The organism is Saccharothrix sp. CCNWYY140, assembly GCF_037401995.1.
Taxonomy (GTDB): Bacteria; Actinomycetota; Actinomycetes; order Mycobacteriales; family Pseudonocardiaceae; genus Actinosynnema.
Map to the genome: position 1 here is coordinate 1 of NZ_JBBEGC010000003.1, position 115,343 is coordinate 115,343.

At 71.7% G+C, this 115,343-nt stretch carries 103 protein-coding genes, 3 tRNA genes and 2 pseudogenes (1 of these 108 running past the window's edge); 64 read left to right on the top strand and 44 right to left on the bottom strand.

Translation table 11 applies throughout. The annotated features are described in order from the left end of the window. Positions 1-279: 279 nt before the first annotated feature. The 4 genes from WBN91_RS02385 to WBN91_RS02400 are packed head-to-tail and all read right to left on the bottom strand — an operon-like array spanning position 280 to position 3,456. Complete coding sequence (locus WBN91_RS02385; protein WP_337725658.1) at positions 280-666, bottom strand: DUF3052 domain-containing protein; 387 nt, start codon at positions 664-666, stop codon at positions 280-282. Beyond that, positions 663-1,304, bottom strand: coding sequence for a class I SAM-dependent methyltransferase (locus tag WBN91_RS02390; protein ID WP_337725659.1), 642 nt, complete (start codon positions 1,302-1,304; stop codon positions 663-665). The genes WBN91_RS02385 and WBN91_RS02390 overlap by 4 nt, the downstream gene beginning before the upstream one ends. Then, positions 1,301-2,689 (bottom strand): glycosyltransferase family 87 protein, encoded by a 1,389-nt coding sequence (locus WBN91_RS02395; protein WP_337725660.1) that lies wholly within the window; start codon positions 2,687-2,689, stop codon positions 1,301-1,303. The genes WBN91_RS02390 and WBN91_RS02395 overlap by 4 nt, the downstream gene beginning before the upstream one ends. Beyond that, complete coding sequence (locus WBN91_RS02400) at positions 2,686-3,456, bottom strand: deoxyribonuclease IV (RefSeq protein WP_337725661.1); 771 nt, start codon at positions 3,454-3,456, stop codon at positions 2,686-2,688. The genes WBN91_RS02395 and WBN91_RS02400 overlap by 4 nt, the downstream gene beginning before the upstream one ends. Before the next feature lie 152 nt (positions 3,457-3,608). On the opposite strand from WBN91_RS02400, the gene WBN91_RS02405 reads away from it, so the two are divergent. From WBN91_RS02405 to WBN91_RS02455, 11 genes are all read left to right on the top strand, one after another. Continuing rightward, positions 3,609-4,592 (top strand): hypothetical protein, encoded by a 984-nt coding sequence (locus WBN91_RS02405; RefSeq protein WP_337725662.1) that lies wholly within the window; start codon positions 3,609-3,611, stop codon positions 4,590-4,592. Positions 4,593-4,733: 141 nt separating this feature from the next. After that, entirely contained in the window at positions 4,734-5,045 is a 312-nt protein-coding gene (rpsF, locus tag WBN91_RS02410; RefSeq protein ID WP_337725663.1) for a 30S ribosomal protein S6, read from the top strand. A gap of 15 nt (positions 5,046-5,060) precedes the next feature. Beyond that, on the top strand, positions 5,061-5,555 hold the full coding sequence (locus tag WBN91_RS02415) for a single-stranded DNA-binding protein (RefSeq protein WP_121224026.1): 495 nt from the start codon (positions 5,061-5,063) through the stop codon (positions 5,553-5,555). A gap of 46 nt (positions 5,556-5,601) precedes the next feature. Next, a complete protein-coding gene (rpsR, locus tag WBN91_RS02420; protein ID WP_033428226.1) occupies positions 5,602-5,841 on the top strand; it encodes a 30S ribosomal protein S18 in 240 nt (79 codons plus the stop codon). A gap of 16 nt (positions 5,842-5,857) precedes the next feature. Beyond that, positions 5,858-6,313, top strand: coding sequence for a 50S ribosomal protein L9 (gene rplI, locus WBN91_RS02425; protein WP_121224024.1), 456 nt, complete (start codon positions 5,858-5,860; stop codon positions 6,311-6,313). A gap of 418 nt (positions 6,314-6,731) precedes the next feature. Then, positions 6,732-8,093 (top strand): replicative DNA helicase, encoded by a 1,362-nt coding sequence (dnaB, locus tag WBN91_RS02430; RefSeq protein WP_443217647.1) that lies wholly within the window; start codon positions 6,732-6,734, stop codon positions 8,091-8,093. A gap of 24 nt (positions 8,094-8,117) precedes the next feature. Beyond that, positions 8,118-8,633 (top strand): hypothetical protein, encoded by a 516-nt coding sequence (locus tag WBN91_RS02435; protein ID WP_337725665.1) that lies wholly within the window; start codon positions 8,118-8,120, stop codon positions 8,631-8,633. After that, complete coding sequence (locus WBN91_RS02440; protein ID WP_337725666.1) at positions 8,630-9,049, top strand: hypothetical protein; 420 nt, start codon at positions 8,630-8,632, stop codon at positions 9,047-9,049. The genes WBN91_RS02435 and WBN91_RS02440 overlap by 4 nt, the downstream gene beginning before the upstream one ends. Before the next feature lie 112 nt (positions 9,050-9,161). Further along, positions 9,162-9,719, top strand: coding sequence for a TetR/AcrR family transcriptional regulator (locus tag WBN91_RS02445; protein ID WP_337725667.1), 558 nt, complete (start codon positions 9,162-9,164; stop codon positions 9,717-9,719). Positions 9,720-9,744: 25 nt separating this feature from the next. Next, on the top strand, positions 9,745-10,608 hold the full coding sequence (locus WBN91_RS02450) for an exonuclease domain-containing protein (RefSeq protein WP_337725668.1): 864 nt from the start codon (positions 9,745-9,747) through the stop codon (positions 10,606-10,608). 65 nt (positions 10,609-10,673) lie between these two features. Further along, positions 10,674-11,486 (top strand): sensor domain-containing diguanylate cyclase, encoded by an 813-nt coding sequence (locus tag WBN91_RS02455; protein WP_337725669.1) that lies wholly within the window; start codon positions 10,674-10,676, stop codon positions 11,484-11,486. 65 nt (positions 11,487-11,551) lie between these two features. On the opposite strand, the gene WBN91_RS02460 is transcribed toward WBN91_RS02455, so the two are convergent. From WBN91_RS02460 to WBN91_RS02485, 6 genes are all read right to left on the bottom strand, one after another. Next, on the bottom strand, positions 11,552-15,094 hold the full coding sequence (locus WBN91_RS02460; protein ID WP_337725670.1) for a beta strand repeat-containing protein: 3,543 nt from the start codon (positions 15,092-15,094) through the stop codon (positions 11,552-11,554). Positions 15,095-15,283: 189 nt separating this feature from the next. Beyond that, on the bottom strand, positions 15,284-16,081 hold the full coding sequence (locus WBN91_RS02465) for a hypothetical protein (protein ID WP_337725671.1): 798 nt from the start codon (positions 16,079-16,081) through the stop codon (positions 15,284-15,286). Positions 16,082-16,240: 159 nt separating this feature from the next. After that, complete coding sequence (locus WBN91_RS02470) at positions 16,241-18,415, bottom strand: hypothetical protein (protein WP_337725672.1); 2,175 nt, start codon at positions 18,413-18,415, stop codon at positions 16,241-16,243. Positions 18,416-18,775: 360 nt separating this feature from the next. Further along, on the bottom strand, positions 18,776-19,561 hold the full coding sequence (locus tag WBN91_RS02475; RefSeq protein ID WP_337725673.1) for a hypothetical protein: 786 nt from the start codon (positions 19,559-19,561) through the stop codon (positions 18,776-18,778). A gap of 20 nt (positions 19,562-19,581) precedes the next feature. Continuing rightward, positions 19,582-20,391, bottom strand: coding sequence for a CHAP domain-containing protein (locus tag WBN91_RS02480; protein WP_337725674.1), 810 nt, complete (start codon positions 20,389-20,391; stop codon positions 19,582-19,584). A 16-nt stretch (positions 20,392-20,407) separates the two neighbouring features. Next, positions 20,408-21,271 carry a hypothetical protein gene (locus WBN91_RS02485; protein ID WP_337725675.1) on the bottom strand — a complete coding sequence of 288 codons (864 nt, stop codon included), beginning with the start codon at positions 21,269-21,271 and terminating at the stop codon, positions 20,408-20,410. 182 nt (positions 21,272-21,453) lie between these two features. Here WBN91_RS02485 and WBN91_RS02490 point away from each other — a divergent pair, with 182 nt between their 5' ends. Next, on the top strand, positions 21,454-22,605 hold the full coding sequence (locus WBN91_RS02490; RefSeq protein ID WP_337725676.1) for an AI-2E family transporter: 1,152 nt from the start codon (positions 21,454-21,456) through the stop codon (positions 22,603-22,605). Here WBN91_RS02490 and WBN91_RS02495 read toward each other — a convergent pair. Further along, on the bottom strand, positions 22,602-23,798 hold the full coding sequence (locus tag WBN91_RS02495; protein ID WP_337725677.1) for a GGDEF domain-containing protein: 1,197 nt from the start codon (positions 23,796-23,798) through the stop codon (positions 22,602-22,604). The genes WBN91_RS02490 and WBN91_RS02495 overlap by 4 nt on opposite strands. A 167-nt stretch (positions 23,799-23,965) precedes the next feature. Between WBN91_RS02495 and macS the strand changes: the two genes are divergently transcribed. The 7 genes from macS (at position 23,966) to WBN91_RS02530 (ending at position 31,227) form a co-directional block, all read left to right on the top strand. After that, a complete protein-coding gene (gene macS / locus WBN91_RS02500; RefSeq protein ID WP_337725678.1) occupies positions 23,966-25,105 on the top strand; it encodes a MacS family sensor histidine kinase in 1,140 nt (379 codons plus the stop codon). Next, positions 25,102-25,755, top strand: coding sequence for a response regulator (locus tag WBN91_RS02505; RefSeq protein WP_121223998.1), 654 nt, complete (start codon positions 25,102-25,104; stop codon positions 25,753-25,755). The genes macS and WBN91_RS02505 overlap by 4 nt, the downstream gene beginning before the upstream one ends. Next, entirely contained in the window at positions 25,752-26,321 is a 570-nt protein-coding gene (locus WBN91_RS02510) for a DUF1707 SHOCT-like domain-containing protein (protein ID WP_337725680.1), read from the top strand. Before WBN91_RS02505 ends, WBN91_RS02510 begins: the two co-directional genes overlap by 4 nt. Before the next feature lie 322 nt (positions 26,322-26,643). Next, entirely contained in the window at positions 26,644-28,101 is a 1,458-nt protein-coding gene (locus WBN91_RS02515) for an SDR family oxidoreductase (RefSeq protein WP_337725681.1), read from the top strand. A gap of 36 nt (positions 28,102-28,137) precedes the next feature. Continuing rightward, on the top strand, positions 28,138-29,172 hold the full coding sequence (gene tdh / locus WBN91_RS02520) for an L-threonine 3-dehydrogenase (RefSeq protein ID WP_337725682.1): 1,035 nt from the start codon (positions 28,138-28,140) through the stop codon (positions 29,170-29,172). Further along, positions 29,172-30,356 carry a glycine C-acetyltransferase gene (locus WBN91_RS02525; RefSeq protein ID WP_337725683.1) on the top strand — a complete coding sequence of 395 codons (1,185 nt, stop codon included), beginning with the start codon at positions 29,172-29,174 and terminating at the stop codon, positions 30,354-30,356. Before tdh ends, WBN91_RS02525 begins: the two co-directional genes overlap by 1 nt. Positions 30,357-30,366: 10 nt before the next feature. After that, positions 30,367-31,227, top strand: a complete 861-nt coding sequence (locus tag WBN91_RS02530) for a LysR family transcriptional regulator (protein ID WP_337725684.1) — start codon at positions 30,367-30,369, stop codon at positions 31,225-31,227. 39 nt (positions 31,228-31,266) lie between these two features. Here the strand turns inward: WBN91_RS02530 and WBN91_RS02535 are convergent, their stop codons facing one another. Next, positions 31,267-32,289 (bottom strand): outer membrane protein assembly factor BamB family protein, encoded by a 1,023-nt coding sequence (locus tag WBN91_RS02535; protein WP_337725685.1) that lies wholly within the window; start codon positions 32,287-32,289, stop codon positions 31,267-31,269. A gap of 240 nt (positions 32,290-32,529) precedes the next feature. After that, entirely contained in the window at positions 32,530-34,941 is a 2,412-nt protein-coding gene (locus tag WBN91_RS02540) for a DUF2339 domain-containing protein (RefSeq protein WP_337725686.1), read from the bottom strand. A 166-nt stretch (positions 34,942-35,107) separates the two neighbouring features. Here WBN91_RS02540 and WBN91_RS02545 point away from each other — a divergent pair, with 166 nt between their 5' ends. The 7 genes from WBN91_RS02545 (at position 35,108) to ptsP (ending at position 42,836) form a co-directional block, all read left to right on the top strand. After that, positions 35,108-36,091 carry a LacI family DNA-binding transcriptional regulator gene (locus WBN91_RS02545; RefSeq protein WP_337725687.1) on the top strand — a complete coding sequence of 328 codons (984 nt, stop codon included), beginning with the start codon at positions 35,108-35,110 and terminating at the stop codon, positions 36,089-36,091. Next, a complete protein-coding gene (locus WBN91_RS02550) occupies positions 36,081-37,517 on the top strand; it encodes a sugar ABC transporter ATP-binding protein (RefSeq protein WP_337725688.1) in 1,437 nt (478 codons plus the stop codon). The genes WBN91_RS02545 and WBN91_RS02550 overlap by 11 nt, the downstream gene beginning before the upstream one ends. Further along, a complete protein-coding gene (locus WBN91_RS02555) occupies positions 37,514-38,464 on the top strand; it encodes an ABC transporter permease (RefSeq protein WP_337725689.1) in 951 nt (316 codons plus the stop codon). Before WBN91_RS02550 ends, WBN91_RS02555 begins: the two co-directional genes overlap by 4 nt. 14 nt (positions 38,465-38,478) lie before the next feature. Continuing rightward, positions 38,479-39,399: a substrate-binding domain-containing protein gene (locus WBN91_RS02560; RefSeq protein WP_337725690.1), complete on the top strand. Its 921-nt coding sequence runs from the start codon at positions 38,479-38,481 to the stop codon at positions 39,397-39,399. A gap of 8 nt (positions 39,400-39,407) precedes the next feature. Beyond that, the gene (locus tag WBN91_RS02565) at positions 39,408-40,265 is read left to right on the top strand and encodes a ribokinase (RefSeq protein ID WP_337725691.1); all 858 of its coding nucleotides are present in this window, start codon (positions 39,408-39,410) and stop codon (positions 40,263-40,265) included. Then, entirely contained in the window at positions 40,262-40,654 is a 393-nt protein-coding gene (gene rbsD, locus WBN91_RS02570) for a D-ribose pyranase (protein WP_337725692.1), read from the top strand. Before WBN91_RS02565 ends, rbsD begins: the two co-directional genes overlap by 4 nt. 550 nt (positions 40,655-41,204) lie before the next feature. Then, positions 41,205-42,836, top strand: a complete 1,632-nt coding sequence (ptsP, locus tag WBN91_RS02575) for a phosphoenolpyruvate--protein phosphotransferase (RefSeq protein WP_337725693.1) — start codon at positions 41,205-41,207, stop codon at positions 42,834-42,836. A 39-nt stretch (positions 42,837-42,875) separates the two neighbouring features. Here ptsP and WBN91_RS02580 read toward each other — a convergent pair whose 3' ends face one another. Beyond that, positions 42,876-44,981, bottom strand: coding sequence for an MMPL family transporter (locus tag WBN91_RS02580; RefSeq protein WP_337725694.1), 2,106 nt, complete (start codon positions 44,979-44,981; stop codon positions 42,876-42,878). Between the two features lie 125 nt (positions 44,982-45,106). On the opposite strand from WBN91_RS02580, the gene WBN91_RS02585 reads away from it, so the two are divergent. Continuing rightward, complete coding sequence (locus WBN91_RS02585; RefSeq protein ID WP_337725695.1) at positions 45,107-45,844, top strand: TetR/AcrR family transcriptional regulator; 738 nt, start codon at positions 45,107-45,109, stop codon at positions 45,842-45,844. A 61-nt stretch (positions 45,845-45,905) separates the two neighbouring features. On the opposite strand, the gene leuS is transcribed toward WBN91_RS02585, so the two are convergent. Together leuS and WBN91_RS02595 are read right to left on the bottom strand one after the other, a co-directional pair. Next, positions 45,906-48,686, bottom strand: a complete 2,781-nt coding sequence (leuS, locus tag WBN91_RS02590) for a leucine--tRNA ligase (protein WP_337725696.1) — start codon at positions 48,684-48,686, stop codon at positions 45,906-45,908. Positions 48,687-48,832: 146 nt separating this feature from the next. Continuing rightward, positions 48,833-49,894, bottom strand: coding sequence for an esterase-like activity of phytase family protein (locus WBN91_RS02595; RefSeq protein ID WP_337725697.1), 1,062 nt, complete (start codon positions 49,892-49,894; stop codon positions 48,833-48,835). 112 nt (positions 49,895-50,006) lie between these two features. Between WBN91_RS02595 and WBN91_RS02600 the strand changes: the two genes are divergently transcribed. After that, on the top strand, positions 50,007-50,405 hold the full coding sequence (locus WBN91_RS02600; protein WP_337725698.1) for an SdpI family protein: 399 nt from the start codon (positions 50,007-50,009) through the stop codon (positions 50,403-50,405). Between the two features lie 170 nt (positions 50,406-50,575). Here the strand turns inward: WBN91_RS02600 and WBN91_RS02605 are convergent, their stop codons facing one another. Beyond that, positions 50,576-51,148: a YqgE/AlgH family protein gene (locus tag WBN91_RS02605; protein ID WP_337725699.1), complete on the bottom strand. Its 573-nt coding sequence runs from the start codon at positions 51,146-51,148 to the stop codon at positions 50,576-50,578. 289 nt (positions 51,149-51,437) lie between these two features. Between WBN91_RS02605 and WBN91_RS02610 the strand changes: the two genes are divergently transcribed. After that, positions 51,438-52,751, top strand: a complete 1,314-nt coding sequence (locus WBN91_RS02610) for an MFS transporter (protein WP_337725700.1) — start codon at positions 51,438-51,440, stop codon at positions 52,749-52,751. Here WBN91_RS02610 and WBN91_RS02615 read toward each other — a convergent pair. Together WBN91_RS02615 and WBN91_RS02620 are read right to left on the bottom strand one after the other, a co-directional pair. Beyond that, positions 52,728-52,979: a helix-turn-helix domain-containing protein gene (locus tag WBN91_RS02615; RefSeq protein WP_337725701.1), complete on the bottom strand. Its 252-nt coding sequence runs from the start codon at positions 52,977-52,979 to the stop codon at positions 52,728-52,730. The two genes, WBN91_RS02610 and WBN91_RS02615, sit on opposite strands and share 24 nt — an antisense overlap. A 120-nt stretch (positions 52,980-53,099) precedes the next feature. Beyond that, the gene (locus WBN91_RS02620; RefSeq protein WP_337725702.1) at positions 53,100-54,539 is read right to left on the bottom strand and encodes a CCA tRNA nucleotidyltransferase; all 1,440 of its coding nucleotides are present in this window, start codon (positions 54,537-54,539) and stop codon (positions 53,100-53,102) included. A gap of 126 nt (positions 54,540-54,665) precedes the next feature. Here WBN91_RS02620 and WBN91_RS02625 point away from each other — a divergent pair. From WBN91_RS02625 to WBN91_RS02675, 11 genes and pseudogenes are all read left to right on the top strand, one after another. After that, a pseudogene (locus WBN91_RS02625) lies at positions 54,666-55,151 on the top strand (NUDIX hydrolase); the annotation flags it as partial. 179 nt (positions 55,152-55,330) lie between these two features. Beyond that, a complete protein-coding gene (locus WBN91_RS02630; RefSeq protein ID WP_337725703.1) occupies positions 55,331-57,796 on the top strand; it encodes a DUF6049 family protein in 2,466 nt (821 codons plus the stop codon). Then, the gene (gene murJ, locus WBN91_RS02635) at positions 57,793-59,424 is read left to right on the top strand and encodes a murein biosynthesis integral membrane protein MurJ (protein WP_337725704.1); all 1,632 of its coding nucleotides are present in this window, start codon (positions 57,793-57,795) and stop codon (positions 59,422-59,424) included. The genes WBN91_RS02630 and murJ overlap by 4 nt, the downstream gene beginning before the upstream one ends. A 37-nt stretch (positions 59,425-59,461) precedes the next feature. Beyond that, on the top strand, positions 59,462-60,982 hold the full coding sequence (locus tag WBN91_RS02640; protein ID WP_337725705.1) for a protein kinase family protein: 1,521 nt from the start codon (positions 59,462-59,464) through the stop codon (positions 60,980-60,982). 187 nt (positions 60,983-61,169) lie between these two features. Continuing rightward, positions 61,170-61,787 carry an RNA polymerase sigma factor SigM gene (gene sigM / locus WBN91_RS02645; protein ID WP_121223950.1) on the top strand — a complete coding sequence of 206 codons (618 nt, stop codon included), beginning with the start codon at positions 61,170-61,172 and terminating at the stop codon, positions 61,785-61,787. Continuing rightward, a complete protein-coding gene (locus WBN91_RS02650) occupies positions 61,784-62,539 on the top strand; it encodes an anti-sigma factor family protein (RefSeq protein ID WP_337728608.1) in 756 nt (251 codons plus the stop codon). The genes sigM and WBN91_RS02650 overlap by 4 nt, the downstream gene beginning before the upstream one ends. Positions 62,540-62,642: 103 nt before the next feature. Then, positions 62,643-63,632 carry a thioredoxin-disulfide reductase gene (trxB, locus tag WBN91_RS02655; protein WP_337728607.1) on the top strand — a complete coding sequence of 330 codons (990 nt, stop codon included), beginning with the start codon at positions 62,643-62,645 and terminating at the stop codon, positions 63,630-63,632. A gap of 49 nt (positions 63,633-63,681) precedes the next feature. Beyond that, on the top strand, positions 63,682-64,008 hold the full coding sequence (gene trxA / locus WBN91_RS02660; protein WP_121223944.1) for a thioredoxin: 327 nt from the start codon (positions 63,682-63,684) through the stop codon (positions 64,006-64,008). Between the two features lie 170 nt (positions 64,009-64,178). After that, positions 64,179-65,327 carry an N-acetylmuramoyl-L-alanine amidase gene (locus tag WBN91_RS02665; RefSeq protein WP_337728606.1) on the top strand — a complete coding sequence of 383 codons (1,149 nt, stop codon included), beginning with the start codon at positions 64,179-64,181 and terminating at the stop codon, positions 65,325-65,327. 95 nt (positions 65,328-65,422) lie between these two features. Continuing rightward, a complete protein-coding gene (locus WBN91_RS02670) occupies positions 65,423-66,658 on the top strand; it encodes an AAA family ATPase (RefSeq protein ID WP_337728605.1) in 1,236 nt (411 codons plus the stop codon). Between the two features lie 2 nt (positions 66,659-66,660). After that, positions 66,661-67,275 carry an RloB family protein gene (locus tag WBN91_RS02675; RefSeq protein ID WP_337728604.1) on the top strand — a complete coding sequence of 205 codons (615 nt, stop codon included), beginning with the start codon at positions 66,661-66,663 and terminating at the stop codon, positions 67,273-67,275. Here the strand turns inward: WBN91_RS02675 and WBN91_RS02680 are convergent. The 3 genes from WBN91_RS02680 to WBN91_RS02690 all read right to left on the bottom strand — a co-directional run bounded on the left by WBN91_RS02680 (position 67,272) and on the right by WBN91_RS02690 (position 69,740). Next, on the bottom strand, positions 67,272-68,264 hold the full coding sequence (locus WBN91_RS02680) for a YdcF family protein (protein ID WP_337728603.1): 993 nt from the start codon (positions 68,262-68,264) through the stop codon (positions 67,272-67,274). The genes WBN91_RS02675 and WBN91_RS02680 overlap by 4 nt on opposite strands. A 24-nt stretch (positions 68,265-68,288) precedes the next feature. Next, positions 68,289-69,035, bottom strand: a complete 747-nt coding sequence (locus WBN91_RS02685) for an ArsR/SmtB family transcription factor (RefSeq protein ID WP_337728602.1) — start codon at positions 69,033-69,035, stop codon at positions 68,289-68,291. A 72-nt stretch (positions 69,036-69,107) separates the two neighbouring features. Then, positions 69,108-69,740, bottom strand: coding sequence for a GNAT family N-acetyltransferase (locus WBN91_RS02690; RefSeq protein ID WP_337728601.1), 633 nt, complete (start codon positions 69,738-69,740; stop codon positions 69,108-69,110). A gap of 145 nt (positions 69,741-69,885) precedes the next feature. Between WBN91_RS02690 and WBN91_RS02695 the strand changes: the two genes are divergently transcribed. Continuing rightward, the gene (locus WBN91_RS02695) at positions 69,886-71,202 is read left to right on the top strand and encodes an aminotransferase-like domain-containing protein (protein WP_337728600.1); all 1,317 of its coding nucleotides are present in this window, start codon (positions 69,886-69,888) and stop codon (positions 71,200-71,202) included. 13 nt (positions 71,203-71,215) lie between these two features. After that, positions 71,216-72,160, top strand: coding sequence for a D-alanine--D-alanine ligase family protein (locus WBN91_RS02700; protein WP_337728599.1), 945 nt, complete (start codon positions 71,216-71,218; stop codon positions 72,158-72,160). Between the two features lie 82 nt (positions 72,161-72,242). On the opposite strand, the gene WBN91_RS02705 is transcribed toward WBN91_RS02700, so the two are convergent. From WBN91_RS02705 to WBN91_RS02720, 4 genes are all read right to left on the bottom strand, one after another. Further along, complete coding sequence (locus WBN91_RS02705; protein WP_337728598.1) at positions 72,243-73,220, bottom strand: ParB/RepB/Spo0J family partition protein; 978 nt, start codon at positions 73,218-73,220, stop codon at positions 72,243-72,245. After that, positions 73,217-74,116: a ParA family protein gene (locus WBN91_RS02710; RefSeq protein WP_337728609.1), complete on the bottom strand. Its 900-nt coding sequence runs from the start codon at positions 74,114-74,116 to the stop codon at positions 73,217-73,219. The genes WBN91_RS02705 and WBN91_RS02710 overlap by 4 nt, the downstream gene beginning before the upstream one ends. 116 nt (positions 74,117-74,232) lie before the next feature. Beyond that, the gene (rsmG, locus tag WBN91_RS02715; RefSeq protein ID WP_337728597.1) at positions 74,233-74,928 is read right to left on the bottom strand and encodes a 16S rRNA (guanine(527)-N(7))-methyltransferase RsmG; all 696 of its coding nucleotides are present in this window, start codon (positions 74,926-74,928) and stop codon (positions 74,233-74,235) included. A 159-nt stretch (positions 74,929-75,087) separates the two neighbouring features. After that, positions 75,088-75,546: an NUDIX hydrolase gene (locus WBN91_RS02720; RefSeq protein WP_337728596.1), complete on the bottom strand. Its 459-nt coding sequence runs from the start codon at positions 75,544-75,546 to the stop codon at positions 75,088-75,090. Between the two features lie 45 nt (positions 75,547-75,591). Here WBN91_RS02720 and WBN91_RS02725 point away from each other — a divergent pair, with 45 nt between their 5' ends. Next, positions 75,592-76,578: a methyltransferase domain-containing protein gene (locus tag WBN91_RS02725; protein WP_337728595.1), complete on the top strand. Its 987-nt coding sequence runs from the start codon at positions 75,592-75,594 to the stop codon at positions 76,576-76,578. Positions 76,579-76,631: 53 nt separating this feature from the next. Here WBN91_RS02725 and WBN91_RS02730 read toward each other — a convergent pair whose 3' ends face one another. Genes WBN91_RS02730 through rpmH form a run of 5 tightly spaced genes read right to left on the bottom strand, consistent with a single transcriptional unit; the run spans position 76,632 to position 79,022 of the window. Beyond that, positions 76,632-77,177 carry a Jag family protein gene (locus tag WBN91_RS02730; protein ID WP_337722412.1) on the bottom strand — a complete coding sequence of 182 codons (546 nt, stop codon included), beginning with the start codon at positions 77,175-77,177 and terminating at the stop codon, positions 76,632-76,634. Positions 77,178-77,195: 18 nt separating this feature from the next. Next, positions 77,196-78,194 carry a membrane protein insertase YidC gene (gene yidC, locus WBN91_RS02735; RefSeq protein WP_337722413.1) on the bottom strand — a complete coding sequence of 333 codons (999 nt, stop codon included), beginning with the start codon at positions 78,192-78,194 and terminating at the stop codon, positions 77,196-77,198. 3 nt (positions 78,195-78,197) lie between these two features. Further along, entirely contained in the window at positions 78,198-78,470 is a 273-nt protein-coding gene (yidD, locus tag WBN91_RS02740) for a membrane protein insertion efficiency factor YidD (protein WP_337722414.1), read from the bottom strand. Beyond that, positions 78,467-78,865 (bottom strand): ribonuclease P protein component, encoded by a 399-nt coding sequence (gene rnpA / locus WBN91_RS02745; RefSeq protein WP_337722415.1) that lies wholly within the window; start codon positions 78,863-78,865, stop codon positions 78,467-78,469. Before rnpA ends, yidD begins: the two co-directional genes overlap by 4 nt. A gap of 13 nt (positions 78,866-78,878) precedes the next feature. After that, the gene (gene rpmH / locus WBN91_RS02750) at positions 78,879-79,022 is read right to left on the bottom strand and encodes a 50S ribosomal protein L34 (protein WP_033428178.1); all 144 of its coding nucleotides are present in this window, start codon (positions 79,020-79,022) and stop codon (positions 78,879-78,881) included. 439 nt (positions 79,023-79,461) lie between these two features. On the opposite strand from rpmH, the gene dnaA reads away from it, so the two are divergent. From dnaA to WBN91_RS02810, 12 genes and pseudogenes are all read left to right on the top strand, one after another. Next, positions 79,462-81,027 carry a chromosomal replication initiator protein DnaA gene (gene dnaA / locus WBN91_RS02755; RefSeq protein WP_337722416.1) on the top strand — a complete coding sequence of 522 codons (1,566 nt, stop codon included), beginning with the start codon at positions 79,462-79,464 and terminating at the stop codon, positions 81,025-81,027. A 1,988-nt stretch (positions 81,028-83,015) separates the two neighbouring features. Beyond that, positions 83,016-84,152 (top strand): DNA polymerase III subunit beta, encoded by a 1,137-nt coding sequence (gene dnaN / locus WBN91_RS02760; RefSeq protein ID WP_337722417.1) that lies wholly within the window; start codon positions 83,016-83,018, stop codon positions 84,150-84,152. Positions 84,153-84,186: 34 nt separating this feature from the next. Further along, the gene (gene gnd / locus WBN91_RS02765; protein ID WP_337722418.1) at positions 84,187-85,101 is read left to right on the top strand and encodes a phosphogluconate dehydrogenase (NAD(+)-dependent, decarboxylating); all 915 of its coding nucleotides are present in this window, start codon (positions 84,187-84,189) and stop codon (positions 85,099-85,101) included. A 1-nt stretch (position 85,102) separates the two neighbouring features. Continuing rightward, a complete protein-coding gene (gene recF / locus WBN91_RS02770) occupies positions 85,103-86,218 on the top strand; it encodes a DNA replication/repair protein RecF (RefSeq protein ID WP_337722419.1) in 1,116 nt (371 codons plus the stop codon). A gap of 118 nt (positions 86,219-86,336) precedes the next feature. Further along, on the top strand, positions 86,337-86,837 hold the full coding sequence (locus WBN91_RS02775; protein ID WP_337722420.1) for a DciA family protein: 501 nt from the start codon (positions 86,337-86,339) through the stop codon (positions 86,835-86,837). A 236-nt stretch (positions 86,838-87,073) separates the two neighbouring features. Next, positions 87,074-89,044 carry a DNA topoisomerase (ATP-hydrolyzing) subunit B gene (gyrB, locus tag WBN91_RS02780; protein ID WP_337722421.1) on the top strand — a complete coding sequence of 657 codons (1,971 nt, stop codon included), beginning with the start codon at positions 87,074-87,076 and terminating at the stop codon, positions 89,042-89,044. Between the two features lie 47 nt (positions 89,045-89,091). Next, positions 89,092-91,608, top strand: a complete 2,517-nt coding sequence (gene gyrA / locus WBN91_RS02785) for a DNA gyrase subunit A (RefSeq protein ID WP_337722422.1) — start codon at positions 89,092-89,094, stop codon at positions 91,606-91,608. A gap of 26 nt (positions 91,609-91,634) precedes the next feature. Continuing rightward, complete coding sequence (locus tag WBN91_RS02790) at positions 91,635-92,426, top strand: DUF3566 domain-containing protein (protein ID WP_337722423.1); 792 nt, start codon at positions 91,635-91,637, stop codon at positions 92,424-92,426. A gap of 55 nt (positions 92,427-92,481) precedes the next feature. Next, positions 92,482-92,555, top strand: a tRNA-Ile gene (locus WBN91_RS02795). Positions 92,556-92,590: 35 nt separating this feature from the next. Continuing rightward, positions 92,591-92,707, top strand: a pseudogene (locus tag WBN91_RS02800) (DLW-39 family protein); the annotation flags it as partial. A 36-nt stretch (positions 92,708-92,743) separates the two neighbouring features. Then, positions 92,744-92,816 (top strand) — tRNA-Ala (locus WBN91_RS02805). Between the two features lie 62 nt (positions 92,817-92,878). After that, positions 92,879-93,472, top strand: coding sequence for a dihydrofolate reductase family protein (locus tag WBN91_RS02810; protein WP_337722424.1), 594 nt, complete (start codon positions 92,879-92,881; stop codon positions 93,470-93,472). Positions 93,473-93,514: 42 nt separating this feature from the next. On the opposite strand, the gene WBN91_RS02815 is transcribed toward WBN91_RS02810, so the two are convergent. Further along, a complete protein-coding gene (locus tag WBN91_RS02815; protein ID WP_337722425.1) occupies positions 93,515-93,937 on the bottom strand; it encodes a DoxX family protein in 423 nt (140 codons plus the stop codon). A 155-nt stretch (positions 93,938-94,092) separates the two neighbouring features. On the opposite strand from WBN91_RS02815, the gene WBN91_RS02820 reads away from it, so the two are divergent. Next, complete coding sequence (locus WBN91_RS02820; protein ID WP_337722426.1) at positions 94,093-94,641, top strand: DUF2020 domain-containing protein; 549 nt, start codon at positions 94,093-94,095, stop codon at positions 94,639-94,641. Between the two features lie 56 nt (positions 94,642-94,697). Here WBN91_RS02820 and WBN91_RS02825 read toward each other — a convergent pair whose 3' ends face one another. Then, a complete protein-coding gene (locus WBN91_RS02825; RefSeq protein ID WP_337722427.1) occupies positions 94,698-95,315 on the bottom strand; it encodes a hypothetical protein in 618 nt (205 codons plus the stop codon). A gap of 95 nt (positions 95,316-95,410) precedes the next feature. Between WBN91_RS02825 and WBN91_RS02830 the strand changes: the two genes are divergently transcribed. Beyond that, positions 95,411-95,959, top strand: a complete 549-nt coding sequence (locus WBN91_RS02830; RefSeq protein WP_443217648.1) for a peptidylprolyl isomerase — start codon at positions 95,411-95,413, stop codon at positions 95,957-95,959. Between the two features lie 10 nt (positions 95,960-95,969). Then, positions 95,970-96,833, top strand: coding sequence for a rhomboid family intramembrane serine protease (locus WBN91_RS02835; RefSeq protein ID WP_337722429.1), 864 nt, complete (start codon positions 95,970-95,972; stop codon positions 96,831-96,833). On the opposite strand, the gene WBN91_RS02840 is transcribed toward WBN91_RS02835, so the two are convergent. Both WBN91_RS02840 and crgA read right to left on the bottom strand, forming a co-directional pair. Beyond that, the gene (locus WBN91_RS02840; protein WP_337722430.1) at positions 96,830-97,243 is read right to left on the bottom strand and encodes a PH domain-containing protein; all 414 of its coding nucleotides are present in this window, start codon (positions 97,241-97,243) and stop codon (positions 96,830-96,832) included. The two genes, WBN91_RS02835 and WBN91_RS02840, sit on opposite strands and share 4 nt — an antisense overlap. A 215-nt stretch (positions 97,244-97,458) precedes the next feature. Beyond that, positions 97,459-97,725 carry a cell division protein CrgA gene (crgA, locus tag WBN91_RS02845; RefSeq protein WP_121223886.1) on the bottom strand — a complete coding sequence of 89 codons (267 nt, stop codon included), beginning with the start codon at positions 97,723-97,725 and terminating at the stop codon, positions 97,459-97,461. Between the two features lie 137 nt (positions 97,726-97,862). Here crgA and WBN91_RS02850 point away from each other — a divergent pair, with 137 nt between their 5' ends. Both WBN91_RS02850 and WBN91_RS02855 read left to right on the top strand, forming a co-directional pair. Beyond that, positions 97,863-100,049, top strand: coding sequence for a class E sortase (locus WBN91_RS02850; protein WP_337722431.1), 2,187 nt, complete (start codon positions 97,863-97,865; stop codon positions 100,047-100,049). Then, positions 100,049-100,207, top strand: a complete 159-nt coding sequence (locus WBN91_RS02855; RefSeq protein ID WP_337722432.1) for a hypothetical protein — start codon at positions 100,049-100,051, stop codon at positions 100,205-100,207. The genes WBN91_RS02850 and WBN91_RS02855 overlap by 1 nt, the downstream gene beginning before the upstream one ends. An 85-nt stretch (positions 100,208-100,292) precedes the next feature. Here WBN91_RS02855 and WBN91_RS02860 read toward each other — a convergent pair whose 3' ends face one another. Next, positions 100,293-101,642: an FAD-dependent oxidoreductase gene (locus tag WBN91_RS02860; RefSeq protein WP_337722433.1), complete on the bottom strand. Its 1,350-nt coding sequence runs from the start codon at positions 101,640-101,642 to the stop codon at positions 100,293-100,295. Positions 101,643-101,707: 65 nt separating this feature from the next. Between WBN91_RS02860 and WBN91_RS02865 the strand changes: the two genes are divergently transcribed. Continuing rightward, a complete protein-coding gene (locus tag WBN91_RS02865; protein WP_337722434.1) occupies positions 101,708-102,352 on the top strand; it encodes an aminodeoxychorismate/anthranilate synthase component II in 645 nt (214 codons plus the stop codon). Between the two features lie 100 nt (positions 102,353-102,452). Here WBN91_RS02865 and pknB read toward each other — a convergent pair whose 3' ends face one another. The 7 genes from pknB to WBN91_RS02900 form a co-directional block, all read right to left on the bottom strand. Further along, complete coding sequence (gene pknB / locus WBN91_RS02870; protein ID WP_337722435.1) at positions 102,453-104,435, bottom strand: Stk1 family PASTA domain-containing Ser/Thr kinase; 1,983 nt, start codon at positions 104,433-104,435, stop codon at positions 102,453-102,455. A 69-nt stretch (positions 104,436-104,504) separates the two neighbouring features. Further along, positions 104,505-105,950, bottom strand: a complete 1,446-nt coding sequence (locus WBN91_RS02875) for a serine/threonine-protein kinase (RefSeq protein WP_337722436.1) — start codon at positions 105,948-105,950, stop codon at positions 104,505-104,507. Beyond that, positions 105,950-107,416, bottom strand: a complete 1,467-nt coding sequence (locus WBN91_RS02880; protein ID WP_337722437.1) for a peptidoglycan D,D-transpeptidase FtsI family protein — start codon at positions 107,414-107,416, stop codon at positions 105,950-105,952. The genes WBN91_RS02875 and WBN91_RS02880 overlap by 1 nt, the downstream gene beginning before the upstream one ends. After that, positions 107,413-108,876: an FtsW/RodA/SpoVE family cell cycle protein gene (locus WBN91_RS02885; RefSeq protein ID WP_337722438.1), complete on the bottom strand. Its 1,464-nt coding sequence runs from the start codon at positions 108,874-108,876 to the stop codon at positions 107,413-107,415. The genes WBN91_RS02880 and WBN91_RS02885 overlap by 4 nt, the downstream gene beginning before the upstream one ends. Positions 108,877-108,880: 4 nt before the next feature. Continuing rightward, a complete protein-coding gene (locus tag WBN91_RS02890; RefSeq protein WP_337722439.1) occupies positions 108,881-110,272 on the bottom strand; it encodes a PP2C family protein-serine/threonine phosphatase in 1,392 nt (463 codons plus the stop codon). Then, on the bottom strand, positions 110,269-110,730 hold the full coding sequence (locus WBN91_RS02895; RefSeq protein WP_121223868.1) for an FHA domain-containing protein FhaB/FipA: 462 nt from the start codon (positions 110,728-110,730) through the stop codon (positions 110,269-110,271). The genes WBN91_RS02890 and WBN91_RS02895 overlap by 4 nt, the downstream gene beginning before the upstream one ends. Before the next feature lie 51 nt (positions 110,731-110,781). Beyond that, positions 110,782-111,927 carry an FhaA domain-containing protein gene (locus WBN91_RS02900; RefSeq protein ID WP_337722440.1) on the bottom strand — a complete coding sequence of 382 codons (1,146 nt, stop codon included), beginning with the start codon at positions 111,925-111,927 and terminating at the stop codon, positions 110,782-110,784. Between the two features lie 116 nt (positions 111,928-112,043). Here WBN91_RS02900 and WBN91_RS02905 point away from each other — a divergent pair. The 3 genes from WBN91_RS02905 (at position 112,044) to WBN91_RS02915 (ending at position 114,000) form a co-directional block, all read left to right on the top strand. Further along, positions 112,044-112,126, top strand: a tRNA-Leu gene (locus WBN91_RS02905). A gap of 593 nt (positions 112,127-112,719) precedes the next feature. Then, positions 112,720-113,349, top strand: coding sequence for a hypothetical protein (locus tag WBN91_RS02910; RefSeq protein ID WP_337722441.1), 630 nt, complete (start codon positions 112,720-112,722; stop codon positions 113,347-113,349). Positions 113,350-113,364: 15 nt separating this feature from the next. Beyond that, complete coding sequence (locus WBN91_RS02915) at positions 113,365-114,000, top strand: NAD(P)-binding oxidoreductase (protein WP_337722442.1); 636 nt, start codon at positions 113,365-113,367, stop codon at positions 113,998-114,000. Between the two features lie 877 nt (positions 114,001-114,877). On the opposite strand, the gene WBN91_RS02920 is transcribed toward WBN91_RS02915, so the two are convergent. Further along, on the bottom strand, positions 114,878-115,343 hold the 3' end of the coding sequence (locus tag WBN91_RS02920) for a D-arabinono-1,4-lactone oxidase (RefSeq protein ID WP_337722443.1). Its footprint extends 812 nt past the window's final position; only the last 466 of its 1,278 coding nucleotides appear in the window; the start codon falls outside the window, past its right edge; it ends in the stop codon at positions 114,878-114,880.

Sequence of the window (115,343 nt, forward strand, 5' to 3'; positions counted from 1 at the left end):
GTGGTTGGGCTTCGCCCAGGCCGGACGGGGAAAGAAACCGAGGCCCTTCCCGTGGTCGCTGCCGCTTGGCGGAACGCGAGAGCCGTGCCGCCTCCGGCGGAAAAGCGCCCCTTCGGCGGGAAAGCGGCGCGCTCCGCGCGGAAAGCACGCGGCGGTCGAGTGGTGGGTCGGGCGAACCTTCGGCCGGCGGTACCGGGTCCCGGCCGCACGTCAAGATCGACGGCGCGTCACCCGATCCCGCACCGCCCATGACCAGTGACCGAGTTGCGCACTACTCATCTAGCGGTCGGACAGGCGGCGGACCAGCTTGAGGCCGGACCACGTCTCGTCCACCGCCGCCACCTTGACGTCCACCAGCCCGCGGGCCAGGGCGTGGTCGCGGACGCTGTTCTCGTCGAGGTCCGTGGGCACGCCGGAGGCCTTCTTCGGCCACGCGATCCACAGCGCGCCCGCCGTGGTCATCCGCGACACTGCCGTGTTCCACTGGCGGGCCAGGGCCGCGCGGTTGGGGCAGAAGACCAGTTGCACGTCGTACGGCTCGCGGCCGGCTCGGCGGTGGAACGGGCAGTCCAGGCCGAAGCCCTTCGGCGCACCCGCCAGGAGCACCCGGGAGCCCGGCTTGACGCCCAGCTTCACGTGCAGGGGCTTGCCCGAGTACCCCGTCACCGCCGCACCAGGACGTAGGCCTGCGGGGTCTTCTCGTACTCCTCCAGCGGCTCGCGGACCAGCGTCGTGTGCGGGGAGAACCCTGCACCGACGAGGTCCGCGGTGACCTTCTCGACGTTCAGCCGGTAGGCCATCGCGTCGAGGCCCGTGTGCCCGTACGCCTCGGTGATGTGCCTGGCCTCGTCGCCGACCTGGAACCCGAGCAGCAGCAGCCCGCCCGGCGCCAGCACGCGGTGGAACTCGGCGAACACGCCGGGGTGCTCGGCCGGCGGCACGTGGATCACCGAGTACCACGCCACGAGCCCGCCCAGCGAGCCGTCCGGCAGGTCCAGCTCCGTCATGGAGCCGACCTCGAAGCGCAGGTCCGGGTGGATGCGGCGGGCGATGTCGACCATCGCCGGGGACAAGTCGACGCCGAACGCGTCCAAGCCCAGTGCGGCCAGGTGACCGGTGATGCGCCCCGGACCGCAGCCGACGTCCGCCACCCGCCCGGTGACCAGCTCGGCGAACGCGCCCAGCATGGCCCGGTCCAGGACGCTGCCCGCTCTACCGGTCTCGGCCAGGACGTCCTTGAGGGTCTCGTGGTACGACTCGGCGACCGTGTCGTAGGCGGTCCGTGCGCTGTCCAGGAAGGTCACGAAGACACTTTAGGCAGGAACCGCTCGCGTTCGGGGAAGGTCACCCGGGCTTTCAGGAACACGAAGAACAACGCCGCCAGCAACGCCGCCCGACCCCACACGCCGATCACCACGGCCTGCGCGGAGAACCCGTCGTAGATGCCCGACGGCTGCGCGAACTCGATCGCGTAGTACCAGCGGAAGATGCCGATGCCCATCGCGAGGTCCGCCGCGAAGTACGCGAACGCCCAGCCCAGCGGCACCCGCAGCAGCACGAACATCGGCACCAGCCACAGCGTGTACTGCGGCGAGTGGACCTTGTGCAGCAGCAGGAACCCGCACAGCATGGCCGCCGACACCGGCACCCACGGGTAGCTGCCGCCCTCGCGCCGGAACCGCCGCCAGCCCAGCCAGCACGCCAGCCCGAACGACGCCAGGATGCCCACCGGCGACAGCACGTCGACGATGCCCTGCATGGTCTGGTCGGCCATGAACGGCCGCATCGACCAGAACCAGATCGAGTTGGTCGTGATGTCCACGCGCCGCAGCTGCTGGAACGTGAAGGACGCCTGCCAGCCCTCGAATCCCGCGATCGCGAACGGCAGGTTGACCAGCACCACCGTGACGATCGAGGCGAACGCGACCTTCACCGCGCCGGCGAGGTCGTAGCGCTCGCCGTCCTTGAGGCCCTCGCGACCGCCGGTCAGGACGTACAGGCACAGCGGCAGCACGAACGCCGCCGGGTAGATCTTGAACGCGAAACCCACGCCGAGCAGCACCGACGCCACGACGGCCCGGTCCACCAGCGGTTTCGGCGTCTTACCCCAACCCCGGTGCACCACGTAGACCGCGGCCACCGCGCAGAACACGACCGGCAGGTCCCAGTTGTGGAAGGCGTAGAGCACCATCGGCGGCCCGATCGCCCACAGCAGCGCCCGCCACCGGCTCAGCTTGCCCAGCAGCCACGCCGTCGCCAGGCCGAACGGGGCCATCAGCAACGCGCTGAACAGCAGGAACGCCGCGTCGGTGTGCGCGAAGAGCGCGCCCGCCCAGATCAGCAGGCCGGTCAGCACCGGGTACTCGACGGTGCCGCCGATCAGGACGCCCTTGCTGTTGATGCTGCCGTGCACGTACGGGAACACGTGCCGGTCCACGTCCCGACCGATCCACAGGTGCTGGATGTCGGAGTAGCAGACCTCGGCCTTGTTGCGCTCCTCGTAATCGGGCGCGCTGCGGCCCCACTGGTCGAACTGCGGGCCGGTGCAGCGGTCCTTGTTGGCGAACCCGAGCAGCAGGGTCACCCCGCACAGGAGGATCAGCGCGGCCAGCGCGGTCCGGCCGAACCGGCGCGACCGCTCCCCGCGTGCCCGCTCGGGCACCGCCGACACCTCCCGCGTCACGCTCATCGGCCCAGGTGCTCGCGGAGGAACGCGATGTCCTCCGCCTGCCCTTCGTCGGGTGTCTCCACCAGCGCCGGCGACCCGGCGGCGGCGACCACCGCGACCAACTGCTCCGGGTCGATGGTGCCGGTGGCGATGTTGGCGTGCCGGTCGCGGCTGGAGCCGAACTCGTCGCGCGAGCTGTTCAGGTGCACCAGGTCGATGCGGCCGGTGATGGCCTTGACCCGGTCCACGATGCCCACGAGGTCCTCGCCGGAGGCGAACGCGTGGCAGGTGTCCAGGCAGAACCCGGCGTCGAACTCGCCCACGGCGTCCCACAGGCGGGCGAGCATGTCGAAGGTGCGGGCCATCGCGTTCTCGCCGCCCGCGGTGTTCTCGATCAGGATCGGGACGGCGAACCCGCCCTCGGCGGCCTGGCGCTCGAACATCTTCCGCCAGTTCGCGATGCCCTCGGCCGGGTCGTCGCCCTTGCCGACGTGGCCGCCGTGCACGATCAGGCCCTTCGCGCCGACCTTGGCCGCGCCCTCGGCGTGCTGGAGGACCATCTTGCGGGACGGGATGCGGATGCGGTTGTTCAGCGAGGCGACGTTGGCCAGGTAGGGCGCGTGGATGAAGACGTCCAGGTCGGAGGCCAGCAGCCCGTCGGTCTGGGGGTGCGGCTTGGGCGCTTTCCACCCCTGCGGGTCGGCGAGGAAGAACTGGACGACTTCGGCACCGCGAGCAGCCGCGGCGCCCAGCGGGTCGTCGTCGCGGACGTGTGCCCCGATGCGCATGGTTGAGCAGAGTAGCCGGGTGCTGCAACGAGTCAGTCGCCGACGCCGATACGGGTTCTGTGAAAACAGGGCATGACTCGCGTCACCCGGAGGACGTACGCTCGTTACTTGTAAGTAGGTAACGGTGCGCGGCAGCGGCAGGAGGACAGCCCATGCGGACCCGACTCACCCGGCTGTTGGGCGCGGTGGCCGTGGTGTTCGCGGTCGCGGCGATCGGCTCGGGCACCGCGCAGGCGGCCGAGCCGGTGGTGGTCGGCAGTTGCGCGACGAGCGTCCAGGGCGCGCCCGGCACGCCCGTGTCGCTGAGCCCCGCCGCCGTGGTGCAGCCGATCACCGACCTGGTCCGGGCGATCCCGCTGCTCGGGCCGCCGCTCGCGGAGCCGTTCAAGACGGCCTTCAACGCCCTGCCGCCGATCCCGATCGGCGCGATCCCCACCGGGTCGGGCGTCATCACCGGCGGGCACATCGCGAACCAGGTCAACGCGGAGCTGAACAAGATCCCGCTGCTCGGGCCGATCATCACGACGCTGACCGGCCGGGTGCAGGACACCCTGGCCAAGCTCTGCCGCGTGACCGTGACCGGCGTGAACACCGCGGCGGCGCCCGTCCAGGACGGGTCGAAGTCGCTCGCCGACGCTTCCCAGCAGGCGGTGGGCTCGGTGCTGCCCGGCACGCAGCCCGGCCGGCCGGGGACGCAGCCGGGCACCCAACCCGGCACGCAGCCGGGTACCGGTCAGCCGGGCGGGCAGCCCGGCGGCAACCAGGGCGGCGGGTTCACGCCCGTCGGCGGCGTGGGCGGCTTGGACCTGCCGCTGTACGGCAGCAACCCGTTCAGCGGGAACTTCGGCCGCGTGCCGCTGTTCAGCTACGGCTCGCTGCCGTTCGCGATGCCCGGCCAGTTCTCCCCGTCCCCCGGCATCCGGTACGGCGGCAACGTCCCCGGCTACCGGCCCGGCTACGGCCTGCCGACCCCGTCCAACGACGGCGTCCAGACCGCAGGCCGCGCCCAGGCCCTGCCCGGCGGCGGCAAGCTCGGCGGCGGCGTGGCGGCCCCCGTGTTGTTGGCGGTCCTGGCCCTTTCCTGCGTGACCGGTGCCCTGGTGCGGACCTGGGTTCTGCGACGCGCGGTCGCCTGACCTGCCCTGAACTGCGCAAAAGAGGCCCCCGGCGAGATAGCCCCGGGGGCCTCCTGCTACCTTCTTCGGGTTGCTGACGCGACGACCCTCCTGCCACGGAACGTCCGTGGCCGCCGAGTCCACAGGAGGTGAGTGGTCTTCATGCGTCATTACGAAGTGATGGTCATCCTGGACCCCAGTCTCGACGAGCGCACCATCGCGCCGTCGCTCGACACGTTCCTCAACGTCATCCGCACCAGCGGTGGCAACGTGGAGAAGGTCGAGGTGTGGGGCAAGCGCCGGTTGAGCTTCGAGATCAACAAGAACAGCGAGGGCATCTACGCGGTGCTCGACCTGACCTCGACTCCCGACGCGGTGAAGGAGCTGGACCGCCAGCTCGGCCTTCAGGAGACGGTGCTCCGGACCAAGGTCCTGCGCCGCGAGCCCCCCAAGGCTGTCGCGGCCAAGGCGTAAGGGAGCCCTTTCCACATGGCAGGCGAGACGACGATCACGGTGGTCGGGAACCTGACCGCCGATCCGGAACTGCGCTTCACCCAGTCCGGCGCCGCGGTGGCGAGCTTCACGGTCGCCTCCACGCCCCGGACCTTCGACCGCCAGAGCGGCGAGTGGAAGGACGGGGAGGCGCTGTTCCTGCGGTGCAACGTGTGGCGGCAGGTCGCGGAGAACGTGGCCGAGTCGCTCACCCGCGGTTCACGCGTGCTCGTGACCGGGCGCCTGCGCCAGCGTTCCTTCGAGACGAAGGAAGGCGAGAAGCGCACCGTCATCGAGCTGGAGGTCGACGAGATCGGCCCCTCGCTGCGGTACGCGACCGCGAAGGTCAACAAGGTGAGCCGTGGGGACGGCGGCGGCGGCTTCGGCGGCGGCGGTCAGTCCCGTGGCGGTGGCGCCCCGGTGGACGACCCGTGGGGCTCCGCGCCCCCGGCGGGCTCCGGCGGCGGCTTCTCCGACGAGCCCCCCTTCTAGACCCCGCACCCCCCTCACTTCACCGCTTCATCCAGGAGTACCCCACATGGCCAAGCCGCCTGTGCGCAAGCCCAAGAAGAAGGTCTGCGCGTTCTGCAAGGACCGCAACGCCAACCTGATCGACTACAAGGACACGACCCTGCTGCGGAAGTACATCTCCGACCGCGGCAAGATCCGTGCCCGCCGGGTCACCGGCAACTGCTCCCAGCACCAGCGCGACGTCGCCGTGGCCGTGAAGAACGCCCGCGAGATGGCGCTGCTGCCCTACACCTCGACCGCTCGCTGAGAAAGGGGGACACACCGTGAAGCTCATCCTCACCGCTGACGTCAGCGGCCTCGGTGGCCCCGGCGACATCGTCGAGGTCAAGGACGGCTACGGCCGCAACTACCTGCTGCCCCGCGGCCTGGCGATCGTCGCCACCAAGGGCGCGGCCAAGCAGGTCGAGGTCATCCGCCGTGCGCAGGAGACCCGCCGGGTCCGCGACCTGGACCACGCCAAGGAGATCAAGGCCGCGCTGGAGGGCCTCGGCTCCGTGACGCTGAAGGCCAAGGCCGCCGTCGGCTCCAAGAAGCTGTTCGGCTCGGTCACCTCGTCCGACGTCGTGTCCGCGGTCCGCTCCGCGGGCGGCCCGACGCTGGACAAGCGCGCCGTCGAGATCGCCGGCCACATCAAGACCCTGGGCAAGCACACGGTCGCCGTGCGCCTGCACCCCGAGGTCACGGTGTCGCTGGCCGTCGAGGTCGCTGCCGCCAACTGAGGTTCGTGGCGTTCTGACGAAGGCGCCGTCCGACCGGTACTCCGGACGGGCGGCGCCTTCGCACGTGCGGCTGTGGACAACTGGGTGTGACAGCCCGTGCGCGACACGCCGTGCACGCGGTTACACGCGACACGCCGAAGGTGTGACGAAGGACTTTTCCACACGGTTGTCCACAGGGCCTGACGTGCGGAAACTTCTGTCGGGGCCGGAGTTGTACCCAGGTTGTCCACAGCTTTCCACGGGCTTGTGGCCAACCCGCCGGAGCCATCCCCAGGCTGTCCCCAACGCTGTCCCCAGGGCCGTTTGCCTGCGCCATCCGGGGTCACTAGCGTCCGCGAAGTCGCTGAGCGTGCCTCGCGCGAATTGTCGTACCCGCGGGGTAGAAAACAGGGCACGAGCGGATTGGGGTGAGTGCGCGGTGGCGCTGGTGGACGACCGGGGGATGGCCGAACCCGGGTTCGAGCGGCAGCCGCCCCAGGACCTCGCCGCGGAGCAGTCCGTGCTCGGCGGCATGCTGCTGAGCAAGGACGCGATCGCCGACGTGGTCGAGGTGCTCGCGCCCAACGACTTCTACCGGCCCGCGCACCAGGCGATCTACGACTGCGTGCTGGACCTGTACGGGCGCGGCGAGCCCGCCGACCCGATCACGGTGTCGGCCGAGCTGGAGCGGCGCGGCGAGCTGCTGCGCGTCGGCGGCGCCCCGTACCTGCACACCCTCATCGCGACCGTGCCGACGGCGGCCAACGCCTCCTACTACGCGGAGATCGTCGCCGAGAAGGCCGTCCTGCGGCGCCTGGTCGAAGCCGGCACGCGGATCGTGCAGCTGGGCTACAACGGCGCCGAGGGCGCGGACGTCGACGAGGTCGTGGACCGCGCGCAGGCGGCCATCTACGAGGTCACCGAGCGCCGCACGACCGAGGACTACGTGGTGCTGGAGGAACTGCTCCAGCCGACGATGGACGAGATCGACGCCATCGCCTCGCGCGGCGGCTCGTCCCTGGGCATCCCCACCGGCTTCGCCGACCTGGACGAGCTGACCAACGGCCTGCACCCCGGCCAGATGATCATCGTCGCGGCCAGGCCGGGCGTTGGGAAGTCGACGCTGGGCCTGGACTTCGCCCGGTCCGCTTCCGTGAAGCACGGCCTGACCAGCGCGTTCTTCTCGCTGGAAATGAGCAAGACCGAGATCGTCATGCGCATGCTCTCCGCCGAGGCCCGCATCCGGCTCGGCGACATGCGCGGTGGCCGGATGAGCGACGACGACTGGACGCGGCTCGCGCGGCGGATGAGCGAGATCAGCGAGGCGCCGCTGTTCATCGACGACTCGCCGAACCTGACCATGATGGAGATCCGGGCCAAGGCGCGTCGGCTCAAGCAGCGCCACGACCTGCGGCTGATGGTGGTCGACTACCTCCAGCTGATGTCGTCGGGCAAGCGCACCGAGTCCCGCCAGCAGGAAGTCTCGGAGTTCTCCCGGAACCTGAAGCTCATCGCGAAGGAGCTGGAGGTGCCGGTGATCGCGATCAGCCAGCTGAACCGAGGCCCCGAGCAGCGCACCGACAAGCGCCCCCAGCTGTCCGACCTGCGCGAGTCCGGCTCGCTGGAACAGGACGCCGACATGGTCATCCTGATCAACCGCCCCGACGCGTGGGAACGCGACGACCCACGCGCCGGCGAGGCGGACCTGATCATCGCCAAGCACCGCGCCGGCCCGACGGCCACCATCACGGTCGCCCACCAGCTGCACTACAGCCGCTTCGCCGACCTGGCCCAGGGCTGACGGGTGGGGCGGCAGAATGCGGTCGTGGCCACGAACGCGACCGGATCGCCCGACGAGACGGCGGACCGCGCCCAGGACGACCCGGCCGGCGGGCCGACGGAGGACGACCTGGACAAGGAGCAGCTGGACCAGCTCCACGCGGCGACGCTCAAAGCCTCGGAGACCTGCTTCGAGTTGAAGAAGCTGTGCGCCACGGTGCTCGTCCCGGCGGCCACGCTGGTCGCGCTGCTCAGTGACCGGACGCTCAACCCGGCGGTGTTCGGCGCGGGCGCGGTGGTGGTCGCGGCGTTCTGGGCGGCGGACTCGGTCGCGTACTTCTACCAGCGCAAGCTGCGCAACGCGATGGCGGCGATCTGGCAGCGGCGTGCGCGGCGCGTGCCCGGGTACGGGCATGTGCCCAAGGTCGTCACGATCACGGCCGTGCGGGCCGTGTTCAACAGCTCGATGGTCTACTACTTCGTCCTGCTCGGCCTGGTGGCGCTGCTGTTCGCGCTCTACGCCGCCGGGGCGATCCAGCCGGTCGCCCCGTCGAAGCCATGAAGGTCTTCGTCAGCTACCTCCGCCGGGAGAACTCGCGGTCCTCGCTGCGCCGCGTGGCCCGCGTGGTCGAGGGCCTGGGTCGCCCGTACGTCGACGACCTCGTGGACCACTCGGGCGGCGACCGGTACCGGGCGGTGACGGAGGCGGTGCGGTCGGCGGACGTGTTCGTCGGCGTCGCGACCCCCGGCTACCCGTCGACGCCGTGGACGCGCTGGGAGTTCGGGGTGGCGCTGGTGCGGGGTGTGCCGCGGTTCGCGGTGTTGCCGGACCTGACGCTGGTCGCGGCCGGCTCGCCGGAGTGGCCGTGGTCGTCGGACGTCGAGGCGGGGCTCGCCGCCGGTGCGGATCCCGACCGGCCGCCGGTGCCGCCCGCCCGCCCGACGCCGCTCACCGGCGGTGATACCGCGCGAGCGTGATCACCATGCGGTGGCCGGAAGGGGGTGGTCTTCGGTTGCGGTGGGTAGGCACTTCGGGACGGTGGCGCACGGAAGTGTGAACGTTCGAGGTCGGCGCGTTTACGATCAAGGGATGCCACCCGACGCGGCGCGGCGCAGCGAGCGGTCCCGGCGGGCCGTGTTGGAGGCAGCGCTGGAGTTGGTCGAGGCGGTCGGGTACGCGCGGCTGACGATCGAGGCGGTGGCCGCTCGGGCCGGGGTGGGCAAGCAGACGATCTACCGGTGGTGGCCGTCCAAGGGGCCGCTGCTGTTCGACGCGCTGGTCGAGTACGGGCCGGCCGAGGGCGAGTCGCTCGCCTGGGGCGACCTGGGCGACGACCTGCGCCAGGAGCTGCGGCAGGTGGTGCGGCAGCTGGAGGAGCGGCGGTTCGACCAGGTGTGCCGCGTGCTGGTGCACGAAGCCCGGACCGACCTGGTGACCCTGCTGCTCACGCCCCGCCGGATGCGCCTGGAGGAACGGCTGGCGCTGGCGCAGCGGGCCGGGGAGATCCGGGGTGACGTGGACGTGCCGGCGGCGGCCGAGTTGCTGCTGGCGCCCGTCTACCAGCGGTGGCTGCTGCGGACGGGGCCGTTGACGGGCACCTTCTCCGACACGGTGGTGGAGATGGCGCTCCGCGCGCTGTGCGCGTGATCATCCTCGGTAGGGTTTGCCGATCATGGGGTACGCCGTGGTCGACGTGGAGACGACCGGGTTCGCCGCCCGCCGGTCGGACCGCGTGGTCGAGGTGGCGGTCGTGCAGCTGGACGCGCGCGGCGAGCCGACCGGCGAGTGGTGCACGCTGCTCAACCCGGGTCGGGACCTCGGTCCGCAGCACGTGCACCGGATCAGCGCGGCGGACGTGTGGGCCGCGCCGACGTTCGCGCAGGTCGCGGGCGCGCTGACGGATCGGCTCGCGGGCCGGGTGCTGGTCGCGCACAACCTCGCGTTCGACGCCCGCTTCCTCGCCGCCGAGTTCGCCCGGCTCGGGGTGGAGGTGGAGCTCGACGGCCTGTGCACGATGCGCCTCGCGCCGCCGGGTGCTGGGAGGTCGCTGCGGGACTGCTGCGCCGCCGTCGGGATCGACATCGAGGACGCCCACTCGGCGCTGCACGACGCCCGCGCCACCGCCCGGCTGTTCGCCCACTACCTGCGGGAAGGCGTGCCCGACGCGGAGCCGGTGCCGTTGCCCCGGCTGCCCGGCGACGCGGTCGAGGTGCGCCGGGGCAACGCGACGCCCACCCGCGCCGCGCACCACGTCGAACTGCGGGTGGGTGACGTGGTGGTGTTCACCGGGCAGACCGCCGACCCCCGGGACGTGTGGATCTCCCGCGCCCGCGCGGCCGGCCTGGTCAGCCACGGCTACGTGACCAAGGGGACGCGGCTGGTCGTGGCGGCGGACCCGTTCACGCTGTCCACCAAGGCGCGGCGGGCGCGGGCCTACGCGGTGCCCGTGGTGTCCGAGGCGGAGTTCGCGGACGCGTTGACCAGGGTCCGAGGACCGGCCAAAGATCACCGGACCGAGTGTCATCAGGCCTATTGAAAAGGCTGCGACCTGCGGGGAGGCTCTTCACGGACAGGCTGGGTCCGGCGAAGGGCACGAGTCCTATGCGTACCGTGCAGACAACGACTTCCCGTCCGGTGTGGGACGAACTGGTCTCCGAACTGCCCGTCGGCGTGCTGCTCCAGGACGACCGCGGCACCGTGCTGGCCGGCAACCGCCTGGCCGCCGAGCTGCTCGGCGTGCCGGCGAGGACCCTGCCCGGCTACCGCCTGCCGCAGGCGTGTGACGAGTCCGGGGCGCAGCTGCCGACGTGCGCCGAGCTGGCCGCGCAAGTGCTGCGGACCGGGGCGGCGCTGACCATCCCGGTCGTGCTGCCGCACGCGCGGGTCTGGGCGGACATCCACCCGCTGCCGGAGCGCGGCCAGGTGCTGGTGCTGCTGCGGCCCGTGCAGCAGGACGTGCCGCACAGCGCGAACCTGCTGGACGCGCTGACCGGCCTGCCGGGTCGGGCGCTGCTGCTGGACCGCCTCGACCAGGCGCTGACCCGGGCCCGGACGCACGGGACGCTCGCCACGCTCGTGCTGGTCGACGTGCACCAGCTCGCCGAGGTCAACCGGACGCACGGGTTCCAGCGCGGTGACGAGCTGCTCGCGGTGATCGGCGGGCGGCTGCGGGAAGGGCTGCGGGAGGACTACACGGTGGCCCGGTACGGCGGCGACGAGTTCGCCGTGGTCGCGGAGCACCCGAACGGCAACGGCGAAGCCGTGGCGGCGCGGGCCAGGGAGCTGGCGGGGCGGGCGGTGCGGTTGGACGGGACGCGGATCCAGCCCGGGGTGCGGGTGTGCTGGGTGACCAGCGACGGCGACGCGCCCCTGCACTCGGTGATCGCCCACGTCGAAGAGCGCTTGCGGCACTGAAACGCAGGGGACCCCTGGCACTGGATGTGCCAGGGGTCCGGGTCATGCGGGGTGGGTCGTGCGGGTCAGAGCTTCGGCAGGACCTGCGTGGCGTCGAGGCTGCCCAGGGTGCCGAAGATGCCCATCGCGTCCAGGCCGGCCAGCGCCGGAGCCGAGGTGCGCTCCTTCGGGCCCTCGACCTTGCCGTTCAGCGGGTTGACGTTCAGGCCCGACAGCGACGCGCCGGACAGCGACGGCACGGCGGGGCCGGCCGACGGGACGCCCGGCAGGGCCGGGGCGACGGTGCGCGGCTGGGCCACGCCCGGCACCGGCACCACGAACGGCAGCGCCAGCGGCGACGCCAGCGTCGGCAGGTTGCGCGGGGTGGACGTCTGCGGGCCGGGCAGCAGCGGCAGGCCCTGGACCACCGGGGTCACGCCGAGGGTGCCACCGAACAGCGGCAGGGTGCCGCCGAACGAGCGCTCGTCCACGTCCGAGGCGTTGACGAACCTCTGCTTGTCCGAGGCGTTGATGATGGCCTCGGGCACCCGGCGCAGCTCGGCCAGGCGACGCAGCTCCTTCAGCTTGCCCATCTGCGGCGCCTGCGTGATGCCGGTCAGCTTGGACACGCCCGGCACCGACGGCAGCTTGGGCAGGCCGTCCGTGGGCAGCTTGCCCGGCAGCGACGGCGTGGGCAGCTTCTTGTCCGCCACGCTGGTGGACGGCGCCTGCGGGGGCAGCTTCGCGGGCAGCTCGCTCGGCACGACGGCCTTGGGGTTCAGCCGCGGCAGCCCGGTGACCTGCTGGGCCAGCAGCTCCGCGACCAGCTTCGGGTTCGGGATCTGGTTGACCGGCATGTGCTCCAGGTCGACCAGCTCGGACACGGCCGGCGGCTGCGGCAGCGCCTTGCGGGTCACCTCGAGGTCGCTGACGCGGGTCACGTCCACGCCGCGCACCTGGGGCGCGCCCAGCTCGCGGATCTTGGACAGCTCCAGGCCGCGCAGCACCGACATGTCGAACTTGCGCAGGTCGGACAGGTCCAGCGCGCCCAGGCCGGACAGCTGGTCCAGGCTGGACAGGTTCGGCAGCTCGGTCGGCTTCATCAGGTGGTCGACACCGGTGGGCAGGTTGATGCCCTTCGGCACGGTCTTGCGGGGGCCGCCCTTGCTCTCCGGCTCGTCGCCGGTCCGCTCCGCCGAGGCCTCGGCCAGGTCGGTGCGGGCGTCGCCGAGCACGTCGGCGGGCACGTCGAACACGGCCGGCCGGGTCTCGGCGGGCACGGACACGTCGTGCGAGGTGCCCGAACCGGAGCCCTTGGTCTCGGTGTCGCCACCGGCCTGGGTCAGGCTCAGGGAGTCGGCCTCGGAGCTGGCCAGGCCGCCCACGGTGGCCGCGTCGCCGAACACGCCGGGCTTGGCGTTGGCCGGCGCGTTGACCAGGTTGCCCGACAGCGAGCTGTTCCAGGCCTCGGTCTGCTGGTCGCCGCCCGCGATCACCGCGGACTGGTCGGAGACGTCCGAGCGGCCGTTGCCCGCCGCGGTCACCGAGTCGGCGAAGGTCTGGAGCGCGAGGGCGGGCTGGGCGGTGACGCCGTTGCCGGACACCGAGCCCTGGTTGCCGGAGGTGGCGATGTCGCCGCCGGAGAAGGAGCTGAACTCGTTGTCCACCGCGCTCTTGGCGTTGCTGCCCGCGCCGACGGTCGAGCCGAACACCTGCGGCGAGGACGCCTGCGGCACCGACAGGACGTTGCCGGTGAACGCGCCGTTGTCGCCCTCGGAGGTGGAGCTGCCGCCCGAGCGGGAGCTGAGCTTGTTGCTCAGGTCGGACGCGCCGTTGCCGACGGCCACGACGGTGTTGCCGGGCACCTGCGCCGGGTTCGAGGTCGGGACCTCGACGATGTTGCCCGACATCGAGCCGTGGCGGCCGGTGGCCGTCGCCGGGCCGCCGGTGGTGATGGCGGTGTCGCTGTCGGTCTTCGAGTTCGGGTTGCCGACCAGCGCGCCGGCGTTGCCGAAGCCCTGGCCGCCGATGGCGGTGGGCGTGGTGATCACGTTGCTGGAGACGGTGCCGTTGTCGTCGCGGGCGTTGGGCGCCCCGCCGGCCCGGATCGCCTTGTCCTCGTCGGCGTTGCCGGTGGCCAGGCCGCCGACGCCGCCCGCGTTGCCGAAGCCCTCGGCGGGCAGCGCCACCGGCGCCTGGCCGATGTTGCCGGACAGCACCGCGTCGTTGCCGGTGGTGCCGTTGTAGCCGCCGGCGCTGGAGTCGACCTCGTTCTCGCACTGCGCGCCCGCGATGCCGCCGCCGGCCAGGCCGTTGCCGCACGCGTCGACCGCGCCGGCCGGGGCCGCGTTGGTCGAGTTCGCCGACAGCACCGAGCGGTCGCCGCGGGTGAACGTCGCGCCGCCCGCCGTGGCGTCGGTGTCGGCGGCGTGCGTGGAGGAGGTGTTGCCGAGCAGGGAGCCCGAGTTGCCCGCGCCGCCGACCGGCAGCGCGACCGGCGCGTCGCCGAAGTTGCCCGACAGCGTCGAGTCCTGGCCGCTGGTCTTGGCCCAGCCGCCCGCCTGGGCGTTGTTGTCCGACCGGGTCTCGGTGTCGGCGTTGCCGACGCCGGCCAGGGCGTTGTTGTTGACCGTGGCGGGACCGGCGAGCTGCGGCTGGAGCGCGTTGCCCGCGACGGTGGCGTTCTCGCCGCTGGTGGACAGCCACGACTCGTGGTTGCTGCGGGTCGGGCCGGTGTCGCCGGCGATCGCGGTGCTGCGGTTGTCGGCGGTGGTGTCGGCGTTGCCCGCCGCGCCGAGCGAGTTGCCCTCGACCGAGGTGATCGGAGCGAGCGGGACGCCCGCGGTGTTGCCGCCGAGGGTGCTGCGGTCGCCGGTGGTGGCCAGCGAGCCGCCGGCCTGGGCCTCGGTGTCGGCGTGCGAGGTGGTGTTGGCGATGCCGCCGACGCCGGCCGCGTTGTTGCTGGCGCGGAACGGCGTGGCCTGCTGGACGCCGAGGATGTTGCCGGACAGCGAGCCGTCCGACCCGCCGGTGGTCACGTCGCCGCCGGCGGCGGCGTCCTGCCGGGCGTAGGACTCGGAGTAGGCGTTCGCGCCGACGGCGGCGGCGTTGCCGGTGGCGCCGATCGGGCTGGCGTTGTGGACCGCGGCGACGTTGCCGGCGAGCGAGCCGCGCGAGCCGTCGGTGCGGGTCTTGCCGGTGCTGGGCGTGTACTGGGCGCACTCGCCGTCGGCGTGGGCGTCACCGCCGGCGCCGACCGCGTTGCCGCACGCGTGGACCGGGGCCACGACGTCGCCGTCGAGGGCGTTGCCGCGGGTCACCTGGCTGGTGTCGACCTGGCGGGCGCGGGCCTGCGTGTCGCGGACCAGGGGGTTCTTGGCGACCGCTTCGGGCTGCGGCACGTTCTCGGTGCCGATCTCGCGGTGGACCTCCGGCAGGTCCCGGTTCCCGACCGGGGTGCCCAGGTTGTTCTCCTCGACGTCGATCGGCACGCGGACGCGGGCGTCCAGCGGCGACGGCGGGGCGTCGGGGTTGACGTTCTCCTGGGCTGAAGCGATGCCCGTACCGAGCATCAGCAAACCACCCGTGACAAGTGCGGTCTGGAAACCGCGCTTGGCCCAGGTTTGCATGGGTTCTCCTTCTGCTGTGTCCCTGATTGGGAGGTGAAGGGCGGTCGACGCGTGCACCGCGTCGGGAGCGGCGACCACCCGGATCGGGGGGTGGGGCGCGGCGTTTCGACCGGTGTCGGGCGCGACAAGAGAGCGCGTCGGTCGATTACCGGGGACGGCGGAAGGCCGCCCGCGGACCGCGCGCTGGGATCAGTCGGGGGTGGTGCCGGGCTGCTTGCCCGGCAGCACGGAGAGCCGCTCGGTGACGGGCAGCAGCGCCCGGAGCACGGCGGCGTCGAAGCCGTCGGCGGTCGTGCCCGTGAACGGGCCGCTGCCGCCGCCGGCGGTACCGGAGCCGTCACCAGCGCACGAGCAGTGCACCGGCACCCCTGAAGGCGGTGCGAACGGCGTGCGCGTGGGGCCGGCCGGGTCCGTGAGGGGGGAGGTGCGGCCCTCGTCCGAGGAGGCGTCGAACGCCGGCGCCGACGAGGACGCCCAGCTCTCGCTGAGCTTGCCGAACGGGCCCCGCACCACCGGGGTGCCGATCGAGACCGGCACGGCGGTGGCTTCGGAGGCGGGCTCGGTGTGCCGGTTCACCGCGCGTCCCGTGAAGGACGACGAGGTGACCGACCCGGCCGGGTTCGGCTCGAACCCGGCCACGGTGTTGCCGAAGGTGTCGCGGATGTCCTCCGCGACGCGGCCGAGGTCGGGCACCGGGTGGTGCTCGCGCTCGGCGCGGACCTTCTCGTCGAGGTCGCGCACGGTCTCGCGGACCGGAACGACGGCCCCTCCGACGGGACCGGCCGCCACCGATTCGGTGACGGACGTGACCGCGTCGGCGTGGTCGACCCCCTGGGCGGAGGCCGAAGCCGTGGACAGCGCCCAGACGGCGGCAGTGCCAGCCAGCGCGCCGCCCGCGACCAGCAGGGCGCGGGAGAGCAGCCGCTTGACGCGGCTCACCCCCGGACCCGATCGCTGGTCGGCGTACGACAACGCTGGTACCTCCACCCGAGAACGCTGGGATCGTCGGCACGGGAGATCGAAGGTGATCAAGCCGACGCCGTCGAGCCTGCCAGGCCGACCGGCCGGTGCGCACGCCTTGGCGGCCGGGTTCGCCGGATCGTGTGATCGACACACAGTGTCGTCAGGTTTAACCGTGGGTAGTCATTAGACGCGCTTCAGCACGCGCGCCGCGCCCGCCGCCGCGGTCGAGGCCAGGATCCAGCCCACCGCGATCAGCCCGCTGGAGATCCACTGCGAGGCGCCGGAGAACTTCCACTTGCCGTCCTGGCCGAGGTCCACGATCGGGATCAGCAGGTCCACCGCCAGCAGCCACGGGTTCCACGACGGCGACTCGTCCTCGTTGAGCTTGGGCATCTCGTGCCCGAGGAACCACAGCGCGCCCAGCAGCCAGAACGCCACCAGCCACGCGATCGCGAGCCACGGCCGGTACCCGTAGCCGACCGTCCAGCGCTGGAGGCCGCCCCACACCCGGCCCGCCCGGCCCAGCTCGGAGTAGCGGCGGTGCTGCTTCTCCAGCTGCACGTGCTGCGCCAGCTCCTCCTCGCCGCCGTCCCGGTACACCGCCGCGAGCTGCTCGTACGGGCCGGGCGCGAAGTCCGGTTGCACCTCGCGCAGCCAGCGCAGCCGGGTGTGCACGTCCACCGGCGGCGTCGAGGAGATCGCGCTGAACGTGAAGTCCTCCACGTCCACCCCGCCGGTCGCCGCCCACAGGCCGGGCCCGTCCTGCACCGCGGTCGCGCTGACCCGCCGCAGCACCACGCGGCCGACCGGGATCACGTCCTCGGCCATGCGCAGCACCAGCTGGCTGACGGTCAGGCCGTAGGCGTTGAGCGCGATGTCGCTGCCCGGTCCGCCCAGGCGGGCGCCGGTGAACGTGGCCATCTTGCCGACCTCGGCCAGCCGGATGCGGACGCCGCCGGTCGCGGTGAACCCGTTGCTGCACAACAGGTCCTTGCCGATGGTGGCCACGCGGGCGTCCAGCGAGGGCTTCACCCCGCGCCCGTCCGGGCGGCGGCGCGGCTGGGTCAGCGTCGCGCCCGAGCAGTCCAGGGTCGAGCCGATCGCCGCGTTCTGGAGGCGCAACGAGCCCTTGGCGTGCAGGTCGCGCAGGAACAGGGTGCCGCCGACGGTGAGCCGGTCGGCGAACAGCACGTCGATGCCGGGGCCGTGCAGGTGGACCCCGGACAGGCTCGCGCTGCCGCGCACGTGCGCGTCGACCAGCCGGACCTGGCCATACGCGCGCAGGGCGGACTCGCGGGCACCGCCGCCGCGGAACCCTCCGTTGACCGCGCCACGCGCTTCGAGGTCGCCGCGCACCCGGATGCCGTCGGCGTGCAGGGCGACCGGGATCCGGTCCACGACCTCGCGGGCCTCCAGCTCCTCCACCACGTCCTGCCGGCCGATCGCCGCGCCGGACAGCCGCAGGTAGCCGCCGACCTCGGCGTTGGCGAGCCGGACCGTGCCGCTGGAGGTGAAGCCGTCGTCCAGCTCGACGTTGCCCTCGACCCGGATCCGGTCGGCGACCAGCGAGGCGGACTCGTCCGCCGTGCCGCGCGGGATGACCAGGACGGGCCGGTCCACCACGCCCGCCTTGAGCCGGGCACCGGAGAAGACGACGTTGCCGCCGACGCGGGCGCCGTCGAGCAGGATGCGGCCGTCGGCGGTGAACCGACCGCCGTCGGCGTCGCAGAACAGGTTGCCCGCGATGGTGATGCCGGAGCCGTCGAGGGCGTTCTGACCGGGGTTGTGCAGCCGCGCGCCACCGAGGTGCACCGAGCCGCCGATGTTCGCACCCCGCAACCGGACCTCCCCGCCCGCGCGCAGGGCGATGGCCTGGAGCGAGCCGGACAGCCGGATGCGGGCGGCGAGCAGGGCGTGGTCCCCGGTGGCCTTGAGGACCGCGCCGGCCAGGCGGAACGTGCCGTCGACGGTGGCGTCGGTCAGGTCCACCACGCCGTCGCTGGTGAAGCCGGCTTCCAGGACCAGGTCGCTGCCGACGCGGAGGTTGCGCGCCCACAACCCCGGCACCTTGCAGCCGCGCAAGCGCAGGCTCGTCAGACGGGCCATGCGGAGGTCGGGCGCTTCGTCGAACGTGCAGTCCACGAGGTCGACGACTTGCGTGACGGTGAGGCCTTCGAGGGCGAAGGCGCCGGTGACGTGCGCGCCGACCAGGCGGAGCGCGGAGCCGGGGAGGGGTTCGGTGAGGAGGGCGGAGAGGACTTCACCGCGGACCGTGCGGTCGACCTTGGGCTTCTTGGCGTCGAACCGGACGCGGGCACCGGTGGCGAAGGCGGCGCGCAGGGACTCCTCGTCGGTCACGGACCCGATCCGATCATCCCGACAGCGCCGTTGGCCAGCACTTGTGGCCTGTTCGCAGCGCCGGCCTCCGGCCCCCACTTCCATTCTCCCACGGGGGTACGACAGTTCGAGGGGCTCGCGGGTTCCCGGGCTGGGGCGGCCGACGGAAGCTTCCGGGCGGCCGACCGGCGGCGCGCGGCCACTGCCACCAACCCTCGCGGGCGGCTGGGCGGCGCGGCGAAGCGGGGAGCGTGGGCGGGCTGGGCGAGCGGCGGGTGGGCAATGCCGGCGGGTGGGCGGGGTGGGGAGGTGGCGTGGTTCGCGGGAGTTTCAGAGGGGCGCGGAGCCCCGCCATCGTGGGTGGCGGGGCTCCGGGCGGTGTCACTTCTTGAGCGAGTAGTGCTGGAGGCCCTTGCAGATGGCCTCACCGACGTAGTCCACTAGGCACTTCGGCGACACCAGGGTGTGCGAGAAGATCAGCTTCTGCGCCTTCCGGCCGTCCGCGTAGGTGTCCTGCCGCCACACCTCGTGGTTCGGCATCTTGTCGTGGCTGCCTACCACCTCGGTCCGGCCGTCGCGGTGGACGTCGATGACCATCGACCAGTCGATCGCTGCGAAGCCCGTGCACCACGGGTTGGTCACCTTGTGCGTCACGGCCATCTCGCCCGTGGTCGAGCTGATCTTCGGCTCGCCCTCGACCCGGATGCCGTCGTCGTTCGCGATTCGCGTGTCCTCGTAGACGAACTTGCCGCCGACCTTCGCGTACCGGTTGGTGGGGTGGATGGTGTGCCGCTCGCCGTACTTCTTCCTCTTGAAGTCGAACGTCAGCACCACCTGCGTCCGGAACTGGCCCGTCCCGAACGCCGGGCCGGTGCGGTTGTCGACGGCGTTCCACCAGTCGGCCTTCTTCTTGCCGTCCTTGCCGTAGTTGTGGCACCCGATGTCGGGGGTGTCGATGTAACCCTGCGGCGCGACGGTCGGGTGCCGCGGGATGTAGGTCTCGTAGAAGATCTCCGACTTCACGATCTTCGCCGACTTCGCGCTCTTGGACGACGCCACCGGCTGGATCCCGGGACCCGCCGCCGTGCCACCCAGCGCGGCCACCGCGAGCACCGCGGCCACGGCCAGTGCGACCCGTGCGGCCGAACCCTTGAACAACCTCTTCACCTTGTTCTCCTGGAGGGTTTTCAGCCGATGAGGCCGTTGGTGTGCACCAACTGGTCGCCGTTGACGATGGTCACCGGGGACGGCTGGCTGCCCTCGATGAAGCCCGGCTGGTCGGTCTTGGGCTTCTTCGGCTCCTTGGCCGTCTCCTTCTTGGTGTCCTTCTTCGTCTCCTTCTTGGTGTCGTCCGTCTTCTTCTTGGGCTCGTCCTTCTTCTTGGCCTGCTTCTTCTCCACGGGCGAGGCGTAGCCGGTGACCTGGGACTTCTTCGGGTCGATGGTGATCTTGGAGACCTGGTTGGTGCCCTTGCCGCTGTTGCCGGAGATGACGGTGATGCGGCCGGTCTTCTTGTCGACCTTGGTGACGATGCCGACGTGGTCGTTGCCGGTGTTGCCGTCGTTCAGGCGGTAGGTGACGGCGTCACCGGGCTTCACCTTCTTGGCACTGGCGCCGTTCTTCCACGTCCCGTACTTCACGCCGTAGCTGCGGAAGCTGTTGGCCATCGAGGTCGCGCCCTCGGTCTTCACGCCGGCCTTGCCCCAGACCCACTTGGTGAAGTCGGCGCACCACGCCTGGCACTTGCCGTCCGGGCTGTAGGCGTTGCAGTTGTAGCCGCCGCGCTCGTGGTTGCGCTTGGGGTTGTCCAACTCCTGCTGCGCGATGTCCACGATCTTCTTGCGCGACTCGTCGTCCGCCGGCTTGGTCGAGGCGGCGACCAGGTCCATCTCGACCGGGGCGGCCTGGGCGGACAGGCCCACCAGGGCGATGCCCGCGGCTGCGGCGAGGCCGACGACCAGACGTGCGGTGGTGGTTGTGAGCAGGGTGAATCGCAACGGGATCTCCTTGTTCTCAGGGTGTGTCCGGCCAGACGTGCATCGCGCACGGCTCGGACGGGGAGTACGGCTCGACGGTGTGGACCGGTCGGTACTCGGGGAACTCGGGGGTGATCGGCTCGACGGGCGTGGTGCGGAAGACCGTCCGGGGCGGCTCCGGCGCGGGGATGAAGGTCTCCGCGAACTCCGGCTCGAACACCGGCTCCGGCTCGAACACCGGCTCCGGCTCAAACACGGGCTGCGGCTCAAACACGGGCTGCGGCTCAAACACGGGCTGCGGCTCGAACACCTCGGGCTCGACCAGCTCCGGCTCGGTGATCTCCACTGGCCGCGAGGACACCTCGACCGGACGGACAGCAGCCTCAACCGGCACGGACATCGGCGTGGCGGGAGGCTGAACGGGCGCGGGCACCTCGGCCTCCCCGACCGACGCCACCGACTTGGGGGACTCCTCCGGCGATTCCTCCACAGGCGCGGACTCGGACTCGGGCTCGGGCGTGGACTCGGGCGTCGGCTCGGGCGTCGGCTCGGGCGTCGGCTCGGGCTCGGGCGTCGAGGGCTGCTCGGGAGCCGGGGTCTCCGCAGGCACCTCCTCTGCCGGCACCTCGTCCGCCGGCTTCTCGTCCACCGGCACCTCACCCACCGGGGCCTCCACCGCCGGCGGCTCGGCCACCGCCGACCCACCGCCCTGCTGGTGCCCCAGCAGGAACGCCGCCACGACCGCCAGCGCGAACGCGGCGAGCACCACCAAGGTCTTCGGCTCCACCCGACCCGGCTTCAGCTCGACACCCGGCTTCGGCTCGACCCGCGGCTCGACCCGCGGCTCGACCGACGGCTCGACCGGTGGCGCGGGTGGCGGGGTGACTCGTCGGCGTGGCATCGGCACGGCCCTTCCTCGTCGGAATCGCTCGACACCGGACGCAATCCGTCCGAGCGGGTGTCCGACAAGCGCCCTGACCGGCCGGGACTGTCCCGGACGCCCCGGTCGCGCCGGGGAGCGCCACGGCAGGAGTTGGTCGCGTGTTCGCGCTGCGTGGGCCGTGCGCGGGCTACGGTGATCGTGTGAAGGGGAGCGATTCGGATACCAGGGTTCCGCGCCTGCTGCGGGTCACCGCCGCGCTGAGTTGGCGGTTCGTGGCGGTGGTCGCCGCGCTGTACGTGATCGGCGTGGTCGTCGGGTACCTGACGACCATCGTCATCCCGGCCGGGGTGGCGCTGCTGCTGGCCGCGCTGCTGTCACCGGCGGTGGCGCAGCTGACCCGGGTCGGGGTGCCCAAGGGCCTCGCGACCGGGCTGGTGCTGGTCGGCGGCATCGCCGTGGTCGGCGGGGTGCTCACCTTCGTCATCACCGAGTTCTCCAAGGGCCTGCCGGACCTCCAGAAGCAGGTCGGCGCGAGCCTCGACACGATCCGCGAGTGGTTGCGCGACGGGCCGGCGCACCTGACCGACGCCCAGCTCCAGCAGTACCTGGACCGGGTCGTGCAGACGATCAAGGAGAACCAGGCCGAGATCACCTCCGGCGCGCTGACCACCGCGGCGACCGTCGGCGAGCTGCTGACCGGCCTGATCCTCGCGCTGTTCACGCTGATCTTCTTCCTGCACGACGGCGACGGGATCTGGCGCTTCCTGATCCGGGCCGTCCCGGTCGACGTCCGGGACCGCGCGGACGTGGCGGGACGGCGCGGTTTCGCCTCCCTCGTGTCCTACGTGCGGGCGACGGCGCTGGTGGCCGTGGTGGACGCGCTCGGTGTCGGCATCGGTCTGTGGATCGTGGGCGTCCCGTTGGTGGTGCCGCTGGCCGCGCTGGTCTTCCTGGGCGCGTTCATCCCGATCGTCGGCGCGGTGATCACCGGCGCGGTGGCCGTCCTGGTGGCGCTGGTGGCCAACGGGTGGGTCGCGGCGCTGATCGTGCTGGCCATCCTGATCGGCGTGATGCAGCTGGAGTCGCACGTGCTGCAACCGCTGCTGCTGGGCCGCGCGGTGAAGCTGCACCCGCTGGCCGTGGTGCTCGCGATCACCGCGGGCCTGGTCGTCGGCGGGATCTCCGGCGCGCTGCTGTCCGTGCCGCTGCTGGCGGTGCTGAACTCGGGCATCCGGTCGCTGCTGTCGGAGTCGGACAAGGCCGTCGAGCCCCGGGAGGTGGACGTCCACGAACCGCAGGAGACCGGGCCGGTGGACACCGGCGGCGAACGCGTGGAGGACCTGGAGTCCTAGGCCATCTCCACCAGGTTCCGGCCGTACCCCTTCGCGGCGAGCAGGGCGGCGTCGGCGGCCACCAGCAGGTCCGGCAGCTCGTAGCCGTAGCGCTGGGTGGTCGCCACGCCGATGCTCACGGTCAGCCCGGTCAGCAGGTGCTCGCGGCCGTCGGTGCCGACCGTGGTCACCGCCAGGCCCGCCACCGCCAGCCGCACGCGCTGCGCCACGGACCGGGCGATCGCCGGCTCCGCGTCCGGCAGCAGTACCACGAACTCCTCGCCGCCGAAGCGTCCGACCAGGTCACCGCGCCGGACCGTCCCGGACAGCAGCAGGGCCACCGCAGACAGCGCCGCGTCCCCGGCGAGGTGGCCGACCTCGTCGTTGACCCGTTTGAAGTGGTCCAGGTCGAGCAGCATCACGGCCATCGGCCGGTTGCGGGCACGGGCCTTGGACAGCTCGTACCGGGCCTTGCCGTCCCAGTGCACGGCGTTGGCCAGGCCCGTCTTAGCGTCCCGCTGCGCCGACCGCCGCCAGTGCGGCAGCTGGGCCGCGCGTTCCAGCAACGCCATCGGGGCCGCCGCCATGAGCGCGTGCACGGGGGTGGCCGTGGCGACGAAGCCCATCAGGCCGCCGATGCTCACCGCGACGACCCCCAGGACGGCGTCGATCGGCTCGCCGACGACCTCCTCGGCGGGCGCGCGCGGGCTGCGCAGCTTGAGCCCCAGCGCGATGATCCCCGCGCGCAGGAGCAGCAGGACGGTCGCGCCGAACACCATCACCAGCAGCTCGCGGTTCGGGCTCACCCAGCCCAGCAGCGCGCGGGTGGCGAACACCGAGATCGCGGTCGCGGACAGCGTGAACACCCAGCGGTGCGACTCGGGGCGCTGGGCCAGCACCCCGTGCAGCGCGGGTCCGAACAGCAGCAGGACCAGCAGGTTGCACGGCAGCGCGATCAGCCCGGCGGTCAGGTAGGTGAGGTGGGCGGCCCACGGGTTGCGCTCGGACTCGCCGATGCGGTGGCTGTAGATCGAGCTGCCGATGATCACCGCGCCCGCGGTGCCGGCGATCGCGCCGAACCGGGCGATGGCGTCGGAGTCGGGGGTCGGCGTGGCGGCTATTACGTACACAACCACCGCGAGCGCGACCAGGTCGACGGCCAGCCAGTAGGCCAGGGCGGAGCGCCGCAGCGTCCACAGTGGCCAATCGCGCACGCTCACCCCACCCCTCGCGCCGGAGTCGAATAGCGCGGTGTCGCCCGAGAGTCACACCCAGTGATGCGGGCAAGCCTTCCACACCCGCCGACGCCGGAACAGACGGCCACCTGGGGGTTAGCTGCGCCACTCCGACACGGCAAAATCACCGGTGAAGGGAGCACACCGTGCACACAGAGCCGGGCCGGACGGGTCCATCGGTGACCGGGGACCCGGTCGCGCACCTCTGGCGGGGAACCGTCGCACTACGGATCGTGACGTTCCTGTTCGCCCTGGGCAACGCCGCGGTCCACCACAGCACCTACGAACGGCCGTGGCTGGCCTGGACCGTGATCGCCGTGATGGCCGCGTGGACGGTGTTCACCAGCGTCGCCTACAGCCGCGAAGGCGGCCGGCGGCCGTGGCTGGTGTCCGCCGACCTGGGGTTGGCGTGCGCGTTGATGTCGCTGTCGCCGCTGATCATGACCGATTTCCAGTTCCTGTCGAACGTCCCGCTGATCACCACGATCTGGGCGTCCGGGCCGCCGGTCGCGGCGGGCGCGCTGGGCGGGTCGGTCGCGGGCGCGCTGGGCGGGCTGGTCGTCGGCCTGTTCACCTACCTGAGCCGGGGCGTGCTGAGCGTGGACCTGGTGCGGGACGTCGTGCTGCTGTCCGGCGCGGGCCTGGTCGTGGGCATGGCGTCCACGACGGCGCGCAAGTCGGCCGTGCGGCTGGAGCAGGCTTTGCGCACGGAGGCGGCCACCGCGGAACGCGAGCGTCTCGCGCGGTCCATTCACGACGGAGTCCTCCAGGTGCTGGCGCGGGTGCGCAAGCGGGGCCTGGAGTTGGGCGGCGAGGCCGCGGAACTGGCCGAACTGGCCGGTGAGCAGGAGATCGCACTGCGGTCGCTGGTCGCCGCCGCACCCACCGAGTCCACTGTGGACGGCGACGCGGACCTGCGGCCGGGACTGCAACTGCTGGCGACGCCGCGGGTGCAGGTGTCCACTCCGGCCACCCAGGTGATGCTGCCCGCCGCGACGGCGTCCGAGCTGACCGCCGTGGTGCGCGAGGCGCTGTCCAACGTGGACAAGCACGCGCCCGGCGCGAAGGCGTGGGTGCTGCTGGAGGATCTGGGCGACGAGGTGGTGCTCAGCGTCCGCGACGACGGACCCGGCATCCCCGAGGGGCGGCTGGCGTCGGCCGAGGCGGAGGGGCGGATGGGGGTCGCCAAGTCCATCCGGGGCCGGGTCGAGGCGCTGCGTGGGACGCTGGAGTTGCAGACCGGCCCGGGGGAGGGCACTGAGTGGGAGGTGCGGGTCTACCGATGAGCGTGTCCGTGATGGTGGTCGACGACCACCCGATCTGGCGGGACGGGGTCGCGCGCGACCTCGCCGAACGCGGGTTCGACGTGGTCGCCACCGCGGGCGACGCGGCGTCGGCGGTGCGCATCGCCCGCGCCGTGCGGCCCGACGTTGTGCTGATGGACCTCAACCTGGGCGAGTCGACCGGGGTGGAGGCGACGACGGTGATCACCGGGTCGCTGACCGGGACGCGGGTCCTGGTGCTGTCGGCCAGCGGCGAGCACGACGACGTGCTGGAGGCGGTGAAGGCGGGCGCGTCGGGCTACCTGGTGAAGTCGGCGTCCGCGGAGGAGCTGGTGGAGGCGGTCAACCGCACCGCCGCCGGCGACGCCGTGTTCACCGCGGGCCTGGCGGGCTTGGTGCTGGGCGAGTACCGCCGCATGGCCGCGACCCCGGACGAGGACAAACCGCAGCTCACCGACCGCGAGACCGAGGTGCTGAGGCTGGTGGCGAAGGGCCTGACCGCCCGCCAGATCGCCAACCGCCTGGTCATCTCGCACCGCACCGTGGAGAACCACGTGCAGTCGACGCTGCGGAAGCTCCAACTGCACAACCGGGTCGAGCTGGCCCGGTACGCGATCGAGCACGGCCTGGACGTCGAGCCGGAGGGGACATGACAGATCCGAGGCAGTGGCGGGTGTCCGACGCCGAGAGGGAACACGTGGTGGGGGTCCTCCAGAAGGCGATCGGGCGCGGCCTGATCGACCTGGACGAGTTCACCGAACGGGCCGACACGGCCCTGGCCGCCAAGACCCGCGAACAGCTCAACACGGTGCTGATGGACCTGCCGGGGGTCGTGCACAACGACCAGGTCCTGGTGGCGGCGGCGGTCGACCCGCTGGAACTGAAGTCGACCATGTCCACGATCCGCCGCAAGGGCGCGTGGACGGTGCCCCGGACCGTGGTGGTGCGCAACCGGATGGGGTCGACCGAACTGGACTTCCGGGAGGCGTCCATCGCGCACGCCGTGGTGGACGTGGAACTGGACGTGCTGGCCGGGTCGGTGAAGCTGGTCGTGCCGGAGGGCGCGACGGTGAACACGGACGCGGTCGACCTGGCGGCGAGCTCCCTGAAGGACAAGGTCGGCGGCACCGGCGGCCACCCCCACTTCATCCTGCGCGGCCACGTGACCGCGGGCTCGGTGGAGGTCAAACGCAAGAAGAACTGGCTCCGCAGCGCCTGACCCCTCGTCGGGGTGGCCCACGTCGGCCCACCCCGACGAGCTCACTCCTCGACCGCTGGCGGTGTCACCGGCGCATCGAGCGCAGCGGGCGCGCCCATCGCGAGCAGCTCACGTCGTGCGGGCTTCCGCGCTGTGGGACACCACCTCGATCCGGCCGCGGTGACGATGTCCTCGGCCTGTCCCTCCGCTTCCTCCACGACCCTGGCGGCGATCGGCCGGCTCGCCGCAGCCTCCCGGACCGCCTCGAGCAGTATCGGCCTCCGCCTTCCTGATCTGGGTTCCTCGTCGTGCGAGCCGGGGGCGGGCCGCCCAGGATCGGGGTATGCGTTGTCTGGTCACCGGTGCGACCGGGTACCTCGGTGGGCGGCTCGTGCCGCGGTTGCTCGACCAGGGGCATGAAGTCCGGTGCCTGGTGCGGGAGCCGGGGAAGTTGCGGGACGTGCCCTGGGTGGACCGGGTCGAGGTGGTGCGCGGGGACGTGCTCCAGGACCTCGCCGAGGCCGTCGAGGGCGTTGACGTCCTCTACTACCTGGTCCACTCGCTGCACGACCCCGACTTCAGCGACGCCGACCGCAGGGCCGCCGAGAACACCGCGCGGGCCGCCGAGGCCGCGCGGGTGCGGCGGATCGTCTACCTCGGTGGGCTGCACCCGCCGGGCGCCGACCTCTCGCCGCACTTGGCCTCCCGCACAGAGGTCGGCGAGGTGTTCCTCCAGTCGGGGGTGCCGGCGGTGGTGCTCCAAGCGGCCGTCGTGATCGGGTCCGGGTCGGCCAGTTTCGAGATGTTGCGCTACCTGACCGAGCGCCTGCCGGTGATGGTGACGCCCCGCTGGGTGCACAACCGCGTCCAGCCGATCGCCGTCCGGGACGTCCTGCGCTACCTGGTCGCGTGCGCCGACCTGCCCGAAGGCGTCAACCGGACCTTCGACATCGGTGGCCCGGACGTCCTCACCTACCTGGACATGATGCTGCGGTACGCGCGGGTCGCCGGGTTGCGCCCGCGGCGGGTGCTGCCGGTGCCCGTCCTCACCCCGAAGCTGTCCGCCCACTGGGTGAACCTGGTGACCCCCGTGCCCCGCTCGATCGCCGCGCCGCTGATCGAGTCGCTGGTCCACGAGGTGGTGTGCCGGGAGCACGACATCGAAGCCCTGGTCCCCGGCCCGACCACCGGCTACGACCAGGCCGTTCGGTTGGCCCTCACCCGCGTCCGGGACGGCCGGGTGGAGACCCGATGGTCGGGCGCGGCCACCCCGGGCGCGCCCTCGGACCCGCTGCCCAGCGACCCGGACTGGTCGGGCGGCTCCTCCTACGTGGACGTCCGCGAGCAGCGCACCAAGGCCTCCCCGGAGCGGCTGTGGGCGGTGGTGGAGGGCATCGGCGGCGAGCACGGCTGGTACTCGTTCCCGCTGGCCTGGGCGGTGCGGGGGTGGCTGGACCGGCTGGTCGGCGGGGTCGGGTTGCGGCGCGGGCGGCGGGACCCGGAGCGGGTGCACGTGGGCGAGGCGCTGGACTGGTGGCGGGTCGAGGAGGTCGAGCGCGGCCGGCTGCTGCGGTTGCGGGCGGAGATGCGGGTGCCCGGGTTGGCGTGGTTGGAGCTCCGGGTGGCGGCGGCGGACGGGGGCGGGTCCACTTACCGCCAGCGCGCGGTGTTCGTGCCGCGCGGCCTCGCCGGGCACCTCTACTGGTGGCTGGTGTGGCCGTTCCACGGGCTGGTGTTCGGCGGCATGGCGCACAACATCACCAGTGAAGCGGAGCTTACAAGCGAGTTCAGAAAGTCCTGATGGACTGCACAAGCGCGACGGGAGCACACTGCCGGCATGAAGGCACTGGTCAAGGCGACCGCCGGGCCGGGACTGTCGCTGGTCGACGTCCCCGACCCGACCCCGGGCTCGAACGACGTGGTCGTCCGCGTCCTGCGCACCGGCATCTGCGGCACCGACCTGCACATCGACTCGTGGGACGAGTGGGCCGCCCACAACATCCACGCGCCGCTGGTCCTGGGCCACGAGTTCGTCGGCGAGGTCGTCGAGATCGGCCCGGCCGTCACCGGGGTCGAGGTCGGCGACGTGGTCAGCGGCGAGGGCCACCTGGTGTGCGGCACGTGCCGCAACTGCAAGGCCGGCCGCCGCCACCTGTGCGCCCACACCCGCGGCCTCGGCGTGCACAGCGACGGCGCCTTCGCCCAGTACGTGGTGCTGCCCGAGCAGAACGCCTGGGTCCACCGCGCCCCCGTCGACCTGGACGTGGCGGCGATCTTCGACCCGTTCGGCAACGCCGTGCACACCGCGCTGTCCTTCCCGGTCATCGGCGAGGACGTGCTGATCACCGGCGCCGGCCCGATCGGCATCATGGCGGCGGCCGTGGCCAAGCACGCGGGCGCGCGCAACGTCGTCATCACCGACGTCAGCGAGCACCGGCTGGACATCGCCCGCAAGGTCGGCGTGGACCTGGCGCTGGACGTGACCAAGCGGTCCATCGCCGACGCCCAGGCCGAACTGGGCATGACCGAGGGCTTCGACGTCGGCATGGAGATGTCCGGCAAGCCGGTCGCCCTCCAGGACATGATCGGCAACATGGCGCACGGCGGCCGGATCGCGATGCTCGGCCTGCCCGCCGAGGAGTTCGCCGTGGACTGGAGCAGCGTCGTGCTGAAGATGCTGCACATCAAGGGCATCTACGGCCGCGAGATGTTCGAGACCTGGTACTCGATGTCCGTGCTCCTCCAGCGCGGCCTCGACCTCACCCCGGTGATCACCCACCGGTTCGACTACACCGAGCACGCCGAGGCCTTCGCCACCGCCCGCGAGGGCAAGTGCGGCAAGGTCATCCTCGACTGGACGGGAGCCCACTGATGTACGGCGCGATGCGCGACGACCTGCGTTCCGGCCTCGACGAGATCCGCGCGGCGGGCCTGTACAAAGCGGAACGGGTGATCGGGACACCGCAGAACGCCGCCGTCCGGGTGGGCGCGGGCGACGAGGTGCTGAACTTCTGCGCCAACAACTACCTGGGCCTGGCCGACCACCCGCAGCTGGTGCAGGCCGCCAAGGACGCGCTGGACCGGTGGGGTTTCGGCATGGCGTCCGTGCGGTTCATCTGCGGCACCCAGGAGCCGCACAAGGAGCTGGAGAAGCGGCTGTCGGAGTTCCTCGGCACCGAGGACACCATCCTCTACAGCTCGTGCTTCGACGCCAACGGCGGCCTGTTCGAGACGCTGCTCGGCGCGGAGGACGCGATCATCTCCGACGAGCTGAACCACGCGTCGATCATCGACGGCGTCCGGCTGTCCAAGGCCCGCCGCTTCCGCTACAAGAACCGCGACATGGACGACCTGGAGCGTCAGCTCAAGGACTCCGCGGACGCCCGCTACCGGCTCATCGCCACCGACGGCGTGTTCTCGATGGACGGCTACCTCGCGCCGCTGGACGAGATCTGCGACCTGGCCGAACGGTACGACGCCCTGGTCATGGTCGACGATTCCCACGCTGTGGGCTTCACCGGCCCGACCGGGCGCGGCACGCCGGAGCTGTTCGGCGTGCAGGACCGGGTGGACATCGTCACCGGCACGCTCGGCAAGGCGCTGGGCGGCGCGAGCGGCGGCTACACGTCCGGGCGCGCGGAGATCGTGGAGATGCTGCGGCAGCGGTCCCGGCCGTACCTGTTCTCCAACTCGCTGGCGCCGTCGATCACCGCCGCCGCGATCGCCGCGCTGGACCTGCTCAGCTCGTCCGGCGAGCTGCTGGACCGGCTGCGCGCGAACACCGCGCTGTTCCGGGCCCGGATGACCGAGGCGGGCTTCGACCTGCTGCCCGGCGAGCACCCGATCATCCCGGTGATGATCGGCGACGCGGCGGAGGCGTCCCGGATGGCGGACCTGCTGCTGGAGCAGGGCATCTACGTGATCGGCTTCTCCTACCCGGTGGTGCCGCACGGCAAGGCCCGCATCCGCACCCAGATGTCGGCCGCGCACTCGACCGACGACGTGAACCGGGCGGTGGACGCCTTCGTGGCCGCGCGCGAGGCGATGCGCGGCTGACAATGAGCCGGTGATCGATCCCCGACGGCTGCGCGTGCTGCGCGCGCTGGCCGACCACAGCACCGTGACGGCGGCGGCGCAAGCACTGCACCTGACGCCGTCCGCCGTGTCGCAGCAGCTCGCGGCCCTGGAGTCCGAGGTGGGTCAGGAGCTGCTGCGCCGGCGTGGGCGGCGGGTGTCGCTGACGTCGGCCGGCGAGCTGCTGGTGCGGCACGCGAACGCCGTCGCCGCCGAGTTGGAGCGCGCGCAGGCGACGCTGGCGGGCCTGTCGTCGGGCACCGCCGGCCGGGTCGAGGTGGGCAGCTTCGCGTCGGCGATCACGCAGGTCGTGGCGCCGGCGCTGGCTCGGCTGCGGGTGTCCGCGCCGGGGGTGGTGGTGCGGGTGCGGGACGTGGAGGGGCACGCGAGCGTGCCGCTGCTGCTGGACGGCGAGATCGACCTGGCGATCACCGAGGAGTACCGGCCGCGCCGCGACGACGGCAGGCTGACCCGGTTCCCGCTGTACACCGAGCCGTTCGACGTGGTCCTGCCCGCCGACCACCGGTTGGCAGGGCGGGCTGAGGTGGACCTGCGGGACCTGGCGGAGGACGACTGGGTGGCGACGCTGCCCGGCAACCCGGTCCGGGACGTGGTGGAACTGGCCTGCGGTGATGCCGGGTTCGCGCCGCGGATCGTGCACACGTCCGACGACTTCAGCGCCGTCGGAGCGTTGGTGCGAGCGGGTGCGGGTGTGGCTCTGGTGCCGCGGCACGCGTTGCGCGGCATCCCGGTCACGGGGACTGCGCCGCTGCGCCGGGTTTTCGCGGCAGTTCGCAAGGGCAGCGAGGACCACCCGCTGATCAGGGCCGTGTTGGACGCGGCTCGGGGTTGAGGCGGCTTCGGCGGTCGGTGGCTTCGGCGTTTGGTGGCTTCAGCGTTGGCCGGCGAAGGCGATCGTGGTGGCCTCGAAGCCTCGGCCGTTGTCGTGCAGCGGGGTGCTGTCCAGGGCGCTGTGGTGGAAGGTCGTCAGCACCGCGTTGTCCGCGCTGTCCAGCACGGTGGTGGTCTTGCCGCACGCCAGGAAGACGCGGCGGTCCCCGGGCGGGATGGCCAGGCTGCGCGCGTCCTGGCGCACGCGGGTGACCTGGTAGGTCGTGGTGTCCAGCACGGCGACCTCGCCGTCCAGCGCCACGTACACGCGCTCGCCGTCCGGGGTGACGGCCACGCTGCCCGCGCCCCGACCGACCTTCTGCTTCCAGCGGACCCGGTTGGTTTGCGGGTCGATCAGGCTCACCGTGCCGCTGCGGTCGGTCACCTCCAGCGAGCTGACGTAGACCGCGCTCCCGTCCGGACTGACGGCGACGTTCTGCGGCAGCCCGCCGACGGCGACCGTGGCCACCGGGGACGACGACTTGGTGTCCACCACGGTGACCGTGCCGTCCTGGGAGTTGGCGACGAAGACCAGGTCGCCGTTGGGCGCGACCGCGACGCCCTGTGGCTGTCGCCCCACGCGGACGGCGGCGACGAGGTGGAACTGCCGCGTGTCGACCACGGCCACGACGTCGCTGCCGGTCACGTACAGGCGCTCGCCGTTGGGGTGCAACGCGGCGCGGGCCAGTTGCACGCCGGTGTGGATGCGGCCGGTGATCTCGCCGACCACCGGGTCGACGGCCGTGATGACGCCCGAGTAGCCGTTGACGACGTAGACGCGGCTGCCGTCCGGGGCGACCGCGGCCCCGGTGGTCCACGCACCGGTGTCGACCTCGGCGCGGAGGTGGCCGTCGACGGAGTCCAGGACCTGCACCTGGCCCTGCCGGGCCACGACGTAGGCGAGCGGGGCCCGGGTCCCGGCGGCGGTGATCACGGTCGGCTGCGGCGGCTCGCCGAAGGCCGGGACGAGCGCGGTGCCGACGAGCAGCGCCGCGCAGAGGAGGGCGGCTCGTCGTCGGACCATGCGCGAATGGGAGCACCTGCCGGCCGCGCCGATCCACTCCAGTCCTACCGACGAGTGATTTCTTTGCCGGAGCGAGTGAACCTCACGCCGCCGGCGGGGGTGTGCCCGGCGTCGGTCGCTCGGGGGGCGAAACGACCGACGCCGGGCCCCTGCCGGTGCGTTGCACCGGTGGTCGTTCCCCGACGACGTACAACTACACCAGGTTGACGCACGGCGCCGCGTTTTGGATCCCGACCCGACCTAATTCGCGGAAATTCGTCTCGCCGCCACCAACTTGGCGTAGCGCGTGCCCGCCGTCAGGAGCACCAGGCCTGCGCCGATGAACGCAAGGACGCGGGCGACGCCGTCCAGCGCGGCCAGGTCGAACAGCAGCAGCTTGGCCACCGCCGAGCCGACCAGGACCAGCCCGGCGACCCGCAGCGACCGCACGTCGATGCCCCGCACCAGCAGCACCAGGGCGGCCAGCGTCCAGGAGACCGTCACGACCGAGTGGCCGAACAGGAACCCGGCCTCGGTCCGCGACACGAGCAGCGCCGAGCACAGCACCACACCCGCCGTCGCGTACAGCACGACCAGCCCGATCAGCACCCACGGCAGCGGGTGCCGGTCCAGGACGCCCAGCCGCACCGCCGCGCGCGGCAGGGCGATCGCGGTCAGCGCCAGCACCAGGGCCGCGAGGAGGCCGGTCACCAGCTCGCCCCGCGTGCCCGTCCGCCACGGCGGCTCCAGCAGGAGGTCGAGCGGGAGGGCGGCGGCGAGCGTCATCATCAGGCCGATGCCGGCGAACACGGTCGAGCCGAGCAGCGACCCGCGCGACCGCAGCCGTTCGGCCAGCACCGCCAGCACCAACGCCTCGCCGAGCACGACCCCCGCGCGGACACTGCCGTCCAGGGCCAGGGTGGTCGACACGAACAGCGCCAACACCCCGACCGCGCCGACCCCGGCGGTGAACCCGGACGGCAACGACCGCCGCCCGACCACCCACAACCCGAGCATGACCACCGCGATAGCGCCCGCGAGCCCGGCACCCCAGGACTTGTCCAGCACGACCGTGGTCAGCAGAGCGGGCAGCGGCGAGCCCACGGCGAGACCGACCGCGGTGACGTCGCCCGGCCGGACCCGGACCGTGACGACGGCGGCGGCCACGCCGACCAGCGCGGCGAGCAGGGCGAGGCCGGCGAGCGTGCGGGCGTCCCGGGTGTGGCCGATGACCAGGAGGGTCGCCAGGAGCGGCGGGACACCGGCGGTGACCGCCACCGACGGCCAGTCCTTGCGCAGGTGCACCGGGCTCGCGGCGATCTTCAGGACCAGCAGGAAGCCGACGAGCAGCGGGGTGAAGCCATCGGTCAGGACCGGCGCGCACACCGCACAGGCACCCACCACGCCCGCCGCGAACAGCGCCGAGTCCCAGCGCATCGCCAACAGCAGACCACCGGCGGCGATCAGCAGCCCGACGACCAGGCCGCCGCCTTCGGGGAGGTACTCGTAGAGGGAGGTGGCGGCGACGACGTCCAGGTAGAGGACCGCGAACCCGGTGGCCGCGACGGCGAACGCACCCGTGCGGGAGGTCTCGGTGCGGTACAGGCGAAGGGCGATCGCGACCAGAACCGCGCCGAGCAGCGCACCACCGACCACGCGGGGGACGGGGCCGAGGTAGCCGCGCTGGACGGCGAGGACGAGCAGCAGAACCACACCCAGCAACGTGACCGCACCACCGACCCAGGCGAGCAGCTTGCTGCCGGCGCCGGGCTGGCTGAGCCGGTCGAAGAGGGAGGGACGCGGCGGCACGGGCGGTGTCGGCGGCATGTGCGGCAGGTGCGGCGCGGGCGGCAGGTGCGGCTGCCCACCCCACGGCGCGGTCGGCGCGGCGAACCCGGGCGCGGCCGGCGGGGTGAACTCGGACGCCTGCCGCACGGCGGACCCGGACGCGGCCGACGCGGGCGACCCAGGCGCGGCGGACCCGGGAGCGGTCGGCGCGGCGAAGCCCGGGGTGGGCATCGGCGGGAGCGGCTCCAGGGGCGCGCTCCAGCCGGTCCAGCGCGGGGGCGGGGCGGAGGAGGCGGCCCGCGCTTGGATCCAGTCGGCTCCTGGTTGAGCGGGCTGACCAGGTCCGGTCGGCGGGGCGGCTGCGGCCTCGGCCTGCGCGGCCTGGGCAGACGTGGTCGGCGCGGACGCGGTCGGCGCGGACGCGGTCGGCGCGGACGCGGTCGGCGCGGACGCGGTCGGCGCGGACGCGGCAGTTCGGGGTGCGGTCGGCGGGGACGCGGCTGCGGCGGCGACTGCGGCCGGCGCGGTAAGCGCAGCGGCAGTGGGCGCGGCAGGTTCGGTGGGCGCGGCGGGGTCGGTCGGCGCGGCGCTGGCGGTGCGGTCCGCAGGCGCAGCGGGTTCGGTGGGCGCGCCGGTGGAGTGGTCGGTGGGCGCGGGGGTGTGGGCAGGCGCGGCGGTGGGGGTTTGTTCGGCGGGGTGTGGCCTCCGGCCCCCGTCTCCATCTTCCCACCGGGGTACGACATCGGCGGGCGTGGCGGCGGTGGGAGTAGCAGGCGCGGCAGTGGTGAGGGTGGCGGTTCGGAGTTCTGCGCCTACTGCTTCCAGGCGGCGGCCGAGGTGGCCGAGTTCGTCCGCCAGCCGTATGAGGGGGTCCTGTCCAGTCATGTGACCAGGGTCGCGCCGATCCCGCGTATCCGGATCCGTACCTCTACTCACTCCGACATACCGAACCGGTCACGGAGCCTGAATCGTGAAACTTGACAGCGACCCCCGTGTAACCGATTAACTGCACCCCTGTAATCGATACCACGTGACCGAGGGGGTGCACAGCGTGACCACGATCAAGGACGTCGCGCAGCACGCCGGGGTCTCGACCGCGACCGTCTCCCGCGTCCTCAACGGGCACGCCGCCCCGACGCCCGAGACCCGCACCCGCGTCCTCGCCGCTGTCGAAGAGCTCGGCTACCGCCCCAACGCGCTGGCCCGCTCGTTGCGCACCACCTCGACCAAGACCCTCGGCCTGGTGATCAGCGACCTGGTCAACCCGTTCTTCGCCGAGATCGCGCGCGCCGTCGAAGAAGAGGCCCGCGCGCACGGCTATTGCGTGATCGTCGCCAACGCCGACGAGTCCGCCGACCAGCTCCTCACCTACGTCCGCACGCTGCTCGACCGCCGCGTCGACGGTCTGCTGGTGTGCCCGGCGACCGACGACCCGTCCTGGCTCGCGGAGGTCGAAGAGCGCGGGGTTCCGCTGGTGCTGCTTGACCGAACGGTGCCGGACGCGACCTGCCCGGTGGTCCGCGCGGACGGCGCGCAAGCGCTCGCGGACCTGGCCGAAGCCCTGAAGGCCGCCGGGCACCGGACCGTCGGCGTGATCGCCGGGCCGGCCGACACGAGCACCGGCCGCGAGCGCCTGGAGCAGTTCGCGCGCGGTGGCCTGGCCCTGCGGGTCGTGCACGGGGACTTCCGCCGGGAGAGCGGCGCGCGGGCGGCGGCCGAGTTGCTCGACGCGCCGGACCGGCCGACCGCGCTGGTCGCGATGGACAACCTGATGGGCCTGGGCGCGCTCGAAGAGCTCCGCCGCCGGGGCCTGACCGTGCCGGCCGACGTGAGCCTGGCCGTCTACGACGACCAGCCGTGGTTCCCGCTGCTGGACCCGCCGATCACGGTCATCGCCCAGCCCACCGTCGAGATGGGCCACGCCGCCGCCCGCAGCCTGTTGGCGCTGGTCGCGGGCGAGCAGCCGGCCGACGTCCAGCTCACCGCACGGCTGGTCGTGCGGGGTTCCTGCGGGGAGGCGACCGGTGCTGCTTGAGGCGCGGGACATCGGCAAGAGCTTCACCGGCGTGCGCGCGCTGGACGGCGTGGACTTCGACGTCCGCCCCGGCGAGGTGCACGTCCTGCTCGGCGAGAACGGCGCGGGCAAGTCCACGCTGGTCAAGGTGCTCGCCGGGGTGCACCAACCGGACACCGGCACGGTCGAGCGGCACGGCAGCCTGGCCGTGATCCACCAGGAGCTGACCCTGGTCCCGCAGCTGTCGGTCGCCGAGAATCTGTTCCTGGGCCGCCCGCCGCGCCGCTTCGGGATTGTCGACAAAGCGCGAATGCGACAGGACGCCAAAGCGCTCCTGGACCGCGTCGGCCTGGACGTCGACCCCACGACACCCGTGCGGAACCTGGGCATCGCCGGGCAGCAGATGGTCGAGATCGCCCGCGCGTTGAGCCTGAACGCCCAGCTCCTGGTCCTGGACGAGCCGACCGCCGTGCTCACCGACACCGAGACCGACCGGCTGCTCGCCATCATGTCCGAGCTGCGCGCGCAAGGCGTGGGCCTGGTCTTCATCACCCACCACCTCGACGAGATCCGCCGCGTCGCCGACCGGATCACGGTCCTGCGCGACGGCCGCAGCGTCGGCACCCTCCCGGGCACGGCCACCGTCGAGCACATGATCGAGCTGATGGTCGGCCGCACCATCGACGAGCAGTACCCGCGCCGCCGCACGGCACTCGGCGAGGTGCTGTTCAAGGTCGAGGGCCTGACCCGGCGCGGCGCGTTCCACGACGTCTCCTTCCACGTCCGCGCGGGCGAGGTCGTCGGGGTCGCGGGCCTGGTCGGGGCGGGTCGCACCGAGGTGGTGCGGGCGGCGTTCGGCGTGGACCCGTACGACTCCGGGACCGTCGAGGTCGCCGGCCGCAAGGTTCCCGCGCACGACGTGCAGGCCGCGGTGCGGGCCGGGCTCGGCCTGGTCCCCGAGGACCGCAAGGGCCAGGGCCTGGTGCTCACCTCGACCGTCGGCGACAACCTCGGCCTGGTCACGCTGAAGTCCAGCACCAAGGCCGGCCTGGTCGACCGCGCGGCCCAGCGGAGCAGCGCCGCCGAGATGGCGAAGTCGTTGCGGGTCAAAACCTCCGGGCTGGGGCAGCAGGTGCGCGAGCTGTCCGGCGGCAACCAGCAGAAGGTCGTCATCGGCAAGTGGCTGCTGGCCGACCCGCGCGTGCTGGTGCTGGACGAGCCGACCCGCGGCGTGGACGTCGGCGCGAAGGTCGAGATCTACGAGCTGGTCAACCGGATGACGGCGGCCGGGCGCGCGGTCGTGCTGGTGTCCTCCGACCTGCCCGAGGTGATCGGGATGAGCGACCGGGTGGTCGTGATGGCGCACGGCCGAGTCGCGGGCGAGCTGCCCGCCGGCACGACCCAGGACAAGGTGATGGCGTTGGCGGTTCAGGAGTTCCCGGCATGACAACGGTGGCCAGTCGCAAGAACTTCAAGGTGCTGTCCGACAACGGCGCGCTCGCGGGACTGCTGGTGCTGGTGGTGGCGTTGTCGCTGCTCGCGCCGTCGTTCCTGACCACCCAGAACCTGCTCAACGTGGGCGTGCAGGCGGCCGTGGTGGCGGTGCTCGCGTTCGGGTCGACGTTCGTCATCGTGTCCGGCGGCATCGACCTGTCGGTGGGCAGCGTCGCGGCGCTGTCGGCGATGGTCGGCGCGTGGTCGTCGGCCGAGGCGGGGCTGCCCGGACCGGTCGCGCTGCTGCTCGGCCTGGCCACCGGCGTGGTCGCGGGCCTGGTCAACGGGGCGCTGGTGTCCTACGGGAAGCTGCCCGCGTTCATCGCGACGCTGGCCATGCTCAGCGTCGCCCGCGGTCTGACGCTGGTGGTGTCGCAGGGCAGCCCGACCACCACGCCCGACGTCGTCACCTCGCTCGGGTCGAACCTCACCCCGTACCTGCCGGTGCCGCTGCTGGTGATGCTGGTGTTCTTCGGCGTCACCGGGTTCGTGCTGTCCCGCACGTACTCCGGCCGCGCGATGTACGCCATCGGCGGCAACGAGGAGGCCGCGCGCCTGTCCGGCATCGACGTGCGCCGGCAGAAGCTCGTCGTCTACGCGCTGTCCGGCTTGTTCGCGGCCGTCGCGGGCATGCTGCTCGCCGGTCGGCTGTCCTCCGCCGGCCCGCAGGCCGCCGTGGGCTACGAGCTGGACGCGATCGCGGCCGTGGTGATCGGCGGCGCGTCGCTGTCCGGCGGCGTCGGCCGCGCCACCGGCACGCTGGTCGGCGCGCTCGTGCTGGCCGTGCTGCGCAACGGCCTCAACCAGTTGCAGGTGTCCCCGTTCTGGCAGCAGGTGGTGATCGGCGCGGTGATCGCGCTGGCCGTCCTGCTCGACACGCTTCGCCGCCGTACCCGATGAAAGGAATGACGAAGATGAAGTTCCGCGGTGTGGCCGCGCTGTCGGCCGTCGCCCTGGCGGCGCTGACCGCGTGCGGTTCGGGGGCGTCGGCAGGTGGCGGTGGCGAGATCACCGTCGGCCTGGCGATCTCCACCCTGGACAACCCCTACTTCGTGGCCCTCAAGGACGGCGCCGAGAAGGCCGCCGCCGAGCTGGGCGTGAAGCTGACCGTGGTGGACGCGCAGAACGACGCCACCAACCAGGTCAACCAGGTGCAGACGTTCACCACCCAGGGCGTCAAAGCGATCATCATCAACCCGGTCGACTCCAAGCAGGCCGCGCCCGCCGCCAAGGCCGCCGAGAACGCGAACATCCCGCTGATCGCCGTGGACCGCTCGGTGGACCAGGGCAAGGTCGTCTCCGAGGTCGCGTCGGACAACGTCCAGGGCGGCACGCTGGCGGCGATCGAACTGGGCCGCGCGGTCAGCGGCGAGGTCGTGCACCTCCAGGGCATCCCGGGCGCGTCGGCCGCCCGCGACCGCGGCCAGGGCTTCGAGCAGGGCCTGAACTCCGGTGGCATCAAGGTCGTGGCGAGCCAGCCCGCGGACTTCAACCGCGCCAAGGGCCTGGACGTGATGACGAACCTGCTCCAGGCCAACCCCGGCATCAAGGGCGTGTTCGCGGACAACGACGAGATGGCGCTGGGCGCCATCAAGGCGCTGGGCGACCGGGCGGGCAAGGACGTCGCCGTGGTCGGGTTCGACGGCACGCCGGACGGCCTGAAGGCGGTCGAGGACGGCACGATGGCCGCGACCATCGCGCAGCAGCCCGACGTGCTCGGGCGCAAGGCCGTCGAGCAGGCGGTCAAGGCGGCGCGCGGCGAGGCGGTCCAGGAGGTCGTCGACGTCGAGGTGAAGGTCGTGACCAAGAAGAACGTCGCCGAGTTCAAGAAGTGAGTGGCGCAGTGGGCGTACTGGTGCTGGGCTCGGCCAACGCGGACCTCGTCGTGGCGGTGGAGCGCCGTCCGGGCGGCGGGGAGACGGTCCTGGGCGGCAACACGGTGGTGATGCCGGGCGGCAAGGGCGCCAACACGGCCGTCGCCGCCGGGCGGCTCGGGTGCGACGTCGCGCTGGTGGGCGCGGTGGGCGCGGACCAGTACGGCTCGCTGCTGCGGGAATCGCTGGCGTCGGCCGGGGTGCGCACGGGTCTCGTGCGCACCTCGGACCGGCCGACCGGCATCGCGTACATCACCGTGACGCCGGACGGGGAGAACTCCATCGTCGTGGCGCCCGGTGCGAACTCGGACGTGTCACCGTCCGATGTGGACTCGCTGGACTGGGACGGCGTCTCGGTGCTGGTGTGCTCCCTGGAAGTGCCGCTGTCCACTGTGGAGCACGGGCTCAAGGTCGCCGCGGCGCACGGGGTGCGGTGCGTGCTCAACCTGTCCCCGGTGGCACCGGTTGCAGCCGAGGCGCTGGCCCTGCTCGACCCGCTGATCGTGAACGAGCACGAGGCCCTGTCCCTGGCCGACTCGTTCTCCGGGCTGCTGTCGCTGGGACCGAAGTCGGCCGTGGTCACCCTGGGCGGACGGGGTGCTGCGGTCGTCACCGCCGACGGCGTGGTCGAGGTGCCCGCGCCCGCGGTCGACCCGGTGGACACCACCGGCGCCGGTGACGCTTTCGCCGGCGCACTGGCCTACCGGCTGTCCTCCGGTGACGACCTGGTAGCCGCCGCGCGGTACGCCGCGCGGGTGGCGGCGACGTCCGTGACGCGCGCGGGCGCGCAACCGTCGTACCCGACACCGGACGAGGTGCTCGCGTGAAGCGGACGGGCATCCTGCACGCGACGCTGAACGCCGAGCTGTCCCGCCTGGGCCACACCGACGAGGTGGTGGTCGCGGACTGCGGCCTGCCCATCCCGCCGGGCGGCCCGGTCGTCGTGGACCTGGCCTTCACGTTCGGGGTGCCGAGCTTCCTCCAGGTCCTGGACGGCCTGCTGGCGGAACTGGTGGTCGAGCGCGCGGTGGTCGCCGAGGAACTGGACGACCGCAACCCGACCTGCGCGCAGGCGCTGGCCCGGCGGCTGCCGCTGATCGACCGGATCAGCCACGAGGACCTGAAGGCGAGAACGGCCCGAGCCCGCCTGGTCGTGCGAACCGGCGAGGCCACGCCGTACGCGAACGTGCTGCTCCGCTGCGGCGTGCCGTTCTAGGCAGCCCCCGACTTCCAGCCTCCCACAGGGGTACGACACCCACGCTCGTCCGGCCGGCCAACCCCCACCGGCAGGACGACCCCGCGCCGAGTCCTCCGCGCCCACCTCCCGCCGCGGACCAACCCGGCGCACCCGCGACCCCACGGCGCTGCCCCGCCGTGGGGTCGCCGGCCCTACCCGCCCGCCCCGCCTCGGGGCCGCCCGCCGTGGGATCGCCCGCCGTGGGATCGCCCGCCATGAGGTCGCCCGCCATGAGGTCGCCCGCCGTGGGGTCGCCCGGCTCCCACAGCCACATGACCGACCTCGCCGCACATCTCGCCGCCCGCCATCCCCAACTTCTCCACCCCGCGCGACGAGCCGCTCTGTCGTACCCCCCTGGAAGGATGGAAGTCGGGGGCTGCTCTGAACGGCTGTCGCGGCGCCGGCGCGGCCCGGGGCGGCGTGAAGTGCTCGCGCGACCGGTTAAGACTCCGTTTCCTGCGGTAGCGGACTGGCCGGTAGTGGCGTTGTGTGGTTCACGTCCTCCTACTCGAAGGGTATGGTCTAGACCATGTCGAGCGCGCGCCTGAGCGGTGTCGGTGTGAGTTCCGGTCGGGCCTCCGGGCCCGTGGTGCGGGTGGCCGAGCCCCTCGGCGAGCCACCGGCCGAGCCCGTGCCCTCGGACGTGAGCGCGGAGGCCGCGCGGATCCGGCCGGCCGCGGACGCCGTCGCCGAACGGCTCCTGGCCCGCGCCGCGCGCGCGACCGGGGACGCGAAGGCCGTCCTGGAGACCACCGCCGCGATGGCCGCCGACCCGGCGCTGCTCGGCCAGGCGGAGAAGCTCGTCGCCGAAGGGCCGCTGCCCGCCGCGCGCGCCGTCCACCAGGCCGCCGCCGGGTTCATCACCGCACTCGAGGCCGCCGGCGGCTACATGGCCGAACGCGCCCGCGACGTGCAGGACGTCCGGGACCGCCTGGTCGCCGAACTGCTCGGCGTCGCACCGCCCGGCGTGCCGGACCTGGCCTCGCCGAGCGTCCTGGTCGCGCGCGACCTCGCCCCCGCCGACACCGCGGGCCTCGACCCGGCGAAGGTGCTCGCCCTGGTCACCGAGGAGGGCGGCCCCACCTCGCACACCGCGATCCTGGCCCGCGCGCTGGGCATCCCGGCCGTCGTCGCGTGCCGGGGCGTCCTGGCCTCCGACGCGCCGGCCCTGCTCGTGGACGGCGACACCGGCGTGGTGCAGTCGTCCGACGGCACGGTCCGAGCCGCGCACGTCGCCGGCAAGGCCGAGTGGAACGGTGTCGGCGTCCTGCGCGACGGCTACCGGGTGAAGGTCCTGGGCAACGTGGGTTCCCCGGCCGACGCGGTCGCCGCTGCCGCCGCCGGCGCGGAGGGCGTGGGCCTGTTCCGCACCGAGTTCTGCTTCCTGTCCTCCACGCAGGAGCCCAGCGTCGAGGACCAGCGCGGGGCCTACGCCGCCGTGCTCGCGCCGTTCGCCGGCAAGCCCGTCGTGGTCCGCACCCTGGACGCCGGCGCGGACAAGCCGCTCGCGTTCCTCGAACCCGACCCGGAGCCGAACCCGGCGCTGGGCGTGCGCGGCCTGCGCGTGGCGTTCGACCGCCCGGAGGTGCTGGACCGGCAGCTGGAGGCGATCGCCCTGGCCGCGAAGGACAGCGGCGCCGACGTCTCGGTGATGGCGCCGATGGTCGCGACGGCCGCCGAGGCCGCGTGGTTCGTCGAGCGCGCCCGCAAGGCCGGCATCGAGCGGGCGGGCGTGATGATCGAGGTCCCGGCCGCCGCGCTGGTCGCCCGGGAGATCCTGGCCGTGGTCGACTTCGTCTCGCTGGGCACCAACGACCTGGCCCAGTACACCTTCGCCGCCGACCGCCAGGTCGGTGCGGTGGCCGCGCTCAACGACCCGTGGCAGCCCGCCCTGCTGCGCCTGGTGAAGCTGGTCGGCGACGCCGGCACCGCGCTGGGCAAGCCGGTGGGCGTGTGCGGCGAGGCCGCCGCCGACCCGCTGCTGGCCTGCGTGCTCACCGGTCTGGGCGTGACGAGCCTGTCCATGAACCACACCGCGCTGGCCGGCGTGGGCGCGAAGCTGGCGTCCACCAGCTTCGACCTGTGCCAGCTGGCGGCCCGCGGCGCGCTCGGCGCGGCGGACCCGGCATCGGCCAAGCTCGCCGCCCGCGCACCCCACTAAGCGGAAGAGGCCCGTCGCAACGGGCCTCTTCCTGCGCTTTCACACCCGGGCGGGCACCCGCTCGTCCTCGACCGGCGGCGCTTCCTCGTGGATCGCCATCCGCTCCTGGATGCGCCGCAGCGGACCCGGAGCCCACCACGCGGCGTTGCCCAGCAGCTTGAGCACGGCCGGCACCAGCAGCATCCGGACCACGGTCGCGTCCAGCGCCAGCGCGAGGATCATGCCGACGCCGACGAACCGCATCATCGCGATCTGCGAGAACGCGAACGCGCCGGTCACCACGATCAGCAGCAGCGCCGCCGCCGTGATCACCCGGCCGGTCTTGGCCAGACCGGTCGACACCGCCTCCTCGGTCGACGCGCCGCGCCCCCGCGCCTCGACCATACGGGACATCAGGAACACCTCGTAGTCCGTGGACAGCCCGAACACCATCGCCGCCATCAGCACGACGATCCCCGACTCCAACGGCCCCGGCGTGACGCCCAGCAGCGAAGCGCCGTGACCCTCCTGGAACACCCACACCAGCACGCCGAACGTCGCCGACAGCGACAACGTGCTGACCAGGACCGCCTTGATCGGCAGCAGGATCGACCCGAACGCCAGGAACATCAGCACGAACGTGGCGCCGACCAGCATCAGCACCATCCACGGCAGCTCCGCCCGCACGGCGTCGAGGCTGTCGGACACCACGGCGGTGTTGCCGCCCACCAGCACCTCGTCACCGGGTCCGTCGAGCGCCCGGATGTCCTTGAGCGCCTGCTTGGCCTGGTCGGACAGCTGGTCCTGATCCAAGCCCGCGTTGACCAGCCACACGCCGTTCTTCGGCTCGGCGGCGATCTTCGCCTCGCCGACCCCGGGCACGTCGCCGACCCGCGTCGCGAACGCCTGCACGTCGGCGGGGGACGGGTCGCCGGTGATGACGATCTTGATGTTGCCCGACGCCAGGCCGGGGAAGTCGTTGTTGATCGACTCGGCCGCCACGCGCACGGCGTTGCCCTCGGGCAGCACCTTCTCGGTGACCTGGCCGAACGTCACGTTCAGGAACGGCGCGCCCAGCGCGACCAGCACCGCGACGATCGGCAGGGCGAACAGCACCGGCCGCTTCATCACCACGCCGGCGAGCTTGCGCCACCCCCGCTCCGACGGCTCGCCCTTCTTGCGCCACGGCATGGACAGCTTGTCCACGCGGTGCCCGAGGACGCCCAGCAGAGCGGGCAGCAGGGTCAGCGACACGACCATCGCGATGGCGACCGCGGACATGCCGCCGTAGCTGAGCGACTTGAGGAAGCCGTGCGGGAACAGCAGCAGCCCGGACAGCGCGATGACCAGCAGCGTCGCCGAGAACACCACGGTCCGCCCGGCCGACATGACGGTCCGCTTCACGGCCTGTTCGGGGGTGCGTCCCGCGGCGAGCTCCTCGCGGAACCGGCCCACGATGAACAGGCCGTAGTCGATCGCCATGCCCAGGCCGAGCAGGCTGGCGACGTTGACCGCGAACGAGTTCACCTCGGCGCCCAGTGAGATGACGTGCAGGACGCCCAGCGACCCCATGATCGCCAGGCCGCCGACCAGCACCGGCAGGGACGCGGCGACCAGTCCGCCGAAGATGACGATGAGCAGGAGCAGCACGATCGGCAGCGACACGGCCTCGGCGGTGGCGAGGTCCGACGACGACATGTCGTTGATGGCCTTCTGGGTCGGGACGAACCCGCCCACCACCTCGCTGACGCCGTCGACGTGCAGCTGGTCCTTGATCTGCTCGTACTGCTTGACGTGGGTGTTGGAGTCGCTGCCGCGCAGCGTGATCGCGACCAGCGACTTGCCCGCCGGGGGCGACGGGTACGGGTCCTGGACCGCGAGGACGGCGTCGGAGGGCAGCCCGGACAGCTGGGCGTCGATCTTCTGGAGCAGCGCCGGGTCGACCGTGTCGTACACGACGACGACGTCGCCGCCGGTGCGCCCGAACGCCTCCTGCGCGACCTGGTTCGCCCGCGCGGACTCGCTGTTCGGGGCGTCGTAGCCGCCTTGGCTCAGCTTGTCGAACACCCCGAGACCCCACACGCCGCCCGCGACGGCCAGCACCACCGTCGCGATCAGCACCACCCATCGGCGGCGGTACGCCAGCGATCCCCAGTTCGCGAACAAAGCGTCCTCCCAGGCTGATGCGTTACGGTGGCGTGAATGGCGTGAACTTCGTAAACACCGTTCACTGAGATCTCCGCCCGACCGTACGCCCGGTGAACACCGTTTACAACCCGATGGGGTGACATATGACCGAGGCCACGCGCCGCGAACGGCTCCGAGCCGAGACGGAGCGCGACATCCGGCGGCAGGCACGTAACCTGTTGGTGTCGCATGGTCGCGATGCTGTCACCCTTCGTGCCATCGCCCGGGAACTGGGCATCACCGCGCCCGCCCTCTACCGGTACTACGACTCGCGCGAAGACCTGCTCCGCCGGCTCGCCGACGACATCTGCACCGACCTCGCCACGGACCTCGACGCCGACCTCGCGGTCGTCCCGCCCGACGACGTCACCGCCCAGGTCTACGCGGTGTGCCGCGGCTTCCGCCGCTGGGCGCTGGCCCACCCGCAGGAGTTCGCGCTGGTCTTCGCGAGCACCGAGGCCACCCTCGGCGTGTGCGAACCCGACCACCGCCACCAGGTCGGCGACCAGTTCGGCCGGATCTTCCTGGAGGTCGCGGGCCGGCTCATCGCGAGCCACCCGGCGCCCACGCCGCCCCCCGCCGACGTGCCGGAGAGCCTGCACGCCGACCTGGAGGTCTTCCGCCGGGTCCTCCTCGACACCGTCGCCGCCCAGGGCGTGCCGGTGGACCCCGAGGTGCTGCCGCTGAACGCCGTCTACCACATCACCCAGTCGTGGGTCCGCCTCTACGGCCACGTGGCCCTGGAGGTCTTCGGCCGGTTCCCGTTCGCCATCGGCAACCCCGAACCCATGTTCGACTCGATGCTCGCCCAGATCCTGGCCGAGATGGGCTTCACCGACTGACCCCGCCACGACGAAAGGGCCGCCCTCCGAACAGGAGGACGGCCCTTTCGCGGTTCTACGGCTACAGCACCACGTTGACCAGGCGACCCGGCACGACGATCACCTTGCGCGGCTCACCGCCGCCGACCAGCTCGGCCACCTTCGGGTCGGCCAGGGCGGCGGCCTTCACCTCGTCCTGACCCGCCGACGCGGGCACCACCACGCGGGCCTTGACCTTGCCGTTGACCTGGATCGGGTACTCGACCGTGTCCTCCACCAGGTACTTCTCGTCGGCCACCGGGAACGGCCCGTGCGCCAGCGACTCGACGTGACCCAGCTTCGACCACAGCTCCTCGGCCACGTGCGGGCACAGCGGGGCCAGCAGCAGCACCAGCGGCTCGGCGATCGCGCGCGGCGCCCCGCCCGGGTGGTGCTTGGTCACGTGGTTGTTCAGCTCGATCAGCTTCGCGCCCGCCGTGTTGTAGCGCAGGTTCGCGTAGTCCTCGCGCACGCCGGCGACCGTCTTGTGCAGCAGCCGCAACGCTTCCTCGGTCGGCTCCTCGTCGGTGACCCGCAGCCCGCCGGTCTCCTCGTCGACCAGGTTGCGCCACAGGCGCTGCAAGAACCGTTGCGCGCCAACGACGTCCTTGGTCGCCCACGGACGCGACACGTCCATCGGACCCATCGACATCTCGTACAGCCGGAACGTGTCCGCGCCGTACCGGTCGCACATGTCGTCCGGCGTCACGACGTTCTTCAGGCTCTTGCCCATCTTGCCGTACTCGCGCTTGACCTCTTCGCCCTCGAAGAAGTACTTGCCGTCGCGCTCCTCCACCTGCTCGGCGGGCACGTACACGCCGCGCGCGTCGGTGTAGGCGTACGCCTCGATGTAGCCCTGGTTGAACAGCCGCCGGTACGGCTCGTCACCGGACACGTGGCCCAGGTCGAACAGCACCTTCTGCCAGAACCGCGAGTACAGCAGGTGCAGCACCGCGTGCTCGACGCCGCCGATGTACAGGTCGACGCCGCCCGGGTCGTTCGCCCCGTGCTCGTCGGTGCGCGGACCCAGCCAGTAGCGCTCGTTCTCGGCGTCGACGAACCGGCTGTCCAGCGTCGGGTCCACGTACCGCAGCTGGTACCAGCACGAACCGGCCCAGTTCGGCATGGTGTTGGTCTCGCGCCGGTACTTCCTGCGGCCCTCGCCCAGGTCCAGCTCGACCTCGACCCAGTCCTCCGCGCGCGACAGCGGCGGCGACGGCTCGGAGTTCGCGTCGTCCGGGTCGAAGGTCCGCGGCGAGTAGTCGTCCACGTCCGGCAGCTCGATCGGCAGCATCGACTCCGGCACCGCGACCGGCACGCCGTCCTCGTCGTACACGATCGGGAACGGCTCGCCCCAGTACCGCTGGCGGGAGAACAGCCAGTCCCGCAGCTTGTACTGCACGGTGCCCTCGCCGCGGCCGTGCTCCTCGAGCCACGCGATGATCGTCTTCTTGGCCTCGTCGACGTCCATGCCGTCCAAGAAGCCCGAGTTGACCGCCGGGCCGACACCGGTGAACGCCTCGCCCTCGAAGTCGGCGGGCGGCTGCACGGTGCGGATGATCGGCAGGTCGAACGCCTTGGCGAAGTCCCAGTCGCGCTGGTCCTGGCCGGGCACCGCCATGATCGCGCCGGTGCCGTAGCCCATCAGCACGTAGTCGGCGATGTAGACGGGGATCTCCTTGCCGTTCACCGGGTTCACGGCGTGCGCCCCGGTGAAGACGCCGGTCTTCTCCTTGTTCTCCTGGCGGTCCAGTTCGGACTTGCGGGACACCTCGCGCCGGTAGGCCTCGATCGCCTCGACGTGCTCGGGCGTCGCGATGACGTCCACCAGCGGGTGCTCCGGCGCCAGCACCATGTAGGTCGCACCGAACAGCGTGTCCGGCCGGGTGGTGAACACCTCGATGTCGGTGTCCCCGCAGGCGAACTTCACCCTGGCGCCGTGCGAGCGGCCGATCCAGTTGCGCTGCATCGACTTGACCTTCTCCGGCCAGTCCAGCCGGTCCAGGTCGTCGATCAGGCGGTCGGAGTAGGCGGTGATCCGCATCATCCACTGGCGCAGCGACCGGCGGAACACCGGGAAGTTGCCGCGCTCGCTGCGGCCGTCGGCGGTGACCTCCTCGTTGGCCAGCACCGTACCCAGGCCGGGGCACCAGTTGACCGGCGCCTCGGACAGGTAGGCCAGGCGGTAGCCGCCCAGCACCTTCTGCTGCTCGGCGCGGGTCAGCTCGCACCAGCCCCGACCGTCCGGGGTGGACCGCTTGCCCTGGGCGAACTCGGCCTCCAGCTCGGCGATCGGTCGGGCCTTCTTCGCCTTGTCGTCGTACCAGGAGTTGAAGATCTGCAAGAAGATCCACTGGGTCCACTTGTAGTACGCCGGGTCGATCGTGGAGATGCGGCGGCGCTCGTCGTGGCCCAGGCCCACGCGGCGGATCTGCCGCAGGTAGGTCTGGATGTTGTCCTCGGTGGTCTTGCGGGGGTGCTGGCCGGTCTGCACGGCGTACTGCTCGGCGGGCAGGCCGAACGCGTCGAAGCCCATCGTGTGCAGGACGTTGCGGCCGGTCATCCGGTGGTAGCGCGCGAACACGTCGGTGCCGATGAACCCCAGCGGGTGGCCGACGTGCAGGCCGGCGCCGGACGGGTACGGGAACATGTCCTGCACGAACAGCTTGTCCGCGGGCACGTCACCCTTGAGCGGCCCGACGGGGTTGGGCGCGTGGAACGTGCCCCGCTCCTCCCACTCGCGCTGCCACCGCCGTTCGATCTCCGCCGCCAGTGCGGCGGTGTAGCGGAAGGCGGGCGTCTCAGCCGCCGCGTCGGTGCTCATCTGGGTAGTCCCTTCCGGTTGCCGGCCCCTGACATGACGAAACCCCCCAGCCCAGATGGGCATGAGGGGTTGCCGCGCCGACCCTTTCGTGCGGGTCCGCGCGGCTAGATAAGGAGCAGGCGGGCCGTGCTCATGTGTCCACGGTATCAGCGCAGCGCAAGCAGGATGAACCGGGTGAACTCCTCCGCGGCGAAGTTGTCGTCGCTGACCAGCACGACCGTGCGTTCGCCGGTCCGCAGGCGAGGGCCCCAGGCGATGCCCTCCACGTTGTCGATCACCGGCAGCGGGAAGTCGGACAGGTCGGCCAGCAGGCGCTTGTGCACGGGCTTGTAGTCGGCTTCGGCCAGGGAGGCGACAGCGGACACGTCGGTGGCGCCGTTCACGTTGATCTCGAACAGCCGCACCTTGTAGTCCGCGCCCGGCACCCAGGACCGCTCGATCGTCAGGTACCGGCCGGGGCGCTGCGGGTCGGCCAGGATGCCCGGCACGCCGGTGTCCGGGCCCCACGCTCCCGGTTCGGGCACGGCGAACAGCGGTTCCAGCGGGTAGACGTGCTGGGCCAGCACCTCGCCGGTGCGGGTCTGCACGGTCAGGCGGGCGACCGAGCCGCTCTCGACCGTGGACTCCTCGCCGTCCTGGAGCATCGGCCCCTCGACGACGCTGGTCAGCCGCGTGCCGGTGCGGTCGAAGGTGATCGCCTCCAGCGCCCGGTTGCCGCGCGGGCCGGTGTTCTCGGTCATCGCGTAGTTCGCGGGCAGGGGGAGGCGGCCGGCGTGGGTGCCGTCGCGGTCGCTGTGCTCGATGGACGGCTGGATCGTGGTCGACCCCCGGTTGCCTTCCTGGCTCCACCAGTACCGGCCGGTGACGGGGTCGACGCGGACGTCCTCGGGGTCGACGGCGTTCGGCGGGTACGGGACGCCGTCGGGGTTGGTCAGCGTGCGGACGCCGGTGATCGCGACACCCTCGGTGCCGACGGCCGCCGTGTAGATCCGGACGGGGTTGATGTTGGACCGGTCGTCGCTGATCAGGACGTACTCGCCGGTGCGCGGGTCGCGGTCGATGCCGGACAGGCCGCCCACCGTGGTGCCGGCGTGCTGGAGCTTGTGCGGCAGGACGTGGGCGGCGAGGAACCGCACGTCAGGCGTGGCGTGCGCGGTTGTGGCCTGCGCGGCCACCAGGGCGGCTGCGACGAAGAGTGAGCGGATCATCACGCTTCGACACTGCCTCGTTGACGGGTGGCCGGGGAATCGCACCTTCGGGTGGTCACGTTCGGAGGACCTGGTTCGACCTTGATCGAAGGACGCGCCTACCCTCGACGGGGTGAACATCGTGCTGCTCGTGGTGCTGGGCTTGGTCGGCGTGGCGTTCGGGACGACCGGCGTGCTGGGCCTGCGCGGCCGACTGCGCCGCAACCGCTTCTTCGGTGTCCGGACCGCGGCCACCCTCCGCGACGACGAGACCTTCGCGATGGCCAACCGGGTGGCGGCCGTGCCGACCACCGTGGCCGGCGCGATCGCCCTGCTCACCGCCGCGGCCGTGCTGCTCAACCCGGCGACCGCCCTCGTCGTGGGCGCGCTGGGCCTGCTCGGCTCCCTGGTCATCGCCGCGGCCGGCGGCGTCCTGGCCCACCGCACCGCCGAGGCCATGCCCGCCCCGGAACCGGCCGGGTGCGGCGGCTGCGCGTGCGCCGGCGCGTGCGGCGTGCTCCAGCGCGCCTGACCCCCTCGAGTTCACGGCCCGGACGCCCACCACCGTCCGGGCCGTTTCCGTGTTCGGGCCGTTTCCGTGTTCGGGCGTGGCCTCCGGCCCCCGTCTCGATCGTCCCAGAGGGGTACGACAAATCCGGCGAAGCGCCCCCTGGGGCTCATTCTCCCAGCGGGGTACGACAGTCAGTTGCGGCGGACGTCCACGGGGAACGTGGCCAGCAGGGCGGTCGGCATGCCCTGGCGGCGCAGGACGCGGCCCCACAGGTCGGTGTTCGGCGGGGTCAGGACGTCGTCGGGCAGGCCCGGCACGACGATCCAGTCGCCGCGGTCGATCTCGCGAGCCAGCTGGTCCTCGCCCCAGCCCGCGTAGCCGGCGAAGACCCGCAGGCCGCGCACCTTCGGGACCAGGGCGTCCGGGTCCGAGTCCAGGTCGATCAGCGCGACCGGGCCGTGGACGCCGACCACCCCCTCCAGGGCGCTGTGGTCCTCGCCCGCCCTCAGGGCGGCCAGGCACAGAGCCGTCTTCTGCTCCACCGGGCCGCCGATGTACACCGCCTGCGGTCGGGACACGTGCGGGCCCCACGCGGGCAGGACGTCGTGCACCGCGACCTCGCTGGGCCGGTTCAGCACCACGCCCAGCGTGCCCTCGCCGCGGTGGTCGATGACGTAGACCACCGTGCGGCGGAAGTTCGGGTCGGTCAGGCTCGTTGCCGCGACCAGCAGGGAGCCCGGCTCGACTTCGGCATCAGGTCGCACCGGTCCATGATCCCAGACGACGCAGATCACACCCGGGGCGGAACATCCGGGTTACCGTGTTCGTTGCAGTGACCGTCAGGTGCCATCGAGTCCCCCGGGCCCAACACAAACCGCCTTCGCGGAATACCGCACGGCTGGAGCCGCGAAGCGCAATCCGCCGAGAGGCGACCGGGCACCTGGCGCCAGGGAGGCCGGACCCCACGCGGGTCCGGCCTTCGTGGCTTCCGGGCACCCCTGATTCCCCCCGCTGTTCACCCGAGCGGACCACCACAGGGCATAGGCTCGGGGGGTGACCACTGCCGGGACCACCACGGCGAAGCACCACCTCGGCATCCGGAAGCTCCTCGCCGTGGCGGACTTCCGCAGGCTGCTGGCGTCCCGGCTCGCGGCCCAGTGGGGCGACGGCCTGTTCCAGGCCGGTCTCGCGGGCGCGGTGCTGTTCAACCCCGAGCGGCACGCCGACCCGCTCGCCGTCGCCGCCGGGTTCGCCGTGCTGCTGCTCCCGTACTCCGTGGTCGGGCCGTTCGCGGGCGCCCTGCTGGACCGGTGGGACCGCCGCCGCGTCCTGGTCGTGGCCAACCTCACCCGCGGCGCGTTCATCCTGCTCACCGCCGCGGCCGTGGGGTTCGGCCTGGACGGTGTTCCGCTGTACGCCTCCGCCCTGTTCGTCACCGGCGTGAGCCGGTTCGTCGGGTCCGGCCTGTCCGCGTCCCTCCCGCACGTCGTGGACGACGACCACCTGGTCGAGGCCAACGCCTTCGTCACCACCCTGGGCGCGCTGACCGCCGTGCTGGGCGCCGCCTGCGCGGTGGGCCTGCGGCAGGTGCTCGGCTCGGGTGACGGCGGTTCGGCCTGGACCACGGCCTTCGCCGTCGTCGGCTCGCTGACCGCCGCGTTCCTGGCGTCCCGGTTCGCGCGGGGCGTCCTGGGCCCGGACGAGGTCGACGAGCCGTCCCGCACGGCCACCGCCGTGGCGCTGGGCCTGGTGGACGGCGGACGGGCCGCGTGGCACGCGCCCAGCGTGTCCGCCGCCCTGCTCGCGCTGCTCGCCCACCGGGCCGCGTTCGGCATGTCGCTGCTGATCACGCTGCTGCTGATGCGCAACTCGTTCACCGACTTCGGCCCGTTCCGGGCGGGCCTCGCGGGCCTGGGCGAGGTCGCGGTCTTCGGCGGCGCGGGCATCCTCGTGGCCGGCCTGCTGACCGACCGGATCGTGGACGTGCTCGGCCGGCGCGGCACGATCTGCGGCGCGCTGGGCCTGGCCGCGGCGACCCAGCTCGGCCTCGGCCTGCCCATGCTGCTGCCGACCACGCTGGCCGCGTCGTTCCTGCTCACGTTCGCGGGCCAGGTGGTCAAGCTGTGCGTGGACGCGGCCGTGCAGCACGACATCGGCGACGAGGTGCGCGGCCGGGTGTTCGCGCTGTACGACACGCTGTTCAACGCCACGCAGGTGGCGGCGGTCGCGGTCGCCGCGGCGGTCGTCCCCCTGGACGGCCGGTCGCCCGGCCTGGTCGTCGCGGCGACCGTCGCCTACCTGCTGGGCATCACCGGTTACCTCGCGCTCCGGCGACGCGCCGGATCAGACGCCGTACGGCACCGGTAGTCGGATCATGCCCGTCTCGTGCGCGAACACGACGGCGGCCATGCGGTCCCGCAGGTTCAGCACCCGCAGGATCTCACCGACGACGACGCCCACCTGGCGTTGCGTCACCGCCAGCACGCGCGCGATCTCGTGGTCGGCCAACCCCCTGGCCAGACACCTGAGCACCGCCCGCTGCTGGTCGGTCAACGCGGCCAGGCCGTCCGCCTGAGTGCCCCCCTCTGTGGACAACCCCCAAGCGTTCATGCGACACCACCCCCAATGTGCGCCTGCCCCCGACGCACACAGTCATGGTGTCGCAACCCACTGTCACTTGGCTAACGGAGACCGGGTGATTGTTTCGCCAGTAGATCACCCGGGGACGTCGATGCCCTCCGACCGCGCCCACGCCAGCAGTTCCGCCACGGCCTCGTCGTGGTCCAGCGGCCCCCGGTCCAGGCGCAACTCCTTGAGGAACTTCCACGCCTTGCCGACCAGCGGCCCCGGCGGCAGCCCGAGCAGCCGCATGATCTCGTTGCCGTCGAGGTCGGGCCGGACGCGGCGCAGGTCCTCCTCGGCCGCGATCCGGGCGATGCGGCGTTCCAGCTCGTCGTAGGTGCGCTGGAGGGCGTTGGCCTTGCGCTTGTTGCGGGTGGTGCAGTCGGCGCGGACCAGCTTGTGCAGGCGCGGCAGGAGGTGGCCCGCGTCGGTGACGTACCGGCGCACGGCCGAGTCGGTCCACTCGCCGGAGCCGTAGCCGTGGAAGCGCAGGTGCAGGTACACGAGCTGGGAGACGTCCTCGACGACCTCCTTGGAGTACCGCAGCGCCCGCAAGCGCTTGCGGACCATCTTCGCGCCGACCACCTCGTGGTGGTGGAACGAAACCCCGCCGCCCTCCTCGAACTTGCGGGTGTCCGGCTTGCCGATGTCGTGCAGCAGCGCCGCCAGCCGCAGCACCAGGTCGGGCTCGGGCGTGTCCTCCAGGTCGATCGCCTGCTCCAGCACCACCAGCGAGTGGTGGTAGACGTCCTTGTGCTGGTGGTGCTCGTCGATCTCCAGCTTCATCGCGGGCAGCTCGGGCAGCACGACATCGGCGAGCCCGGTCTCCACCACCAGCTCCACACCCGCGCGCGGGAACGCGCCGGTCAGCAGCTTGGACAGCTCGGCCTGCACCCGCTCGGGCGTGATCCGCGACAGCTCGCCCGCCATCGCGCGCATCGCCTCGACCACGCGCGGCGCGGGCCGGAACCCCAGCTGGGAGGCGAACCGGGCCGCGCGCAGCATCCGCAGCGGGTCGTCGGAGAACGACTGCTCGGGCGTCGCGGGGGTGTCCAGGACCCGCGCGGCCAGCGCGGCGCGACCGCCGGTCGGGTCCACCAGCTCGCGCGCGACCAGGTCGAACGCCATCGCGTTGGCGGTGAAGTCACGCCGGACCAGGTCGCCCTCGATGGTGTCGCCGAAGGTCACCTCGGGGTTGCGGGTCACGCCGTCGTAGGTGTCCGCGCGGAACGTGGTGATCTCCAGCGTGAGGCCGCGCTTGGCCGCGCCGACCGTGCCGAACGCGATGCCCGTGTCCCACACCGCGTCGGCCCACCCCGACAGCAGCTTCTGCACCGCGGGCGGGCGGGCGTCGGTGGTGAAGTCGAGGTCGTGGGCGCCGGTCAGCCGACCCAACAGCGCGTCACGGACACTGCCGCCCACGAGGTAGAGCCGGTGACCCGCGGCGGCGAACCGCTCGGCCAGCTCGTCGGCGACGGGGAACGCGCTGAGCAGTTCCACGACGTCATCTGGGGACAGCTTCGATCCGGACACGAAAGGCCAGCTTTCCATCAGCGCCGAGAATTTTCGAACACCAAGTCAAGCACGTGAGGATACCGATCACTGAAAGCGCCAGCGGGGTCACGACCGGTAGTCAAGGGTCGTGACTACCATCAGGTCATGCCTCACTCGTCCGGTCGCTCCGGCGGTCCCAAGCCGAGGCGTCGGAACCGGCGTCGCGGTCGCCGCCTGAAGACGGTGGACGAGACCTCGGCGGGCGGCCTCGTGCTCGACCGCCTGCGCGGCGCGGCGGCGATCATCGGCAGGCTGGACCGGCGGGGCAGGCTCCTGTGGTCGCTGCCGAAGGGCCACATCGAGGCCGGCGAGACCGCGGAGCAGACCGCGGTGCGCGAGGTCGCGGAGGAGACCGGTATCCATAGCAGGGTCCTGCGGCCCCTCGGCTCGATCGACTACTGGTTCGTCGCCGAGGACCGCCGGGTGCACAAGACCGTCCACCACTTCCTCCTCGAAGCGCTGGGCGGCGAGTTGTCCGACGAAGACGTGGAGGTCACCGAGGTGGCGTGGGTGCCCCTTGGCGAACTGGACGAGCGGCTCGCCTACGCCGACGAGCGGCGGCTGGTGCGCCGGGCCGTCGAGCTGCTCGCCGGGTCCGAACTGCCCGACCTGGTCACCGCGGCCCGCGCCGAACTCCCGGCGCCCCGCGACCTGCCGGCGCCGCACACCCCGGCGCCCCACACCCCGGCGCCGCACACACTGTCAGGGGCTCGTGAGATGATCGACTCGGGGGCCGGAGGCCACACGGCCGACGACGGGGTGGAGCGCGCGTGAAACGGCTGCTGTCCGCCCTCGCGGCGGCCGGACTCCTGCTCACCGGCTCGCCCGCCCTCGCCACGCCGGTCGACGGCGGCGCCGGCCCGACCCACTCCGGCGGTCCGACGCGATCCGAGAGCCCCGCCCAGCCCGACCTCGGCCGCTCCGACGCCGGCTCGACGCCCACCGCCCACCCGGTCGCCGCGGGCCAGCCCGTCGCCGGTCAACCCGGCGGCCAGGTCGACGGCGCGCTGTCCCCGACCCAGCCCGGCCCGGTCGGCGGCGTCCTCGCCGGCCGCATCCCGGTCAAGCCCGCGCCCGCCACCCAGGTCTGGTCGACCCGCGCCCTGTCCAGCCAGCCCGGCCAGAACGCGCCCGCCCGGCTCCGCCTGGACATCGAGGCGCTCACCCCGCGCGTGGTCACCGCCGACACCGAGTCCGTCACGATCACCGGCAAGGTCGTCAACATCGGCGACCGCCCCCTGTTCGACCTGGAGCTGCGCCTGGAGCGCGGCAAGCCCCTGGAGTCCGAGGACGCCGTCCGCCGCGCCCTGCGCGAGCCCACCGACGCCGAGTACATCCAGCCCTGGTTCACCCCGATCGTGGACGAGCTGGGGGAGAACGAGAGCAAGCCGTTCACCCTCACCGTGCCCGTCCGCGGCACCGGCAACACTGCCCTCCAGATCGACCAGCCCGGCATCTACCCGATCCTGGCCAACATCAACGGCCGGCCGCAGGACGGCGGACGCGCCCGCCTGGTCGCGCTGAGCACCCTGCTGCCCGTGCTCGGCGTCCCCGGCGGCAGCCCGCTCGGCGCGCCCCCCAACCCGGCGAAGATCACCCTGCTGTGGCCGCTGGTGGACCGCCCCCGGATGGTCTCCGGCGGGCTGGAACCGGTGCTCGCCGACGACGAGCTGGCCGGGTCCCTCGCGCTCGGCGGACGCCTGTACGGCCTGCTCATGGCCTACGAGTCCGCCTTGGACGGCCCGCTGGGACCGGCCGTGTGCCTGGCCGTGGACCCCGACCTGCTGCGGACGGTGTCCGCGATGGCCGGGGGCTACCAGGTGCGCGGCCAGGGCGCGGGCAAGGGCAGCGGCGCGGCGGAGCTGTGGCTGGCCCGGCTCAAGCTGCTGGCCGGCGGCCGGTGCGTGGTGGCGCTGCCGGACGCGGACGCCGACCTGGTCGCGCTGTCCCGCGCCCGCCTGACCGACCTGGGCACGCTGGCCGGCAAGGGCGTCGACGTCGTGCGCGAGGTCCTCGACGTGCAGGCCCAGCCCGGCCTCGCGTGGCCCGAGGACGGCGTCGTGGACGAGCAGACGCTGACCGACCTCACCGCCCAGGGCGTGACGTCGCTGGTGGTCGAGGGGTCCGCGGTCGCGGGCACCCCCGGCACCGCCCCGGTCCGGGTCGACGCCGGCGGCAAGCCGGTGACCGCCGTGCGGATCGACGACATGGTGTCCGACGCGCTGCGCGGCGGCCCGAACCAGACCACCGCCGGCATCACCACGCCCGCCGAGAGCCGCCCGGTGTCGGTGCAGAACGCGCTGGCCGCGCTGGTCTACCGGACCGCGTTCCAGGCCGACGGCCGCCACCTGGTGATCACGCCCCCGCGCCGCTGGAACGCGCCGACCGGCGAGGTCGACACGTTCCTCCAGACCACGAAGTCCCTGGTCGGCACCGGGTTCGCCACCCCGGTCGGCCTGCCCGCGCTGCTCGGCGCCACCCCGCCCGAGCAGCGGGCCGCGCTGAGCTACCCGGTCGAGTCCGGCGCGCGGGAGGTCTCGCCCGCGGTCACCGCCGAGGTGTCGGACACCTGGCGGCAGCTCCAGCAGCTGTTCGGGGCGATGGCCCAGCAGGACGCCGAGTCCACCAAGCCGGGCGACCTGGTCGAGCCGATGCGGCTGAACCTGCTCCGCGCGGTCTCCGGGGCGTGGCGCGGCAACGAGTCCGGCGCGCGCGCCACCCTGGCCACCGGCCGGGAGCAGCTGGACGGGCTGCGCGGCCAGGTCACCGTGTCCGAGCCGAACGGCCCGATCCTGCTCGCGTCCGGCGACAGCCCCATCCCGGTGACCATCCGCAACCGGCTCGACGTTCGGGTCACCGTCCGCATCCTGGTCGAGGACACCCCGGGCATCCTGGTCGAGCAGCAGCCCGACGTGGTGCTGCCCGCGCGCGGCGACCGGCAGCTGACCGTGCCGGTCGAGGTGCTGCGGTCCGGCCGGTTCCCGGTGCACGTCCGGCTGACCACGCCGGACGGCGTCGAGCTGGGCGAACGGGCCCGGCTGGAGGTCTCGTCCTCGGCGTACGGGACCATCACCATCGTCATCACCGCCCTCGCGGGCGCGCTGCTCGTGCTGCTGTCCGCCCGGCGCATCTACCGGCGGGCGCGGGCGGCGAAGGCCGCGGCGGCGGTGCCGAGCACAGCCGGCACCCCCGAGCAGCCGGAAGCGGTCACGCCGGAGAGGTCGAGCGCGAGTTGAGCGGAACGAGCACGGTGGTCGAGCAGCAGAAGCCCCCGTCGGTGGCGCGTGCCTCCGGCTCGATGGCCATCGCCACGATCGTCAGCCGGGTCTCCGGCCTGCTGTCCAAGCTCCTGTTGATCACGATCATCGGCGCGGGCGCGCTCAACGACTCGTACCAGGCGGCCACCACGCTGCCGACGATGATCAACGAGTTGCTGCTGGGCGGCATCCTCACCTCGGTGGCGATCCCGCTGCTGGTGCGCGCCGAGAAGGAGGACGCCGACGGCGGCGAGTCCTACGCCCAGTGGCTGATCACGATGTCCGTCGTCGTGCTCGGCATCGGCACGGTGATCGCGGTGGCCTGCGCGCCGCTGCTGACGGCGATCTTCACCAGCGGCTCGGACGACGCCAACCCGGCGCTGGTGACCGCGTTCGCCTACCTGGTGCTGCCCGGGATCGTGTTCTACGGCCTGTCCGCGCTGATCGGCGCGATCCTCAACACCCGCCACGTGTTCGGCCTGCCCACGTGGGCGCCGGTGCTCAACAACGTCGTCGTGATCATCACGCTCGGCGTCTACTGGCTCATGCCGGGCACCATCTCGCTCGACCCGGTCGACATGGGCGAGCCGAAGCTGCTGGTCCTGGGCCTGGGCACGATGCTCGGCGTGGGCGTGCAGGCGGCCGTGATGCTGCCCGCGATGAAGCGCACCGGCTTCCGGTTCCGCTGGCGGTGGGGTTGGGACCGGCGGCTCAAGGAGTTCGGCGGCCTGGCGTTCTGGGTGCTGCTGTACGTGGCGCTCGGCCTGGTCAGCATGGCCGTGCTGACCAACGTCGCCCTCAACTCCGAGGGCGCGCTGACGGCGTACAACTACCAGTGGCTCGTGGCGCAGGTGCCCTACGGGGTGCTCGGCGTGTCGCTGCTGACGGCGCTGATGCCGAAGATGTCCCGCGCGGCGGCGGCCCACGACACCGGTGCCCTCGTGGGCGACCTGGCGTTCGGCAACCGGATGTCGTCCATCCTGCTCATGCCCTTCAGCGCGCTCATGACCGTGGCGGGCGTGGCGATCGGCCTGGCGGTGTTCTCGCACGGCGAGGCCGGCCTGGTCGGCGGCGAGCGGATGGGCCAGGCGCTGGCGCTGTCCGCGTTCGGCCTGGTGCCTTACGCGATCACGCTGCTGCAACTGCGCGTGTTCTACGCGTTGAAGGACGCGCGGACGCCCACGCTGATCCAGGCGGTCATGGTCGTGGTCCGGATCGCGTTGCTGTACGGGTTCCTGGAGTTCGCGCCGCGCGAGAAGCTCGCGGTGGGCGTGTCGATCGCGATGTCGCTGAGCTTCGTCGTCGGGTGCCTGGTCGGGCAGTTGTGGTTGCGCATCCGGTTGGGCCGGCTGCGGACCGGGTACACGGCGTGGACGATCTGCCTGAGCGTGGTGGCGTCCGCCCTCGGTTTCGGCGCGGCGGCCGGCGCGGCGTGGCTCGCCGTCCGGGTGCTGGGAACCGAAGGTCCGGTCGCCACGGCCTGGGTGGAGATGACCGTGTCGACGATCGTCGGACTGCCGCTGAGCTTCCTGCTGATGGCGGTGTTCCGGGTACCCGAGGTGAAGCCCGTGGTGGACAGGATCAGCCGTCTGGTGCGGCGGCGGTGAGCGTGCCGACAGAGCCGAGTCCCGTACGCTCGGGCGCGTGAGCAGCGGCCCGATCCAGAACACCTCGCTGGTGCCCGGCGGGGTCATCGGCGACGGCCGCTACCGGCTGCTCGCGTCCTCCGGTGTCGACCAGCGCTGCGACGCCGAGCTGTGGCGGGCGCGCGACGGCCAGCTCAACCGGGACGTCGCCCTGACGATCCTGGTCGGCGACCCGGCCGACCAGCAGGCGCTGGCGCGGGCCAAGCGGACCGCCGAGCGGGCGACGCACGCGGCCAGCTTCACCCACCCGGGTGTCTCCCGGGTCATCGACGTCCTGACGCCGGGCACCGGCGTGAAGCTCGACGAGGGCATCCTCGGCATCGTCGTGGCCGAGTGGACCCAGGGCACCGACCTGATGGACCTCATCGCCGAGGGACCCCTGCCCGCGGGCGCGGCGACCCGCCTGCTGGAGCCGCTGGGCGCGGCCATCGAGGGCGCCCACCACGCGGGCCTCGTGCTGGGCGCGGACCACCCGCAGCGCATCCGGGTGACCTCGGACGGCCGGCTGCGGCTGGCGTTCCCCGGTCCGCGCCCGGAAGCCATCGCGCGGGACGACGTCAAGGGCCTGGGCGCGATCCTGTACCTGCTGCTCACCGGCCGGTGGGCGCTGCCCGGCGGCCCGGACGGCGTGCCCGTCGCCCCCACCGGCCCGGACGGGTCGGTCGTGGCGCCCAGCACCTTGCACCCGTACGTGCCGCACGAGCTGTCGTCGGTGGCGGTGCGGTCCCTGGAGGACACCAGCGTGGGCGGCATCCGCACGTCCGCCGCGATCCTCCAGGTGCTGGACCAGATCGCCCAGTCCGAGGCGCAGACCGCGCTGATCCAGCCGGTGCACGCCGAGGACGACGGCGCGGTGTGGACCACCCAGCGCCCGCCGCGCGGCCGGGACCACAAGCGGAAGCTGTGGATCAGCGTGGCCGTGCTGGCGGTGGCGACGCTCGCGGTCATCGTGTGGCTGGGCGTGCAGATCGTGAGCTTCTTCAGCGACGAGCCGACCAAGGGCAGCGGCCCGACGGTGGTGATCGGCCAGACCACCCCGGCGGCGTCCGGCCAACCCGCACCGCCCGCGCCGGCGCCGGCCGGTCCCGTCCAGCCGGCGTCGATCGGCGTGTACGACGTGACCAACCAGCCGGACAACGCCAACCGCGCCAACCGGGCCGTGGACAACAACCCGACCACGGTCTGGCAGACCGAGAACTACTTCCAGCCGTTCCCGACCCTCAAGCCCGGCATCGGGCTCATGGCGTCCTTCGCCGAACCGGTGAAGCTGGCGTCGGTCACGATCACCTCGCCCAGCGAGGGCACGGTCGTCGAGATCCGGGTCGCCGCGTCCGAGGGCGCGCCGCTGGAGGAGACCAAGGTCATCGCGACGGCCACCCTGTCCGCCGGGCAGACCCAGATTCAGCTCGGCGAGCACGAGGCCACCCAGCACGTGCTGGTGTGGGTGACCAAGCTGGCCGGCGGCGGCCGGAACCACAAGTCCGAGATCGCCGAGGTCGTCTACACGCGCGCCCAGTAACGCGAGGCCGCCGTCGGCTTGTCGCGCCGACTTTCCCGCCGATCACGTTCTTCGATCGGTGGGAAAGTCGGCGCGATGAGCCGACCCGCCCGGGCGGCCGAGCCGCCGCGACGGAGTCGCGGCAATCCAACACTGCGCTGAACGGGTGATCGAACCGCCACTCGCCAGGGCCGATACGCTTCACCGCGTGACCGCCGCAGCCAGCTCGGACGCAGACCTCATCGCGGCGCACGCCGCGGGTGACCCCCATGCCTTCTCGGAGCTCGTCAGACGGCACCGGGACCGCATGTGGGCCGTCGCGCTGCGCACGCTGCGCGATCCCGAAGAGGCGGCCGACGCGTTGCAGGAGGCGTTCATCTCCGCCTTCCGCGCCGCCGCGAGCTTCCGCGCCGAGTCGCAGGTCACGACATGGCTGCACCGAATAGTGGTGAACGCCTGCCTCGACCGGATGCGCAGGCGGCAGACCCGTCCGACCGTGCCGCTGCCCGAGGCCGGACCCGGCGAGCCGGTGGCGCCCCGGGACGCGATGTCCGAGCGGGAGACCCGGCTGGTCGTGCAGGCGGCGCTGAACGAGCTGCCGGAGGAGCAGCGCGCGCCCATCGTGCTGGTCGACGTGGAGGGGTACTCCGTCGCGGAAACGGCCCAGCTGCTGGGGATCGCCGAGGGCACGGTGAAGTCGCGGTGTGCCCGCGGTCGCGCGAAGCTGGCCAAAGTTCTCGGGCACCTCCGGAACCAGAGTGCAGATGCGAACGTCCCAGTGACCGATGTGCAGGTGCAACAGGGACGTCAGTTGGAGGAACGATGACCGGCAATGTGCGGCGTTCAGGGCCGCCGTGGTCCGTCGACCTGCTGGCTGACCTGCACGCGGGCGTCCTGGACCCGCAGACCGAGGCGGAGCTGCGGGCGGCCGTGGCGCACGACCCGGAGGCGCAGGACGTCCTCGCCGCGCTCGACGCGACCGTCGCCGACCTGCGCGACCTGCCCTCGATCCCCATGCCGCGCGCCGTCGCGGACCGCATCGACGCGGCCCTGGCCGAGGAGTTCCGGCGGGCGGGGGCGTCCCCCGCGCAGGCGCCGGCCCCGGTGGTCGACCTCGCCGCCCGCCGGCGGAAGAAGCAGCTCGGGTGGGGCGCCGGTCTCCTGGCCGCGGCGGCCGTCGCGGTCGGCGTGGTGGTCGTCACCACCCAGGGCACCCCGGCGTCCAACCCCGGCGGCAACGTGGCCCAGCCCACGTCGAACGCGAACACCCCGGCCACCCAGCGCCCGCTCGCGGTGAAGGGCAACGACTTCGGCCCGGTCTTCGGCGACGTCCTCAAGGCGCAGAACTACGGCCCCCTGGAGAACCAGGAGAAGCTGGCCGGGTGCCTCCAGGGCGCGAACATCGCCAGCTCGAAGCCCCTGGGCGTCAGCCCGATCACCTTGGACGACAAGGACGCCGTGATGGCGATCCTGCCGGGCGGCAAGCCGGGCGCGTTCAAGATCGTCGTGCTGGACCCGGACACGTGCGGCCCGGACAACCCCAACGGTGTGCTGGCCACCAGCCAGATCACGCCGTAGCCGAGTAGTCCACCTCACCCGACAGACCAGGAATTGCGGGACCCTACGATCCGTTGAGCAGAAGTGCAGGCCCACAGCCTGTCACGACAAACGGAGGTCGAGGGTGTCGGACGTTCGGAACCTGATCGTCGTGGGATCGGGGCCCGCCGGGTACACCGCGGCGGTCTACGCGGCGCGCGCGCAGCTCGAACCGCTGGTGTTCGAGGGCTCGCAGTACGGCGGCGCGCTGATGACCACGACCGAAGTCGAGAACTACCCCGGCTTCCGCGACGGGATCATGGGTCCCGACCTGATGGAGCAGATGCGCGAGCAGGCCAAGCGGTTCGGCGCCGAGCTGCGCGCCGAGGACGTGGAGCACCTGGAGCTGGAGGGCGACGTCAAGCACGTCACCGCCAACGGTGTGCGCTACGCGGCCAAGGCCGTCATCCTCGCGATGGGCGCGGCGGCGCGCTACCTGCACATCCCCGGCGAGCAGGAGCTGCTCGGCCGCGGTGTGTCGGCGTGCGCGACCTGCGACGGCTTCTTCTTCCGCGACCAGGACATCGCGGTGGTCGGCGGTGGCGACTCGGCGATGGAGGAGGCCACCTTCCTCACCCGCTTCGCGAAGTCGGTGACGATCATCCACCGCCGCGAGGAGTTCCGCGCGTCGAAGATCATGCTGGAGCGCGCCCGCGCCAACGAGAAGATCAAGTGGCTGCTCAACGCCGAGGCCGTCGAGGTCGTCGGCGAGGGCGGCACGATGTCCGGTCTCAAGGTGCGGGACACCCGGACGGGTGAGATCAGCGAGCACCCGTACACCGGGTTCTTCCTCGCGATCGGCCACGACCCGCGCAGCGACCTCGTCCGCGGCCAGGTGGACGTGGACGACGAGGGCTACGTGCAGGTCAAGGGCCAGAGCACCTACACGAACCTGGACGGCGTCTTCGCCGCCGGCGACCTGGTCGACCACACCTACCGCCAGGCGATCACCGCCGCGGGGTCCGGCTGCTCCGCCGCGATCGACGCCGAGCGCTGGCTGGCCGAGCACGGCGAGTCCGACGCGCACCTGACGCCCGAGTTCGTGGGCGGCGGCTACGGCGACTCCGCCAACTGACTTCCCGACCGCACATCTGAAGCGTTTCCCCCGCCAAAGAGGAGAGAAAATGGCAGGCGCCACCGTCGCTGTGACCAGCGACAGCTTCACCGAGAACGTGCTTCAGAGCGACAAGCCCGTCCTCGTCGACTTCTGGGCGACCTGGTGCGGCCCGTGCAAGATGGTCGCCCCGGTGCTGGAGGAGATCGCCGCGGAGCACGCCGACAAGATCACCGTCGCGAAGCTGGACATCGACGCCAACCCGTCGATCGCCCGCGACTACCAGATCATGTCCGTGCCGACCATGATCCTCTTCCAGGGTGGCCGCCCGGTGAAGCAGATCGTCGGCGCCAAGCCCAAGGCCGCGCTGCTCAACGACCTCTCCGACGTCCTCTGACGCAACCCCGAGCGTGACCCGTCCGTCTTCCGGTAAGGCGGGCGGGTCACGCTTTTGTGGGCGGGTAACCACTCCGAGTAGCCCAGCGAGGAGCATCCGCTCGAGCAAGGCACAATAGGGCGTCAACCTCAGCGTCGGCACCCGTCGACGCCTTAGTGAACGAGGGGTACATGCTGCTACTCCGCCGCGGGGATTTCGGCCCGGACGTCGCCGAGGTGAGGGCCACGCTGACCCGGCTCGGCCTCCTGTCCGATCCGCAGCCGTCTCAGGTGTTCGACCTGCCGGTCGAGCACGCCGTGCGCGCGTTCCAGCAGCAACGGGGTCTGATCACCGACGGCGTCGTCGGCCCCGCCACCTACCGAGCACTGCGCGACGCGACCTTCCGCCTCGGCGACCGCCCGCTGGCGTACCTGATGTCCCAGCCGGTGACCGGCGACGACGTGTTCGCCCTCCAGGAGCGGCTGCTGGAACTGGGCTACGACGCCGGCCGGCCCAACGGCGAGTTCGGGCAGCAGACCGAGCAGGCGCTGCGCAGCTTCCAGCGCGACTACGGCCTGATCGTGGACGGCATGTGCGGCCCGGACACCGTCCGCGCGCTGCGCCAGCTCCAGCCGAAGGTCCGCGGCGGCCGACCGGTGTTCCTCCGCGAGCAGGAACGCGTCCGCAAGGCCGGCCCGAGGCTGTCCGGCAAGCGCATCATCATCGACCCGGGCCACGGCGGCACGGACCGAGGTGTCGAGGTCAACGGCGTGTCCGAGGCCGACGTCATGCTGGACCTGGCCAGGCTGCTGGAAGGCAAGATGGCCGCCACCGGCATGGAAGCCCTGCTCACCCGCGGCCCGCACAACAACCCGGACGAGAGCGAGCGCGCACGCTTCGCCAACGAGGCCGGCGCCGACCTGATCCTGTCGCTGCACAGCGACGGCAACTCGTCCCCCCTGGCCAACGGTGTGGCGAGCTTCCACTACGGCACGGGCAACGGCACGTCGTCCACGGTCGGCGAGGCCCTGGCGGGCTTCATCCAGCGCGAACTGGTGGCCCGCACGGGCATGCTGGACTGCGGCACCCACCCCAAGACGTGGGACATGCTCCGGATGACCAAGTGCACCGCGGTCCGCGTGGAGGTCGGCTACCTGACCAACGACCAGGACCGCGCCCGCCTGGCCACCCCGGCGTTCCGCGACGTGGTCGCCGAGGGCATCTTGGTGGCGGTGAAACGCCTGTACCTGCTCGGTAAGGACGACCAGCCCACCGGCACCTTCACCCTGGACGACCTCATGCGCCACGAACTGGCCACCGGCCAGCGCTCGGCGGGCTGACCCCCGCGTCGACGTCGACAAGCGCCGTTCTTCGTCCATACTTGACGAGAACGGCGCTGTGACGACAGCGCGGACGACGCCAGGAGAGGTTCGCCGTGCTCATCCGGTTCGAGGTGGCGAACTTCCGCTCGATCCTGGAGCCGGTCGAACTGTCGATGGTCGCCGTCGACCAGGACCGCGAGGAAGCCCGACCCGCACCGAACATCGGCGAGAGCCTGCTCCCGGTCGCGGCGGTGTTCGGGCCGAACGCGTCCGGCAAGTCCAACCTCGTCGCCGCGCTGGCCTGGCTGCGGACGGCGGTGCGGGACTCGCTGCGCTTCTGGGACGAGCGGATCCCGGTAGAGCCCTTCGCGTTCACCGAGGGGCGTGCCCGAGCCTCGGAGTTCACCCTGGAGTCGATCATCTCGGGTGTGCGCTTCGAGTACGTGGTGGAGTTGGACGAGCACGCCGTCCGCTACGAGGCCCTGTTCCACTACCCCGAGAAGAAGCGCCGCCGGGTGTTCGAGCGGGAAGGCACCGCGCTCAAGCTCCAGCGGGGACTCGGGAGCCTCTCCGGCACCCGGGAATTGCTGACCCCCCGGACGCTGGCGCTGTCCATCGCACGCCGCTTCGACGAACCGCTGATCACCGACTTCACCCGCGCCCTGATCGACGTCCAGACCGTCTGGCCGAGGCGGTTCGGGCAGTCCCGGGCGTCCGGGAAGTCCACCTCCCGCCTGTTCGAGGACTTGGCGGATCGCGATCAGGCGCCGCTTCCGGGCTTCGAGGGGATCAACCCGGCCGACCGCGATCGCGAGCAGGCGTTGGCCCTGCTGCGGATGGCGGATCTCGGCATCGACGACGTGGTGGTCGACCGGTCACAGGGCGAACGGAGAGTGCGCATGGTCCACCGCACTCGGGACGAACGGGTGGCGTTCGACCTCGACCAGGAGTCCGAGGGAACCCGCACCTGGTTCCAGCTCATCGGGCCGGTGCTCACCGCGTTCGAGCACGGGTCCCTGCTCCTGTTCGACGAACTGGACGCGAGCCTGCACCCGACGTTGTCGGCACAGCTGATCCGCCTCTTCCAAGACCCGGTCACCAATCCCCGCGGCGCCCAGCTGATCTTCACCTCGCACGACACCAGCCTCCTCAACCACCTCAACCGCGACGAGGTGTGGCTGACCGAGAAGACCGACGGCGCCACCAGGCTGGGAGCCCTGGCGGACTTCGCCGGCGAAAGGGTGCGGCGGTCGCAGAACCTGGAAAAGGCCTACCTGCACGGCAGGTTCGGCGCACTACCCGATGTCGACCGCACGGAGGTCCTCCGAGCCCTGGGACTGATCGGCTGACGATGGCACGACGCACCACCGGCAAGGATCTCCGCCGCAGAACGGGCACCCGGCCGGAACGCAGGACGATCCTGATCTTCTGTGAGGGGGTCGCTTCCGAACCGGACTACATCAACGGTCTCAAGCGCCTGCCGGAGGTTCGGGGCAACACGGCGATCAGCATCGAGGTCGATCCCCACCCCGGTGTGCCGTTCCGGCTGGTCACCGCGGCGATCGAGCGAGCAGCGGATCCGGAGATCGACGAATGCTGGTGCGTGTTCGACGTCGAATACCCACAGCGACATCCTCGACTTGGTGAGGCCATCAGCCTCGCGACGAAGCACGGCATCCGTGTGGCGGTCTCGAACCCGTGTTTCGAGTTGTGGCTCATCCTCCACTTCGAGAACCAGACCGCACATCTGAGCACGGATCAAGCCGAGCGGCGTAGCCGACAGCTCGATGGCCGGTCCGGCAAACACATCGAGGCCGACCTGTACATGCCACGTCGGCACGAGGCAGCGCGAAGGGCAGCGGCGTTGGCTGAGCGGCATGCCCGGAACGGGGTGAGCTCACCGGATGACAACCCGTCGTCCACGATCTACGAGCTGCTCGCGGCGATCGAGCGCCCGCCGGGCTAGAAGAGCAGCAGCAGGTAGAGGCTCACCAGGACCACGCAGGCGAAGGTGTGCGCCACCGGGTTGCGGCTGAGGATGGCCACGAACTCCCGCAGGAAGGCGCTGGGCAGGAAGTAGAACGCCGTCCGCGACCCGATGACGCCCATCTTCAGCCGCAGCCGTCGAGCCGTGACCGCCGTGCGGAACACGTGGTAGTTGTTCGTGACCGCCACCGTCCGCCCGGTGTGCCCGAGCGAATCCAGGACTGCCCTGCTGTTGCGCAGGTTCTCCTCCGTCGTGGTGGCCTGGTCCTCCAGCACGACCGCCTCCTCCGGCACCCCGGCCACCACCAGCCACCGCTGCATGGCCAGAGCCTCCGACACAGCCTCGTCGGCCCCCTGACCACCGGAAACGACGATCACCGGCGACCCACCCGCCGCCACCTCCCGCCGGTACAGCCGCACAGCCCGGTCCAGGCGTGACGCCAGCAAAGGCGGCACGCGGTCGCCGTGCAGGCCCGCGCCGAGGACGACCACCGCGTCGAACCCCGTCCGGCGGCCGGTCTTGCCGTAGAGCACCGAGTACAGCAGCAGGCTGACGAACAGGAACGCCAGGTACGCCGACACGACCACCAGCGAGCCGACCACGGCCTGCACCCACGTCCGCGGGTCGTCCAGGGCCAGCAGGAAGATCACCACCAGGGTGACGATCGCCAGCCCGGCGAGCAGGGACAGCAGGTTCGCCAGGCTGCGCCCCTCGCGCCGGACCATGAGCAGCCCGTTCACGATCAGCGCGACCGGCAGCACCAGCCCGCAGCCCAGCACGGCCACCGCGAGCGCCCACCCGAGCAGGTCGTCCAGCCACCACGGCAGGTCGTCCTTGGTCAGCAGCCACAGCAGGCCCGCGACCAGCGTCAACCCCAACCACACGGCGTTGGCGACCCGCCGGCGGTCGCGCCGCACCCCCAGGACGAAGAACAGCGCCGACACCAGGCCGAAGATCGCGAACACCACGGGGTGGAACCTAGCCGCCGCAGGTCACTCCGGCATCTCCCACGGGATGCCCGACAGCGTCCGCCCGGTCTCCAGCAGCGACTTGAGGTTCGACAGCACCGCCGCCCAGCCGGCCGCGGCCTGGGCGCGCTCGGCGTCGTCGGCGAGGTTCTCGTGGGTGACGGTGAGCCGCACGATGCCCTGGTAGGGCTGGACGAGGAAGGTGACGGTCGACCACCCCTCCGGGGCCTGCGGGTCCCGCCACGTGGTCACCAGGCGGTGCGGCGGGTCGCTCTCGAGCACCTCGCCCACCACGTCGTCGACGTCGGAGTCCACGCGGCGGTGCGCCCACGTCGAGCCGACCTGCCAGTCCGACACGTTCCGGTGGCCCCAGTACCGGGCGGTGATGTCCGGGTCGGTGAGCGCCTCCCACACCTTCTCGGGCGTGCTCTCGATGTACGTCACGTACACGAAGTCGGGTTTCATCGCGTTCTCCGCTCGTCGTTTGACCTCGGCGAGCACCCGCAGCCGGGGGCGCTCGAACTTGTCGATCCACCGTTCCTGGATCTCGTGCAGCGGCACCGGGTTGAGGTAGTGCAGCTTCTCCCGGCCCCGGCGGACCGTGGCGACCAGGTTCGCGGCCTCCAGCACGGCCAGGTGCTGGGTGGCGGACTGGCGGGTCATGCCCACCCGCGCGCACAGCTCGCCCAGGGTCTGGCCGTTCTCCTCGTGCAGCCGGTCCAGCAGGTAGCGCCGGGTCGGGTCGGCGAGGGCCTTGAAGACCTTGTCCACCCCGTAAACGTTATGCAGGCAAAAACCTGCATGTCAATGCGCACGGGAGAAACCGCAGGTCAAAGCCAGAAATCAGACCGGGCGGAAGCTCGGCTCGGCCGTCGACACGGTCACGGAGCTCAGCAGCCGCTCCAGTGCCGCCTCCACGTCTTCCTTCCACGACGACGCGCTGCGCAGCTCCAGCCGCAGCCGGGGCCAGCGCGGGTGGGGGCGCACGGTCTTGAAGCCGACGCTGGTCAGGAAGTCGGCGGGCGTCACGCACGTCCGCTCGTCGTCGATGGGCTGGGCGTCGCCGAAGGCCTCGATCGCCTTCACGCCGCGGCGGGTCAGGTCCTTCGCCACGGTCTGCACCAGCACGCGCCCGAGCCCGCCGCCGCGGAACTCCGGCAGCACCTCCAGGCCCGTCATCAGCACGGCGTCCGGGCTGGCGGGGGAGGTGGGGAAGGCCAGCGACCGCGGCACGGCGGCCGGCGGCGCGTAGAACACCGATCCGGCGGGAATCCCGTCGGCGTAGATGATCCGACCGCACGAGCCCCACTCGAGCAGGACGCTGGAGACCCAGGCCTCCTTCTCGAACTCGGTGTCGCCGAACTCCTCGGCCTGCTCCTTCAGGTGGGGTGCCAACTCCCAGAACACGCAGGTCCGGCTGTGCTTGGAGAGGTGCTCCAGGTTGTCCAGAGTGACGCCCACGACGCGTCGCGACACCCCGACCTCCCAACCCCCGAATGCATCCCCCTCGAGGATAGGCGGATGTGACCCCCACCCGGAAGGCTCATGCCCCGAACGGGACGGCCGTTACACTCAGCCGGGAACGAACCCGCCGGTAACCACTACTACCTCGGAGTTCCCCGTGAACCTACCCGGACAGCCCCCGAAGCAGGGCGCCAGAAGCCTCGATCCCCACCTGCGCCGGTACGCGGCGCGCACGGCGGGGATGACGGCATCGGAGATCCGGGCGCTGTTCGCGGTGGCAAGCCGGCCCGAGGTGGTGTCCCTGGCGGGGGGGATGCCGCACCTGGCGGCACTGCCCCTCGATTCGCTGTCGGCCGAGGTCGCCGACGTGGTCGCCACGGACGGCCTGGTCGCGCTCCAGTACGGCTCGGCCCAGGGCATCCCGGAGCTGCGCGAGCAGATCTGCGACGTCATGGCCCTGGAGGGCATCAACGCCCACCCGGACGACGTCGTGGTCACCGTCGGCTCCCAGATGGGCCTGGACATGGTGACCCGGATCTTCTGCGACCCGGGTGACGTCGTGCTGGCCGAAGGCCCGTCGTACGTGGGCGCGCTCGGCTCGTTCTCCGCCTACCAGGCCAACGTCGTGCACGTGGCGATGGACGCCGACGGCCTGGTGCCCGAGGCGCTGCGCGAGGCCATCGCCGCCGTCGCCCGGACCGGGCAGCGGGTCAAGTTCCTCTACACGATCCCGAACTTCCACAACCCGGCCGGCGTGACGCTCGCCGTCGGGCGGCGCGCCGAGGTGCTGGAGATCTGCCGCGAGCACGGCATCCTCGTGGTCGAGGACAACCCGTACGGGCTGCTCGGCTTCGACGGCACGACCTACCCGGCGCTGCGGTCCACCGACCCGGACAACGTGGTCTACCTGGGCTCCTTCTCCAAGACCTTCGCCGCCGGCCTGCGCGTGGGCTGGGTGCTCGCGCCGCACGCTGTGCGCGAGAAGCTCGTGCTGGCGGCCGAGTCGGCCACGCTGTGCCCGCCCACGTTCAACCAACTCGTCGTGTCGCGGTACTTGTCGACGCACGACTGGAAGGGCCAGATCAAGACCTACCGCGAGGCCTACCGGGAGCGGCGCGACGCGGCCATCGAGGCGCTGGAGCAGCACATGCCGGTTGGTTCCACGTGGAACAAGCCCAACGGCGGCTTCTACGTGTGGCTGACCGTGCCCGAGGGCATCGACACCAAGGCCATGCTGCCGCGCGCGATCACCCAGCGGGTGGCGTACGCGTCCGGCACCGGGTTCTACGCGGACGGGCTGGGCAGCAGGCAGCTGCGCATCTCGTACTGCTACCCGACGCCCGACCGCATCCGCGAGGGCGTGCGCCGGCTGGCCAACGTGATCAAGGACGAGCTGGAGCTGCACGAGACGTTCGGGCCGTCGACGCCCCGCCACCTCTCGGGTCCGCAGACACCCTCGCCCGACACCGCCTGATCGAGGAGAAGAGTTGTCCGACCACTGGGTCGCAGTGCTGTCCGGGGGCCTGTCGCACGAGCGGGAGGTGTCCCTGCGATCCGGTCGCAGGCTGTCCGCCGCGCTGCGTTCGGCCGGTCTCGTCGTGGAGGAGTGGGACGCCGACGCGCAGCTCCTCACGAAGTTGCGCGAGCACCGGCCGGACGCCGTCGTGGTGGCCCTGCACGGCGGTGAGGGCGAGAACGGGTCGGTGCAGACCGTCCTGGAGATGATGGGCGTGCCGTTCGTGGGCACGGACTCGCGGGCGTGCCGCCGGGCGTGGGACAAGCCGACCGCGAAGGCGGAGCTGGCCCGTGCGGGCCTGGCGACGCCGGAGTGGACCGTGCTGCCGCACGCGACCTTCCGCGAGCTGGGCGCGCAGCCCGTGCTGGACGCGATGGTGGACCGGCTCGGCCTGCCGCTGATGCTCAAGCCCGACCAGGGTGGTTCGGCGCTGGGCGCGCAGGTGGTGCGCGAGGCGGCCGAGCTGCCCGCCGCGATGGTGGGGTGCCTGGCGTACGGGGACACCGTGCTCGCGGAGCGGTACGTGGAGGGCGTCGAGGTGGCCGTGGCGGTCGTGGACGGGCCGGACGGCCCCCGCGCCCTGCCGCCGGTGGAGATCGTGCCGGAGAACGGCGTCTACGACTACACCGCGCGCTACACGGCCGGCCTGACCGACTTCCACGCGCCGGCCCGGCTGGACGAGAAGTCGGCGCAGGCGGTCGGCGAGCTCGCTGTGGCCGCGCACCAGCTGTTGGGCCTGCGGGACGTGTCGCGGACCGACGCCATCGTGGCGCCGGACGGGACCGTGTACTTCCTCGAGGTGAACGTGTCGCCGGGCCTGACCGAGACCTCGCTGCTGCCGATGGCGGTGGAGGCGGCCGGCCAGTCGTTGGGCGAGATCTACGCGGGTTTGATCGAGCGCGCGGTAGCCCGCTGACCCACCTTCGAACACTGATTGCGGCCCGTATCCTTTCGGATGCGGGCCGCAATCGTCACCGTGACATAAGGCCCGTGGGTGATCACACGTCCGTCGAACGTGTCCGATTTGTCGCTTCCGGCGCCATGAGGGTGATGATCCGTTCGAGGTCGTCCACCGACCCGAACTCGACCACGATCCGGCCCTTCCGCTGACCCAGTTCGACCTTCACGCGGGTGTCGAAGTTGTCCGACAGCCGCTCCGCCAGCTCCTGCAACCCCGGCGCCTGGATCGGCTTGCGCCGCGCCTGCTTCGCCTTCGCGGGCTCGGCCGACTTGGCGAGGGTCACCGCCTCCTCGGTCGCGCGGACCGACATGCCCTCGGCCACGATCCGGGTCGCCAGCTCCTCCTGCGCGCCCGGGTCGTCCAGACCGAGCAGCGCCCGCGCGTGCCCGGCCGACAGGACACCGGCCGCCACCCGCCGCTGCACGGGGAGGGGCAGCTTGAGCAACCGGATCGTGTTGGTCACCACCGGTCGGCTGCGGCCGATGCGGTCCGCCAGCTCCTCGTGGGTGACGCCGAACTCCTCCAGCAGCTGCTGGTAGGCCGCCGCCTCTTCCAACGGGTTGAGCTGGACGCGGTGGATGTTCTCCAGCAGCGCGTCCCGCAGCATCACGTCGTCGGCGGTCTGCCGAACGATCGCCGGAATGGTCTTCAACCCCGCCAGCTGGGTCGCGCGCCACCGGCGCTCGCCCATCACCAGCTCGTAGGAGTCCTCGCCGATCGCCCGCACCACGATCGGCTGCATGAGGCCGAACTCGCGGATCGAGTGCTCCAGCTCGCGCAGCGCGTCCTCGTCGAAGACCTGCCGCGGCTGCTTCGGGTTCGTGCGGATGGAGGTGACCGGCAGCTCCTGGTACACCGCCCCCGCCACCTCGCCCGACGCCGACGCGGTGGGGGAGGGCGCAGGGGTGGCGCCGTTCGGCACGGCCCGGATCGGGGTCGGCGCACCCACCGGGGGTCCGCTCGGGATCAGGGCCGCGAGCCCGCGGCCGAGTCCACCCTTGCGCTGCTCCGTCATGCCGACTCCATCTCCGCGCCGCGCTCGGCGATCTCCCTCGCTGCGTCCAGGTAGCTCATCGCGCCCCGTGAGCCGGGATCGTAGGTGAGCACCGTCTGACCGAATCCTGGTGCCTCGGAGACCTTCACGCTGCGCGGGATCACCGTTTTGAGGACCGTGTCGCCGAAGTGGCCGCGCACCTCGCTGGTCACCTGGTCGGCCAGCTTGGTGCGGCCGTCGTACATGGTGAGCAGGATGGTGGACACGGTCAGCGTCGGGTTGAGGTGCGCCTGGACCAGTTCGATGTTGCGCAGCAGCTGCCCCAGACCCTCCAGCGCGTAGTACTCGCACTGGATCGGGATGAGGACCTCCTGCGCGGCGACCATCGCGTTGACGGTCAGCAGGCCGAGCGACGGCGGACAGTCGATGAACACGTAGTCCGGGCGGAGCGGGTCCAGCGCCTCGGGGCTCAGCGCCTCCTTCAGGCGGGACTCGCGGGCCACCATCGAGACCAGTTCGATCTCCGCGCCGGCGAGGTCGATCGTCGCCGGGACGCAGTAGAGGTTGGGGGACTGGTTGCTGACCTGAGCGGCCTCGGCGACGGACATCTCGCCGATCAGCACCTCGTAGACCGACGGCGTGCCGGAGCGGTGCTCGACGGCCAGGGCGGTGCTCGCGTTGCCCTGCGGGTCGAGGTCGATCACGAGGACCTTGAGCCCGTGGATGGCGAGCGCGGCGGCCAGGTTCACCGTGCTCGTGGTCTTGCCGACGCCGCCCTTCTGGTTCGCCACGGTGAGGACGCGGCGGTGGGTCGGCGGGGGGAGCTGGAGGGAGTCGGGGTGGAGGACGCGCGTGGCGCGTGCCGCCTCTTCCGCGATCGGGGTCCACACGGTGCTGTCTCCTGCGTTGTCGCTCACGGTCGGCTCGGTCGGGGCGGGGCGCAGGACCTCGCCCGCACCCACTGCGCCCTGGTCTGTTTCACGTGAAACACCGGCCGCTTGGAACACCGGTTGCAGGGGGTCGGGGTACACGGTCACCGATCCTTCCGTGGTCTGGTAGCGGCCTTCACCGGGCGGCGCGCCCCGGCCCGGCGGCTCGTCTCGTCGCGCTCCACCAGCACGACGGTCGTGGGCACTTCGAGGACATCGGCGCCGCAGACGGTCACGGAGGGCCGGACACCACCGGCCCGCCGCACCGCCTCGGCGTCACGTTCGATCTCTTCCGCGGCGCTCTCACCCTTGAGCGCCACCAGTCGGCCACCGGGCCGCAGCAGGGGCAGGCACCAGCGGGCGAGGCGTTCCAGCGGTGCGACGGCGCGGGCCGTCACGGCGTCGCTGCCGGACAGCCGCTCCCGCACCGGCCCCTCCTCGGCTCGTCCGCGCACCACGTCCACGTCGAGCCCGAGCGCCTCCACGACCTCGGTCAGCCACGCCACCCGACGAGCCATCGGTTCGAGGAGCGTCAGGTCGAGGTCCGGTCGCGCGATCGCCAGGGGAATGCCCGGCAGGCCCGCACCAGAGCCTACGTCCACGACGCGGCTGCCGGCGGGGAAGAGTTCCGCCACGACCGCCGAGTTGAGGACGTGCCGCTCCCACAGCCGGTCGACTTCGCGCGGCCCGATGAGCCCGCGTTCGACGCCCTGCTCCGCGAGCAGTTCCGTGAAGGCGACCGCCTTGGGGTAGTGGTCACCGAAGACCCGCTTCGCGCGGTCTTCCAACTCTCCGGCCATGTCTCCGTCGTTTCACGTGAAACCACACGGCGGGTGTCGAGCCGGGTGGGTGATGGGGGCTTCCGCGAGGGCGTCCCGCGCCCCGCAACTGTGCCGACGCCCACTATGACGGATCACCCCGGCGACACGCCAAATCGACGTGACCAGAACGACCGTGTTTCACGTGAAACGAGCAATCCGGCCGTCCTCCGGACGCTTCCGGAACATCTCCAGCCCGACATCGACCGACTCGACGTGGTCGAGCGAGGGCAACTCGGAGAGCGGGAACCACTCCGCCCGGTCGGTCGAGCCACCCACTTCGAACGTCAACTCGCCGCCGACGACCTCCGCCTCGTAGAGGATGCGGATGCGGTGGTAGTCCACCTCGACGCCCTCCCGGTCGAGCGGACCGTGCACGCTCTGGATGCCGAGCAGCCGCCGCACCTCCGCCTTGTACCCGGTCTCCTCGAACACCTCGCGGATGACGGCGTCGTACGGATCTTCACCGTGGTCCACCCCGCCGCCGGGCAGGATCCACATCGGCCGCTCCGGCCCCAGCCACCGCGACAGGAGGATCTGGTCGTCCCGGACGATGACGGCGTACGCGGCGACGCGGAGCTTCCGGATGATCTCAGTCATGACCGGACCGTTTCACGTGAAACACGACGAGGGGAAGAGCTTTCGATGTACCCGATCCGCCCCGGCCGCCTCAGCACGTCCGGCCACCCCGAGGGCGTCGCCGAGGTCGAGCGCTGGACCGAGGCGGGCGTCGACATCGTGGTGTGCGCCCTGACCGACGACGAGATCGCCGAACTCGGCCTGGAGGACGCGCCCGAGGCGGCCCGCGACCACCGCCGCCTCCCGATCCCGGACTTCGGCGTGCCGGCGGACCTCGACGACGACCTCCACCGCCTGGCCGCCGACCTCCGCGCGGGCCGCCACGTCCTGGTCCACTGCTGGGGCGGCATCGGTCGCTCGTCCCTCCTCGCCGCCGCGCTCCTCGTCCTCGACGGAGCCGACCCGGCCGGCGCCTGGCAGGCGATCGCCGAGGCGCGCGGGCGGGACGTCCCGGAGACCGACGAGCAACGCGCGTGGCTCGACGCGTTCGCCGCGCGCCACTTCTGGGACGCCCAGGCCGAGTCGTTCGACGACGAACCCGACCACGGGCTGCGCGACCCGTCGACCCGGCGGGCGTGGGCGGACCTCCTGCTGCCCTTCATCCCCGAGCGGTCGACCGTCGCGGACCTCGGTTGCGGGACGGGCAGTCTGAGCGTCCTCCTGGCCGAGGCGGGCCACGACGTCCACGGGCTCGACTTCTCCCAGCGGATGGTCGAGCGGGCGACGGCCAAGGGGAGTGGTGCGGTCTTCACGCGAGGGGACGCGGCCCTCCCGCCCTACGCCGAGGCGTCGATGGACGTGGTGCTCGCGCGGCACGTGCTGTGGGCACTGCCCGATCCCGCCGTCGCCCTCGCCCGCTGGGTTCGTCTGCTCAAGCCGGGCGGACGACTCGTCCTCGTCGAGGGCCGCTGGCACACCGGCGCGGGCCTCACGGCGGCCGAGACCCAGGCACTCGTCCGGCAGCACCGCGCCGACGTGGAGGTCCGCCGGCTCGACGACCCGCTCCTGTGGGGCGGCCCGATCACCGACGAGCGGTACCTGGTGGTCGCATAGAAAAAGCGGCCCTCGGTTTCACGTGAAACCGAGGGCCGCTCCGGCAGCTCCACTCAGGGCTTGGGCAGCACCACGACCCGGCGCTGCGGCTCCTCGCCCTCGCTCTCGCTGTGCACGCCCGCCACGGCGGCGACGGCGTCGTGCACGACCTTGCGCTCGAACGGCGTCATCGGGTGCAGCCGCACCTTCTCGCCCGACGCGGCCACCTTCTCCGCCGTCGACCGGCCCAGCTCGGCCAGCTCGGCCCGACGGTTCGCGCGCCAGCCCGCGATGTCCAGCATGAGCCGGCTGCGGACGCCGGTCTCCTGCTGCACCGCGAGCCGGGTCAGCTCCTGCAACGACTCCAGCACCGTCCCGCGCGGGCCGACCAGCTTCTCCAGGTCGTCACCGCCGTCGATGCTGACGATCGCCCGCCCGGCCTCGACGTCGAGGTCGATGTCACCGTCGTAGTCGAGCAGGTCGAGCAGCCGCTCCAGGTAGTCGCCCGCGATGTCGCCCTCTTGGACGAGCAGGTCCTCCGAACTCCCCGACCGCGTCGGCGGGGCCTCGTCGGCCTCCGGCGCCGCGTCCACGTCGGTCGCCTGCAACGTCTCCGACACGATGTCTCCTCTCCAGGGTCAACGACGCTTCTTGTTGCCCTGCTTCTTGCCAGGGGATCGGTCTGGGCTCAGACCGGGGATCTCGGTGGACGGCTTGCCGTTGCCGGCCTGCTCGTCCGAGGGGGGCGTGTCCTGCACCTTCTTGGCCGGCGCGGCGGCGGGCTTGGCGCCCGGCTTCGGCTTCGCACCCGGCCGCGGCGCGAGCGCCTGGCGCTTCTCGACGACCGCTTCCTTCTTCGCGGCTTCCTCGCGGTCGATGCGGTGGTACACGACGTACTGCTGGCCGAGGGTCCACCCGTTGTTGCTCAGCCAGTACAGCAGGATCGCGATGGGGAAGAAGAGGCCACCGACCAGCACGCCCAGCGGGAAGATGTACAGGGTCAGCTTGTTCATGATCGCGGTCTGCGGGTTCTCGGCGGCGGCCTGCGTCTGGCGGGCCACCGAGTGCCGCGCGGTGAAGTGCGTGGCGATCGACGCGACGATCATCAGCGGGATGGCGACGTAGAGCACGGACGTGCGCTCGGTGGCGAACTGCTCCAGCTCGTTGGCCGGCATCGTGATGAAGGTCGACAGGTTGACGCCGAACAGCTTGGCGTTGACGAACGAGTCGACACCCTGCGCGTCGAAGAAGTAGACCTCGCCCCAGCCGGGCTTGAACGAGCGCAGCACGTGGAACAGACCGATGAACACCGGGATCTGCACCAGCATCGGCAGGCAGCCGCCGAGCGGGTTGACCCCGTGCTCGGACTGGAGCTTCTGCATCTCCTGGGCCTGGCGCTGCTTGTCGTTCGGGAACTTCTTCTTGATCTTCTGGATCTCGGGGGCGAACTCCTGCATCTTCCGCATGGAGCGCACCTGGCCGACGAACGGCTTGAACAGCAGGGCGCGGAGCGTGAAGACGAGGAACACCACGGCCAGCGCCCACGCGAACCCGCTCGACTCGCCGAAGACGTGTCCGAACACCCAGTGCCAACACCACAGGATGAAGGACACCGGGTAGTAGATGAAGTTGAGCACTTGCTACTCCTCGGCAGAAACGTCGGGGACCGTGGTTCGCCTCGGCGGAACGGGGTCCAGGCCACCAGGGTGCCAGGGTCCGCAGCGCAGCAGGCGGCGCAGGGCCAACCAGGAGCCGCGCAGCGGGCCGTGGACGGTCAGCGCTTCCACCGCGTACGTGCTGCAACTGGGGTGGAAACGGCAGGTCGGGGGCAACGCGGGGGAGATGAACCGCCGGTAGAAGTGGATCGGCAGCAGCAGTGCCCGCGTCACGGGGCTCACTCGGGGAGTGCTCATCGCAGCAACCTGCGCAGCGCCGAGTCGAGGTCGGCGGCCAGGTCGGCGCTGCTCGCCGTCGCCGCCGGGGCCAACGCCCGCACGACCAGCGACGAGCCCGGGGGGAGGCCGGGCAGCCGGTCCCGCACGACGTGGCGGAGCCTGCGGCTCACCCGGTGCCGGACCACGGAGTTGCCCACGGCCTTGCTCACGACGAAGCCCACCTTGGACTGCACGTCCGAGGTGGGCTGCGCCGACGAAGGTCCGGCCGTGGCGTCGTCCGCCGCGACCGGGGTTGCCGCTGTGGTCGGCACGAGGGCGTGCACGACCAGCCGGGGCCGGCCGGCCCGGCGGCCTCGGCGGACCACCAGGCCGAAGTCCTGGCTGCGGGTCAGCCGGTTGGCCGCGGGAAGCACGGCGCTGCGGCGATCAGGCGGAGAGCTGCTTGCGGCCCTTGCTGCGGCGCGCGGCCAGGATGGCGCGACCGGCACGGGTGCGCATACGCAGCCGGAAGCCGTGCGTCTTCGCGCGGCGGCGGTTGTTGGGCTGGAAAGTGCGCTTACCCTTGCTCACGGTCGGACTCCCGATGCTTAACGTCTGTGGTGGTCCCCGGCCGTCCATAGGGCGCGCGAAGAGCACGCCTCGCAAGCGGAGACCGGTCCAGGGTACGCGTCCCCGGGGGCGGGACCCAAATCGGGGTCCCGCCAGGCACGGCGGCCGGCCACGGTGCGCGACCCACCGGGCACGTAAAACGCTTGCGACGACCGACGTCTTGTGGCAGAGCCCGCACCTTGTTAGCGTGCTGCCTTCGCGGGATGCCGAGGCCGACGCAACGTCGCCGGGGACCGCATCGGTGTCGGGAGAGCAACGGGGGGAACCGCTGCACTCCGACGCGCGTTCGTGCACAGTTGTGGATAACTCTGTGGATGCCTCTATTCTTCGTGTCCACGTCGTGGAAGTCCCCCGGGGCTGACCGCGGGGGGAGTCACACCGAGGGGAGGGGAGCGCGGAGGTGTCCGACCACCAGGCCGATCTGGGTCTCGTGTGGGAACAGGTCGTGCAGGAGCTGGCCGCCAGCACGCTGTCACCGCAGCAACGCGCCTGGATGCGCGTGACCCGTCCCATCGGCCTGCTCGACGGCACCGCGCTGCTGGCCGCGCCGTCCGAGTTCGCCAAGGAAGCCATCGAGCGGGCGCTGCGCGACCCGATCACCGCCGCCCTGTCCCGCCGCCTCGGCCGGGCCGTGTCGCTGGCGGTGAAGGTCGACTCGCCGGAGCCCGTCAACGGTCCGCCCACCACGCCCATCCCCGTGCCCGTACCCCCGAACGGGGTACCCACCAACGGGGTGGTGACGGCGGACCTGCCGCCCGTCCCCGGGGCCGGGGTCCTCGTCGGCGACGAGGCGGAGACCGACGAAGAGGTCGACGAGGAGGGCGACGCCCTCGCCACCGTGACCGAGATCTGGCCGACCTTCGGCGGTGGAGGCGGTGCGCCGAGCGGGATGCCGTTCACCCGGCCCGCGAACCCGGCGTCCTCGCAGACCCGGCTCAACGAGAAGTACAACTTCGACACCTTCGTGATCGGCGCGTCCAACCGCTTCGCCCACGCGGCGGCGGTCGCGGTCGCCGAAGCGCCGGCGCGCGCGTACAACCCGCTGTTCATCTGGGGCGAGTCGGGTCTGGGCAAGACCCACCTGCTGCACGCCGTGGGCCACTACGCCCAGCGGCTGTTCCCCGGGATGCGCGTGCGGTACGTGTCCACGGAGGAGTTCACCAACGACTTCATCAACTCCCTGCGCGACGACCGCAAGGTCGCCTTCCAGCGCCGCTACCGGGACATCGACGTGCTCCTGGTCGACGACATCCAGTTCCTGGAGGGCAAGGAAGGCACGCAGGAGGAGTTCTTCCACACGTTCAACACGCTGCACAACTCGAACAAGCAGATCGTGGTGTCCTCCGACCGACCGCCCAAGCGGCTGGAGACGCTGGAGGACCGGCTGCGGACGCGGTTCGAGTGGGGCCTGATCACGGACATCCAGCCGCCCGAGCTGGAGACCCGGATCGCGATCCTGCGCAAGAAGGCGGCCCAGGACAGGCTGGCCGCGCCCGCCGAGGTGCTGGAGTTCATCGCGGCCAGGATCGAGCGCAACATCCGCGAGCTCGAGGGCGCCCTGATCCGGGTGACGGCGTTCGCCTCGCTCAACCGCCAGCCGGTGGACGTGCAGCTCGCCGAGATAGTGCTCCGCGACCTCATCCCCGACTCGCACGCACCGGAGATCACCGCACCGACGATCATGGCGGTGACGGCGGAGTTCTTCGGCGTGACGATCGACGACCTGTGCGGGCCGGGCAAGACCAAGGTGCTGGCACAGGCCCGGCAGATCTCCATGTACCTGTGCCGCGAGCTGACCGACCTGTCCCTGCCGAAGATCGGCCAGACGTTCGGCGGTCGCGACCACACGACGGTCATGCACGCGGACAAGAAGATCCGCAAGGAGATGGCCGAGCGGCGGCGGGTGTACGAACAGGTCCAGGAACTGACGTCCCGCATTAAGCAACGAGCCCGCCACACCCCCTGACCCGACCTTCCGGCAGGCGGGGCGCGCACGGCGCCCCGCTCCTCCCTGCGGCACACCTCTCTCGAGCGCGGGACGCAAACGCTTGCGCGCACCCGCTCGGGTCGCATTCGCCCGGCAGCGCGCAGCTGACTCGACGCCGCTGACTCGACGCGCTGACCAGCGCAGTCTCAGCTCGGACCTGCGCGGATTCAGCGTGGACTCGGCCTCCGGCCCCCGGTCACCATTGTCCCAGAGGGGTACGACAATCCGGCCGGTCCTCACTCACGCCCGCCGCACCTGTCGAACCTCACCACCACTGCGCACCCTGGCCACCCGTGCGCCTGCCGCGCCCCGCCCCTCGCCCGCCACCGCGCACCCGCACGACCCTCGCCCGCCACCGCGCACCCGCCACCGCGCACCCGCACGACACTCGCGCCCGCCGCCACCGCGCCACCGCACCCCTCGGCCTTCGCCCTGCCGCCTGCGCCCTGCCGCCTGCGCCCTGCCGCCTGCGCCCGCCCGCCGCCGCGCACCCGTCCGCCGACCCCGCGAGTGCTCCACCGACCCCGCACGAGTGCTCCACCGACCCACCACCGCGCGCCTTCCCGCCGGCGCAACCTGCCGCCGAACCGCACAGCCCGCCGCACACCCCGGCCGGAGAGGAAGGTCGGCCCGCCCTCTGATCCCACCGCGCCGCCGCCGCACCGACCACCCGACCCCGCCGCCCGACCCGCACTTCGTCAACCGCACCCGACCTCCATCACCCGACCGCCGGGGCCACCGCGCCACTCGGCCGCAGCGCCGCCCCGAACGGCGCCATCCCGGTCCACACCGCCAGCCAAGCCCGCCCGATCCGCGCCCGCCCGATCCGCGCCCGCCCGATCCGCGCCCGCCCGATCCGCGCCGCCCACCAAATCCGCCCGATCAGCGCCGCCCCGCCAAGCCCGGCCGCCCAGGCGCCGCCGCCCGCCGAGCCCGCCCGCGCCTACCGCTGAGCCCACTCACCCCGCCTGCCGGAGCCGACTGCCCGCCGGAGCCCACCGCCCCGCCCGCCGGAGCCCACCGCCCGCCCGAGCCCACCGCCCCCGTCATCCATCCCATCCGCCTTCCGGGCGGCCCGGCGGCCGGTCGCCGTGGCGAGGTCTGCTCGGTGTGCCCCCATCGGCGGGAGGTGGGGTCGCGGAGAGGGCGGGGAAGGAGGTGGGCTCGCCGGCGGAGGGGGAGGGCGGTCGGAGTTTGGGCGTCCCCGGGGGTCGGGTCGGTGTGGCGCGGGCTCGGGTGGGGTGGCGGGGTCGGGGGGCGGGCGCACCCGGGTGCGGGGTGGGCGGCCCCGGGGGCGGTGGGGTGGGTGCGCCCGGGGGTGGGAGTGGTGCGGGTGGGTGGCGGGGCGCGGTTCGTGGGGTGGGTGCGAGGTGGGTGCGGGGGCGCGTGGCGGGGGTTGTCAGGGGTGGGTGTGCCCGGGGTTTTGCGGGTGAACCGGGGGCTACGAACTGTCCACAGGGCCGGCAAAAGCAACGATCGGGGGAGATTCGGGCCACGATCACCCTGTGCAGCACCCGGGGAGAACTCGACCCACACCCGGGGATGGAGCTGGGGACAACTCGGCTCATCTGTGGACCGAACGGACCACCGTCGTAGTTCTCCCCGGGGGCGGCGATCTGTCCCCGGGTGACAACCCGTGTCCGTCCACACCTCCAAGTGGGCGACGAGCAGCGGGAACGGGCTTTGTCCACACTGTCCACAGCCCTTACTGCTGTTGCTGTTGTCTTCCCTTGAAGGGATGAACAAAGAAAAAACAGCCGGCGAGGACACCCGGGGACAGGGCTCGCACCCGGGGCCACACCCGGGTGCGCCCCGAGGTGACGAAGTACCCGAGGACGCTCTACGGTGGAGCCTCCGCGCCGAGGGTCGGAACTTCCTCCGGCGAGGGACGCGGCTCCCCGAACCCCCACCGCAACGCCTGCTGTTGTGGGGCATGCCGACTTGAGGAACTTGAGAAAGGACGCCTCATGAAGATCCGCGTCGAGCGCGACGGCCTGGCCGACGCCGTCGCCTGGGTCGCGCGCAGCCTGCCGTCCCGGCCGCCGGTCCCGGTGCTCGGTGGCGTGCTGCTCGATGCCGGGGCCGAGGACGGGTCGGGCGAAGCGCTCACCGTCTCCGGGTTCGACTACGAGGTCTCCGCCCAGTGCGGCGTCCCGGCGACCATCGCGGACGGTGGCAAGGCGCTGGTCAGCGGGCGGCTGCTGGCCGACATCACCAAGGCGCTGCCCAACCACCCCGTGGAGATCGCGGTGGACGGCTCGCGGATGACGATCAGCTGCGGCAGCGCCCGGTTCAGCCTGCCGACCATGCCGGTCGAGGACTACCCCCAGCTGCCGTCCATGCCGCAGCTCGTCGGCGAGCTGCCGGGCGAGGTGTTCGGCGAGGCGGTCAACCAGGTCGCGGTGGCGGCGGGCAAGGACGACACGCTGCCGATGCTGACCGGTGTGCGGCTGGAGATCGGCGAGGGCAAGCTGACCCTCGTCGCGACCGACCGGTTCCGGCTGGCGATGCGCGAGTTCGACTGGGCGCCCAACGCGGAACTGGGCGAGGTCGCCGTGCTGGTGCCGGCCAAGACGCTCAACGACGCCGCCAAGACGCTCGGCTCGTCCGGCGCGAAGGTCGAGCTGTCGCTCGCGGCCAACGACGGTCTGCTGGGCCTGTCGGGCACGGGCCGCCGCACGACCACCCGCCTGCTCGACGCCGACTTCCCCAAGTACCGCCAGCTGCTGCCGACCGAGCACTCGGCCGCCGCGGTCATCGAGGTGGACACGCTGGTGCAGGCGATCAAGCGCGTGTCGCTGGTCGCCGAGCGCGGCACCCAGGTGCGCCTGGAGTTCGTCGACTCCGTGCTGCGCCTGTCGGCCGGCGGCGACGACGAGGGCAGCGCGGAGGAGGAGCTGCCGGTGGAGTACACCGGCGACGCGGTGACCATCGCGTTCAACCCGGCCTACCTGCTCGAGGGTCTCCAGGCGGTCCGGACCCCGCGCGCCCACTTGTCCTTCACCACACCCAGCCGCCCGGCGTTGCTCAAGCCGGTGGACGAGGATGGGAACGTGGCGCCGGGGTACCTCTACCTGCTCATGCCCGTGCGCCTGCCCGGCTGATCGACCAAGACTTTTCCAGGGGAGAGGAACCACCGTGCAGCTCGGACTCGTCGGCCTCGGCAAGATGGGGTTCAACATGCGCGAGCGGATTCGCCGCGCGGGCCACGAGGTGGTGGGCTACGACCGGAACCCGGACGTGACCGACGCCGACTCGCTGGCCGACATGGTGGCCAAGCTGGAGGCGCCGCGCGTCGTGTGGGTGATGGTGCCCGCCGGTGACATCACCCGCCAGACGATCGCCGACCTCGGCGAGCTGCTGGCCGAGGGCGACCTGGTGATCGACGGCGGCAACTCGCGGTTCACCGACGACACCAAGAACGCCGAGGCGCTGGCCGCCAAGGGGATCGGCTACCTGGACTGCGGCGTGTCCGGTGGCGTGTGGGGCTTGGAGAACGGGTACGGCCTGATGGTCGGCGGCGACGCCGCGCACGTCGAGCGGGCCATGCCGATCTTCGACGCGCTGCGCCCGGAGGGTCCGCGCGAGGAGGGCTTCGCGCACGCCGGCAAGGTCGGCGCGGGCCACTTCGCGAAGATGGTGCACAACGGCATCGAGTACGGCTTGATGCAGGCCTACGCCGAGGGCTTCGAACTGCTGGAGGCGTCGAAGGTCGTCGAGAACGTGCCGGCCACGATCAAGGCGTGGCAGCGCGGCACCGTCGTCCGGTCCTGGCTGCTGGACCTGCTGGTCCGCGCGCTGGAGTCGGACCCGGAGCTGGACGACCTGCGCGGCCACGTCGAGGACTCGGGCGAGGGCCGGTGGACCGTCGAGGAGGCGATCAACCACGCGGTGCCCGCGCCGGTGATCTCCGCGGCGCTGTTCGCCCGGTTCGCCTCCCGGCAGGACGACTCGCCGGCGATGCGGGCGGTCGCGGCGCTGCGCAACCAGTTCGGCGGGCACGCGGTGGTCTCCGCCGGTCCGTCGTCGGGCTCCGGCACCACGCAGAGCTGAGTTGTACGTCAGACACCTCCAGGTCACCGATTTCCGGTCCTGGGAGCAGGCGGACCTGGCGTTCGAGCCGGGGGTGAGCGTCCTCGTCGGGCGCAACGGCCAGGGGAAGACGAACCTGGTCGAGGCGCTGGGCTACGTCGCCACCCTCGGTTCGCACCGGGTGGCGACGGACGCGCCGCTGATCCGGCACGGCGCGCCGCGCGCGGTGGTGCGGGCGGCCGTGGTCAACGAGGGCCGCGAGCTGCTGGTCGAGCTGGAGATCACGGCGGGCAAGGCGAACCGGGCGCGGATCAACCGCGGTCCGGTGCCGCGCCCGCGCGACGTGCTGGGCATCCTGCGGACGGTGCTGTTCGCGCCGGAGGACCTGGCGCTGGTGCGCGGCGACCCCGGCGAGCGGCGGCGGTTCATGGACGAGCTGCTCACCACCCGGTCGCCGCGGTTCGCCGGGGTGCGCAGCGATTACGACCGTGTCCTCAAGCAGCGTGGCGCGTTGTTGAAGAGTGTGAAGGTGTCGCGCTCGGCGGACATCTCGACGCTGGACGTCTGGGACGGGCACCTGGCCCGGCACGGCGCGGAGCTGCTGGCGGGCCGGTTGGACCTGGTGGCGGACATCGCGCCGCACGTCGCGCAGGCGTACGCCGAGGTGGCGCCGGAGTCGAGGCCGGCTCGGATCGCGTACCGGTCGAGCTTGGGCGATGCTTTCCCGGGAACGCATGATCGGGACGCGTTGGAGGAGTCGTTGCTGGCGGAGCTGCGCCGGGTGCGGTCGCAGGAGGTCGAGCGGGGCGTGTGCCTGGTCGGCCCGCACCGCGACGACCTCGACCTGGCGCTGGGCGAGCTGCCCGCGAAGGGCTACGCCAGTCACGGAGAGTCGTGGTCCTTCGCCCTCGCCCTGCGGCTGGGCGGGTACGAACTGCTGCGCGCGGAGGGCGCCGAACCGGTGCTCGTTCTGGACGACGTGTTCGCCGAACTCGACCGCGGCCGGCGGCGGCAGCTGGCGAAGGTGGCGGCCGGCGCGGAGCAGGTGCTGATCACCGCGGCGGTCGCGGAGGACGTGCCGGAGGAGCTGGACGGGGCCCGGTTCGAGGTCGGCCACGGGGAGGTGCGCCGTGTCTGACGCACTCCCCCAAAAGGGTGTGATCGGCGGCACATCTGGGGACAACCCTGTGGATGGTGTGGATAACTCGGCCACAGAGGCGCAGCTGTCCACACCTGAATTCACACCAGAGGGTGGTTTGAAGGGTTCGGACCTCGCTCGCGCGGCCCTGGAGGCGGCCCGCGCGTCGGCCAAGGAACGCGGTGCGCGGGTCCGGAAGGGCACTCGCGGCGGTGCCGCCGCGCGCCGCCGGAGGCGCACCTGGTCCGGTGCCGGACCCGACGACCGCGACCCCCAGCCGCTGGGCCGGCTCGCCTCCCGGATCGCCGCCGACCGCGGGTGGACCCAGCGCCTCGCGGGCGGCCAGGTCTTCGCGCGGTGGGGGAAACTGGTCGGTGAGGACGTGGCCGAGCACGCGCAGCCGGTCGCGTTCAGTGACGGTGAGTTGACCGTCCAGGCCGACTCGACGGCGTGGGCCACGCAGCTGCGGCTGCTCCAGCGCGAGCTGCTGAAGAAGATCGCCGCCGGCGTCGGCAACGGGGTCGTGCTGCGGTTGAAGGTGCAGGGTCCGGCGGCGCCGAGCTGGCGCTACGGCCCGCTGCACGTTCCCGGGCGCGGACCACGTGACACCTACGGGTGAGCGGCGCGGGGCGCTCAGCGGCCATCCTGTGGCGCGGTGAGCGCTCACCAGGCGATTCGCACCCCGTCAACGGCCGTCCGGACCCATCCGCGTTCACTTCGGCCCGTCTGTGAGCAAACCAGGGGTGTCCTTGATGGGTTTCTGGGAGCCTCGCCCGGTAGAATCGAGGGGTAGCGTGACTCAAGCGTCACACCCTCCGTGGCGAGTCGCCCGTAGTCCGAGGAGACACCAGGCCCGTGGCAGCCAAGAAGAATGAGTACAGCGCGTCTTCGATCACCGTCCTAGAGGGCCTGGAGGCGGTCCGCAAGCGGCCCGGCATGTACATCGGGTCCACCGGCGAGCGCGGTCTGCACCACCTGATCCAGGAGGTCGTGGACAACTCCGTCGACGAGGCGATGGCGGGCTACGCCACCAAGGTCGAGGTGACCCTGCTGGCCGACGGCGGCGTCCGGGTCGTCGACGACGGCCGCGGCATCCCGGTCGACATCCACCCGGTGGAGAAGCGGCCGACCCTGGAAGTCGTCATGACCGTCCTGCACGCGGGCGGCAAGTTCGACAGCGACTCCTACGCGGTGTCCGGCGGTCTGCACGGCGTCGGCATCTCCGTGGTCAACGCGCTGTCGACGGCGGTCGACGTCGAGGTCAAGCGCGACGGTTTCACGTGGAACCAGCGCTTCGAGGCGAGCAAGCCCGCGCACGAGCTGCGCAAGGGAGAGCCGACCGACGAGACCGGCACGACCACCACGTTCTGGGCGGACCCGGAGATCTTCGAGACCACCGAGTACAACCTCGAGACCATCTCCCGCCGGCTCCAGGAGATGGCGTTCCTCAACAAGGGCCTGACCATCGTCCTGCGCGACGAGCGCGTGCGCGCCGAGGACGAGGAGGCCGACGCCGAGGGCCACGTGGCCCGCGTGCGCGAGCGCACGTTCCACTACCCCGGCGGCCTGGAGGACTTCGTCCGCCACATCAACCACACGCGCGAGGCCGTGCACCAGAAGGTCATCGCGTTCGAGGCCAAGAGCGACGAGCTCGAGGTCGAGGTGGCGATGCAGTGGAACACCGGCTACACCCCCTCGGTCTACACCTTCGCCAACACGATCAACACGCACGAGGGCGGCACCCACGAGGAGGGCTTCCGCGCCGCGCTGACCCGCGTGGTCAACGAGTACGCGCGCGACAAGAAGCTGCTCAAGGAGAAGGACACCAACCTCACCGGCGACGACATCCGCGAGGGCCTGGCCGCGATCATCTCGGTCAAGCTCAAGGAGCCCCAGTTCGAGGGCCAGACCAAGACCAAGCTGGGCAACAGCGAGGCCAAGTCGTTCGTGCAGAAGTCCACCAACGAGCACCTGGCCGACTGGTTCGAGCGTCACCCGAACGAGGCCAAGACCATCGTCACGAAGGCGGTGTCGTCGGCGCAGGCCCGCATCGCCGCCCGCAAGGCCCGCGAGCTGGTCCGCCGCAAGGGCGCGCTGGACATCGGCGGCCTGCCCGGCAAGCTCAAGGACTGCCGCTCCACCAACCCGGAGGAGTGCGAGATCTACATCGTGGAGGGCGACTCCGCGGGCGGCTCGGCCAAGGAGGGCCGGGACTCCATGTTCCAGGCGATCCTGCCGATCCGGGGCAAGATCATCAACGTGGAGAAGGCGCGCATCGACCGCGTGCTGAAGAACAACGAGGTCCAGTCGCTGATCACCGCGCTGGGCACCGGCATCCACGAGGACTTCGACCTCGCCAAGCTGCGCTACCACAAGATCGTGCTGATGGCCGACGCCGACGTCGACGGCCAGCACATCCGCACGCTGCTGCTCACGCTGCTGTTCCGCTTCATGCGCCCGCTGGTCGAGCACGGCCACGTCTACCTCGCGCAGCCGCCGCTGTACAAGATCAAGTGGCAGCGCGCCGAGCCGGAGTACGCCTACTCCGACAAGGAGCGCGACGGCCTCATCGAACGCGGCCTGGCCGCGGGCAAGAAGATCGGCAAGGACGACAACATCCAGCGCTACAAGGGCCTCGGCGAGATGAACGCCGAGGAGCTGTGGGAGACGACGATGGACCCCGCCAACCGGGTGCTGCTCCAGGTCACGATGGACGACGCGGCCACCGCCGACGAGCTGTTCAGCGTGCTCATGGGCGAGGACGTCGAGGCGCGGCGCAGCTTCATCACGCGCAACGCCAAGGACGTCCGCTTCCTGGACGTGTGAGTCCCCTCCACCACCCGTAGGCCGGAAGTCGAAGAGGAAGAAGGACCGTGACCGAGACGACCCTGCCCCCGGAGGGCGACCGCACCGAGCCGGTCGACATCCAGCAGGAGATGCAGCGCTCCTACATCGACTACGCGATGAGCGTGATCGTGGGCCGCGCGCTCCCGGACGTGCGCGACGGCCTCAAGCCGGTGCACATCCGGGTGCTGTACTCCATGTTCGACTCGGGGTTCCGCCCGGAACGCAGCTACAACAAGTGCGCCCGCGTCGTCGGCGACGTCATGGGCAACTACCACCCGCACGGCGACTCGGCGATCTACGACGCGCTGGTCCGCCTCGCCCAGCCGTGGGCGATGCGCTACCCGCTGATCGACGGCCAGGGCAACTTCGGCTCCCAGGGCAACGACCCGGCCGCCGCCATGCGGTACACGGAGTGCCGGCTCACCCCGCTGGCCATGCAGATGCTCGCGGACATCGAGGAAGACACCGTCGACTTCCGCGACAACTACGACGGCCGCATCCAGGAGCCGACGGTCCTCCCGTCGCGCATCCCGAACCTGCTGATCAACGGCTCGTCCGGCATCGCGGTCGGCATGGCCACCAACATCCCGCCGCACAACCTCCGCGAGGTCGCGGACGGCGTGGTGTGGGCGCTGGACAACCCCGAGGCCTCCGAGGAGGAGACCCTCGAAGCGATGATCGAGCGCATCAAGGGTCCCGACTTCCCGACCTACGGCCAGATCCTCGGCACCTCCGGCATCCAGGACGCCTACCGCACCGGCCGCGGCTCGGTGAAGATGCGCGCGGTCGTCGAGATCGACGAGGACGCCAAGGGCCGCACGATCCTGGTCGTCACCGAGCTGCCCTACCAGGTCAACCCGGACAACCTGGTGGAGAACATCGCCGCCCTGGTCCGCGACCAGAAGCTCACCGGCATCGCGAACATCGCCGACGAGTCCAACAAGCGCTCGGGCATGCGGATCGTGGTCACGCTCAAGCGGGACGCGGTCGCCAAGGTCGTGCTGAACAACCTCTACAAGCACACCCAGCTCCAGTACTCGTTCGGCGTGAACATGCTGGCCCTGGTCGACGGCGTGCCGCGCACGCTGCGCCTGGACCAGATGATCCGGCACTACGTGAAGCACCAGATCGAGGTCATCGTCCGGCGCACCCGCTACCGGCTGCGCAAGGCCGAGGAGCGGGCCCACATCCTGCGCGGCCTGGTCAAGGCGCTCGACCAGCTCGACGCCGTGATCGCGCTGATCCGCCGGTCGGACACGCCCGAGGCGGCGCGCACCGGCCTGATGGAGCTGCTCGACGTCGACGAGATCCAGGCCAACGCGATCCTGGAGATGCAGCTGCGCCGCCTGGCGGCCCTGGAGCGGCAGAAGATCGTCGACCAGCTGGCCGAGATCGAGATCGAGATCGCCGACCTCAAGGACATCCTCGACAAGCCAGAGCGGCAGCGCGCCATCGTGCGCGAGGAGCTGCTGGCCATCGTCGAGAAGCACGGCGACGACCGGCGCACCAAGATCGTGCCGTTCGACGGCGACGTGTCGATGGAAGACCTCATCGCGGTCGAGGACGTCGTCGTCACGATCACCCGGACGGGTTACGCGAAGCGCACCAAGACCGACCTGTACCGCTCGCAGAAGCGCGGCGGCAAGGGCGTGCAGGGCGCGCAGCTCAAGCAGGACGACATCGTGGCGCACTTCTTCGTGTGCTCGACCCACGACTGGATCCTGTTCTTCACCAACAAGGGCCGGGTGTACCGGGCCAAGGCCTACGAGCTGCCCGAGGCCAACCGCAACGCGCGCGGCCAGCACGTGGCCAACCTCCTCGCGTTCCAGCCCGACGAGGAGATCGCCCAGGTCATCGAGATCAAGAACTACGAGGTCGCGCCGTACCTGGTGCTGGCCACCCGCAAGGGCCTGGTGAAGAAGTCGAAGCTGGTCGACTTCGACTCCAACCGCTCGGGTGGTCTCATCGGCATCAACCTGCGCGAGGACGACGAGCTGGTCGGCGCCGTGCTCTGCTCGGCCGACGACGACCTGCTGCTGGTGTCCAGGGACGGCCAGTCCATCCGGTTCCACGCCAACGACGAGGCGCTGCGCCCGATGGGCCGCGCGACCTCGGGCGTCCAGGGCATGCGGTTCAACTCCGGCGACGAGCTGCTGTCCATCGGCGTGGTCCAAGAGGGTCTGTTTGTTTTGGTGGCCACCGACGGCGGGTACGCCAAGCGCACGCCGATCGAGGACTACCCGGTGCAGGGGCGTGGCGGGAAGGGTGTGCTGACCATCCAGCACGACCGGCGCCGTGGGAGGCTTGTCGGCGCGCTCATCGTCGACGTCGACGACGAGCTGTACGCGATCACGTCCGCGGGCGGTGTGATCCGCACCAGCGCCGCGGAGGTGCGCAAAGCGGGCAGGCAGACGAAGGGCGTCCGGTTGATGAACCTCGGCGAAGGGACCACTCTCATCGCGGTGGCACGCAACGCCGACGAGGCCGGAGACGTCACCACTGGTGACGGCACCGACGCCGACACGGCGGAGCCTGCCAACTAGCGCGGACGAGAGGTTGAGGACTGCTCGTGAGCTCACCCGAGAAGCCAGAGGACAAGACCGCGGTGATCACCCGGCCCGGTGCCGAGTCGACACCGGGCGACGAACCGACGGTGCAGACGTCGTCTGGCCAGGGCTCGTCGGGAGGTGACGCGCCGGCGCCCGCCGCTGCCGCCGAGCAGGAGGCGCCGGCCGCGCCCCCGCCGTGGGCCCGGGTGGCCGGCGACGCGCAGTACGCCGAGGCGCAGCAGGTCGGGCCGGGCGACCCGGCCCCCGAGCAGCCGGCGGAGGCGGGCGCGCCCGCGTACCCGGCGCAGGACCCGGACACCGTCGCCGTGGCGCGACCGGTGATCACCGGCACCGCCGCGCCGCAGGGCGCCGCGCGCACCTCGGTGAACCTGGGCGCGGCGAACGGTCGTCCGGCCGCCTCCGCGCCCTCGGCGCGGCGGCCCGGCCGGGGTCCGCGCCGGGCGAGCCTCCAGGTCAAGCGGGTCGACCCGTGGTCGGTGCTGAAGCTGGCGCTGGTGCTCAGCGTGGCGCTGTTCTTCGTGTGGCTGGTCGCGGTCGGCGTGCTGTACGGCGTGCTGAACGGCATGGGCGTGTGGGACAAGATCAACAACACCGCCAACGACCTGCTCCAGGGCAACGAGTCCTCGGGTGACCCGTTGATCAGCGCCGGGCGCGTGTTCGGCGTGGCCGCGATCGTCGGCGCGGTGAACATCGTGCTGTTCACGGCCCTGGCGACGGTCGGCGCGTTCGTCTACAACGTGTCGGCGGACCTCGCGGGCGGACTGGAAGTGACCCTGTCCGAACGGGAGTAGCACCCGATTTGGGGCGGCGACGGGCGATCGTGTACTGTTGCCGTCGTTGCCCCGAGGGCCTATAGCTCAGGCGGTTAGAGCGCTTCACTGATAATGAAGAGGTCGGAGGTTCAAGTCCTCCTAGGCCCACCGGAAGATTCACAGGATTGCAGAGGGGAACTGCTGTGAAGAAGATCATCGCACTTGTCGCCGTCGCCGGTGCGGTCCTGTTCTTCGTCAAGCGCAGCCGCTCGGCCAAGGCCGACGCTGACCTGTGGCGCGAGGCCACCGCCCCCACCGACTGATCCCGCGAGGGCGGTGCTGCCGCCCCTCGTGAGGGGGACGTAGCTCAATTGGCAGAGCACCGCCTTTGCAAGGCGGGGGTTAGGGGTTCGATTCCCCTCGTCTCCACGTACTGAAGGCTCGCGAGCGTTCGCGGGCCTTTTGGCGTTTCCGCGACCGGGGAGATCGTTGTGGGTATCGTCACGTGCGGCATCACGGTCTCGGTCGACGGGTTCGTCGCCGGGCCGGACCAGACCGTCGAGGACCCGCTGGGCGTCGACGGGGAGCTGCTGCACCGCTGGCAGTTCGAGCAGGCCGACCGGCACCCGGCGGAGCTGGCGGGGATCCTCGACGCGGGCGCGTTCGTGATGGGCCGCAACATGTTCGGCCCGGTGCGCGGCGAGTGGGAGGGGGACTGGCGCGGCTGGTGGGGCGACGAGCCGCCGTACCACGCGCCGGTGTTCGTGCTCACCCACCACGCGCGCGAGCCGGTCGAGATGCTCGGTGGCACCACGTTCCACTTCGTCACCGACGGTGTGCAGGCGGCGCTGGAACGGGCGCGGGAGGCCGCCGGCGACCGGAACGTGGCCGTCGCGGGTGGTGCTTCGGTGGTCAACCAGTGCCTTTCGGCCGGTCTCATCGACGAGTTGTGGCTGCACGTCGCGCCCATGACGCTCGGGTCGGGAGCGCGGCTGTTCGAGGGTGTCGGGCGGCTGGACCTGGAGCCGATGGAGACCCGCGGCACCGACCTGGTCAGCCACGTCCGGTACCGCGTCCGCCGGTGAGGGTGGGACGCCCCGACAGGAGCGCCCCACCCGGTACCCGCGTCAGACGTGCGCAGGCGTCGCCGATCCGGCCTGCTTGCGCGCGGCGATCACCCGGTCGAGCGCCCAGGCGCCCGGACCGGTGAACACCAGCAGCAGGAACACCCAGGAGTACACGGCCGCCAACTCGCCCTTGTTCTGGATCGGCAGGAGGCCCTGCGGCTGGTGCACCACGAAGTACGCGTAGGCCATCGCGCCCGACGAGACGAGCGCGGCGACCCGCGTCCCCAGCCCGAGCACGATCAGCGCGCCGCCGACCAGCTCGATCACACCGGCGGGACCCGCCGGCCACGACGTGATCGGCACCGCGCCCTTCGAGCCCAGCACCCCGAACACCTTCTGTGCGCCGTGGCACACGAACAACACTCCGACGACGATCCTGAACAGCGCCAACGCGTGATCTCGGCCGCGGTCCAACACGTTCATAACGAGTCAGTCCTCACATAGCAGGGGCGGCCTGGCAGGGTGGTTCAAAGCTAGCGCCGGACACCTGGCGTGCCTAGATGGTCACGGATTCAATTACCTGTTGCTTACCTGTCGCCCGCTGCGCCGATCGGGGCATCTGGTTGACTTGCGGCCCTATGAACCGAGTGCTGCGAACCGCCCTGCCCAGCCTGCTGGCCCTCGGCGCCCTGGCCGCGTGCACCGCCGAGCCCGCCACGGTCGCGACGACCGCCCCGCCGACCACCGCGGCCGTCCCCGCCACCACCCGGCCGGCAGGCCCGCCACCCGAGCCGCAGCCCGCCGCCGACGGCCAGTGCCCGTACCTGGAGTCGGCGTACGTGGCCGAGGCGAACGGGCAGCTCGTGCGCAAGGTCCGGCTGTCGGCCGACCAGCCCGACCCGGCGTGCTTCTTCTACGCGAACGCCACCGACGTTCAGCTGACCGTGTGGGTGTTCCACGGCGACGCCGCGACGGCGAAGGCCGTGGTCGACCGGGCCGCCCCGGTGTCGGGGTCCAGTCCCGCGAGCGCGCCGGCGGGCTGGGAGGGCGGGTCCCTGGTCCTGGCGGAGGGCGCGGTCTACGCGGTGGCGAAGGGCGGCGACGCGGTCGTCGTGACCAGCAACCAGAAGCAGACGATCAAGGCCAAGCGGGTCGCCGAGACCGTCGTGGCCAACCTGGGTCTCTAGGACGCGCCGCGCGCCCGCTCACACCGGGTGAGCGGGCGCGGTGACCGTGCCGGAGATCAGCTCCGGTCGGAGACGCGGCCGTTGCGCGTGGCGTGCGCCTCGGAGTCCGACGGCGTCGCGGCGGGCGGCGTCGAGCTCGGCGGAGTCGGCGCGACGGCCTCCTCCTCTTCCAGGTGAACTTCCTGCGGACGGCGGGTCAGCGCCACGTACCCGGCGACCGCACCGGCCGCCAGGACCGCGAGCACCCACGGCCACTTGCGGCGCGAGGGCCGCTGCGCCGCGGCCATCTCCTTGCGCGCCTGCTTGGCGGCCTTGCGCACGTCCTTGGCGCGCACCTTGGCCTCCTTGCGGGCCCGCTCGGCGGCCTTGACCAGGTCCTTGCGCACGCCCTGGGCCTTCTTCGCGAGCTGCTTGCGGGTCTTGCGGGTCGACTTCTCGACCTCTTCCGCCTTCTCCACCAGCAGTCCCGCCCGGTCCGCGACGACGCCGCGCACGCGGTCGGCCGTCACGCCCCGCTCGGCGAGCTTCTCCTCGGCCCGTTCGGCCCAGGTGGACGCCGCGTCCGCACCGACGTGACCGGCGCGGACCGCCCCGCGGCGGACCGCGCGGATGCCCGTGCCGACGGCCTTGCCAACCGACTCCCCGGCTCGGGTCATGGCAGCTACTTCATCCATTTCTGCTCCACAAGTCGTCGGCCAGTCACGATGTGGCAATACCCATCCTGCCCCTTCCCCAACCACACCGCCCGGCGGATGGCACGATGGTGTGCGTGGCAGACAGCAACGACTCGCTCGTCGGGACCAAGGTGACGGCGACCCTGCACACCACGCAGGGCGACATCCGCATCAACCTCTTCCCCGACCACGCTCCCAAGACGGTGGCGAACTTCGTCGGACTGGCGGAGGGGACCAAGGACTACAGCGAGGCCAACGCCCGCGGCGAGAACAGCGGCCCGTTCTACGACGGGGCGATCTTCCACCGCGTCATCGCGGGCTTCATGCTCCAGGGTGGCGACCCGACCGGCACCGGGCGCGGCGGCCCGGGCTACAAGTTCGCCGACGAGTTCCACCCGGAACTCCAGTTCAACAAGCCGTACCTGCTGGCGATGGCGAACGCCGGCCCCAACAGCAACGGCTCGCAGTTCTTCATCACGGTGGCGCCGACGACGTGGCTGAACTTCAAGCACACGATCTTCGGCGAGGTCGCCGACCAGGACTCCATCAACGTGGTGAACGCGATCGGCAACACCCCCACCGGCGCCGGCGACCGCCCGGTCACCGACGTGGTGATCACCAAGGTCTCGATCGAGCGCTCCTGACCCGAGTGCGATGAGCACCCCAGTCGCGCCGGGTGACCCGGTCGGCGCTGTCGCCTGCGTGCGGCACCCCGGCCGGGTCACCGGGCTGCGCTGCACCCGGTGCGACCGACCGGCCTGCCCGGAGTGCCTGCGCGAGGCGTCGGTGGGCTACCACTGCGTCGACTGCGTGAACGAGGGCAAGCGGACCGTCCGCCGCGCCCGCAACTTCCTCGGCACCGAGGGCGGCGGCCGACCGCTGGTGACCGCGGTGCTGATCGGCCTGAACGTGCTGGTCTTCGTGCTGCTCGCGGTCGAGGCCGGCAACCCGATCGCCGTCGACCGCACGGCGCTGTTCGGCGACTTCGGGCTGTGGCCGTGGGCGGTGGTCGGCGGCGACGAGTGGTGGCGGTTCGCGACGAACGCGTTCACCCACGTCGGCTTCCTGCACCTGGCGCTGAACATGCTGTGGCTGGCCATCCTGGGCTGGCTGTTGGAGCCGGCGTTCGGGACGACCCGGTTCGTGGCGGTGTCGGTGCTGTCGATCCTGGGCTGCGGGGCGGCGGTGTTCCTGTTCGGCGACCCGGGCTCGATCGGCGCGGGCGCGTCCGGCCTGGTGTACGGGCTGATGGGCGCGGTGCTGGTGGCGATGCGGCCGATGGGCTTCAACCCCGGTGTCGTGCTGCCCGTGTTCGTGCTCAACGTGGTGTCCAGTTTCACCCTTCCGGGGGTGTCGTTGATCGGGCACGCCGGCGGGTTCGTCGCCGGCGCGCTGGTGACCCTCGGGTTCGTCTACGCGCCCCGGGAGAAGCGCGAGTGGTACCAGGCGGGAGTGGTCGCGGTCGGCCTGGTGCTGTTCGTCGTGCTGGTGGCGGTGCGGGCGGGTCAGCTGGTCTAGGGGCGCAGGGCGTGCAGGACGTCCGCCACGTCGCGGGGGTCGGCGCCCAGGTCGGTCGGGGTGAGCACGTAGAGGTGCTCGTCCTCGCCGCGGCGCCAGTCCAGTTCGAGCGTGGCCACCTCGCGGCCCAGGCGGCGGGTGTGGACGAGCTTGACGTGCACCTCGTGCCACGGCAGGTGGCGCGGGCCGGTCAGCGTGCGGACGGTGAGGCCCGTGTCGTCGACGGTGAGGCGGGGGCGGACCAGGGTTCCGTATGCCGCCATCGCCACGACCAGGGCCGTTCCGGTGCCCATGAGGACTCGGGTCGCGGCGTCGGGGCCCAGGACGGTGAGCAGCAGGGCGACCGCGGCCAGGACCCAGGCGAGGGCGATGGCGGCGGGTCTGGGGGACCAGGAACGAGGTGGCGTCACGCTGTCGAGTGTTCCGCATGTGGACAACTGAGGGGCTCTACCGGCGCTTGTGCAAATTGGCGCAAAGTTGTCCACAGGAGTTGTCCCCATTGGGGATGACTTACATCTCTGTGCTTCGGTGACCCGCGGGTGAACGGGGTGAACGACCGGCTAACGCGAGACGGCCCGGACGTGTGAAGCGTCCGGGCCGTCCGCCACGTGGCGTAGCGAGGTGGTCAGCGCCACCGCATCGTCATGAGCAGACCGATGATCATCAGGGCGAACCCGATACCGAAGTTCCAGCTCCCGAGGTCCATCATCACCGGCACCTTGTCGCCCGCGATGTAGTTGACCACCAGCCACGCCAGACCGAGCAGCATCATGCCGAGCATCACGGCGATGTAGACCGGGTGCGACGGTCCCGCCGCCTTGACCTTCACCGGGGTGCGGCGATCGGCCGGCGCCGTGTAGACGGCCTTCTTGCGGACCTTGGACTTGGGCATTCTGTCCTCGCCTGACGGGTGGATGAGCCTCCAGTGGCGCGAGTTTACGTCCACTGCTGGATGAACACGTTAACGTAACCGAGCAGGTCCCTGAAGCACCGCGTAGTTCTGGAACGTTCGGCCCGGGAGGTTTTTCGGTGAGCTACGACCCGCCCCCGCCGCGAGGCGGCCCGTCGGGCCCGCCGCCCCGCCCCCGGGTTCCCCCACCGGGACCCGAGGAAGTCACGCAGGTCGCACCGTCCTGGGACGACCCCGCGCCGCGCGCGTGGCCCGCTCCCGAGCGTGGTTCGCGCCACTACGACGAGCCCCAAGACGAGCACTACGACGAGCCTTACGACGCCCCCGCGCCGGGACCGCGCGGCTACGGCGACCCGGAGACCCGCTCGGGCCACCTCGACCCGGACTCCCGGTCCGGGCACCTCGCGCCGGAGCCGGGCGGTCGCCGGCGGTTGCGGGACGAGGACGTCGCTCCACCCGAGCGGTCCGGTGGCCGCCGGCGGCGGCGCGACGAGGACGACGAGCCGTCCCTGGGCGGGTACGTCGACCGGGCCGGGTACGTCGAGCAGGCCGGACACATCCAGGCCGGCTACGACCAGGCCGGCTACGACCAGGCCGGCTACGAGCAGGCCGGGTACGACGCGGAGGCGGGACACGTCGAGCCGGGCGGGCGAAGGCGCGCACCGGACGAGCCCGCCGGCCCGCCACCCGCCGGACCGCCCCCCGGCGGCCTTCGGCCGGGAGGTCGGCGCAGGGCCGCCGAGGACGCCCCCGAACCAGGCGGCCGGCGGCGCGCACCCGAACCGGTGCCGCCGCCCATCCCGCTCGGCACGCCTCCGGGCGGCCTGCCGAGGACCCCACCCGGCCCCGGCACACCTCCCGGCGGGATGGCGCGGACCCCACCGGGCACACCACCCGATGGACTGCCCATGCCGCCACCGGGCGCGCCCGGAGGTCTGCCCAGGACCCCACCAGGCACGCCGCCAGGTGGAATGGCGAGGATGCCGCCGAGCACGCCACCACCGGGCACGCCGCCAGGCGGGATGGCGAGGATGCCACCGGGCACGCCACCCGGCGGACCGCCCACGCCGCCCCCAGGCACGCCGCCCGGCGGTATGGCCATGCCGCCGGGCACGCCACCCGGCGGAATGCCGAGGACCCCTCCGGGCACGCCACCCGGAAGCATGACGCCACCGGGCACGCCGCCCGGAGGTCTGCCGAGGACACCCGGACCTGGTGCGCCCAGCGGGGCGCTGGGTCGTCGCCTCAACGGCGAGCCCGAGCCGCAGACCCCCGGCCGCAGGCCGCACCCCGGCCCGCCCCCGGCCGACGCCACCCGCTACACCAGCGCGTTCTCCGGCAGCCTGCCGCCGTCCGGCGCGCCCGCCCGGCCACCGCGCCCCCGTCCGGTGGACCCGCCGACCGAGATCATCAAGCCGGTCGACGACCACGAGGACGACTACGACGACGAGTACGACGACTACGAGGACTACGAAGACGACGACTACGAGGACGACGAGCCGCCGCCCCCGAAGGACAGCGCCGGCCGCAAGACCGTGCGCACGGTCGGCGAGCTGCTCATCACGTTCGGCCTGGTGATCCTGCTCTTCGTGGTCTACGAGGTGTACATCACCGACCTCATCTCCGCCGGCAAGCAGGACGACGCCACCTCCGCCCTGGACGACAAGTGGGGCGCGAACACCGTCCAGGCCGACCCGCAGCGGCAGGCGCAGTACGACCTGGTCGAGGGCGAGGCCTTCGCCAAGATGTACATCCCCGCGTTCGGCCCGGACTTCAAGTTCTCCGTCGTCGAGGGCACCAGCGACAAGCACCTGGAGATCGGCCCCGGCCACTACGTGAACACCGCGCTGCCCGGCGCGCCCGGCAACTTCGCGGTCGCCGGCCATCGGGTCGGCAAGGGCGCGCCGTTCAACGACCTGGACCTGCTCAACGCGTGCGACGCGATCGTCGTGGAGACGCAGACCGAGTGGTTCGTCTACCGGATGCTGCCCAAGGCCAGCGAGGTCGCCGGGTGGGCGCAGAGCGACAAGGTCAAGGACCCGAAGTGCGGCAAGGTGTCGCCGCTGGGCGCGCCGTACGACAAGACCGTGGGCCAGGAGATCGTGCTGCCGACGCAGGGCGAGGTCATCGACCCGGTCCCGCACTTCGAGGGCGAGGTGCCGCAGGCGCAGCAGGTCGCGCTGCTCACGCTGACCACGTGCCACCCGCGCTTCTCCGACCGGCAGCGGCTCATCGTGCACGCCGTGCTGACGCAGGGTTACCCGAAGGCCGAGGGGTTCGTGCCCGAAGAGCTCAAGGAGCAGTGATGTACGGCTGGATCTGGCGCCACCTCCCCGGCCCGCTGCCGGTGCGCGTCCTGGAGGCGACCGTGCTGGTGGCCGGGGTGGTGGCGTTGCTGCTGTTCGTGGTGTTCCCGTGGATCGAGCCGAAGCTGCCGTTCAACAACGTGACGACGCCGCAGTAGGCCGCGCTGGGCGCGGCCTCCGGCCCCCGCTTCCATTGTCCCAGCCGGTACCGACAATTCGGGGGGTGCCGGCTGAGAGGGTGCGTCACTCGCCGCGGCAGATGCGCGTCATCTCGGTGCGGTCCACGACCTTCACCCGGGCGCGGTCCTGGGGTTGGCCGAGTGCGATCTCGTGGGCGTCGAGCTTGAGCCAGCCCTCGTTGGTGGTGAACGGCACGGCGCGCTGCTCCAGGAACCGGACCACGGCGTCCGGGTCGGTGACCGGCGGTTCGGGCAGCAGCGGCGCGTCGGCGAGCAGGCTGGTCACGGTCTCCAGCGCGTCGCCCTTGGTGTGGCCGATGAGGCCGATCGGGCCGCGCTTGATCCAGCCGGTGACGTAGACGCCGGGGATGGCCTGGTCGTCGAGGTCGAGCACGCGGCCGGCCTCGTGCGGCACGGTGCCGGACTGGTGGTCGAACGGCACGTCCGGCAGGTGCGTGGACAGGTAGCCGACGGCCCGGTACACCGCCTGCACCGGCCAGTCGGTGTGCTCGCCGGTGCCGCGGACGTTCCCGTCGCCGGTCAGCTCCATGCGCTCGGTGCGCAGGCCGACCACGCGGCCGTCCTCGCCGAGCACCTCGACGGGCGCTTCGAGGAAGTGCAGGTGGAGGCGGCGCGGCCGGTCGCCGGCGTCGCGGATGGCCCACTCCTGGAGGGTCTTGACGACCATCTCGACCTGCTTGTTGGACCGGATCGCGGCCATGCTGGCGGCGTCGAAGTCGATGCCCTCGGGGTGCACGATGACCTCGACGTGCGGCGAGTGGTCGAGTTCGCGCAGCTCCAGCGGGGTGAACTTGGCCTGGGCGGGGCCGCGGCGGCCGAACACGTGCACGTCGGTGACCGGGCTGGCCTTCAGGCCCTGGTAGACGTTGTCGGGGATCTCGGTGGTGAGCAACTCGTCGGCGCTCTTGGCGAGGATGCGGGCCACGTCCAGCGCCACGTTGCCGACGCCGAGCACGGCGACCTGGGAGGCGTGCAGCGGCCAGGTGCGCGGCACGTCCGGGTGGCCGTCGTACCAGGACACGAAGTCGGCCGCGCCGTACGAGCCGTCGAGGTCGATGCCGGGCACGTCCAGCGGCCGGTCCTTCTCGGCGCCGGTGGAGAACACCACGGCGTCGTAGAACTGGCGCAGGTCGTCGAGCTTGAGGTCGATGCCGTACTCGACGCCGCCGAAGAACCGGACCTCCGGCCGGTCCAGCACGCGCTGGAGGGCGGTGACGATGCCCTTGATGCGCGGGTGGTCCGGGGCGACGCCGTACCTGATCAGGCCGTACGGGGCGGGCATCCGCTCGAACAGGTCGATGCGGACGTCGGCCCCCGACTTGATCAGGTTGTCGGCGGCGTAGATGCCCGCGGGGCCGGCGCCGACGACGGCGACGCGCAGAGTACGTGTCATAGCTCAAGGTTAGGTTAGCCTAAGATCACTTCTGACGAGAGGTTGCTCACGGCTACGCTGGCGGCATGCGCGTGCTCGTGGTCGACAACTACGACAGCTTCGTCTACAACCTCGTCCAGTACCTCGCCCAGCTCGGTGTCGAGTGCGTCGTCCGGCGCAACGACGCCGTCGAGCTCGACGAGCTCGGCGAGGTCGGTGGCGTGCTGGTCAGCCCTGGTCCGAGCACCCCGGAGAAGGCCGGCCGGAGCATGGACGTGATCCGCCACTGCGCGGACGCGGGCGTCCCGGTGTTCGGCGTGTGCCTCGGCCACCAGGCCATCGGCGCGGTGTGGGGCGGCACCGTCGACCTCGCGCCGGAGCTGCTGCACGGCAAGACGAGTGTGGTGCACCACACGGGCGCGGGCGTCCTGGCGGGCGTGCCGAACCCGTTCACCGCGACCCGCTACCACTCGCTGACCGTGCTCCCCGACACGATCCCGGCCGAGTTCGAGGTCACCGGCCGCACCGAGTCCGGCGTGGTGATGGCCATGCGGCACCGGGAACTGCCGGTCGAGGGCGTCCAGTTCCACCCCGAGTCCGTGCTGACCGACGGCGGTCACCGGATGCTCGCCAACTGGCTGAAGGTGTGCGGGTTCGAGGTCCCCGAGGCGACCGTCGAACGCCTGGAGAACGGCATGCGCCAGCTCGCCGCCGCCGCTCGGCGCGCCTGAATCGAACACCCGTTCGAGTTGTCCACCCCTGTGGGCAAACCTGTGGACAAACGAAGACCCCCGACCTCGTCCAGGCCGGGGGTCTTCGTCGTTCGAGGGCTTACCTGGTGGTCGTCGCGCCGACCTTGAACTCGGCCAGCACCACGTTCACCCGGCCGTTCTTGGCCAGCGCGGCGTTCGGCTTGACCTCCTGGTCGACGATCTTCTTGTCCTGCTGGATGTCGTTCGTCGCCGTCTTCGACACCACGTTCAGGTCGCCGGTCCAGCCGAGCTGGCTGAGCTTGGTGCGCGCCTGGTTCTCCGTCATGCCGGTCAGGTCGGGCATCAGGATCTGGTTGCCCCTCGACACGCTCAGCGTGATCAGCGAACCCTTCTCCGCCCGACCCGGGCCGGGGTTCTGGGCCACGACCTCGCCCTGCTCCTCGGGGCTGTCCACTTCCTTGGACTGCACCTTGAACCCGTTGCCCTCCAGCGTCGCCTTGGCGTTGGCGAAGGACTGGCCGGTCACGTCCGGCAGCTGCGCGGACTCCGGACCCTTGCCCAGGGTCACCGTGATGGTGCTGCCCTTGGGCGCCTTCGTGCCCGCGGCCGGGTTCTGGTTCGCCACCTTGTCGACGAGCTTCGGGTCCTCGACCTCGACGGTGGCGGAGTCCTGCTTGAAGCCCCACCCGGCTTCCTGGAGCTTCTTCTGCGCGTCGGCGGCGCTGAGGCCGCGCACGTCCGGGACGTCGACGGCTTCCGCCGCCGCGCCGACCAGGATCGTCACGTTGGCGAACTTGTCCAGCTTGGTGCCGGCCTTCGGGTCGGTGTCGACCACCTTGCCGATGTCCTCGCTCGTGCACGCCGGCTCGGAGCCGGGCTGGCACGGCACCAGCTTGACCGTGGGGTTGAACCCGAGCCGGCTCAGCTCGGCGCTGGCCGCCGACTGCGTCTGGCCCTTGAGCGTCGGCACGTCGATCTTCGCCGTGCCGGTGTCCTTGTCGTTGTCCAGCAGCGTCGTGGTGATCCAGGCGGCGAGGGCGAGCACCGCGATGCACAGGAGGACGACCAGCGTGATCATGATCGTCTTCTTGCGCCGGGCGCGCCGCTCCTCCTCCTCGTCCGCGATCGGGTCGTAGTCGGCGGGCTCCTCGCGCATCGCGGAGGGCCGGTGCCGCCCGCCCGCGGCGACCTCGGTGCGCGGCGACTGGTTGAGCACCGCGGTCCGGTCCTCGGCCGTCATCACCGCGGGCGCGGACGGGCGCTGCCCGGACAGCACGCGCACCAGGTCCGCGCGCATCTCGGCGGCCGACTGGTAGCGGTTCGCGGGACCCTTGGCCATCGCCTTGAGCACGATCGCGTCCAGCGCCGGCGTCACCTTCGGGTTCAGCGCCGACGGCGGCTTCGGGTCCTCCCGCACGTGCTGGTAGGCCACCGCCACGGGCGAGTCGCCGGTGAACGGCGGCTCACCGGTCAGCAGCTCGAACAGCACGCAGCCCGACGCGTACACGTCCGACCGCGCGTCCACCGCCTCGCCCCGCGCCTGCTCCGGCGACAGGTACTGGGCGGTGCCGATCACGGCCGCGGTCTGGGTCACCGCCGCCTGGCCGTCGTGCACGGCGCGGGCGATGCCGAAGTCCATCACCTTCACCGCACCGGATCTGGTGATCATCACGTTGGCGGGCTTCACGTCCCGGTGCACGATCCCGTGCCGGTGGCTGAAGTCCAGCGCGGCCGACACGTCCGCCATGATCTCCATCGCGCGCTTGCCCGACATGGGGCCCTGCGTCTTGACGATGTCGCGCAGCGTCCGGCCGTCCACGTACTCCATCACGATGTACGGCAGCGGGCCGTACTCGGTGTTGGTCTCACCGGTGTCGTAGACCGCGACGATGGCGGGGTGGTTCAGCGCGGCCGAGTTCTGCGCCTCCCGGCGGAACCGCTCCTGGAACTGGGCGTCACGGGCGAGGTCGGCGCGCAGCACCTTGATCGCCACGTCCCGGCCGAGCCGGACGTCGCGGCCCTTGTGCACCTCCGACATGCCGCCGTATCCGAGGGTCTCACCCAGCTCGTAGCGGTTGGAGAGCAGTCGCGGAGTGCTCATCAGTGCTTCGTCCCGCTCCTCGTCAACGGTCCTGCCATCGCTTCCGTCCGATTTCGTACCGCTCCACCATCACGTCGGTACACACGTCACCGTCACCCGTGAGCCGATCGCAACCTCACCGGTCGGGCTCACGTCCGACACCCGGCACCGCTTCGCGTCCCGCGGCGCGCCGCCCTGGTCGACGTGCACCTCGGGGTCGAGGCCGCGGTCGTCGAGCTTCCTCGCCACCTCGTCGGCCGGGTCGCCGACGAAGTCGGACTCGGTGATCGTGACCGTCGTGGTGCCGGGGATCTGATCGGTCGAGTCCTGCGTCGAGGTGCGGGCACTCGTGGCGCCCACCTGGTTCGTCCCGCTGGACCGGTTCGTGCCCGTGCCGGTCGGCACGTCGTCGTCACCCAGCGCGCGCAGGACGACCACGCCGAGCACCAGCAGCACGGCCACCAGCACAGCGACCATAACCCACAGCAGGGCCCGGTTGCGCCCCGGTGGTCGCGGGGGCGGCGGCAACGGACCGAAAGCGTCCGTGCGCGGACCGTTGACCGGCGGTCCGGGCGGCACGGGCTGCATGCCGGGCCGCGAGCCGGGGTGGGTCACCGGGATGCCGGGGTGCGTCACCTGCGCGCCGGTGAACGCGGGCGGCGGCCCGACCGCCATCGCCAGGCCCGTCGGCACCGGCAGCGGCTGGCCGTTGCGCACCGCGCTGACCGCCGCCGCGAACTCGCCGCCGTTGCGGTAGCGCTGCCGCGGGTCCTTCACCAGGGTCGCCTCGATCAGCGCCCGCGGACCCGGCGGCACGTCCGGCGGCAGCGGCGGCGCCACGTCCCGGATGTGCATCATCGCGACCGTCACCGCGTTCTCCGACAGGAACGGCCGGTGCCCGGTCAGGCACTCGTACCCGCACACACCCAGCGCGTACACGTCGCTGGCCGGCTCGGCGGCGTGGCCCAGCGCCTGCTCCGGCGCGATGTAGTGCGCGGTGCCCATCACCATGCCGGTGTGCGTCACCGGCGCCGCGTCGGCGGCCTTGGCGATGCCGAAGTCGGTGATCTTCACCTTGCCGGTCGGGGTCACCAGGATGTTGCCCGGCTTCACGTCCCGGTGCACCAGGCCCCGCTCGTGCGCGGCCTGCAACGCGTTGCCCGCCTGCTCCAGCAGGTCCAGCGTGCGGTCCGCGCCGAGCCTGCCGCGGGCGATGATCGCGGCCAGCGGCTCGCCCTCCACCAGCTCCATCACCAGGTAGGCGGTGTCCTCCGGCCCGTCCGGGATCGACGCGGTCTCGCCGTAGTCGTGCACCGCGGCGATGCCCGGGTGGTTCAGCGACGCCGTGGTGCGCGCCTCGATCCGGAACCGGTTGAGGAACTCCGAGTCACCGGACAGCTCCGCCTTGAGCACCTTCACCGCGACCTTGCGGTCCAGCCGGGTGTCCGCCGCCTCCCACACCTCGCCCATGCCGCCGACCGCGATCCGCCGCGACAGGCGGTACCGCTCGGCGAGCAACTGGCCCGAGGTCAGCATCAGCGGCTCCCGAGGTACGCGCCGATGACCGCACGGCCGATCGGCGCGGCCACCCGGCCGCCGGTCGCGGACAGGCCCTGCTGGCCGCCGTTCTCCACGATCACGGCGATCGCGATCTCCGGCTTCTCGGCCGGCGCGAACGCCACGTACCAGGCGTGCGGGTTGGTCGAGGCGACGTCCTCGCCGTGCTCGGCGGTGCCCGTCTTGGACGCGATGGTCACCCCGGACAGCTTGCCGGTGCCGCCGGTGTTCTTCTCCGACTCGACCATCATGTCGCGCAGCAGAGCCGCCTTGTCGGGGTCCATCGCCTCGTCCAGCTCGTCCGGCTTGGTCTCGCTGATCGCCTGGAGGTCGGGCGCGAGGATCTTCGACACGAAGTGCGGCTTCATGCGGGCGCCGCCGTTGGCGATGGTCGCGGCCATCATCGCGTTCTGGAGCGGCGTGACCCGCACGTCCCGCTGGCCGATGCCGCTCTGGTACACCGACGGCTTGTCCGCCATCGGGCCCATCGTCGAGGTGGCCACCGACAGCGGCACGGTCAGCTCGGAGTCGTCGAACCCGAACTTGCGGGCCTGCTTGCGCAGCTTCTCCGGGCCGAGCTGGTCGGCGAGCACGGCGAACGCGGTGTTGCACGACTTGGCCAACGCCTCCTGGAGGGTGGCGGTGACGCCGTTGCCGCACGTCGTGTCGTTGAAGTTGGGCAGCGTCCGCTCCGTGCCCGGCAGAGTGATCACCGGGCGGCCGTCGACCTGCGTGTCCTTGTTCGCGCCCTCTTCCAGCGCGGCGGCGGCCACGATCAGCTTGAACGTCGACCCGGGCGGGTAGATCTCGGCCACCGACCGGTTGCGGGTGGGCTGCGGGCCGTCCGGCGCGGTGTACTCCAGCCACGCCTTCTCCTGCACCTCCGGGTCGTGGCTGGCCAGCAGGCTCGGGTCGTAGGACGGCGTGGACACCATCGCCAGGATCTCGCCGGTCTGCGGCCGGATCGCCACCACCGACCCGGTCACGCCCTGGAGCTTCTCGAAGGCGATCTGCTGGAGGGCGGCGTCGATGGTGAGCTGGAGGCTGCCGCCCTTCGGGTCGCGGCCGGTGATCAGGTCCGACACCCGGCGCGCGAACAACCGGTCGTCCGAGCCGTTGAGCAGGTCGTCCTCGACGCGTTCCAGGCCGAAGGTGCCGTAGGTCGTCGAGAAGAAACCGGTCACCGGGGCGAACGCCGGGCCGTTGGCGTAGCGGCGCAGGTAGCGCAGGCGGTCCGTGGTCTTCTCCACGGTCGCGATCGGCGTGCCGTCCGCGGCGATGATCTGCCCGCGCTCCCGCGAGTACTGGTCCAGCAGCACCCGCCGGTTCAGCGGGTTCTTCCGGTAGTCGTCGGCCATGATCACCTGGACGTACGTGGCGTTGCCCAGGAGCAGCAGCATCATCACCATCATGGCGAGGCCGACGCGGCGGAGCGGTGTGTTCATTTGGGACGCTCCACCATGACAGTGAACTGGTCGGCGATCGCGGGCTGCTGCGGACGCGGTTTCGGTGTCGACTTCGGCGCGCGCGCCGCGTCCGAGATCCGCAGCAGCAGGGCGACCAGCATGTAGTTGGCCAGCAGCGACGAGCCGCCGTAGGACAGGAACGGCGCCGTGATGCCGGTCATCGGGATCAGCTTGGTGACCCCGCCGACGACGATGAAGATCTGGAACGCGATCGCGAACGACAGGCCGCCGCCGAGCAGCTTGCCGAACGTGTCGCGCACGGCCAGCGAGTTCCGCATGCCGCGCAGCGCCAGCACCGTGTACAGCACCAGCACCGCGGACAGGCCGACGAAACCCAGCTCCTCGCCGATCACGGCGGTGATGAAGTCGGTGTTGGACTCGGGGATCTCGTCCGGCCGCCCGCCGCCCAGGCCCGCGCCGAAGATGTTGCCGGTGCCCAGGCCGAACAGCGACTGGAGGATCTGGTAGCCCTTGCCGGACGGGTCGGCGAACGGGTCCAGCCAGTTCTGCACGCGGATCTGCACGTGGCCGAACAGCCGCCACGCCACCACCGCGCCCACGCAGAACATGCCCACGCCGAGCACCACCCACGCCGCGCGCTCGGTCGCCACGTACAGCAGCACCAGCACGATGCCGAAGAACAGCAGCGACGACCCCAGGTCCTTCTGCAAGACCATGATGCTCACGCCCACCGCCCACGCGGCGACCAGCGGACCCAGGTCACGGGCGCGCGGCAGGTCCATGCCCAGCACCTTGCGGCCCGCCGCGGTGAACAGCTCGCGCTTGGACACCAGGAACGCGGCGAAGAACACCATCAACAGGATCTTCGCGAACTCACCCGGCTGGATGGAGAACGCGCCGAAGCTCAACCAGATCTTCGCGCCGTTGATCTCCGGCGCGATGAACCCGGGCAGCACACCCGGCAGCACCAGCGCGACCAGGCCCAGGAAGCCGAACGTGTAGCCGTAGCGGGCCAGCGTCCGGTGGTCGGACAGCACCGCCAGCACGATGCAGAACAGCACCAGCGCGATCGCCGTCCACAGCACCTGCTTGGGCGCGGCCGGCGACCAGATGCCGCCGCCGGGCAGCTTGTCGCCCTCCTTGGCCAGGTCGATCCGGTGGATCATGACCAGGCCCAGGCCGTTGAGCAGCGCCACGCACGGCAGGATCACCGGGTCCGCGTACGGCGCCCACTTGCGCACCGCGAGGTGCGCCACGGTGAGCACGCCCAGGTAGGCCAGGCCCAGCCACACGATGCGCATGGTCAGTTCCTGCTCCTGGTTCGCCTCCACCAGGATCAGCGCGATCGTCACCAGGCCCGCCGCGAACGCGAGCAGGAAGAGTTCGCTGCTCCGCCTCGTGGGCGGCTTCAGACCCGGCGAGGTGCTGCTCGCCGCCGAGAGCGGCGTGCCCTCCGCGCCGGGGACCGGCGAACCCATGCGTCTACTGACCCTTTCGGCAGTCCGTGCCCGGCTTCTGCGCGGGCGTGGGCAGCGGCGTGCCCTCCTGAGTGGTGGACGTCGGCGGCGCCGTGGTGGTTGCGGACGGGTCCAGACCCGGCGGCGGGGTGGTCGTCGTCGCCCCGGTCGTCGACTGCTCCTTCGAGCACAGCGGCAGGGTCTGCTCGGTGCGCAGCCGGCGGATCGCCTCCCGCGCGCCCTCCAGACCGTCGACGTCGGTGATGCCGTTGCGCACCACGTCCCGCGTGGCCACCTTCAGGTCGTCCACGGTGATCGGCTCGCACGCCTGCGCGCCCGGCGGGCACGAGCCCTCGACCAGGCTGTGCAGGTCGAAGCCGAAGATGCTGCCGGTCACACCCCGGAAGATCGACACCTGGCCGTCCGGCGCCGCACCCACGAAGTACTGGCGCAGCACGTACCAGCGGGTGCCCAGACCGGCCGCGGCCAGCATCAGCAGCACGAACAGCACCAGCAGCAGCGCCTTCACCCGGCCGGCGCGCGAGCGTCGCTGCGGCGGCGGCTGCGGGGGTTCGACCCGCTGCGGGATCGGACGGGGCCCCGTTATCGAACTCGCCCGCGAGGCGGGCGAGTCGGGGGGTGGTGGGTCCTCGGAGCCGTCTCCGGCCGCGCCGCCCACTATGGGGGCGTCCTCCCCGAAGTCGATGTCGACGACGTCGGCGACCACGACCGTCACGTTGTCCGGCCCGCCGCCCTTGAGCGCCAACTCGATCATCCGGTCCGCGCAGGCCTGCGGGTCCGGGATGCGGATGGCCTCCTCGAGGGTCTCCATGCTGACCACGCCGGACAGGCCGTCCGAGCACAGCAGGTAGCGGTCACCCGGCCGGGCCTCCCGCACCATCAGCCGCGGCTCCACCTCGTGCCCGGTCAGGGCGCGCAGCAGCAGCGACCGCTGCGGGTGCGTCGCGGCCTCCTCCTCGGTGATCCGGCCCTCGTCGATCAGCGACTGCACGAACGTGTCGTCGTGCGTGATCTGCGTGAAGGTGCCGTTGCGCATCATGTAGGCGCGCGAGTCGCCGATGTGCACCATGCCCAGGCGGTTGCCCGCGAACAGGACGGCCGTGAGCGTCGTGCCCATGCCGTCCAGGTCCGGGTCCGACTGGACGAGCTCGGAGATCGCGCCGTTGCCCGCGATGACCGCGTCGCGGAGCTGGCCCAGCAGGTCGTCGCCCGGCTCGTCGTCGTCGAGCGGGGCCAGGGCGGCGATGACCACCTTGCTGGCGACCTCGCCCGCGGCGTGGCCACCCATGCCGTCGGCGAGCGCGAGCAGGCGGGGGCCCGCGTACACGGAGTCCTGGTTGTTCGAGCGGACCAGGCCCCGGTCGCTGCGGGCCGCGTATCGAAGGACGAGGGTCATGTGCGCAGCTCGATCACCGTTTTGCCGATACGGATCGGGGTGCCGAGCGGGACCCGGAGTGGGGCCGTGACCTTCGCCCGGTCGAGGTAGGTGCCGTTCGTGGAGCCCAGGTCCTCCACGTACCAGTCGGTGCCGCGCAGCGACAGCCGCGCGTGCCGGGTCGACGCGAAGTCGTCGTCCAGCACGAGCGTCGAATCGTCGGCGCGGCCGATCAGGATCGGCCTGCCGTCCAGGGAGATGCGCGTACCCGCCAGCGCGCCGTGCGTCACGACGAGCTGCCGCGGGGCCTTGCCGCCCTTACCGGCCTTGCCGGCTCCTCTCCGCAGACCGGGCGTCGGAACGCGCAGTCCCGACGCCGCGTACAGGTCGGAGCGGACCACTCTCAGCGCAGCCAACACGAACAACCAGAGCAGGACGAGGAAACCCGCTCTGGTCAGCTGCATCACCAGCTCTGGCACCGGTTGTAACCGCTCCTGACTCTTCCGCCGTCACCCGCCCGCTTCGACCCCTCAGCCCTGGGTGCGGAAGACCAGCGACGAGTGGCCGATGCGGACGACGTCGCCTTCCGCGAGCTGCCAAGTCTGCACTGGAGTGCCGTTCACCGTGGTGCCGTTTGTCGAACCGAGATCAGCGAGCATGGCACTGTGCCCGTCCCAGGTGATCTCCAGGTGCCTCCTGGAGACGCCGGTGTCGGGCAGCCGGAAGTCCGCCTCCTGGCCGCGGCCGACCACGTTGCCGCCCTGCTTGAGGTTGTAGGTGCGGTTCGAACCGTCGTCCAGGTGCAGCGTCGCGTTCAGCTGGCGCGGGCCGGACTGCACCGCGGGCGGGGCGTAGCCCTGGGACGGGTCCGGGTAACCGCCCGGCGCCTGGCCGTAGCCGGGCTGCTGGCCGTAGCCCTGGTCGTAGCCCTGCTGGCCGTAGCCCTGGTCGTAACCCTGCTGGCCGTAACCCTGGTCATAGCCCTGCTGGCCGTAGCCGGGCTGCTGACCGTAGCCCTGGTCGTAGCCCTGCTGGCCGTAACCCTGGTCGTAACCCTGCTGGCCGTAGCCGGGCTGCTGGCCGTAACCCTGGTCGTAGCCCTGCTGCTGCTGGCCGTAGCCCTGGTCGTAGCCCGGTTGCTGTTGGCCGTAGCCCTGGTCGTAGCCCTGCTGGCCGTAGCCGCCCTGCGCGTAGGGGTCGTAGCCGGGCTGGCCCTGTTGTCCGTAGCCGGGAGGCTGGCTCATCGATCCGTCTCCTGTGCGAGGTGGTGCTGACCGTCGGCTGGCAACTTTCACGTCGGGGTCGACGGACGAGCTGGTTCGGAACTGTCCGGTGTGCAGCGCGTCGGAGCGCTCCAAGGAGACTACGACGTCACCATAGGTATCCCATCCGCTCTCATCGAGGTACTCCCGGATGGAGTCCCCCAGTGCACGGGTGATGCGTAGTTCATCCTGGCCGTCACCGGCAAGCCGATCGTGGTCCTCTGGGCCCAGCAGGACCATGTAGTGGTTCGGGGCCAGGAGCCGTCCGCCCGCGAGTTCGCGGATGTTGACCTCCGCCTCGCGCTGGAGGGCCGGGATCACTTCCTCCTGGACGACGTTCCCGCCGAACACACGCGCGAAGGTGTTGCCCACGATGCCTTCGAGACGGCGCTCGAAGCGCTCCACGAGGCCCACGGCAACCCTCCGACTCGGTCGACTTCTGCCACCGATCGTATCCGGGGTGACGTGCCGGTACACGGGGCAATTGGTAACCCGGACGGAGGCCGTGCTAGTGTTCTCCACGTCGCTCCGGGCGAGTGGCGGAATGGCAGACGCGCACGGTTCAGGTCCGTGTGTCCGAAAGGACGTGGGGGTTCAACTCCCCCCTCGCCCACAGCAAACGGGAATCCCCCGCTTCCGAGGTTCGGAGGCGGGGGATTTTCGTTGTGCCGGGGTTCTGCCGGCGGTGGCGGGGCCGGTGATCTGTGTCACTCGAATGGCCGCGTCCGTTGGCCTTGCGGTTGCCCGCCGTGGTGATCTTCGTCGCACCGCCCGGCGGGGTGTGAAGGGGCGTGCGGGAGCCCGAAGCGGACCCACTCGCGTCGGCCGTCCGCCCCTTGCCGACTTCGTCCCCGGCCTCTTGGTTCGGCCTGCCCCCGTCCGTCGGTCGATTTCGGTCGGTGAGCGGTCGGTCGAGGGGTGGGCCGTGCGGTGAGCGCCGTCACGTCCGTGGCCGGCGCGTGCGTGACCCGTGCACGCTGAGCTCGTTTTCGGCCTGTTCCAGCCGGTCGACGTCACCCGGACGGCAGCACCGCCGGGCCGAACTCCCGGTCCGGGGTTTCGACCGGTTACCGACCGCTCGGCGCCGTCGATCGCAGCGGCCCGTCGAGCCGGGGAACGGCGGGGTTCCCGGGTGGTAGGCCTTACGCAGAGCACGAGTCGAAACGCGGCGGGCGCTACCGCCGTGGTTGCCGAGGAGGCCCTGGCGTGAGCAGCACCCCAGCACGGATCGCGGACACCGGCGACGCACGGGCGCTGTCGGCCACGGCGATCCCGGTTCCCGAACTGCCCGGTGACGTGGCGGACCTCGCCGCCGCGGCGGCGGTGCGCCTCGGCTGGCACGGTGTGGTGCTGCCGGAGATGGTCCTGATGGGCCGCAAGGTGATCGTGGTCGCCGAACTGCTGGCCGACGCGCACGCCGAACGGGTGTGCCTCGGCGCGGGTCCCGAAACTGATCGGACGACGGTGTCCACGTGGGTGTGGCCCGAAATGGACGGCCGCGTGCCGCCCGCCGCAGTTCGGATCATCGGCGTCCTGGCGGTGGCCCGCCACTGGCGGACCGCACTCGCGTCCGCGGTGCCCTTCGCCCGGTTCGGCAACGCGGCGGCGGTCCTGCCGGCCTCGGTCGCCCTGACCCACGACTACTTGGCGAACTGCCTGCCGCGCGTTCGTCGCTACGGCGTCTCGGTGCTGCTGGCGGACGAGGAGTCGGCACTGTCGATGGACGTCACCGGCCGCAACGAGACCGTGCCCGTCGAGGACACCGCCACCACGCGGTGGGTGAACGAGCTGGTCTACGAGCAGGTGCTCGCCGCGGTGCCGGACCCGGTGGCCTGATCTAAGTTTGCGGTCATGCGGGTGGTGATCGCAGGCGGGCACGGCAAGATCGCACTGTTGACGGCAAGGCTGCTGACGAGCCGCGGCGACGAGGTGGTCGCCCTGGTCCGCAACCCGGACCACTTCACGGACGTCAGGGACGCCGGAGCCCAACCGGTGCTGTGCGACCTGGAGTCGGCGGACGCCGCTTCGGTCGCCGAACACCTCAAGGATGCCGACGCAGCCGTCTTCGCAGCCGGCGCAGGCCCAGGCAGCGGCGCAGAACGCAAAGACACAGTGGACCGCGCAGCGTCGGCACTCTTCGCCTCGGCAGCAGAACAAGCGGGCGTCAGCCGCTTCGTGCAAATCAGCACAACCGGCATCGGCAGGGTGACCGGCGACAAGGTCTTCGACGCGTACCTGAAGGCAAAGGCCGCAGCCGAAGAAGACCTCAAATCCCGCCCCCTGCACTGGACCATCCTGCGCCCCGGCCGCCTGACCGACCAACCCCCGACAGGCAACGTAGAGCTCGCGGAATCCCCACGCCGAGGCGAAATCCCCAGAGCAGACGTAGCCGCTGTCGTAGTGGCCCTCCTGGACCACCCCACCACCACAACCCACCGCACCTACGAACTAATCGCGGGCTCCACACCCATCGCCGAATCCCTGTAACCTGTTCCCAGCACTCCCGGAACGTCCACCCAATCGAGTGACATACAGGATCCGCAACATTCCGCGATCTCACGCGATACCGTAATTAGGAACGGCGGACGGGACGGGCAAGGTCCACCACCCACCCCCGAGCTGGTGCCAGGACCGAGCTGCCGCAAAGCCCGATCTGGCGACAAGCCGCGCAAGCCAGCCAGCCCGCAGCCAGATGACCCGCCCGCTCTTGGCGCTCCCGGCACCAAACCACGCCGAACGACAAGCGACCTCGCTACCCGCCCCGCCCGACCAGCTCCCCGGCCCGGCCGCCACCCACCCACCCGCCCGGCCCGGCTGCATTCGCCCAGCCGGCCCGGCTGCACTCGCCCAGCCCGGCCGCCACCCGCCCGGCCCGGCCGCCACCCGCCCGGCCCGGCTGCCACCCGCCCGGCCCGGCTGCTACCCGCCCGGCCCAGCGATCCGGCCCTCCCGACCGCCAACGCCCGACCGCCCATGCACCGAACCATCCCCCATCCCCACCCGCTCACGCACCCAACTACCCGCATGCCCGCCGCCCACCCCGCACATCCGCTGGTCCCGCCACATGTCCGCCGGCCGCCGCGTATGTCCACCGCCCCACGTGCCTGCCAGCCGTCCCACATACCCGCCAGCCGGGCCGCATGTCCGCCGGCCGCCTTGCATGTCCGCTGGCCGGGCCGTGTGCCCGGCGCCCCGCCGGATGCCCGCTGGCCGGACCGCACGCCTGCCGACCCGCGACTGCCCGCCGACCCCGCCGACTGCCCGCCGACCGCGCCGACTGCCCGCCGGCCGGGCCGCGCACCGGTCCTGCGACCCGGCCGCCCAACGACCCGCTGGACCGCTGGCGTGGGTGGGGGGAGGCGGGTTAGCCGAGGACGCGGTCTAGGTAGGGGTTGGTGAATTTGTGGGTGGGGTCTACCTCGGCTCGGATGCGTTGGAAGTCCGGGAAATGGGGGTAGCGGGTGGAGAGGGTGGTGGCGGTCAGGGAGTGCATCTTGCCCCAGTGGGGGCGTCCGCCTGCTGCGCCGGCGATCTGTTCGAAGGCGTCGAAGTACTGGCGGTAGGGCATTCCCAGGAATTGGTGGATGGCGATGTAGGCGGTGTCGCGGCCGTTCGCTGTGGAGAGCCAGATGTCGTCGGATTGGGCTACGCGCACTTCCACCGGCACGATGATGCCGTGGTCCAGTTTGTTCACGGCCTTCCGCAGTTCGCCCAGGACCTCGTGGAGGGCTGTGCGCGGGATGGCGTATTCCGATTCCACGAAACGGACTCGGCGAGGCGTGACGAAAACGCGGTGTGAGACGTCCTGGTAGACGCGTTCGGAGATCAGG

Excerpts from the sequence above, each read along its gene's own strand:
- WBN91_RS02875 (WP_337722436.1), bottom strand. The coding sequence starts at position 105,950 with ATGCTGACCTCGGGCCAGTTGCTCGCCGAGCGGTACCGCCTGTCGCGG.
- WBN91_RS02865 (WP_337722434.1), top strand. The coding sequence starts at position 101,708 with ATGCGCGTGCTCGTGGTCGACAACTACGACAGCTTCGTCTACAACCTC.
- rpsR (WP_033428226.1), top strand. The coding sequence starts at position 5,602 with ATGGCCAAGCCGCCTGTGCGCAAGCCCAAGAAGAAGGTCTGCGCGTTC.
- WBN91_RS02515 (WP_337725681.1), top strand. The coding sequence starts at position 26,644 with ATGCGTTGTCTGGTCACCGGTGCGACCGGGTACCTCGGTGGGCGGCTC.
- WBN91_RS02485 (WP_337725675.1), bottom strand. The coding sequence starts at position 21,271 with ATGCCACGCCGACGAGTCACCCCGCCACCCGCGCCACCGGTCGAGCCG.
- WBN91_RS02705 (WP_337728598.1), bottom strand. The coding sequence starts at position 73,220 with ATGACGGAGCAGCGCAAGGGTGGACTCGGCCGCGGGCTCGCGGCCCTG.
- WBN91_RS02835 (WP_337722429.1), top strand. The coding sequence starts at position 95,970 with ATGAGCACCCCAGTCGCGCCGGGTGACCCGGTCGGCGCTGTCGCCTGC.
- pknB (WP_337722435.1), bottom strand. The coding sequence starts at position 104,435 with ATGAGCACTCCGCGACTGCTCTCCAACCGCTACGAGCTGGGTGAGACC.
- WBN91_RS02820 (WP_337722426.1), top strand. The coding sequence starts at position 94,093 with ATGAACCGAGTGCTGCGAACCGCCCTGCCCAGCCTGCTGGCCCTCGGC.
- WBN91_RS02890 (WP_337722439.1), bottom strand. The coding sequence starts at position 110,272 with ATGACCCTCGTCCTTCGATACGCGGCCCGCAGCGACCGGGGCCTGGTC.
- leuS (WP_337725696.1), bottom strand. The coding sequence starts at position 48,686 with ATGAGCACCGACGCGGCGGCTGAGACGCCCGCCTTCCGCTACACCGCC.
- WBN91_RS02880 (WP_337722437.1), bottom strand. The coding sequence starts at position 107,416 with ATGAACACACCGCTCCGCCGCGTCGGCCTCGCCATGATGGTGATGATG.
- WBN91_RS02540 (WP_337725686.1), bottom strand. The coding sequence starts at position 34,941 with ATGACTGGACAGGACCCCCTCATACGGCTGGCGGACGAACTCGGCCAC.
- WBN91_RS02885 (WP_337722438.1), bottom strand. The coding sequence starts at position 108,876 with ATGGGTTCGCCGGTCCCCGGCGCGGAGGGCACGCCGCTCTCGGCGGCG.
- WBN91_RS02815 (WP_337722425.1), bottom strand. The coding sequence starts at position 93,937 with ATGAACGTGTTGGACCGCGGCCGAGATCACGCGTTGGCGCTGTTCAGG.
- WBN91_RS02560 (WP_337725690.1), top strand. The coding sequence starts at position 38,479 with ATGAAGTTCCGCGGTGTGGCCGCGCTGTCGGCCGTCGCCCTGGCGGCG.
- WBN91_RS02665 (WP_337728606.1), top strand. The coding sequence starts at position 64,179 with ATGCTGCTACTCCGCCGCGGGGATTTCGGCCCGGACGTCGCCGAGGTG.
- WBN91_RS02650 (WP_337728608.1), top strand. The coding sequence starts at position 61,784 with ATGACCGGCAATGTGCGGCGTTCAGGGCCGCCGTGGTCCGTCGACCTG.
- WBN91_RS02450 (WP_337725668.1), top strand. The coding sequence starts at position 9,745 with ATGGGGTACGCCGTGGTCGACGTGGAGACGACCGGGTTCGCCGCCCGC.
- tdh (WP_337725682.1), top strand. The coding sequence starts at position 28,138 with ATGAAGGCACTGGTCAAGGCGACCGCCGGGCCGGGACTGTCGCTGGTC.
- WBN91_RS02395 (WP_337725660.1), bottom strand. The coding sequence starts at position 2,689 with ATGAGCGTGACGCGGGAGGTGTCGGCGGTGCCCGAGCGGGCACGCGGG.
- WBN91_RS02510 (WP_337725680.1), top strand. The coding sequence starts at position 25,752 with ATGACAGATCCGAGGCAGTGGCGGGTGTCCGACGCCGAGAGGGAACAC.
- WBN91_RS02675 (WP_337728604.1), top strand. The coding sequence starts at position 66,661 with ATGGCACGACGCACCACCGGCAAGGATCTCCGCCGCAGAACGGGCACC.
- WBN91_RS02460 (WP_337725670.1), bottom strand. The coding sequence starts at position 15,094 with ATGCAAACCTGGGCCAAGCGCGGTTTCCAGACCGCACTTGTCACGGGT.
- WBN91_RS02405 (WP_337725662.1), top strand. The coding sequence starts at position 3,609 with ATGCGGACCCGACTCACCCGGCTGTTGGGCGCGGTGGCCGTGGTGTTC.
- WBN91_RS02440 (WP_337725666.1), top strand. The coding sequence starts at position 8,630 with ATGAAGGTCTTCGTCAGCTACCTCCGCCGGGAGAACTCGCGGTCCTCG.
- WBN91_RS02855 (WP_337722432.1), top strand. The coding sequence starts at position 100,049 with ATGTACGGCTGGATCTGGCGCCACCTCCCCGGCCCGCTGCCGGTGCGC.
- WBN91_RS02585 (WP_337725695.1), top strand. The coding sequence starts at position 45,107 with ATGACCGAGGCCACGCGCCGCGAACGGCTCCGAGCCGAGACGGAGCGC.
- WBN91_RS02915 (WP_337722442.1), top strand. The coding sequence starts at position 113,365 with ATGCGGGTGGTGATCGCAGGCGGGCACGGCAAGATCGCACTGTTGACG.
- dnaN (WP_337722417.1), top strand. The coding sequence starts at position 83,016 with ATGAAGATCCGCGTCGAGCGCGACGGCCTGGCCGACGCCGTCGCCTGG.
- WBN91_RS02445 (WP_337725667.1), top strand. The coding sequence starts at position 9,162 with ATGCCACCCGACGCGGCGCGGCGCAGCGAGCGGTCCCGGCGGGCCGTG.
- crgA (WP_121223886.1), bottom strand. The coding sequence starts at position 97,725 with ATGCCCAAGTCCAAGGTCCGCAAGAAGGCCGTCTACACGGCGCCGGCC.
- trxA (WP_121223944.1), top strand. The coding sequence starts at position 63,682 with ATGGCAGGCGCCACCGTCGCTGTGACCAGCGACAGCTTCACCGAGAAC.
- WBN91_RS02525 (WP_337725683.1), top strand. The coding sequence starts at position 29,172 with ATGTACGGCGCGATGCGCGACGACCTGCGTTCCGGCCTCGACGAGATC.
- WBN91_RS02860 (WP_337722433.1), bottom strand. The coding sequence starts at position 101,642 with ATGACACGTACTCTGCGCGTCGCCGTCGTCGGCGCCGGCCCCGCGGGC.
- rpsF (WP_337725663.1), top strand. The coding sequence starts at position 4,734 with ATGCGTCATTACGAAGTGATGGTCATCCTGGACCCCAGTCTCGACGAG.
- WBN91_RS02825 (WP_337722427.1), bottom strand. The coding sequence starts at position 95,315 with ATGGATGAAGTAGCTGCCATGACCCGAGCCGGGGAGTCGGTTGGCAAG.
- WBN91_RS02720 (WP_337728596.1), bottom strand. The coding sequence starts at position 75,546 with ATGACTGAGATCATCCGGAAGCTCCGCGTCGCCGCGTACGCCGTCATC.
- WBN91_RS02725 (WP_337728595.1), top strand. The coding sequence starts at position 75,592 with ATGTACCCGATCCGCCCCGGCCGCCTCAGCACGTCCGGCCACCCCGAG.
- ptsP (WP_337725693.1), top strand. The coding sequence starts at position 41,205 with ATGTCGAGCGCGCGCCTGAGCGGTGTCGGTGTGAGTTCCGGTCGGGCC.
- WBN91_RS02505 (WP_121223998.1), top strand. The coding sequence starts at position 25,102 with ATGAGCGTGTCCGTGATGGTGGTCGACGACCACCCGATCTGGCGGGAC.
- rsmG (WP_337728597.1), bottom strand. The coding sequence starts at position 74,928 with ATGGCCGGAGAGTTGGAAGACCGCGCGAAGCGGGTCTTCGGTGACCAC.
- WBN91_RS02400 (WP_337725661.1), bottom strand. The coding sequence starts at position 3,456 with ATGCGCATCGGGGCACACGTCCGCGACGACGACCCGCTGGGCGCCGCG.
- WBN91_RS02595 (WP_337725697.1), bottom strand. The coding sequence starts at position 49,894 with ATGATCCGCTCACTCTTCGTCGCAGCCGCCCTGGTGGCCGCGCAGGCC.
- WBN91_RS02455 (WP_337725669.1), top strand. The coding sequence starts at position 10,674 with ATGCGTACCGTGCAGACAACGACTTCCCGTCCGGTGTGGGACGAACTG.
- yidD (WP_337722414.1), bottom strand. The coding sequence starts at position 78,470 with ATGAGCACTCCCCGAGTGAGCCCCGTGACGCGGGCACTGCTGCTGCCG.
- WBN91_RS02535 (WP_337725685.1), bottom strand. The coding sequence starts at position 32,289 with ATGGTCCGACGACGAGCCGCCCTCCTCTGCGCGGCGCTGCTCGTCGGC.
- WBN91_RS02415 (WP_121224026.1), top strand. The coding sequence starts at position 5,061 with ATGGCAGGCGAGACGACGATCACGGTGGTCGGGAACCTGACCGCCGAT.
- WBN91_RS02555 (WP_337725689.1), top strand. The coding sequence starts at position 37,514 with ATGACAACGGTGGCCAGTCGCAAGAACTTCAAGGTGCTGTCCGACAAC.